Annotated in this window: 114 protein-coding genes and 2 pseudogenes (1 of these 116 running past the window's edge); 34 read left to right on the top strand and 82 right to left on the bottom strand. The window is 43.5% G+C overall.

Annotated elements, in window-relative coordinates:
• The 7 genes from R7190_RS19545 to R7190_RS19515 form a co-directional block, all read right to left on the bottom strand.
• Positions 1 to 1845, bottom strand: the 5' portion of a protein-coding gene (locus R7190_RS19545) for a propionyl-CoA synthetase (protein WP_186585010.1). The gene continues 33 nt to the left of window position 1, outside the view; only the first 1845 of its 1878 coding nucleotides appear in the window; it begins with the start codon at positions 1843 to 1845; its stop codon lies off the left edge, out of view.
• Positions 1846 to 1922: 77 nt separating this feature from the next.
• Positions 1923 to 3119, bottom strand: coding sequence for a 2-methylaconitate cis-trans isomerase PrpF (gene prpF / locus R7190_RS19540; RefSeq protein WP_186585009.1), 1197 nt, complete (start codon positions 3117 to 3119; stop codon positions 1923 to 1925).
• Between the two features lie 9 nt (positions 3120 to 3128).
• Positions 3129 to 5720, bottom strand: coding sequence for a Fe/S-dependent 2-methylisocitrate dehydratase AcnD (gene acnD, locus R7190_RS19535; RefSeq protein ID WP_186585008.1), 2592 nt, complete (start codon positions 5718 to 5720; stop codon positions 3129 to 3131).
• Positions 5721 to 5876: 156 nt separating this feature from the next.
• Complete coding sequence (prpC, locus tag R7190_RS19530; protein WP_005377283.1) at positions 5877 to 7019, bottom strand: 2-methylcitrate synthase; 1143 nt, start codon at positions 7017 to 7019, stop codon at positions 5877 to 5879.
• Between the two features lie 131 nt (positions 7020 to 7150).
• Positions 7151 to 8047: a methylisocitrate lyase gene (gene prpB, locus R7190_RS19525; protein ID WP_042523753.1), complete on the bottom strand. Its 897-nt coding sequence runs from the start codon at positions 8045 to 8047 to the stop codon at positions 7151 to 7153.
• Positions 8048 to 8059: 12 nt separating this feature from the next.
• A complete protein-coding gene (locus R7190_RS19520; protein ID WP_042523755.1) occupies positions 8060 to 8773 on the bottom strand; it encodes a GntR family transcriptional regulator in 714 nt (237 codons plus the stop codon).
• Between the two features lie 264 nt (positions 8774 to 9037).
• A complete protein-coding gene (locus R7190_RS19515) occupies positions 9038 to 9436 on the bottom strand; it encodes a GFA family protein (protein ID WP_017633774.1) in 399 nt (132 codons plus the stop codon).
• Between the two features lie 266 nt (positions 9437 to 9702).
• Between R7190_RS19515 and R7190_RS19510 the strand changes: the two genes are divergently transcribed.
• The 5 genes from R7190_RS19510 to R7190_RS19490 all read left to right on the top strand — a co-directional run bounded on the left by R7190_RS19510 (position 9703) and on the right by R7190_RS19490 (position 14600).
• Complete coding sequence (locus R7190_RS19510; protein WP_005388181.1) at positions 9703 to 10674, top strand: tripartite tricarboxylate transporter substrate binding protein; 972 nt, start codon at positions 9703 to 9705, stop codon at positions 10672 to 10674.
• A 238-nt stretch (positions 10675 to 10912) separates the two neighbouring features.
• Positions 10913 to 11407 carry a tripartite tricarboxylate transporter TctB family protein gene (locus R7190_RS19505; RefSeq protein ID WP_005388179.1) on the top strand — a complete coding sequence of 165 codons (495 nt, stop codon included), beginning with the start codon at positions 10913 to 10915 and terminating at the stop codon, positions 11405 to 11407.
• A gap of 19 nt (positions 11408 to 11426) precedes the next feature.
• Complete coding sequence (locus R7190_RS19500) at positions 11427 to 12953, top strand: tripartite tricarboxylate transporter permease (RefSeq protein WP_042523757.1); 1527 nt, start codon at positions 11427 to 11429, stop codon at positions 12951 to 12953.
• Positions 12954 to 13232: 279 nt separating this feature from the next.
• Positions 13233 to 13748: an adenylate kinase gene (locus tag R7190_RS19495; protein WP_042523759.1), complete on the top strand. Its 516-nt coding sequence runs from the start codon at positions 13233 to 13235 to the stop codon at positions 13746 to 13748.
• An 81-nt stretch (positions 13749 to 13829) separates the two neighbouring features.
• A complete protein-coding gene (locus R7190_RS19490) occupies positions 13830 to 14600 on the top strand; it encodes a sulfite exporter TauE/SafE family protein (RefSeq protein WP_005388172.1) in 771 nt (256 codons plus the stop codon).
• A gap of 293 nt (positions 14601 to 14893) precedes the next feature.
• Here R7190_RS19490 and R7190_RS19485 read toward each other — a convergent pair whose 3' ends face one another.
• The 15 genes from R7190_RS19485 to sctW form a co-directional block, all read right to left on the bottom strand.
• Positions 14894 to 15865, bottom strand: coding sequence for a TAXI family TRAP transporter solute-binding subunit (locus R7190_RS19485; protein WP_005388171.1), 972 nt, complete (start codon positions 15863 to 15865; stop codon positions 14894 to 14896).
• A 259-nt stretch (positions 15866 to 16124) separates the two neighbouring features.
• The gene (locus R7190_RS19480) at positions 16125 to 16490 is read right to left on the bottom strand and encodes a hypothetical protein (RefSeq protein ID WP_053350348.1); all 366 of its coding nucleotides are present in this window, start codon (positions 16488 to 16490) and stop codon (positions 16125 to 16127) included.
• Between the two features lie 6 nt (positions 16491 to 16496).
• Positions 16497 to 17519, bottom strand: coding sequence for a hypothetical protein (locus R7190_RS19475; RefSeq protein WP_047009803.1), 1023 nt, complete (start codon positions 17517 to 17519; stop codon positions 16497 to 16499).
• A 357-nt stretch (positions 17520 to 17876) separates the two neighbouring features.
• Positions 17877 to 18881 (bottom strand): type III secretion system translocon subunit VopD, encoded by a 1005-nt coding sequence (vopD, locus tag R7190_RS19470; protein ID WP_005377262.1) that lies wholly within the window; start codon positions 18879 to 18881, stop codon positions 17877 to 17879.
• A 10-nt stretch (positions 18882 to 18891) separates the two neighbouring features.
• The gene (vopB, locus tag R7190_RS19465; protein ID WP_005377260.1) at positions 18892 to 20091 is read right to left on the bottom strand and encodes a type III secretion system translocon subunit VopB; all 1200 of its coding nucleotides are present in this window, start codon (positions 20089 to 20091) and stop codon (positions 18892 to 18894) included.
• Positions 20092 to 20098: 7 nt separating this feature from the next.
• Entirely contained in the window at positions 20099 to 20584 is a 486-nt protein-coding gene (vcrH, locus tag R7190_RS19460; RefSeq protein WP_005377258.1) for a SycD/LcrH family type III secretion system chaperone VcrH, read from the bottom strand.
• A gap of 12 nt (positions 20585 to 20596) precedes the next feature.
• Positions 20597 to 22420, bottom strand: a complete 1824-nt coding sequence (locus tag R7190_RS19455; protein ID WP_284144530.1) for a virulence-associated V antigen — start codon at positions 22418 to 22420, stop codon at positions 20597 to 20599.
• Between the two features lie 10 nt (positions 22421 to 22430).
• Positions 22431 to 22715, bottom strand: a complete 285-nt coding sequence (locus tag R7190_RS19450) for an LcrG family type III secretion system chaperone (protein WP_005395092.1) — start codon at positions 22713 to 22715, stop codon at positions 22431 to 22433.
• Between the two features lie 60 nt (positions 22716 to 22775).
• Positions 22776 to 23189: an LcrR family type III secretion system chaperone gene (locus tag R7190_RS19445; RefSeq protein WP_042523767.1), complete on the bottom strand. Its 414-nt coding sequence runs from the start codon at positions 23187 to 23189 to the stop codon at positions 22776 to 22778.
• Positions 23189 to 25315, bottom strand: a complete 2127-nt coding sequence (gene vcrD / locus R7190_RS19440; RefSeq protein ID WP_155484594.1) for a SctV family type III secretion system export apparatus subunit VcrD — start codon at positions 25313 to 25315, stop codon at positions 23189 to 23191. The genes R7190_RS19445 and vcrD overlap by 1 nt, the downstream gene beginning before the upstream one ends.
• The gene (vscY, locus tag R7190_RS19435) at positions 25299 to 25640 is read right to left on the bottom strand and encodes a type III secretion system chaperone VscY (protein ID WP_005377248.1); all 342 of its coding nucleotides are present in this window, start codon (positions 25638 to 25640) and stop codon (positions 25299 to 25301) included. The genes vcrD and vscY overlap by 17 nt, the downstream gene beginning before the upstream one ends.
• A gap of 5 nt (positions 25641 to 25645) precedes the next feature.
• The gene (vscX, locus tag R7190_RS19430) at positions 25646 to 26023 is read right to left on the bottom strand and encodes a type III secretion system protein VscX (protein ID WP_171346039.1); all 378 of its coding nucleotides are present in this window, start codon (positions 26021 to 26023) and stop codon (positions 25646 to 25648) included.
• On the bottom strand, positions 26020 to 26394 hold the full coding sequence (sycN, locus tag R7190_RS19425) for a type III secretion chaperone SycN (RefSeq protein ID WP_137282051.1): 375 nt from the start codon (positions 26392 to 26394) through the stop codon (positions 26020 to 26022). Before sycN ends, vscX begins: the two co-directional genes overlap by 4 nt.
• Positions 26381 to 26665 carry a TyeA family type III secretion system gatekeeper subunit gene (locus R7190_RS19420; RefSeq protein ID WP_186585004.1) on the bottom strand — a complete coding sequence of 95 codons (285 nt, stop codon included), beginning with the start codon at positions 26663 to 26665 and terminating at the stop codon, positions 26381 to 26383. Before R7190_RS19420 ends, sycN begins: the two co-directional genes overlap by 14 nt.
• The gene (gene sctW / locus R7190_RS19415; protein WP_017821331.1) at positions 26646 to 27539 is read right to left on the bottom strand and encodes a type III secretion system gatekeeper subunit SctW; all 894 of its coding nucleotides are present in this window, start codon (positions 27537 to 27539) and stop codon (positions 26646 to 26648) included. Before sctW ends, R7190_RS19420 begins: the two co-directional genes overlap by 20 nt.
• A gap of 185 nt (positions 27540 to 27724) precedes the next feature.
• Here sctW and vscN point away from each other — a divergent pair, with 185 nt between their 5' ends.
• From vscN to R7190_RS19365, 10 genes are all read left to right on the top strand, one after another.
• The gene (vscN, locus tag R7190_RS19410; RefSeq protein WP_017821332.1) at positions 27725 to 29047 is read left to right on the top strand and encodes a SctN family type III secretion system ATPase VscN; all 1323 of its coding nucleotides are present in this window, start codon (positions 27725 to 27727) and stop codon (positions 29045 to 29047) included.
• Complete coding sequence (locus R7190_RS19405) at positions 29044 to 29505, top strand: type III secretion protein (protein ID WP_025768127.1); 462 nt, start codon at positions 29044 to 29046, stop codon at positions 29503 to 29505. Before vscN ends, R7190_RS19405 begins: the two co-directional genes overlap by 4 nt.
• Positions 29506 to 29514: 9 nt before the next feature.
• A complete protein-coding gene (locus R7190_RS19400; protein WP_206949669.1) occupies positions 29515 to 30720 on the top strand; it encodes a type III secretion system needle length determinant in 1206 nt (401 codons plus the stop codon).
• On the top strand, positions 30717 to 31685 hold the full coding sequence (vscQ, locus tag R7190_RS19395) for a SctQ family type III secretion system cytoplasmic ring protein VscQ (protein WP_318137588.1): 969 nt from the start codon (positions 30717 to 30719) through the stop codon (positions 31683 to 31685). The genes R7190_RS19400 and vscQ overlap by 4 nt, the downstream gene beginning before the upstream one ends.
• Complete coding sequence (gene vscR / locus R7190_RS19390; RefSeq protein ID WP_005377232.1) at positions 31682 to 32332, top strand: SctR family type III secretion system export apparatus subunit VscR; 651 nt, start codon at positions 31682 to 31684, stop codon at positions 32330 to 32332. Before vscQ ends, vscR begins: the two co-directional genes overlap by 4 nt.
• A gap of 13 nt (positions 32333 to 32345) precedes the next feature.
• Positions 32346 to 32612, top strand: coding sequence for a SctS family type III secretion system export apparatus subunit VscS (vscS, locus tag R7190_RS19385; protein ID WP_005377227.1), 267 nt, complete (start codon positions 32346 to 32348; stop codon positions 32610 to 32612).
• The gene (gene sctT, locus R7190_RS19380; protein WP_136976227.1) at positions 32609 to 33394 is read left to right on the top strand and encodes a type III secretion system export apparatus subunit SctT; all 786 of its coding nucleotides are present in this window, start codon (positions 32609 to 32611) and stop codon (positions 33392 to 33394) included. Before vscS ends, sctT begins: the two co-directional genes overlap by 4 nt.
• A 15-nt stretch (positions 33395 to 33409) precedes the next feature.
• A complete protein-coding gene (gene vscU / locus R7190_RS19375) occupies positions 33410 to 34459 on the top strand; it encodes a SctU family type III secretion system export apparatus subunit VscU (protein ID WP_005387129.1) in 1050 nt (349 codons plus the stop codon).
• Between the two features lie 101 nt (positions 34460 to 34560).
• On the top strand, positions 34561 to 35271 hold the full coding sequence (locus R7190_RS19370; RefSeq protein WP_136976226.1) for a helix-turn-helix domain-containing protein: 711 nt from the start codon (positions 34561 to 34563) through the stop codon (positions 35269 to 35271).
• Between the two features lie 106 nt (positions 35272 to 35377).
• Positions 35378 to 36280 carry a DMT family transporter gene (locus R7190_RS19365; RefSeq protein WP_372059511.1) on the top strand — a complete coding sequence of 301 codons (903 nt, stop codon included), beginning with the start codon at positions 35378 to 35380 and terminating at the stop codon, positions 36278 to 36280.
• Positions 36281 to 36369: 89 nt separating this feature from the next.
• Here R7190_RS19365 and R7190_RS19360 read toward each other — a convergent pair whose 3' ends face one another.
• From R7190_RS19360 to R7190_RS19265, 20 genes are all read right to left on the bottom strand, one after another.
• Positions 36370 to 37848 carry a CesT family type III secretion system chaperone gene (locus R7190_RS19360; protein ID WP_136976224.1) on the bottom strand — a complete coding sequence of 493 codons (1479 nt, stop codon included), beginning with the start codon at positions 37846 to 37848 and terminating at the stop codon, positions 36370 to 36372.
• A gap of 9 nt (positions 37849 to 37857) precedes the next feature.
• Entirely contained in the window at positions 37858 to 38316 is a 459-nt protein-coding gene (locus tag R7190_RS19355; RefSeq protein ID WP_005377211.1) for a CesT family type III secretion system chaperone, read from the bottom strand.
• A gap of 230 nt (positions 38317 to 38546) precedes the next feature.
• Positions 38547 to 39524 carry a type III secretion system effector VopR gene (gene vopR, locus R7190_RS19350; protein ID WP_005377210.1) on the bottom strand — a complete coding sequence of 326 codons (978 nt, stop codon included), beginning with the start codon at positions 39522 to 39524 and terminating at the stop codon, positions 38547 to 38549.
• A gap of 10 nt (positions 39525 to 39534) precedes the next feature.
• A complete protein-coding gene (locus R7190_RS19345; RefSeq protein ID WP_021707758.1) occupies positions 39535 to 39981 on the bottom strand; it encodes a type III secretion system chaperone in 447 nt (148 codons plus the stop codon).
• A 255-nt stretch (positions 39982 to 40236) separates the two neighbouring features.
• A complete protein-coding gene (locus R7190_RS19340; protein ID WP_017821339.1) occupies positions 40237 to 41400 on the bottom strand; it encodes a VopS family T3SS effector adenosine monophosphate-protein transferase in 1164 nt (387 codons plus the stop codon).
• Positions 41401 to 41403: 3 nt separating this feature from the next.
• Entirely contained in the window at positions 41404 to 41835 is a 432-nt protein-coding gene (locus R7190_RS19335) for a type III secretion system chaperone (RefSeq protein ID WP_054575038.1), read from the bottom strand.
• Between the two features lie 185 nt (positions 41836 to 42020).
• Entirely contained in the window at positions 42021 to 42659 is a 639-nt protein-coding gene (locus R7190_RS19330; RefSeq protein WP_005387146.1) for an HrpE/YscL family type III secretion apparatus protein, read from the bottom strand.
• Positions 42638 to 43303: a SctK family type III secretion system sorting platform protein VscK gene (gene vscK / locus R7190_RS19325; RefSeq protein WP_238951951.1), complete on the bottom strand. Its 666-nt coding sequence runs from the start codon at positions 43301 to 43303 to the stop codon at positions 42638 to 42640. Before vscK ends, R7190_RS19330 begins: the two co-directional genes overlap by 22 nt.
• Positions 43296 to 44042, bottom strand: a complete 747-nt coding sequence (gene sctJ / locus R7190_RS19320; protein ID WP_086012989.1) for a type III secretion system inner membrane ring lipoprotein SctJ — start codon at positions 44040 to 44042, stop codon at positions 43296 to 43298. The genes vscK and sctJ overlap by 8 nt, the downstream gene beginning before the upstream one ends.
• Positions 44042 to 44386, bottom strand: coding sequence for a type III secretion system inner rod subunit SctI (sctI, locus tag R7190_RS19315; protein ID WP_005387149.1), 345 nt, complete (start codon positions 44384 to 44386; stop codon positions 44042 to 44044). The genes sctJ and sctI overlap by 1 nt, the downstream gene beginning before the upstream one ends.
• Before the next feature lie 8 nt (positions 44387 to 44394).
• A complete protein-coding gene (locus tag R7190_RS19310) occupies positions 44395 to 45030 on the bottom strand; it encodes a YopR family T3SS polymerization control protein (protein WP_053307006.1) in 636 nt (211 codons plus the stop codon).
• Positions 45027 to 45386, bottom strand: coding sequence for a YscG family type III secretion system chaperone (locus R7190_RS19305; protein WP_005377200.1), 360 nt, complete (start codon positions 45384 to 45386; stop codon positions 45027 to 45029). The genes R7190_RS19310 and R7190_RS19305 overlap by 4 nt, the downstream gene beginning before the upstream one ends.
• 3 nt (positions 45387 to 45389) lie before the next feature.
• Complete coding sequence (gene sctF / locus R7190_RS19300; RefSeq protein WP_005377199.1) at positions 45390 to 45638, bottom strand: type III secretion system needle filament subunit SctF; 249 nt, start codon at positions 45636 to 45638, stop codon at positions 45390 to 45392.
• An 18-nt stretch (positions 45639 to 45656) separates the two neighbouring features.
• Entirely contained in the window at positions 45657 to 45860 is a 204-nt protein-coding gene (locus R7190_RS19295; RefSeq protein WP_005377198.1) for an EscE/YscE/SsaE family type III secretion system needle protein co-chaperone, read from the bottom strand.
• The gene (gene sctD / locus R7190_RS19290; protein ID WP_053304386.1) at positions 45847 to 47148 is read right to left on the bottom strand and encodes a type III secretion system inner membrane ring subunit SctD; all 1302 of its coding nucleotides are present in this window, start codon (positions 47146 to 47148) and stop codon (positions 45847 to 45849) included. Before sctD ends, R7190_RS19295 begins: the two co-directional genes overlap by 14 nt.
• Positions 47149 to 47153: 5 nt before the next feature.
• Positions 47154 to 49028 carry a type III secretion system outer membrane ring subunit SctC gene (sctC, locus tag R7190_RS19285; protein ID WP_064353990.1) on the bottom strand — a complete coding sequence of 625 codons (1875 nt, stop codon included), beginning with the start codon at positions 49026 to 49028 and terminating at the stop codon, positions 47154 to 47156.
• Positions 49025 to 49453 carry a YscB family type III secretion system chaperone gene (locus tag R7190_RS19280; RefSeq protein WP_085569994.1) on the bottom strand — a complete coding sequence of 143 codons (429 nt, stop codon included), beginning with the start codon at positions 49451 to 49453 and terminating at the stop codon, positions 49025 to 49027. The genes sctC and R7190_RS19280 overlap by 4 nt, the downstream gene beginning before the upstream one ends.
• 12 nt (positions 49454 to 49465) lie before the next feature.
• Positions 49466 to 50446 (bottom strand): T3SS regulon anti-activator ExsD domain-containing protein, encoded by a 981-nt coding sequence (locus R7190_RS19275; protein ID WP_005377193.1) that lies wholly within the window; start codon positions 50444 to 50446, stop codon positions 49466 to 49468.
• 148 nt (positions 50447 to 50594) lie between these two features.
• Positions 50595 to 51455: an AraC family transcriptional regulator gene (locus tag R7190_RS19270; protein ID WP_005377191.1), complete on the bottom strand. Its 861-nt coding sequence runs from the start codon at positions 51453 to 51455 to the stop codon at positions 50595 to 50597.
• 609 nt (positions 51456 to 52064) lie between these two features.
• Complete coding sequence (locus tag R7190_RS19265) at positions 52065 to 52478, bottom strand: YscW family type III secretion system pilotin (protein ID WP_047102708.1); 414 nt, start codon at positions 52476 to 52478, stop codon at positions 52065 to 52067.
• Between the two features lie 388 nt (positions 52479 to 52866).
• Here R7190_RS19265 and exsC point away from each other — a divergent pair, with 388 nt between their 5' ends.
• Positions 52867 to 53313 (top strand): type III secretion system regulatory chaperone ExsC, encoded by a 447-nt coding sequence (exsC, locus tag R7190_RS19260; protein ID WP_005377174.1) that lies wholly within the window; start codon positions 52867 to 52869, stop codon positions 53311 to 53313.
• An 8-nt stretch (positions 53314 to 53321) separates the two neighbouring features.
• Entirely contained in the window at positions 53322 to 53627 is a 306-nt protein-coding gene (gene exsE2 / locus R7190_RS19255; protein ID WP_005377171.1) for a T3SS regulon translocated regulator ExsE2, read from the top strand.
• 126 nt (positions 53628 to 53753) lie between these two features.
• Here the strand turns inward: exsE2 and R7190_RS19250 are convergent, their stop codons facing one another.
• Positions 53754 to 55274, bottom strand: coding sequence for an aldehyde dehydrogenase family protein (locus R7190_RS19250; protein WP_005377169.1), 1521 nt, complete (start codon positions 55272 to 55274; stop codon positions 53754 to 53756).
• A 239-nt stretch (positions 55275 to 55513) separates the two neighbouring features.
• Between R7190_RS19250 and R7190_RS19245 the strand changes: the two genes are divergently transcribed.
• The gene (locus R7190_RS19245) at positions 55514 to 57280 is read left to right on the top strand and encodes a sigma-54-dependent Fis family transcriptional regulator (RefSeq protein ID WP_047102709.1); all 1767 of its coding nucleotides are present in this window, start codon (positions 55514 to 55516) and stop codon (positions 57278 to 57280) included.
• A 61-nt stretch (positions 57281 to 57341) separates the two neighbouring features.
• Here the strand turns inward: R7190_RS19245 and R7190_RS19240 are convergent, their stop codons facing one another.
• Complete coding sequence (locus tag R7190_RS19240) at positions 57342 to 57479, bottom strand: hypothetical protein (RefSeq protein WP_005377165.1); 138 nt, start codon at positions 57477 to 57479, stop codon at positions 57342 to 57344.
• Positions 57480 to 58057: 578 nt separating this feature from the next.
• Here R7190_RS19240 and R7190_RS19235 point away from each other — a divergent pair.
• Positions 58058 to 58261, top strand: coding sequence for a hypothetical protein (locus tag R7190_RS19235; protein WP_054576969.1), 204 nt, complete (start codon positions 58058 to 58060; stop codon positions 58259 to 58261).
• A 93-nt stretch (positions 58262 to 58354) separates the two neighbouring features.
• On the opposite strand, the gene gnd is transcribed toward R7190_RS19235, so the two are convergent.
• Genes gnd through zwf form a run of 3 tightly spaced genes read right to left on the bottom strand, consistent with a single transcriptional unit; the run spans position 58355 to position 62057 of the window.
• Positions 58355 to 59803: a decarboxylating NADP(+)-dependent phosphogluconate dehydrogenase gene (gnd, locus tag R7190_RS19230; protein ID WP_005377160.1), complete on the bottom strand. Its 1449-nt coding sequence runs from the start codon at positions 59801 to 59803 to the stop codon at positions 58355 to 58357.
• 38 nt (positions 59804 to 59841) lie between these two features.
• The gene (gene pgl, locus R7190_RS19225) at positions 59842 to 60558 is read right to left on the bottom strand and encodes a 6-phosphogluconolactonase (protein ID WP_005387158.1); all 717 of its coding nucleotides are present in this window, start codon (positions 60556 to 60558) and stop codon (positions 59842 to 59844) included.
• A complete protein-coding gene (gene zwf, locus R7190_RS19220) occupies positions 60555 to 62057 on the bottom strand; it encodes a glucose-6-phosphate dehydrogenase (protein WP_017634563.1) in 1503 nt (500 codons plus the stop codon). Before zwf ends, pgl begins: the two co-directional genes overlap by 4 nt.
• 537 nt (positions 62058 to 62594) lie before the next feature.
• On the opposite strand from zwf, the gene R7190_RS19215 reads away from it, so the two are divergent.
• Both R7190_RS19215 and R7190_RS19210 read left to right on the top strand, forming a co-directional pair.
• Positions 62595 to 63560: a helix-turn-helix domain-containing protein gene (locus R7190_RS19215; RefSeq protein WP_033906176.1), complete on the top strand. Its 966-nt coding sequence runs from the start codon at positions 62595 to 62597 to the stop codon at positions 63558 to 63560.
• A gap of 99 nt (positions 63561 to 63659) precedes the next feature.
• Positions 63660 to 65795 (top strand): TonB-dependent siderophore receptor, encoded by a 2136-nt coding sequence (locus R7190_RS19210; protein ID WP_186584983.1) that lies wholly within the window; start codon positions 63660 to 63662, stop codon positions 65793 to 65795.
• A gap of 91 nt (positions 65796 to 65886) precedes the next feature.
• On the opposite strand, the gene R7190_RS19205 is transcribed toward R7190_RS19210, so the two are convergent.
• On the bottom strand, positions 65887 to 66573 hold the full coding sequence (locus tag R7190_RS19205; protein WP_138939089.1) for a response regulator: 687 nt from the start codon (positions 66571 to 66573) through the stop codon (positions 65887 to 65889).
• Positions 66570 to 68189 carry a sensor histidine kinase gene (locus tag R7190_RS19200; protein WP_053306993.1) on the bottom strand — a complete coding sequence of 540 codons (1620 nt, stop codon included), beginning with the start codon at positions 68187 to 68189 and terminating at the stop codon, positions 66570 to 66572. The genes R7190_RS19205 and R7190_RS19200 overlap by 4 nt, the downstream gene beginning before the upstream one ends.
• A 476-nt stretch (positions 68190 to 68665) precedes the next feature.
• On the opposite strand from R7190_RS19200, the gene R7190_RS19195 reads away from it, so the two are divergent.
• The 5 genes from R7190_RS19195 (at position 68666) to R7190_RS19175 (ending at position 73760) form a co-directional block, all read left to right on the top strand.
• Positions 68666 to 68893: a hypothetical protein gene (locus tag R7190_RS19195; protein ID WP_005377125.1), complete on the top strand. Its 228-nt coding sequence runs from the start codon at positions 68666 to 68668 to the stop codon at positions 68891 to 68893.
• A 130-nt stretch (positions 68894 to 69023) separates the two neighbouring features.
• Positions 69024 to 70439, top strand: coding sequence for a TolC family protein (locus R7190_RS19190; RefSeq protein WP_064376718.1), 1416 nt, complete (start codon positions 69024 to 69026; stop codon positions 70437 to 70439).
• A gap of 3 nt (positions 70440 to 70442) precedes the next feature.
• Positions 70443 to 71423 (top strand): HlyD family secretion protein, encoded by a 981-nt coding sequence (locus tag R7190_RS19185; RefSeq protein WP_005377122.1) that lies wholly within the window; start codon positions 70443 to 70445, stop codon positions 71421 to 71423.
• Positions 71424 to 71445: 22 nt separating this feature from the next.
• Complete coding sequence (locus R7190_RS19180; protein ID WP_186584981.1) at positions 71446 to 72612, top strand: ABC transporter permease; 1167 nt, start codon at positions 71446 to 71448, stop codon at positions 72610 to 72612.
• A complete protein-coding gene (locus R7190_RS19175; protein ID WP_186584979.1) occupies positions 72609 to 73760 on the top strand; it encodes an ABC transporter permease in 1152 nt (383 codons plus the stop codon). Before R7190_RS19180 ends, R7190_RS19175 begins: the two co-directional genes overlap by 4 nt.
• Before the next feature lie 287 nt (positions 73761 to 74047).
• On the opposite strand, the gene R7190_RS19170 is transcribed toward R7190_RS19175, so the two are convergent.
• The 6 genes from R7190_RS19170 to aspT all read right to left on the bottom strand — a co-directional run bounded on the left by R7190_RS19170 (position 74048) and on the right by aspT (position 81316).
• Complete coding sequence (locus R7190_RS19170) at positions 74048 to 74956, bottom strand: LysR family transcriptional regulator (protein ID WP_017821360.1); 909 nt, start codon at positions 74954 to 74956, stop codon at positions 74048 to 74050.
• Between the two features lie 144 nt (positions 74957 to 75100).
• Complete coding sequence (locus tag R7190_RS19165) at positions 75101 to 75529, bottom strand: hypothetical protein (protein ID WP_047102715.1); 429 nt, start codon at positions 75527 to 75529, stop codon at positions 75101 to 75103.
• Positions 75530 to 75546: 17 nt separating this feature from the next.
• Complete coding sequence (locus R7190_RS19160) at positions 75547 to 76716, bottom strand: patatin-like phospholipase family protein (RefSeq protein ID WP_017634571.1); 1170 nt, start codon at positions 76714 to 76716, stop codon at positions 75547 to 75549.
• Between the two features lie 210 nt (positions 76717 to 76926).
• The gene (gene pdxY, locus R7190_RS19155) at positions 76927 to 77784 is read right to left on the bottom strand and encodes a pyridoxal kinase PdxY (protein WP_033906186.1); all 858 of its coding nucleotides are present in this window, start codon (positions 77782 to 77784) and stop codon (positions 76927 to 76929) included.
• A gap of 125 nt (positions 77785 to 77909) precedes the next feature.
• The gene (locus R7190_RS19150; RefSeq protein WP_186584977.1) at positions 77910 to 79505 is read right to left on the bottom strand and encodes a bifunctional aspartate transaminase/aspartate 4-decarboxylase; all 1596 of its coding nucleotides are present in this window, start codon (positions 79503 to 79505) and stop codon (positions 77910 to 77912) included.
• Positions 79506 to 79600: 95 nt separating this feature from the next.
• Complete coding sequence (gene aspT, locus R7190_RS19145; protein WP_186584976.1) at positions 79601 to 81316, bottom strand: aspartate-alanine antiporter; 1716 nt, start codon at positions 81314 to 81316, stop codon at positions 79601 to 79603.
• Between the two features lie 426 nt (positions 81317 to 81742).
• On the opposite strand from aspT, the gene R7190_RS19140 reads away from it, so the two are divergent.
• The 6 genes from R7190_RS19140 (at position 81743) to R7190_RS19115 (ending at position 89958) form a co-directional block, all read left to right on the top strand.
• The gene (locus R7190_RS19140; RefSeq protein ID WP_005377106.1) at positions 81743 to 81955 is read left to right on the top strand and encodes a DUF1656 domain-containing protein; all 213 of its coding nucleotides are present in this window, start codon (positions 81743 to 81745) and stop codon (positions 81953 to 81955) included.
• 10 nt (positions 81956 to 81965) lie between these two features.
• On the top strand, positions 81966 to 82829 hold the full coding sequence (locus R7190_RS19135) for an HlyD family secretion protein (RefSeq protein ID WP_186584974.1): 864 nt from the start codon (positions 81966 to 81968) through the stop codon (positions 82827 to 82829).
• Between the two features lie 13 nt (positions 82830 to 82842).
• The gene (locus R7190_RS19130) at positions 82843 to 84198 is read left to right on the top strand and encodes an FUSC family protein (RefSeq protein ID WP_186584972.1); all 1356 of its coding nucleotides are present in this window, start codon (positions 82843 to 82845) and stop codon (positions 84196 to 84198) included.
• Between the two features lie 302 nt (positions 84199 to 84500).
• The gene (locus R7190_RS19125; protein WP_186584970.1) at positions 84501 to 86156 is read left to right on the top strand and encodes a hypothetical protein; all 1656 of its coding nucleotides are present in this window, start codon (positions 84501 to 84503) and stop codon (positions 86154 to 86156) included.
• A gap of 209 nt (positions 86157 to 86365) precedes the next feature.
• A complete protein-coding gene (locus R7190_RS19120; protein ID WP_318137587.1) occupies positions 86366 to 88405 on the top strand; it encodes a carboxylesterase family protein in 2040 nt (679 codons plus the stop codon).
• Positions 88406 to 88506: 101 nt separating this feature from the next.
• A complete protein-coding gene (locus R7190_RS19115; protein WP_130546142.1) occupies positions 88507 to 89958 on the top strand; it encodes a phospholipase D family protein in 1452 nt (483 codons plus the stop codon).
• 58 nt (positions 89959 to 90016) lie between these two features.
• On the opposite strand, the gene R7190_RS19110 is transcribed toward R7190_RS19115, so the two are convergent.
• The 22 genes and pseudogenes from R7190_RS19110 to R7190_RS19000 form a co-directional block, all read right to left on the bottom strand.
• Positions 90017 to 91675 (bottom strand): autotransporter assembly complex protein TamA, encoded by a 1659-nt coding sequence (locus R7190_RS19110; RefSeq protein ID WP_250157698.1) that lies wholly within the window; start codon positions 91673 to 91675, stop codon positions 90017 to 90019.
• Positions 91676 to 92011: 336 nt separating this feature from the next.
• On the bottom strand, positions 92012 to 92476 hold the full coding sequence (locus R7190_RS19105) for a DUF2846 domain-containing protein (RefSeq protein WP_005377099.1): 465 nt from the start codon (positions 92474 to 92476) through the stop codon (positions 92012 to 92014).
• Positions 92477 to 92645: 169 nt separating this feature from the next.
• Complete coding sequence (locus R7190_RS19100) at positions 92646 to 93272, bottom strand: LysE family translocator (RefSeq protein WP_186584964.1); 627 nt, start codon at positions 93270 to 93272, stop codon at positions 92646 to 92648.
• A 326-nt stretch (positions 93273 to 93598) separates the two neighbouring features.
• Positions 93599 to 94225 (bottom strand): LysE family translocator, encoded by a 627-nt coding sequence (locus R7190_RS19095; protein ID WP_042523838.1) that lies wholly within the window; start codon positions 94223 to 94225, stop codon positions 93599 to 93601.
• 129 nt (positions 94226 to 94354) lie between these two features.
• Complete coding sequence (locus tag R7190_RS19090; RefSeq protein WP_017821465.1) at positions 94355 to 94708, bottom strand: DUF1428 domain-containing protein; 354 nt, start codon at positions 94706 to 94708, stop codon at positions 94355 to 94357.
• A 97-nt stretch (positions 94709 to 94805) separates the two neighbouring features.
• Positions 94806 to 95411 (bottom strand): hypothetical protein, encoded by a 606-nt coding sequence (locus R7190_RS19085; RefSeq protein ID WP_186584962.1) that lies wholly within the window; start codon positions 95409 to 95411, stop codon positions 94806 to 94808.
• An 81-nt stretch (positions 95412 to 95492) separates the two neighbouring features.
• A complete protein-coding gene (locus tag R7190_RS19080) occupies positions 95493 to 95789 on the bottom strand; it encodes an antibiotic biosynthesis monooxygenase family protein (RefSeq protein WP_033907479.1) in 297 nt (98 codons plus the stop codon).
• Positions 95790 to 95932: 143 nt separating this feature from the next.
• A pseudogene (locus R7190_RS19075) lies at positions 95933 to 96219 on the bottom strand (putative quinol monooxygenase).
• 138 nt (positions 96220 to 96357) lie between these two features.
• Positions 96358 to 96999 carry an alanine--tRNA ligase-related protein gene (locus R7190_RS19070; RefSeq protein ID WP_186584960.1) on the bottom strand — a complete coding sequence of 214 codons (642 nt, stop codon included), beginning with the start codon at positions 96997 to 96999 and terminating at the stop codon, positions 96358 to 96360.
• 142 nt (positions 97000 to 97141) lie between these two features.
• A complete protein-coding gene (locus tag R7190_RS19065; protein ID WP_186584958.1) occupies positions 97142 to 97687 on the bottom strand; it encodes a GNAT family N-acetyltransferase in 546 nt (181 codons plus the stop codon).
• A 253-nt stretch (positions 97688 to 97940) separates the two neighbouring features.
• Positions 97941 to 98504: a sugar O-acetyltransferase gene (locus tag R7190_RS19060; protein ID WP_005389307.1), complete on the bottom strand. Its 564-nt coding sequence runs from the start codon at positions 98502 to 98504 to the stop codon at positions 97941 to 97943.
• 131 nt (positions 98505 to 98635) lie between these two features.
• Positions 98636 to 99049 (bottom strand): RDD family protein, encoded by a 414-nt coding sequence (locus tag R7190_RS19055; protein ID WP_031778951.1) that lies wholly within the window; start codon positions 99047 to 99049, stop codon positions 98636 to 98638.
• 141 nt (positions 99050 to 99190) lie between these two features.
• Positions 99191 to 99799, bottom strand: coding sequence for a pyridoxamine 5'-phosphate oxidase family protein (locus R7190_RS19050; protein WP_213986433.1), 609 nt, complete (start codon positions 99797 to 99799; stop codon positions 99191 to 99193).
• Positions 99800 to 99942: 143 nt separating this feature from the next.
• A complete protein-coding gene (locus R7190_RS19045; RefSeq protein ID WP_005377076.1) occupies positions 99943 to 100344 on the bottom strand; it encodes a DUF2007 domain-containing protein in 402 nt (133 codons plus the stop codon).
• Positions 100345 to 100448: 104 nt separating this feature from the next.
• The gene (locus R7190_RS19040; RefSeq protein WP_031781316.1) at positions 100449 to 100970 is read right to left on the bottom strand and encodes a GNAT family N-acetyltransferase; all 522 of its coding nucleotides are present in this window, start codon (positions 100968 to 100970) and stop codon (positions 100449 to 100451) included.
• 142 nt (positions 100971 to 101112) lie between these two features.
• Positions 101113 to 101484: a hypothetical protein gene (locus R7190_RS19035; protein ID WP_132937087.1), complete on the bottom strand. Its 372-nt coding sequence runs from the start codon at positions 101482 to 101484 to the stop codon at positions 101113 to 101115.
• A gap of 160 nt (positions 101485 to 101644) precedes the next feature.
• Entirely contained in the window at positions 101645 to 102220 is a 576-nt protein-coding gene (locus R7190_RS19030; protein WP_132937086.1) for a hypothetical protein, read from the bottom strand.
• Positions 102221 to 103053: 833 nt separating this feature from the next.
• Entirely contained in the window at positions 103054 to 103410 is a 357-nt protein-coding gene (locus R7190_RS19025) for a DUF1801 domain-containing protein (protein ID WP_132937084.1), read from the bottom strand.
• A gap of 112 nt (positions 103411 to 103522) precedes the next feature.
• Positions 103523 to 104467: an FRG domain-containing protein gene (locus tag R7190_RS19020; RefSeq protein ID WP_132937083.1), complete on the bottom strand. Its 945-nt coding sequence runs from the start codon at positions 104465 to 104467 to the stop codon at positions 103523 to 103525.
• 630 nt (positions 104468 to 105097) lie between these two features.
• Positions 105098 to 105475: a VOC family protein gene (locus R7190_RS19010; RefSeq protein ID WP_132937081.1), complete on the bottom strand. Its 378-nt coding sequence runs from the start codon at positions 105473 to 105475 to the stop codon at positions 105098 to 105100.
• Positions 105476 to 105667: 192 nt separating this feature from the next.
• Positions 105668 to 106288 carry an HNH endonuclease gene (locus R7190_RS19005; protein ID WP_206959763.1) on the bottom strand — a complete coding sequence of 207 codons (621 nt, stop codon included), beginning with the start codon at positions 106286 to 106288 and terminating at the stop codon, positions 105668 to 105670.
• 132 nt (positions 106289 to 106420) lie between these two features.
• Positions 106421 to 106897, bottom strand: a pseudogene (locus R7190_RS19000) (GNAT family N-acetyltransferase).
• Between the two features lie 1468 nt (positions 106898 to 108365).
• Here R7190_RS19000 and R7190_RS18995 point away from each other — a divergent pair.
• Together R7190_RS18995 and R7190_RS18990 are read left to right on the top strand one after the other, a co-directional pair.
• A complete protein-coding gene (locus R7190_RS18995; protein WP_132937077.1) occupies positions 108366 to 109496 on the top strand; it encodes an AAA family ATPase in 1131 nt (376 codons plus the stop codon).
• A gap of 9 nt (positions 109497 to 109505) precedes the next feature.
• On the top strand, positions 109506 to 110378 hold the full coding sequence (locus tag R7190_RS18990; protein ID WP_005500271.1) for a hypothetical protein: 873 nt from the start codon (positions 109506 to 109508) through the stop codon (positions 110376 to 110378).
• Positions 110379 to 111134: 756 nt separating this feature from the next.
• Here R7190_RS18990 and R7190_RS18985 read toward each other — a convergent pair.
• The 5 genes from R7190_RS18985 to R7190_RS18960 form a co-directional block, all read right to left on the bottom strand.
• Positions 111135 to 111668 carry a DUF6817 domain-containing protein gene (locus tag R7190_RS18985; RefSeq protein ID WP_132937076.1) on the bottom strand — a complete coding sequence of 178 codons (534 nt, stop codon included), beginning with the start codon at positions 111666 to 111668 and terminating at the stop codon, positions 111135 to 111137.
• Positions 111669 to 111867: 199 nt separating this feature from the next.
• Positions 111868 to 113487: a Shedu immune nuclease family protein gene (locus R7190_RS18980; RefSeq protein ID WP_225478318.1), complete on the bottom strand. Its 1620-nt coding sequence runs from the start codon at positions 113485 to 113487 to the stop codon at positions 111868 to 111870.
• 157 nt (positions 113488 to 113644) lie between these two features.
• A complete protein-coding gene (locus tag R7190_RS18975) occupies positions 113645 to 114052 on the bottom strand; it encodes a hypothetical protein (protein WP_132937075.1) in 408 nt (135 codons plus the stop codon).
• Between the two features lie 133 nt (positions 114053 to 114185).
• Positions 114186 to 114815, bottom strand: a complete 630-nt coding sequence (locus tag R7190_RS18970; protein WP_029853408.1) for a hypothetical protein — start codon at positions 114813 to 114815, stop codon at positions 114186 to 114188.
• A 142-nt stretch (positions 114816 to 114957) separates the two neighbouring features.
• The gene (locus tag R7190_RS18960) at positions 114958 to 115227 is read right to left on the bottom strand and encodes a zinc ribbon domain-containing protein (RefSeq protein WP_025549200.1); all 270 of its coding nucleotides are present in this window, start codon (positions 115225 to 115227) and stop codon (positions 114958 to 114960) included.
• Positions 115228 to 115343 lie beyond the last annotated feature (116 nt).

The following is a 115343-nucleotide window of genomic DNA, read 5'->3' as shown; positions in this document are numbered from 1 at the left end:
GCTACTTGGGTCATCAATCGTTGACGGAACGGTGTATTTTTCACCATCAGCTATTTGACGTATAGTTCGACGCAAAATTTTACCTGAACGTGTTTTCGGTAAACGGTCTACAACCAACGCATGCTTGAAGCAAGCAACTGCACCTATCTCACTACGCACTTTGCCAACAAGCTCACCTTCAAGGTCTAGCTCATCCACTTTGACGCCGTCTTTCAGTACAACAAAACCAAGTGGAAGCTGACCTTTTAGATCATCGTGGATACCGACCACCGCACATTCTGCAATCGCTGGGTGGCCTCCTACTATTTCTTCCATTTCACCTGTCGACAATCGGTGTCCCGCGACATTAATCACATCATCAATACGTCCCATAATAAACAGGTAACCGTCTTCATCCAGATAGCCACCATCACCAGACACGTAGTAGCCTGGGAACTGGCTAAGATAACCAGTTTCAAAACGGTCATGATTACGCCAAACCGCTGGCAGACAACTTGGTGGTAGCGGACGTTTTAATGCGACAAAGCCTTGTTGGTTAGGCCCGACAGCCTCTCCAAGTTCATTCAGAATTTCGACCTGATAACCCGGAATGGGCTTCGTCGAAGAACCAGCTTTAACTGGCATCATTTCGACACCTGTCGGGTTGCCAGCGATGGCCCAGCCCGTCTCGGTTTGCCACCAGTGGTCAATAACGGGCTTGTCCGCTTTGCTCTGAACCCACTCCAGTGTCGGAGGGTCAAGGCGTTCTCCCGCCATAAAGATGTTTTTCAGATTCGACAAGTCGTACTGTTTTAAGTGCTCGCCTTCCGGGTCCTCTTTCTTAATCGCACGAAACGCCGTTGGTGCAGAGAACAACGCATCTACTTTATATTCATCACACACTCGCCAAAATGCGCCAGGATCCGGTGTTCGAACAGGCTTGCCTTCGAATAGGATAGTAGTGCAACCGTGAATCAGTGGGGCGTAAACAATGTAAGAGTGCCCTACTACCCAGCCCACATCAGATGCTGCCCAAAAGACGCCATCTTGAGGAATGTTATAGATTGCGCTCATGGAGTACTTCATCGCGACAGCATGGCCACCGTTATCACGCACAACGCCTTTCGGCTTACCTGTCGTGCCCGATGTATAAAGTATGTAGAGCGGATCGGTTGCTAACACCGGAACACAACCATGTGGCAGCGCTTGTTTGTACTCTCGCAGCCAATCTAAGTCTCTTTCTTGGTTTAGCTCAGCGTCGCACTCTGGACGTTGGAAAACAAACACTTTCTCAGGCTTCCAACGGCTGTCCATAATGGCTTTGTCTACCATTGGTTTGTATGGAATGACTTTGTTGATCTCAATCCCGCACGACGCCGTCATGATCACTTTCGGCTCTGCATCTTCAATTCGTACAGCAAGCTCATTAGGTGCAAAACCACCGAATACTACGGAATGAATCGCCCCCAAACGCGCGCAGGCAAGCATCGCCATTGCGGCTTCTGGGATCATCGGCATATAAATAACGACTCGGTCGCCTTTTTCAACACCTTGAGCAGACAGCATGCCAGCAATTTTTGCTACTTGGTCACGTAGATCGCTATAGGTGTACGTGGCTTTACGACCTGTCACTGGCGAGTCATAAATGAGTGCAGTATTATCACCGCGTCCTTGCTCGCAATGGTAATCTAATGCTAACCAGCACGTATTCATTACACCATCTGGAAACCAACGTTCTATGCCGTTTTCATCAGATTTCAAGATAGTTTTAGGAGATTCAAACCAATCGAGATTCTCCGCTTGAGCGCGCCAAAAACTCTCCGGTTCATTCTTCGCCCATAAGTATTCTTTTTCGTATGAAGACATATTGCTTCCTCCAGTATGTCCTGACATTGCTCTCGTTCTACTCAAAGATCGCTCTTTTAATCCAAAGATCGTCTCTTTTAATCGAAGACATAGAAGGGTACACGCACAAATCCCTCCATCAGTATTCTCGCACTTCGGCTCATAATGGCTTTTTGCACCACCCAGCCCTGCTCAGTTTGCTTCGCTTGTGCCCCAACTTTTAACGTTCCTGACGGGTGACCAAAAGTCACGGACTCTTTTTCACCGCCACCAGCGGCTAAATTCACTAACGTTCCGGGCACACACGCAGCAGAAGCAATAGCAACGGCTGCTGTTCCCATCATTGCATGATGTAGCTTGCCCATCGACAGCGCGCGAACGAGCACATCAATATCCGACTCATTAACGGCTTTACCACTTGAAGACAGGTAACTTTTCGGTTTAGAAACAAACGCTATTTTCGGCGTATGTTGGCGTGTTTGAGCTTCTTCTAAATCAGAAATCAGGCCCATTTTTAACGCGCCATATGCGCGGATGGATTCGAACATCGCTAATGCTGTGTCATCGTTGTTGACATCGTCTTGCAGCTCGGTGCCCTGATATCCTATCGATTCAGCATCAATAAAAATGGTTGGTATGCCCGCGTTAATAAAGGTCGCGTTGAACGTACCCACATCCGGCACCACCAAATCATCAACTAAGTTGCCCGTTGGGAACATACTTCCTTCGCCATCGGAAGGATCAACAAAATCCACTTGAATCTCTGCCGCTGGAAACGTGACACCATCGAGTTCAAACTCTCCGGTTTCTTGGACGAAACCATTGACGATTGGCACGTGAATCAAAATCGTTTTGCTTATGTTCACTTGCCAAACACGCACCGTCACAATGCCATTGTCTGGAATACGGTCTTGTGGGATCAGACCAGCATGAATGGCGAAAGGACCGACAGCGGCAGACAAGTTGCCGCAGTTACCACTCCAATCGACGAATGGTTTGTCGATCGACACTTGGCCAAATAAGTAGTCAACATCGTGATCGGCTCTGCTGCTGCGCGAAACAATCACTGTTTTACTGGTGCTTGACGTCGCGCCCCCCATGCCATCAATTTGCTTCGCGTAAGGATCAGGGCTGCCAATAACGCGTAGCAACAGTTTGTCACGTGCGGCTCCAGCCACTTGCGCTTCTTGAGGTAAATCCTCTAGGTTGAAAAAGACACCTTTACTCGTGCCGCCACGCATGTACGTCGCGGGCACTTTTATTTGGCTTGTTTGATTCGGAGTATTATTTGACATACGCACTCCTTATTGTGCCAAGAAATCTTGCGCGAAACGCTGCAGAACACCGCCCGCGTTGTACACGTGAACTTCGTCAGCGGTATCTAAGCGACAAGTAACCGGAACATCGACTCTATCGCCGTTGCTGCGTGTGATAACCAGCGCTAAATCAGCGCCCGGCTTGATTTCTCCAACCACGTCGTAAAGTTCCGTACCATCCAGCTCTAGCGTATTGCGGTTAACGCCTGGCTTAAATTGCAGTGGTAGTACGCCCATGCCAACCAAGTTAGTACGGTGAATACGCTCAAAGCCTTCAGCAACAATGGCTTCTACGCCTGCCAGTCGAACGCCTTTTGCTGCCCAGTCACGGGATGACCCCTGACCATAGTCAGCACCTGCAACAACAATCAGTGGTTGCTTGCGGTTCATGTAGGTCTCAATCGCTTCCCACATGCGTACAACCTGACCTTCCGGCTCGATTCGCGCCAGAGAACCCTGAACCACTTCACCGTTCTCTTTCACCATTTCGTTAAATAGTTTCGGGTTAGCAAAGGTCGCGCGTTGCGCCGTTAAGTGGTCACCACGGTGAGTCGCGTAAGAGTTGAAATCTTCTTCTGGCACACCCATTTTCGCTAAGTATTCACCTGCTGCGCTGCTTGCGAGAATCGCGTTGGATGGTGATAAGTGATCAGTGGTGATGTTGTCGCCCAGAATCGCCAATGGACGCATACCAGACAATGTTCTTTCTCCCGCTAGCGCACCTTCCCAGTACGGTGGTCGGCGGATGTAGGTACTCATCGGACGCCAGTCGTACAGCGGGTTGGGATTTTGCTCTTGATCATTCAGCTTAAACATCTGAATGTAAACTTGCTTAAACTGCTCAGGTTTAACATGAGTACCGACAACTGCATCGATCTCTTCATCGCTTGGCCACAAATCATTGAGATAAATTGGTTTGCCGTTTTGGTCCGTGCCAAGCGCATCGCGCTCGATATCAAAACGAATTGTACCGGCTAGTGCATAAGCGACAACCAATGGTGGTGAAGCCAAGAAAGCTTGTTTGGCGTACGGATGGATTCGACCATCAAAGTTACGGTTACCAGAAAGCACCGCTGTCGCATATAAATCACGGTCGATGATCTCTTGTTGGATTTTTGGATCCAGCGCACCACTCATACCGTTACAAGTTGTACATGCGTAACCAACAATGCCAAAGCCAAGCTTCTCTAGCTCTGGTAATAAGCCCGCTTCTTCCAGATACAAGCGTGCAACTTTAGAACCCGGAGCAAAAGACGATTTCACCCACGGTTTACGTACAAGACCAAGTTCGTTGGCTTTCTTCGCCACAAGGCCAGCAGCAACCACGTTTCTTGGGTTACTGGTATTCGTACATGAGGTAATAGCAGCGATGATCACTGCACCATCTGGCAACTCGCCTTCTTTCTCTTCCCACGCTCCAGAAATGCCGCGCTGTGCCAACTCAGAAGTTGGTAAACGACGATGAGGGTTTGACGGACCAGCCAAGTTACGGCTAACTGATGATAAATCGAACTCAAGTACGCGCTCGTAAACGGCGCTATCAAGATCGTCTGCCCAAAGACCGGTTTGTTTTGCGTAATTTTCTACTAGAGCAACTTGTTCTTCATCTCGACCAGTTAGTTTCAAGTAATTGATGGTCTGCTCATCAATATAAAACATGCCAGCTGTTGCGCCGTATTCTGGTGTCATGTTTGAAATCGTTGCGCGGTCTCCGATCGTTAGATCACGTGCGCCTTCTCCGAAGAATTCAAGATATGAAGATACCACACGCTCATTACGCAGAAACTCAGTAATCGCGAGGACAATATCCGTTGCGGTAATGCCCGGTTGACGTTTACCCGTCAGTTTGACACCGACAATATCTGGTAGACGCATCATTGATGGTCGGCCAAGCATGACGGTTTCTGCTTCCAGACCACCGACACCTATCGCAATAACACCAAGAGCGTCTACGTGAGGCGTATGACTGTCCGTACCCACACAGGTGTCTGGGTAGGCAATGCCCTGCTTTGCTTGTACCACAGGAGACATTTTTTCCAAGTTGATTTGGTGCATGATGCCATTCCCAGCTGGAATCACGCTGACGTTTTCAAACGCTGTTTTACACCACTCGATAAAGTGGAATCGGTCTTCATTACGGCGCTCTTCAATCGCGCGGTTTTTGTCGAAGGCATCAGGGTCAAAGCCCGCATGTTCAACCGCTAAAGAGTGGTCAACGATCAATTGTGTCTCAACCACTGGGTTCACTTTTGCAGGATCGCCGCCCTGATCTGAAATGGCATCGCGCAGACCCGCTAAATCGACTAGAGCGGTCTGACCAAGAATGTCATGACAAACAACGCGTGCTGGATACCAAGGAAAATCAAGATCGCGTTTGCGTTCTATTAACTGTTTCAGGCTATCTTTCAATGTGTTCGGGTCACAGCGACGGACCAGTTGCTCAGCTAGCACGCGAGAGGTATAAGGGAGTGTTTCATAGGCTCCAGGAGAAATGGCATTGACGGCTTCGCGTGCATCAAAATAATCCAGTTGAGTTCCCGGAAGCGGCTTACGATATTGGGTATTAATATTTGTGTTCATGGTTTGCTTCCATTCAGTCTTTACATCTTGCCTTCATCAAGGTTTTCTATTGCTCCAGAAACACAGTGATGAGAGGTTCTCCTTCCTCTGTTAGAGAGAATGACAAAGGAAGGAGGTGGTCAACCAAAGCATATAATGCCCTCGTTGACCTTCGCGCTAGCGATTCTCGATAGGCACCCATTCTTGATGATCTGGGCCCGTATAATCGGCACTTGGGCGAATAATACGGTTATTGGCACGCTGTTCATAAACGTGTGCAGCCCAGCCCGTTAAACGACTCATCACAAAGATTGGGGTAAATAGTTTGGTTGGAATGTCCATGAAGTGGTAAGCCGATGCATGGAAGAAGTCCGCATTACAGAACAGACCTTTCTCTCGCTTCATCACTGATTCAACACGCTCAGAAACCGCATATAGATGAGTATCACCAACTTGTTTCGATAGCTCTTTGGACCAGCGTTTTATTAAGGCGTTGCGAGGGTCACTTTCACGATAAATCGCATGACCAAATCCCATGATCTTGTCTTTATTGGCTAGCATTTTCATGATGTTCGCTTCCGCCTCGTCGGGCGTTTGCCAATCTTCAATCATTTCCATCGCCGCTTCGTTCGCACCGCCGTGAAGTGGTCCACGAAGCGTACCGATTGCAGCCGTGATACAAGAATGGATGTCTGACAACGTTGATGCACAAACGCGTGCCGCGAATGTAGAAGCATTAAACTCATGTTCAGCATAAAGAATGAGCGAGCAATGCATCACTTGTTTGTGCAGCGCAGATGGCGCTTTGTCTGTAAGTAATCGCAAGAAGTAACCACCGATGCAATCTTCAGTCTGATCCTCGGTGTTAATACGCACTCCATCATGACTAAAGCGGTACCAGTAACAGATGATGGCAGGGAACAAGGCTAGCATACGTTCGGTTGCTTTCAGTTGCTCCTCAAAGCTCATTTCCTGCTCTAGGTTACCCAATACAGAACAACCCGTGCGCATTACGTCCATTGGGTGTGCGCTTGCAGGAATTAACTCTAAAGCTTGTTTTAGCTCGGCTGGCAAACCTCTAAGGCTGAGTAGATGTGTCTTGTACGCATCAAGTTCTTGTTGATTCGGCAAGTGACCGCGTAACAGAAGGTGAGCCACTTCTTCAAACTGTGCGTTGTTCGCAAGATCAGTAATATCGTATCCACGATAAGTTAAACCAGTTCCCGTTTTTCCGACAGTACATAAAGCTGTGCTTCCTGCGCTTTGACCACGAAGGCCTGCGCCACCTAATTCTGCTTTCTTTTCTGCAGTTTGAGACATTGTTTGAACTCCTTTTCTGTCTGACTTTTCCCTCTCTGGGGTTTTTTAGCCAAACGAATTTCACGTTATTAGATGAGATAAATTCCGATTATCTTTTTCTTGGGCTTCCGTCTATTTTTGCTTTTCCCCCGCTATTTCCCTTCAGAGAATAACTGGTCAAGTTTGTCTTCGTAGTCGTGGTAATTCAGGTGCTGATACAACTCTTTACGTGTTTGCATCGAATCAACCAGTGCTTCCTGATTACCCACTTCTAGCAAATGTTTGTAGACCGTTTCAGCAGCTTTGTTCATGGCACGGAACGCACTTAATGGGTAAAGCACCATATCGACTTTCGCTTTTGCAAGCTCATCGCAGCCGTACAGTGGCGTTGCGCCGAACTCGGTAATGTTGGCCAGAATAGGAACGTGCTTTCCAGTTGCTTGCTCAAGTGCGTTTGAGAACTGAAGGTACTGATCCAGCTTGGTCATCGCTTCTGGGAAGATCATGTCTGCGCCAGCTTCCACACACGCAATCGCACGCTCGATTGCGCTGTCCATGCCTTCAACAGCTAGCGCGTCTGTACGAGCCATAACCACGAAACTTTCATCATTGCGTGCGTCAACCGCGGCTTTTACGCGATCAACCATCTCTTGCTGGCTGACTATTGCTTTGTTCGGACGATGACCACAACGTTTCTGTGCGACTTGGTCTTCCATGTGCACCGCTGCCGCGCCTGCTTTTTCCATCGCTTTGATCGTGCGAGCAATGTTAAATGCACCGCCAAAACCCGTGTCGATATCAACCAAAAGAGGCAAATCACATGCGTTAGTGATGCGGTCAACATCAACCAAAACGTCGTTTAATGTTGTGATACCGAGATCCGGCAATCCGTATGACGCATTTGCGATACCGCCACCAGACAAGTAAATCGCTTGGTGACCCAAGTTTTTTGCCATCATGGCGCAATACGGGTTTATAGTGCCGACAATTTGTAGTGGATTATTTTGTTCAATGGCGAGTCTGAATTTCGCTCCCGGTGTTAAGCTCATGACGAATTCCTTCTAGTCTTTGTCTAAACTTTCTGTATGTATAATTTGAGATTGGATGAGCTTTCGACTTCCTGATATGTGTCTTCTCATCAACATTTCTGCAAGCTCTTCATCGCGATTGCGAATGGCTTCCAAAATGAATTTGTGTTCGGTGAGCGCCTCATTCGGGCGAGATTGCGCACGTGGCGACTGGTAACGATACATCCGTAATAAGTGATAGAGTTCATCACACAGCAGAGATATTAACTTACTGTTTCTGCTCGCTTGGATGATGCGATAGTGAAAATCAAAGTCACCATGTTGATGGAAGTAAGACGCGCCTTCCATTTGGTCTATATGCTTGGAATGTGTCGACAATAGCATTTCCAAGCTTAAGAGCTCTTCTTGCGTAATGTGTCGCGCAGCTAACCTTGCTGCCATGCCTTCCAATGCTTCTCGAACGGCATAAAGTTCTATCAGCTTTTCCGGAGAAAAAGTGGTCACTCTGGCCCCAACATGAGGAATTCGCTCGATGAGCCCTAGCCCCTCTAAGCGCATCAATGCTTCACGCAAAGGCCCACGACTGACTTGATATTTCTTTGCTAGCTCAGGCTCTGATATCTTATGGCCAGGCTTCACATCGCCATTAACAATGACTTCAATCAGTGTTTCGGTCAGCGTTTCGGATTTGGTGTGTTCTTTCTCAGAACCCAGCACTTTACAACGAGCTTTCAACTCAGAGTTCATATTCAGATACTCTTGTTACCGACATCGAAATGTCTACAATTTCTTAACCTGAATATAAAGTAGTCGATCAAAGTGTCGACAATCAAGTAAATTGTCGACAATTTAGACTAAGGTCGTAATTTAAATGGGCCTAAAATGCCCATTAAGTGCCTTTTTTAGCAGAAATAAAGAATGGTGAGTTCATATTGTCGACAACTTATAAACCTTTAAGCTTATGATCTAAAAACTAAAAGCTCAGCTGTCGAACAATAATCGGATAAAAAACTATTCTTTAGGTACAAATTGATCAAAGACTTGTTGCGAAGTCATCTTTTGTGAAGCGGAATTGAGGTCATAATAAGCTGGCTTTTCATCGGTAAAAATCTCTAAAGTGAGTTTGAAATCTGGGTTATCGAACAAACCAGCGGAAAGAATGTACTCACCTGTCGGCAACAAATGGTAGAAAAGGTTTGTGCCACACTCACCGCAAAACCCCCTCACTCCCCAGTCTGACGACTGATAACGTTTAGGTTCGCCACCTTTAAACGTCACGTTAGGCCCACAATGCACCGCATGAAGTGCGCCACTCGACCATTTTCGACACATAGAGCAATGGCACAGGCTAACCTCATTTTTAACCTCAGCGATGACTTCAATTGCGCCGCACAAACACGTCCCTTTCATTCTCTTTTCCTCGTTCATTTTCCGTCATTTTATTATGGCCTACCAAAGCGTAAAGCCGCGTGACCTAACACCAACTTCTCGCCGTGAACTTTATGAACAAAATAACCGAAATGCTCAATATTCTCTTTATATCTCTTTTACAGACAGATATTTAACACTTAATTAACCTTTACACCAAGTTCAGCTTTAACGCTTACAAGGCATGACAACTGAGCAAAAACAATAAGGCTCAACTAAATAGAGTCGCTAACATAAGGAACGTGAACATGTTAAAGGTACTCAAACCAACGCTCGCCGCTTCAATCATCGCAGCTTCATTTTCATTCAACGCTCTTGCTGCAGATATTGAAAAAATGCACTTTCTTATCCCTGGAGGTGCCGGTGGCGGTTGGGACATGACCGCCCGAGGTACTGGTGATGTATTAATAAAGTCAGACATCGTCGAAACCGTATCATTTCAAAACCTATCTGGTGGCGGCGGTGGCAAAGCAATCGCACATTTGATTGAAACGGCTGATCGTCAAGAAGATACACTCATGGTGAACTCAACACCGATCGTCGTTCGCTCGCTCAGTGGGATCTTCCCACAATCTTTCCGCGACTTGACTCCTGTTGCCGCAACGGTTGCCGATTATGGCGCCATTGTTACATCAGCCGATTCTCCTTACAGCTCTTGGGAAGATGTCGTTAAAGCTTTTAAAGAAAACCCACGTAAGGTGAAGGTTGCTGGTGGCTCTGCTCGTGGTTCTATGGATCATTTGGTTATAGCAGCAGCTTTCAAAGGTGAAGGTTTTGATGCGCGCAAAGTTCGTTACATTGCCTATGATGCAGGTGGAAAAGCCATGGCTGCCCTACTTTCAGGCGAAACACAACTGCTCTCTACAGGGCTAGGTGAAGTACTCGAAATGTCTAAGTCTGGGCAAGTGAAAGTGTTAGCGATTACAGCGCCAAAACGTTTAGAAGCTGCGCCTAACATTCCAACTCTCACCGAATATGGTAATGAAACTGTCTTTGCTAACTGGCGTGGATTCTTTGCAGCACCAGGCACAAGCCAAGAAAAGCTAGATGAATGGAATGCCGCATTTACTAAAATGTATAACACCGACGAATGGCAAGTCGTTCGAGACCGCAATGGTTGGATCGACAACTATAAAGCGGATAAAGCATTCTTCGCGTTTCTTGAAGATCAAGAGCAACAGATGGGTGACTTAATGCGCGAGTTAGGCTTCCTGAAGTAACAGTCGAATTGGGGTCCCTCAGATACCAACCTCAATGAATAACGTAGGTTGGTATTTCCCCATTGTATTTGCACTCTAAGTTTCACCGCATATGGACATTGTCGACAATCGGCATGCACACTCCTTTGTTTATATACCCAAAGCGGATCGACTAGCAGCGAAATGCTTAATTGTTAATGGTTTAGTTTATTCATTGACGTCCATATGCGGTCTTTTTTACTTTTGTTAGGAGTTGAATATGCCTCGTTCAACCAACTTTTTCACCAAAGAGTATTTGCTCTGTCGTGACCGCGTCGGCGCAATGATCTTTCTACTCTTCTGTCTTTGCTACGGTTATCAAACCTCGCAAATTCCATTGTTTCCAGGTGATGAGTATGAACCATTCACCGCACGTACTCTGCCAACCATCCTGACTTACGTTGGTGTCGGCCTTTCTTTGCTATTGCTGGTGACAGGACAACCAGACAAACAAAGTGGCGCAGTGCTGACCTTCAATTGGAAGTTACTGATTGCCTTTTTAATTTTAATGGCGCTCTACGGAGTGGGCCTGACTTATCTAGGTTTTGTGATAGCTACTGGTTTCTTTTTATTGGCTGGCTTTTATCTGCTCGGGGAAAGACGTAAACCCGTTCTGTTTGGCGCGTCGTTTCCATTCGTGATCGCGTTCTACTTATTACTCACTCAAGGTTTGGACATCTATCTCGAACCGGGTTTGATTTTCACCATCTGGTAGTCAAAGAAAGGACTGAATTATGTTAGATGGAATTCTACAAGGTTTATCCACCGCAGTAATGCCAATGAACATTATGATGGTGATCGTTGGTTGCTTCGTCGGTACATTTATCGGCATGTTACCTGGACTTGGGCCGATCTCAGCCATTGCTTTGATGATCCCAATTACTTATGGCCTAGAGCCCTCCTCTGGCCTTATTTTAATGGCGGGTGTTTATTACGGTGCGGTATTTGGTGGTTCTACATCGTCGATTTTAATTAACGCGCCGGGTTGTTCTTCAACCGTGGTCACAGCATTCGACGGCTACCCAATGGCTCAAAAAGGCCAGGCAGGTAAAGCATTAGCTTTGGCAGCTTATTCGTCTTTCACTGGCGGTACGCTATCTGCCATTATGTTGCTTGTTGCCGCACCAGCATTGGCTAGCGTCTCCCTTAGCTTCCAATCGTCGGACTATTTTGCGTTGATGCTACTTGGGTTATCAGCAGTCGCGGCTTTTGCGGGGAAAGGTCAGGTAATCAAAGCGTGGATGATGACCATTCTTGGTTTGATGCTATCTACAGTTGGAATCGATAAAGGCGTAGGCGTTGAACGCTTTACCTTCGGTTTAACGGATTTAATGGATGGCTTTAGCTTCTTGTTGCTTGCAATGGCGACATTCGCACTGGGTGAGACACTGATGGGCATTCTTAAACCATCAAAAGACACCAGCGATGAAGAACAAGAAAAGCTGAGCAACATTGGCTCAATGAAAGTGACCAAGGAAGAAATCAAAGATGTTGCGCCTGTTTCAATTCGCTCTTCAATATTAGGTTTCTTCACTGGCGTTCTTCCTGGCGCAGGGGCAACTATTGCTGCTTTTTTAAGCTATGGTATGGAGCGCAACCTCGCACCTAAAGAGAAAAAGGATGAGTTCGGTAAAGGCAGTATCCGTGGCTTGGTTGCGCCAGAGTCTGCGAACAATGCAGCATCTAGTGGTTCATTTGTACCGCTATTAACGCTTGGTATTCCGGGTTCTGGTACAACAGCAATAATGCTCGGTGCGCTGATCGCTTATGGTATCCAGCCTGGCCCTCGCCTATTTGTTGAACACCCAGATGTGTTCTGGTCAGTGATCATTTCCATGTACTTCGGCAACATCGTACTTGTGATCCTGAACTTACCGTTGATTCCGTATATTTCAAAGCTTTTGGCGGTTCCAAGAACGGTGCTTCTACCGATGATTTTATTCTTCTCAATCACCGGGGTTTATTTGGTCTCCTTTAACACTATGGATGTGTTCGTGATGCTGATTGTGGCTATAGCTGCCATTGCACTTCGGCTCGCTAACTTCCCGCTCGCACCTTTATTGCTGGGCTTCATCCTTGGAGGATTAATGGAAGAGAACTTACGCCGCGCATTAATGATTTCAGATGGAGAACTGAGTTTCCTATGGGAGCGTCCTATTACCCTTACCTTTACTGTTTTAGCTGTATTGGTATTGGCAAGTCCACTAATCGTAAAGCTGATTCAAAAGTTTAAAGCACAGCCAGTCAGCGTTGAGCAGTAATCGCTGTCTCTTTCAACCTAGATAAAGCCATCCATCGTGATGGCTTTATCTTCCGCCCTCCAAATCGTTCGCTTATTGTGCAGATGGTATTGACAAATCACTGTCGTTATATAAAGGTGATTGTATGAACACACACTTAGCGCAACTTAACCTACGAATTATCATCATTCCATAGGAATGGTGGGATTTTTTGATGCGCTCAGTATTTATCGAACCCACCCATAGCGGTGGGTTTTCTGTCTCTACCGTATGGGAAAAGCTCTCTTGGAGGCGGTCACAATGCAAAAAATAGCAGTTTTTGGTAAACCCGGCAGTGGAAAATCGACGGTAAGTAAAGTAATCGCGTCGGCTACCGGTCTTCCTCTTCATCAATTAGATTCAATAGTCTATAAACCAAACGGTGATCCCGTTGAGCGTAACGTTTTTGATGAAGCCCATAGCAATATACTAAGCTCAGATCGTTGGATTATAGATGGCCTTGGACCGCTCAGCTCTTTCAACGCTCGTTTAGATGCAGCCGATACTCTCATTTATATTGATCTACCATACTCAGTAAGCTATTGGTTTGTGACGAAACGTCTCCTTAAAGGACTTTTCATTAAACCTGAAGGTTGGCCTGATGGTAGTTCGGTACTGAAAGGAACGTTACAAAGCTACAAAGTTCTTCAGCAATGCCCTGCATTCTGGAATGATGACTTTATGTCTCGCCTCGAGGGGTACTCTCAAACTAAAGCCGTTCATGTCATCAAAAACGTTACAGAACTGAACAATTTTGTTTTGGAGCGGGTAAAGTAAACCTCATATCAGAACATTAGAGCATGTAGGTTAGAGCATCTGAAGCTCTAACAATGAAAAAGAACATAACAAGGATTGTTTATGCTTTTAGAACTAGCACTTTTATTCGTTGCTGGCGTAATTGGTGGGATCATTAACTCCATAGCGGGAGGCGGAAGCTTTATTACTTTTCCGGCTCTATTGGCAGTTGGTGTTCCTCCTATTATGGCTAACGCAACAAACACGTATGCTTCATGTGCGGGTTACATTAGCGGAGCCGTCGGGTTCAGAGAAGAGATCATGAAGAACAAGCATGAACTGCTGTTCACAGTCTCATTCAGTTTAGTCGGCGGCGCTGTCGGAGCATATCTGTTGCTCAACACGCCAGAATCGCTATTTATGGAAGCTATCCCTTGGTTACTCTTATTTGCCACCGTGCTTTTTCTCACCGGTTCTCGTTTAACAATGCTAATCAAAACTGTCGCGAAAGAGCACAAACATGCTGGCATACTCGGAGCAATCGCGTTGGGTTTACTACTTGTTGGTGTCTCTGCTTACGGTGGTTTTTTCAACGCAGGTTTAGGGGTTATTGTTCTGAGCTATCTGGTAGTAGCGGGCCACCAAGACATTAATTTAATGAACGGTTTGAAATTGCTCGTATCTACGTGTGTTTCACTCATTGCTATCGTGATTTTTGTTGCCAATGGCTCCATTGACTGGCACACAGGTAGTGTTGTTTTGGTCGGTACGTTGGTAGGTGGGTATCTTGCAGCTCGTGTCTCTCGTCAACTGAATCCCAATCATGTTAAAGGGTTTGTTGCTCTTTCTTCTATTCTCATCACTATCTACTTTTTCATTGATGTTTATGTTTAAGCAAAACTTGTACAAGTGGATAACAATCCTACAAAAACACCAGCGCGAAAGATTAATGCAGGTAGCTTAACGATTTTTTGTGTCACTCCAGCGAGGTTAGGAATCTAATAACACTACACTGAGCGGCTAATGAAACCATTTTGATCACAAAGTGCTCGGATGGAAGATCCTATATCACGCTCCTTCGTCGCTGTACAGGATGACGAGAAATAGAAATATGCCACTCGCAGTTAAACAAGTGGCATTGTTCGAGAAAGATGGCGTTTTACATCAATAATAAGAGAAAGTAACGCTTACTTAATCAGCCCTACTTCTTTGTAGTATTTGAGCGCACCTGGGTGAAGAGGCGCAGATAAACCGTCTTTTACCATTTCCTCTTTCTTCAAGTTTGCAAACGCTGGGTGGAGACGGCGGAAATCATCGAAGTTTTCAAATACCGCTTTAACCACGTTATAAACCACATCTTCTGGTACCGCAGTAGAAGAAACAAACGTCGCGCCCACACCAAAGGTTTGAACATCACTATCTGTGCCACGATACATACCACCTGGGACATTTGCGACACGATAGAAGCTGTTGTCTGCAACCAGTTTTTCTACATTAGGTCCAGCTACCGTTACGATATTACTATCACACGACGTAGTGGCTTCTTTAATCGCTCCACTTGGGTGACCAACGGTATAAATCATCGCATCAATTTTGTTATCACAAAGTGCTTTTGATTGCTCTGCTGCTTTTAACTCAGAGACAAGCTTAAAGTCGTCGTTACTCCAACCATACTGGTTCATTAGCACTTCCATAGTACCTCGCTGACCAGAACCAGGATTACCAATGTTAACGCGCTTACCTTTCAAATCATCAAAAGTTTTGATGTTCGCGTCTTTACGTGCAACGACAGTAAACGGTTCTGGATGAACGGAGAATACGGCGCGTAGCTCTTTAAAAGGCCCGCTTTCTTCAAACTTACTGGTTCCTTTGTAAGCATGATACTGCCAGTCTGATTGCGCGATACCGAGGTCCAATTCGCCAGCACGAATAGTGTTGATGTTATAAATCGATCCCCCAGTACTTTCTACCGAACAACGGATACCGTGATCTTCTCGCGATTTGTTAACCAAGCGGCAAATAGCGCCACCAGTCGGATAATAAACCCCTGTTACGCCACCGGTACCAATCGTGACAAACGTTTCCTCCGCAGACGCAGAAAAGCCTGTTGTGAGTGCAGCCAAAGAAGCCGCAAGTGCGATTTGCTTAAACTTAAACATTGAACATCCCTTTTACTTGTGTTGATGACCGTTTAAGTATAGCAATCGTTAACAATTTGATAACGTTTAAGTTCTCATCCTTGGCGGTTAGCTTAGTAATCACCATTTTATCGGCATATTCTGCCGTTATATAATGGCTCTATATAAGCGTAAACCGTATAGTCTAGAAAATTAAATCTTTAGACTGATATGTCCATTCTAAATTATCTATTAAATAGAAATACTCAGGTCAAATTACTATAATCTTGTTAAATAACCTTTATTCTATATAAATATGATGAATTATAACTCCAGCCAAAAGACATGATGCACTTGAAATAAATAATACGAATGAGAGAACAAACAATCGTTGAATATGAACTGGAACCTTATCCCTCTTCTCTAACATTTTATATCGTTTCGCATGAAAAGTGCTCAGAAAAACAGTTCCATATTGTAGTACTCCGTGACCTGATAAGAATATATTCAGAGTGTAGTATCGAACTCCATTATCAAGAGCATCTTCAAGATACTTCAACCACTTGGATTTCAAATAAATAACAAACAAAACCCAAGTAAATATACCTAAAATTCCAACCGTAGTCAGATAAATCACTAAATCTGATGCTAAACTGATATCTTCCATCTTCGACTACTTATTAAGTTGAGTTTTATATAATTCTGTTCCCAAATACTCACCAGTCGAACCTCCATACTTTCCTCCTAAGTATCCCCCAGTGCCTCCTGCTACAACAGAGCACCAAAAAGCACTAGTTCCACCTGATGGTAATCCAAAAACTAAAGTACACACTCCCCATGTAGCAAGCATGCCTCCAGCAGTTCCTCCCGCAATACTCGCAGAAGCCTTGCCTATTTGCGAGTACTTGGTTTCAGTGCATTGTTTTTCGTCTTTTACAGTACACGCTTTCTCGATAGATGCCGCAGCTTCAACTCCAGTCAAAGCGATACTAACATAACCAACACGTTTTAAATTCCGTGACATTTTAGCAACTGCTGCATAGTTTTTGGCAAAATCAGGAATGGCAGTTACCGTGCCTTGCTGCTTTCCCCAGCGATGAAGAATACTCTTGCTACTTAAGCCCAAGTTTTTCTTAATATCACCAGCAAGTAAATTATCATTTATTGTTGGCTGTCCAAACCTTTTTAAAGCTGTATTTAAACGCTGAAATTGTATATTACGCTTAGAAAAAAATTGTTGGTTATTTAAATTTCCACTACGGTTAAAACTTGATATGTAAGTTTTTTCGATATCTTTTAGGATTGACTTAACCTGAGTTACGTGAGAATTCCACACATTATTACTAACCCCTAATAGCAAACCGTTATAGCTAGCAACATTAGATAAAAAATCATAGCGTTTTACGAGGATCTCACGCTCAGCTCGATCTAATTCCATAAGAGATTTATCTACTGCATTTGCAAGACTCAAAAACTGAGCTTCCTCTAGCGTACATTCGATTGAGTTAGCTGGAGATAGCAAAACAACTTGTCCAACTTTAACCATATTATCTTTCAAATGAGGGTTAACAGCTCTAAAGTGTTCGTAAACTATCTTATCTGGTGAGTTATACATGATCATTATTAGCCGATCTATTGACATCGTTTTTTCGACTATATGTATCGCCATATCCTTTTTGTGTGATGAAATATCCATTGTTACTCCTCAATGTTGCTGATCCATATCCACACTAGTAAGCTTGCCGTCTTAAAAAGAAATTAGTTGTGTCAAACAACCATCAGATTCGCAGTCATCATCCGACAGAAAAGAACATTTAAAACACTTTCTTCGTAAGTTCAATGGCATTCTAACCCAGCAGTATGCAACAAGACCAATATCAGATGGTAAACTTTGAGCTGAGTTCAACAAAAACAGTAACTTTTATGCAATGTAACTCACTACGTTATATTGCTTTACAAACAAATCACCCAGTAAATATCCGTATCTAGTTTAGATAGCTGAAATAAAAAAAGCGTTGTATAAACAACGCTTTGTAGTTAGTGAAACGGATGGTTACACCGTTGGGACTGACGCTCGCCACGCTTGGTTCTGGCTATCTGAGATAGATCGGAACAAGTCACGTAGCTCTTTCAATAAACCTTCTTGGAAACCAATGTTTTCATCGGCTTTCTGTTTGGCTGCTTGTGCGCGAGTCGCTTGTACTTCATCATCTTTGCTGCGCGCTTGCGCTTTGGTTTGCTCTACATTCGATGCTGAGTTTGCCATCTGGCCCAAAGCTTGAAGAATCGCGTTCTTCGCTTGGTTTGAGCTCATCAACTTATCGAACTTACGGCCACCACTTGTCAGCTGCGCTGTCGTGTCTGCGATATTGTCTTTCGCTAGTGAGTGCGCACGCTTAACCTGATCTTGCTGCGTTTTAGACAAGCTATTGTTATTTAATAACTCTTCTGCTTGATCGAAGCCAGCTTTTTGCGTTTTCAGTACATTATTGCTCGCCATTTCATTCTTGATTTCTTTCCCTGCTTTGAAAGAACCAAGGGCACCAATAATTGCGGTAGCACCCGCTAATACACCCGAAACGACTGCCATCGCGATCATTGCGCTTGCCGAGTTGTTTAGTTCTGCCGCTTGGCTTTCTAAACTCGCGACGTTTGCTTCAACAGCAATTTCACGTTGTAGCACTTGCTGCTCACGGCTCAGCTTTGATACTTGATACAACAATGTTAATAGCGTCAACGATTGTGATACCGCATCTGATGGTGACTTGATCACCTCCTCACCGTTAAGCGCTTTCATCGTTGTGCTCATTAATGAGCTCACCGTCGGCGCAAGAGCACTCATTAAGTTTGCAACAACTTGAGCTTGGTTACTCACTGTGGGAGCTTTAGGTGTCTCTAACTGGTAGCGTGCTGCACCAGAAACACCTGACTCACTTTGGCTTTTAACGGCACCCGCTTCAAGCTTTGTTTCCGGCGCTTTTTCTGCTTTGTTGGTTTTAATGGTATCGCCTAAACCGTATAGTTCACCACGACCCGTTCCGCCTACTTTATCTAGCATAATAAACTCCTTATACCGTTGCAGGACGGCTTAACACCGTTTGCATAGTTTCACTTTTCGCTTGAATCATTTGCATGATGAGGCTCATCAGCTCTTGGAAGTCTTCCATCAACTTACCAATCTCTTCTTTGAGCTTATCAATGACAGCCTGGCTTAACGTCATTTTGGCTCGAAGGTCTGTGATATCAGCCTGAATCTCTGTTACGTGAGCATTGTTAGCAGCATGGACACTGTCCGTTGCGCCTTTACCCACGTTGACGGCAAGATCGACGGTTTCTGCGCCATAACGAATCGCTTTCGCTGTTGTTGTCGCAGCTTTTGTGCCCATATCCGCCACTTTCGCCATGTTTGCAGCGGCTTTCGTAGCGATTTCCGTGACCTTTTGAGCTACCTTACCAGCACCTTTTGCTGCAAGTTTCGCGATACCGCCAGCAGCTGCACCACCAAACGTCACAACAGCTCCGATAACCGCGACGGCGATTTCTAATGCCATTACGACTTTGTTTAGCACATCGACATTTACGCCCGCTTCTTTTAGCGCATCTTGAACGGCTGGCTCTTGCAACGCCATGCTCACTGCTCCCATGACGCCACCAGCGATCATAAGTGCACCGGCTGCTGCACCAACACCCGTTGCCACCATTACGGCACCAACAACAATAGAAACCACCGCACTGATCCAACCAAAGATCTTCGCTGCTAAGCCTGATTTTTGGGCTTCTTTTGCAGCGGCTTCCGATTCTTTGATTTTGTCTTGGTTTTCCACCATCTCTTTTTCGTGCTTAGCTTTTGCGACCTTCACTTCCTGAATTTTCAGCTCGTTTTGAGCACTTTTCAGTTTATCCGTGATAGCAGCAAGCTCTACTTCAAAATCATCAGCAGATCCTGCGATGATTTTGACGGCAATCGAACCTGTTTGGTCTGCAACTGCATGGAGAGATTTTGCAATGGTATCGACGATCTTTTGCAGCTGTGCCATGGCTTTTAGCGTCAAATCATTCACTTTGTCACTAACAGCTGCGTTAGGTGCATCTAACTGAACTTTTACTTTTCCGGTGTTCAGTACATCTGCATCTTTACTCTTCACGTTTTCTACCGTCACAGAAGGCGTCGCTGTAGACGCCGTTTTCTGCACGTTATCTAACGTGGCTTGGCCAGATTCAGGGCTATAAACCTGTGTCTGGATGCGGTCAAGTGCAATAGAACTCATAGTCTAATTACTCCTTTTTATTTCTCACCGCTTCTAACATGATGCCTGCACGCTCATGCAAATCTGCATATTGTGATTTTCCGGCAGACATCTCCTTCGCGCTGTAAAACCCACTCTCTGCTTCTGTCAGTTGTTCCAGTTTAAGGTGACATTCAGCAGAGTGAAAAGGTGGGCGTGGATCATTTACGTCCACTAGCGCTGCGTAGCTGTAGGCGTCTATTGCCTGCAGATACTCACCCAACTCCTGACGAGCCGCGCCAAGGCCAATGAAAAATCGCGCCTGATAATGATCAAGCATGCTGAGTAATTGAAATACTTTCGCTGCTTGCTCAATCTTTCCCGATTGGAAAAAGTTGTAACCTACGGCATAAATGTGTTCGATGGTGTCCTGAGACACATCGTGCAACATTTTTAGCGTGCCTCCCTCTTCCAAAAAAGACAGCAGTTCTTCTGCTTGCATTTGAGATGGATCGGTCGCGTTTGTTTTAGTCATGGTTGGTTATCCTTAAATGGCTCGTAGGATTTCTTGTAAAATACTGTGGTACTTCTGAACAAACTTGTTCATCGCTTCAACGGTCGAGTTGTATTGAGAACTGGTGTCGTTCAGCTCAGTGGTTTTGATTTGCACTTCATCGTTAAGCAACTTGGATTTAGCACTGACAGAACTAGAAAAATTAGACAGCTTTTTCGACTTCTCTTCGTCTTGGTACGAAGCACCATCACCGATAGTAATACCTTGTGTTTGAAGGAAGTCTCGATGGTTTGTTATCTTATTATCCGTCAAATACTTGTACTCAGGTGAAGCTTCAAAATCCGTTTGATTGCTGTAGTTAAAGTCACTCGCTTTGAAGTTACTTTCTGGATATCCCGGTTTATAAACCCCATCAACACTTTGCGTAGAGTGAATTTTTGATTGCACAACACCAAAAACTTTAAGCTGTATTGTGAGATCCTCTAATGCCTCTTTCTGGTCATTACGTTTCTCTAAACGGTTAACACGACGCTCATTTAGTGCAAGCAGCACTTGCTCATCAAAACGGTCTCCAATGCTGGACTCAACAACGGCCAACAAATCACGAGCCGTTAGAGAGTGCTCTGCTCTCACCTCGCGATCCGCTTTCTCTTTATCGGTGATATTGAGTAGACGCTCTTTCAATGCCCCTAAGTTTTTGCGCAATGCCTCGTATCGCTCAGTAAATGAAGCCCCGGTAGATTCACCTTTTACTATTTTTTCAAACTGTAATCGGATATCTCGTTCGGTGTTTTCTTTGATCAAATTAACTTGAGCTGCCGTTATTTGTGTCTTTTGGACATCGGCTATCGCGCTGTCCTGGTAAAAGTCATCGATTTCTATATTTGTTAAACTCACCGCGAAGTTGGCGAACAGACTAGAAAGGGTCAAAGGCTCAGTTCCACCAATGACAGTATTAAGTGTTGCTTTTAGATTGTTCGTTCCACTCGCCTCACCATAAGCTGCGCTATATTGGCCTTTCACTTGAGCGGCCATTTCATCTAACGCTTCTTTAAGCTGCTGTTTAGAAATACCAGGAGTCCAGGTAATTCTGCTAGCTAGCGCACTTGCGTCATCGGTGCTTAAAGTAATACCAATGCCTTGAAAACTACTTTTTAATTGAGCTGAGACTTGAAGGGCGAAACTCTCTTTAGTCAACAGAAAGTCCGAGCTCTTCAGTTGCGCGAGATTAACGGAACCTAAGCTACTAAAGGCATTGCGAAGAAAAGAAATAGAAGCATCTCTCACTTCACGGGAGCCCATTTGATTAGCAAGCTCTGCAACAAAAAGAGAAATTTCTTTGGTGGCATTAGCCAGACCTGTCTCGGAGAGGTTGGCGATCTGCTCCGCTTGGTTACTCTGAGTGCCCAGATTAAATTGACTAACAAACTCAGTAGACAACGAGCTATCTACGTTTTCCGTCAGTAACTTACTAAACCAAGCCTGAAACTGATTTGATAGCGTTTGGTTTGTTTGAGCATTAAACTCGGCTGCGGTTAATTCGCCATCTGAGCTAGCACTTTGTAGCGACTTTATCCAAACAGATGCGGTGTCGGTCAATGATATACCAGCAAACGCGTTATTTTTCGCTTTTAGGTTTTCAAGTGTATCAACATAAAGCGCGATACTTTGTGATTCCGTTTGTCCCGAGATAGTTGGCAATGAAGAGATTATCGAGGCAAGTTGCTGAGTCTCTGCTTCACCCAGTACAGGGGTAAATGCCTCTATCAAGTTTTGTTGGAAAGTGGGTAATGGTGCACTACTCGCAGCTGTGTCTGTTGCTCCTGTCGTAGAGCCAGTCGTTTTCATATTCGTCATTTCCAAACCTCTAAATCATCATGCCGCGCATCACTGTGGGACGCTTTCTGCGTTTACCTGACGTACCTTGTAGCTGATTTTGTTGTTGCCGGCGGCGCTGGACTTCGTCTATTAGCTCTTGCTCTGCACGTTTCATGGTATCTACTGGCGCTTTTATGCCTCCAAGTAAAACATCCCCCGCAACAGGACCAACACCTAAGCCTTCCAATAGCTCGTTAAAAATATCGGTTCTGTCTTCAGCTTTTCTAATGGCAAGCTCAGCGTTCTCAATCGCATCGGTAAACGGTTGCTTCATCTTGATTCCTATCTTAAAGCGGGTCATCTCATCGGTGCTGTCAGTAACAGTCGTGAGTTTTTACTTTTTCAACTTTTTCAAAGGTCTATAATCTGCTAGGCGTAAACAGTACCAGCCGTCTAGCTCATCATGGCTTGCACCGCATGCTTTTAGATAGAACTGTGCCAATCGCTGGCTGCTCATGTTGCTACCACGTAACACATCGACGTTGCCGCGAATGACCCAATCGGAGGGATAAAGTTGAATGGCATGTTCAGCCAAGAGAAATAAGCCGGCAAAGGGGTTACTCAACCCCAATTTTGGACGAATGCGTTTCAGAAGAACGATGATGATTTCACCGTCCTCCACCCGAAAAACAAGCTCTAAGCCTTCAACTTCAATTCGATAACCAAGTTGAATTTCACTTTGTTGCCAAAAGTATGGCGTCACTTCGATCCCCGCTTGCGCCAGCGAGAGTATTAGTTTTGTTTTCATTACATCCCCACCCTTCCAAGTGGCTGAATATTGATTTGCTGGGTTAGTTCTTGAAATGACAAAACGGGCAGATCGTAGTATTCCGATTCAATAAGCTTTCGCACATATCGGCGTACATCCATAGACACAACTAGCACAGGTTTATTCGGCATGCGGCTTAAGTCACCAATGGTCTGTTTCACATCACTGACAAATTGTTGCGTTACTGACGGGTCTAACGCCAAGTAACTCCCTGCTGAGGTTTGACGAATACCGCTGCGTATTGTGTCTTCGAGACTTTGATCCAATAAGTAAGCGGGCAACATGTTTTGTCCGCTCGCGTATTTGTAGCAAATGTAACGTTTTAAGCTGGAACGAATGTACTCCGTCAGCTGTACAACATCTTTCTCTTTTTGGCCCCACTCAACCATGGCTTCCAAGATCACGCGAAGGTTTCGGATAGAAATGTCTTCAGAAACCAAGCGTTGCAAGATTTCCGTCATTTTTTGCAACGGAACAATACGCTGGGCCTCTTTGACTAGCTCCGAATAACTGCCTTCCATCTGCTCCAACAGATAACGCGTCTCCTGAATACCAATAAAGTCTTGCGCGTACTCCTTAAGAACATGAGACAAGTGGTACGTTAAAATTCTGTCGGGTGTGAGAAAACCTACATGACTGGCTACGAGTTTTTGCTCATAACTCTGTGCCACCCAAATGCTGGAAATACCAGGTAGAAAATCTTCATCTTGCTCATAAGGCACGCCTAATAAATCGATCTGTTCATTCCCTTCTGTCACCAAGAGTTGATCTTTAACAATTCGTCCTCGTGCAACCGGGACTTCTTGTAACTGAATTAAGTACTCGCCATTTTGCATCCCCTCGTTAAAGCGCAGGTGGATGCCTGGGAAAGGCACGCCTAGGTCGAGATATAGTGCGCGTCTAACCCTTGCTAGCTCTTCATTTAATGCGACCGCTTCCAAGCTTTCCTGAAGGCTCGCGTCAAGATCAATCAACAGCGGGACTGTCATGGCGAACTCTTCTTGCTCACCTAACTTACCTTTACTGTTTCTAGAAGGCGTGGGTTTGCTTGGCTTCGCTGCTGGCGATCCGGCTCCTTGCGAAACAAAGCTTGATAAGTCGGTGCTATCTGATTCCGCTTGTTTTTTCTGTTGATAGAAAAGGAAGAAACCACCACCACCAACCACGGCGGCCAAGACCAGAAAAGTGATTTTTGGAAACCCAGGAATGAGTGCGAACAGCACCAAAAGCACACCACCAATAAGAAGTGCTCGTGGCTGAGCAATCACCTGCCCACCAATATCCGATCCAAGATCAGAAGAGTCTTCATGAGAAACACGCGTCACGATAATACCGGCGGTAATCGCGATAAAAAGTGCCGGGATCTGCGATACCAAACCATCGCCAACGGTCAAAATCGCAAACAACTCAAGTGCTTCAGAAGCACTCATGCCTTTTTGCGTTACCCCGATCGTGACGCCACCTAAGATGTTGACCACAATGATGACCAGACCCGCAATGGAGTCGCCTTTAACGAACTTCATCGCGCCATCCATCGAGCCATACATTTGGCTTTCTTTTTCAATCAGTGATCGTCGGTGCCTAGCTTCGTGTACGTCAATTACTCCGGCACGCATGTCACCGTCAATACTCATCTGCTTACCAGGCATCGCATCGAGTGAGAAGCGCGCACTAACTTCTGCTACCCTTTCTGAGCCTTTGGTGATCACCATAAACTGAACAATGGTAATGATCAGGAACACAACGATACCGACCACTAAGTTACCGCCCACAACGAAGTTACCGAATGTATAAACGATTTGACCAGCATCGCCTTGTAGCAAGATCAAGCGGGTTGTCGTGATAGATAAAGACAGACGAAACAATGTCGTGATCAATAGCACCGCAGGAAATGCAGAGAACTCAAGTGGCGTGGTGATGTAAATCGCTAACATAAGCAGCACCACCGCAATGCTCATGTTGGTGCCAATCAGCACATCCACCAGTGCGGTAGGAAGTGGCAATATCATCATAAAGACGATCGCGAGTAACATCACCGCAAGCATGATGTCTTTGCGTTGCCCTACTTTGTTTAGAATATCGATAAACTTATTCATGTGATTCACTATTTAAAGATTGCAGATAGCGTCGGTGCGCTTGGCGTGCCCCATCGACGTCATTTTGTTTCCAACGCGCTTGGCTTAAACAAAACCAGAGTCCTGCCGAGTCAGGATGAAGGTCAGATTTTAATAAGTGCTCACACACCTCAATCGCCCGGGTATATCGACCACTTTGTAAACACGCCACAGCAAGTGTTTGCATCGCCTCTTTGTGCTGCGGTTCTATTTCTAGAACCGCATCGAGAATAGAAATGGCATGCTCTGGCTTTTGGTATTGAACTTGTAGCGCAGCGTGAACAAGTAAGAGTTCAATGTCTTTGGATCTCAACATGTTGGTTAGACCTGAATAAGGAGATTGAGCGCCATAGTGAGGTAACGCTGATCAAGTTGTGTACTTTGTAGCGTTTCAGATGCTTTGATAAAAGAAGCGGAGCCTGGATCCTGTGCAAGAACTTGCAGCTGAGCTAACGTTTCATCAAATTGTTGACGGTATTTTTCTGGACGCAACAACTCTGAGTGCAGCAGCTTGGGCTTAGTTAACGCGATGAGATATTGGTCTGAAGGCCGGAGGTCATAGAGCTTCTCTAAATGTGTAGCGACCGCCTGACCATCAGGAAGCAATTGAAATCGCTCTGGGAAATCGGCCTTAACTTCACTATGAGTAACATGCGTAAAGGCTTCGATGCCTACGTTTAAAGTGCTGACTCGAGTCATGAGCCTGCCACATCGTTATGTAGACGAGCCAAAAGCGTAAACGCTTGCTCTAAGGTCGGAAGTGTTACTTCTTCTCCATTTAGCCTTGCTGAAAAAACCAGAGTTTGTTCATCTAACAAGCCGGTTTTAATTTCGAAAGGCCAGCCTTGATCGGCATGACACAAACACAGTGCACTTTGAATCATGTCACTGGTTTGATGCCAAGATAACGCTCGAGACAACATCAAGAATAACTGCTCACCCTGTCGCTCAATATGCAGCGTACCACTTTGCTCAAAATCCAGCTGCACCCGTCCAGCTGATGAGAAATCGACGGCATCGAGCCCCATTCCTCGGCAAAATTCATCGACGGATGCATCAATCCAACTCATCTTCCCACGCTTCCTCTTCTTCTATATCAATGGCTTCGTCTAGCGCCTTTTGTACCGCTTGGATTAAATTCTGTCGTTGTTCTTCATCGGCGAATACGTCAATTGGGATTGCGCGAACTAACTTATGGAACTCTCGAAAAAAATCGATTTTTTGTTCTACCGCCGTCAATTCCATTGCGTTGGCGACTTTCCATATCTCATCACTGCTTACCCATCGCTGCTCTACCAACGCAATCACATCAGCCATCAAATTAGAAACTTGATAAACCATAATTCGTCCTTTCCGGTTTAAACATTTGGAACAGTTGACTCACACGATCTTGCAACGTATTTAGAGTTTTGAGTTTTTGCATATCGGACATCAACCACTGCAACTTAACCGAATCGATACTGCTACCTTGAACACTAAGATCTGCACTCATGCCTTGCAGCATAAAGTCAACAGCGGTCGATACCTCCTGCTCACCAAAGCGCGCCACCACATCTTGATAAGCAGCGCCGAGCCCTTGATAACTATGAACGGTATCGCGGTAGAAGCCGCGCAGCTGATGCAAAGAGCTAAACTCTTGCTCTTGGCTGTATTCATCAGCAAAATTTGAGACGCGGATTTCCGTATCAATTTGAGACCATGTATCTGGGTTTTGCTCGATTCTTAGAAGTGCTTGGTCAATCAGCGCTAGTAGGTGTTTACTTTCTGGACTCGCACTCAAAAACTTTTTAACGGCTTTTAGGGCGAGGTATTGATGGCTTTTCTCCTCGGAAAACCCATTCAAGTAGGCTTGTAATTGCGCGATGGTCGAGATATTTCCTCCCGCCATTTTTGTAGCCAAATCTTTGATCTTTTGATTCTTTTCAAGATCAGGGACTTTTCTTAAATAGTCCGAAACGAGTTCATGTGCTTCATTAACTCGAACACCACTGTCTTTCACTTTGCGCTTGGTCAGATCTTTCTCTGCTTTTTCGGAACCGAGTGAAGTGAGTTCTTCCATCGCATCAAAAAGTGATTGTGTGGCATTGTGAACACGGACGGTTTCACCGCGATAATTGCCTTTTTGTGAAACGTCGGGGCGAGACGATTCCAACCCGTTTTGGATAGACGCATCAAACTTTGGATTTGTTGCGATATGATTGTTGATAATACTCATTCACTTGCACTCCTTCCGCACAATACAGGCGAATTATAGGAAGTGCGCTTTTTTGAAGCTGTCAAAATCAGACGTGTTTTTTTAGTGCGCTTTCAGTTTTCTAAAAACTCCCGACTGATATTCACTATAAATTGATTCTTATACTTTCTATCCTCTCAGCATCAATCATTGCGCATATTTTTACCTTGAACGATTTCTCATACATCACTGATATCCAACAATCTGCGATTAAACACACGCGTTTGATCCAAATTCGCGGGCGCGTTACACAAGTCACCGGCACCATTATTAAAGCTGTCGTCCCTGGCGTTCGTGTAGGTGAACTGTGTGAGTTGCGTAATCCCGATCAAACTCTGTCTTTGTTAGCGGAAGTGGTTGGCTTCCAGCAGCATCACGCTTTGCTCACTCCGTTAGGAAATATGTTTGGGATTTCCTCAAATACAGAAGTAAGCCCAATGGGTAAAATGCACGAAGTGGGTGTTGGCGACCACCTGTTAGGTACAACGCTTGACGGGCTTGGGCGCCCTTTCGATGGTACGCAGAGTCAGGAACCAAGTGCTTGGTATCCTGTTTATCGCGATGCGCCACCACCAATGCAACGTAAACTAATTGAAAAGCCAATCTCTCTTGGCGTTCGATCCATTGATGGGCTACTGACCTGTGGTGAAGGTCAGCGCATGGGTATTTTTGCAGCGGCTGGTGGGGGTAAAAGTACCCTACTGGCAAAACTGATTCGCTCCGCAGAAGTTGACGTGACCGTTCTCGCCTTAATTGGTGAACGCGGACGCGAAGTACGCGAGTTTATTGAGCATGACCTAGGCGAAGAAGGAATGGCCAAATCGGTTTTAGTGGTCGCTACCTCTGATCGCCCAGCAATGGAGCGCGCCAAAGCCGCTTTTGTTGCAACTTCTATCGCAGAATATTTTCGTGACCAAGGTAAACGCGTGCTACTGCTGATGGATTCTGTAACGCGTTTCGCCCGCGCACAGAGGGAGATTGGACTAGCCGCAGGCGAGCCACCAACACGACGTGGCTATCCGCCTTCCGTTTTTGCCGCTTTGCCAAAGCTGATGGAACGAGCTGGACAATCAGACAAAGGATCAATTACAGCACTGTACACCGTGTTGGTGGAAGGTGACGACATGACAGAGCCTGTCGCGGATGAAACTCGCTCCATTTTAGATGGGCACATCATTCTCTCGCGTAAACTTGCCGCAATGAACCATTACCCTGCGATTGATGTACTTCGGTCAGCAAGCCGAGTGATGAATCAAATCGTTGAACCCGATCATCAGGCGTCTGCTGCTCATATTCGCGAAATGTTAGCTAAGTATGAAGAAGTTGAGCTGCTAATCAAAATTGGCGAATACCAACATGGCGCAGATAGTCGAGCGGATTTGGCCATTGCACAAAGTGATGATATACGCGCCTTTTTACGCCAAGGCACTCATGAACCAAGCGATCTTGATGGCGCTATCGCTCAACTTAAAGGGATGGCGAAACAATGATAGAACGCTTATTAGAAATCAAAAAAATTCGCGCTGAACGTGCGGATAAAGCCGTCAAGCGTCAAGAATACCGAGTGTCAAACGCCGCAGCACAGGTTCAAAAGGCCGAACGTTCTGTCGCGGACTATCACGTTTGGCGCCAGGAAGAAGAAGAGCGACGTTTTGCTAAAGCAAAACAACAAACACTCGTTCTCAAAGAGCTAGAAACATTAAGACAAGAAATCGCGTTGTTAAGAGAGAGAGAAGCCGAACTTAAACAACGTGTGGCCGAGTCAAAAAAAGCGCTTGAAATCGAACGCTCGGCACTTAAAGAAAAGCAAAAAGAGGCGCGACAAGCCCATAAAACCAAAGAAAAATTCGTTCAGTTGCAGCAACAAGAAGTCGCGGAAAAATCGCGAGAAAGGCAATACAAAGAAGAACTCGAACAGGAAGAGTTTCGCACTGTCGACATTATCTAAAGGTTCACTATGCGCATTACCCCAACAACTGAAACATCGAATACGCTGCACAAATCAACGCCAGAACAAGTGCCTCTCGAGAAGGAGGCCGAGCTTCAATCACAATTCGAGCATGCAATGACGAAGAAGCCTAGCAAGGGAAAGGAGTCTATCGTTGGGAATCCCCCAAAAAATCATACTGGCGAAGAAGACATACCGCTAAGGCATGAGACATCTCAAGGTCTAGATAAGAAACCTAACTCATCGAACCAAGAAGCCAACGCTGACAAAAACATCTCCACTTTAAAAGGTCAAAGTGACGTCGTCACTAAGAGAGATATAGAGAAATCGCAAGACGACGCAGAAAATAGCGAAGAAATAATTAGCGAAAACAATAAATTGCTTAAACATGATGGAAAAAGCGATGGCGACACAGTTCTAAGCTCCCCTTCTACCGAGCGTGTTGATCCTCACTTTCAAGCTCATTTGAAAGATGATAAACCGACGCCGATGGATAAACATACCTCGCCGGATTGTCTCTCTACGCTTGAATCTGGCTTGCTCCCCCAAAGTGCGACAGCGATAGAGCTCGCTCAAGATGGGATTAACATTGTTGGCTTAACGAAAAAGCAAACTGAAACAGCGCACAATAAGCGTGCAACTCCGCCGCTACAGAATACAGGCAAACGACCAGACCAAACTGGTGGCCTGCCTGAAACCAAGCCTCTTGAAAAAATCGTGACGAAAAGCGCACTAGTCGCCGTTAAAACGGATGAAGAAAAAGTCCCTTCTCAGCCCTTTGCAAGTGCGGTAACACAAGGCGATGTCATCCTAAAAAGTGTTGCTTCGCAGGCTCAACCAAGCCCAACGCGAGACGTAAACCAATTACTCCAGCAATTGGTGGACAAAATCTATGTTGCTCTGCCAACCGCATCGGACAACAAAGAGGTTCGGCTGTTTCTAAGTGAAGGACAATTAAAAGGTGGTGAAATCCACATCAAGTTGGACGCTCAAGGGTATAGCGTGACGATTCGACAAGAGCATGCCCTTACCATTATTAGCCAGCAAGCTAGACAAGATCTTGCTGAACGGCTAAACCGATTCGGTGGTGAGCAGCCACTTCGCTTAGCGATCAGCGAACAAACTCAACAGCTCGATCAACAACAACATGAACAACAACACTCACGCCAACAACGCAGCGTGTATGAAGAATGGCAAGCGGAGAATGACCTATGACGCCGTTAATAATCCCCAAAGTGGATGCAGAAAGTATCGCGCTCAGCAATCAACTTTGTGCAAAACAGTGCCACTTCCAAGGGACTGATGGTCAGAGCGTATCGATTACTGTTGCTCAAATCCCTTCATTTGAAGGGTTCCGTTTAACCACGTTGATTGGAGGGCAAACCCTACAAGTAGACTTTTCTCGTGCGCAGCTCCAACATTGGCTGAAATCGACCTTAAATGCTACTGCGTTTGAGTCCCTGCCTAACTCCCTCCAGTTAGCACTTTTGAGCTCACAGATAGAACCGCATAGTGAGGCAATCAAAGCGCTATTTGGTCAGTTACCCATTCTTAGTCAACTACAGCCGTTAGAGGCGAGCCAGGCCCAAGAGCATGCTTTAATGTTAACCCTCAATAAGCCTAACGGCTCTCTTTGTTTGTGGGTTAGCGAAGGATCAAACGTGTTGTTGGATGCGCTACCAAACAGCGCTGCTCTACAAGCTCGACACCTCGCTTTACCTGTGTGGTTAAGTCTTGGAAGGACCCATTTGACGTTAAGCGAATTTAATTCGCTCGAGCTGGGAGATGTCATCTTTTTTGACGATGGTTACATCGCCAAGCAACAAGCCATTTTTCAAGTATCTGACCAGAATCTCTGGCGCTGCCAACTGGATGACCAAACTCTTCACATTATGGAAAAAGAAACCAATATGAATGACGTAAACACTTCAGAAATGTTAACCGACCACCAGCAACTGCCTGTGGAACTCACGTTTGATATCGGCCATCAAACCATCACGCTAGAGCAGCTTAACCAGCTTCAGCCAGGGTACGTATTCGAGCTAAACCAGCCTGTATCTAAGCCGGTAACATTGCGTGCCAACGGCAAAATCATTGGTGAGTGTGAACTGGTTAATGTTAACGAACATTTAGGTGTGCGCGTACTGGAGCTGTTCGGTGGCACGCAGGAGCCAGCATGATCCAGTTACCCGACGAGCTCAATCTCATTGTCAGCTTAGCACTGCTGGCACTGATCCCATTTATCGCCATGATGGCGACGTCGTTTGTGAAACTCGCCGTTGTATTCTCACTGTTGCGTAACGCTCTCGGTGTACAGCAAATTCCGCCGAATATGGCGCTTTACGGATTGGCTATTATTTTGTCAATTTTCATCATGGCTCCCGTCGGGTTTGAAACCTACGACTACGTAAAGCAGCATGATATCTCCCTTGAAGATTCTGCAAGTGTAGAAGGCCTCATTGAAAGCGGTTTACAGCCTTATCGAGAATTTTTGAAAAAGCATATTCGGGAAACCGAAGCCATATTCTTCACTGATGCCGCACGCACATTGTGGCCACAGAAGTACGTAGACCGTTTAGAGTCGGACAGCTTATTGCTCTTACTGCCCGCATTTACCGTCAGCGAGCTTACTCGCGCTTTTGAAATTGGCTTTCTGTTGTACTTACCGTTCATCGCTATTGACCTAATTGTGTCGAATATCCTACTCGCGATGGGGATGATGATGGTATCGCCAATGACGATTTCCCTCCCCTTCAAATTGTTGCTTTTTGTCTTGCTTGATGGCTGGACAAAGCTCACCCACGGCTTAGTGTTGAGTTACGGTTAATCACGGAGAAAGTATGCATTCTGCTGAAATCATTCATTTCACGACTCAAGCATTAACCCTAGTGTTGTACTTGTCATTACCGCCGATTTTAGTCGCAGCATTGGTTGGTACATTGGTGTCGCTTATTCAGGCGTTAACTCAGGTCCAAGAACAAACGTTAGGCTTTGTGGTCAAGCTTATCGCGGTCATTATTACGCTGTTCGTCACAACGCAATGGCTAGGGGCAGAGCTCCACGCCTTCGCCTCGCTTGCCATGGATAAAATTCCTCAAATACGATGAGTTATCACGACTTACACCAGGCTTTATTTTTGTACAGCCTGACGTTACCTCGGTTAATGGCATGCTTCATCTTTTTGCCTATTTTGAGCAAGCAAATGCTAGGCGGCACCATGGTGAGAAATGGTGTGCTTTGCTCACTCGCGCTGTTTATATTTCCGATGATTAATCAGCAAAGCTTGCCCGCAGAAACCGACGGCATTTGGCTGATAGTGATTTTGGGTAAGGAGGTATTAATTGGGCTATTGATCGGGTTTGTTGCTGCTATCCCCTTTTGGGCGATAGAAGCGGCCGGTTTTCTGGTCGACAACCAACGTGGTGCTGCCATGGCAAGTATGTTTAATCCAACGCTAGGCTCACAATCCACACCAACAGCGGTATTGCTGACCCAAACGTTGATTACCCTGTTCTTCTCTGGCGGGGGCTTTGTCACTTTTATCTATGCGTTATTCAAAAGCTATACACCTTGGCCGATCGTGGACTTTTTCCCAACCGTTAGCGACGCATGGGTGAGCTTCTTCTACGCGCAATTTGAACAGCTTATGTGGCTTGGTGTGTTGATGTCCGCTCCACTAGTGTTGGCAATGTTTCTTGCTGAATTTGGTCTGGCGCTTATCAGTCGTTTTGCACCGCAATTGAATGTTTTTTTCCTTGCCATGCCAATAAAAAGTGCCATCGCGAGTGTTTTACTGATCGTGTATCTCGGAATAATGATGGATCACTTTGAAGTACAGTTTTACGGCATTACCCGATTCGCAGAACAACTCAATACCATTTGGCAATAACGCTTAGGATTCTTTATGAGTGCAGAAAAAACAGAGCAACCCACCGCAAAAAAGTTACGCGATGCTCGACAGAAAGGTCAGGTTGCCAAAAGCCAAGAAATCGTATCGTCTGCATTAATTTTGGCGCTCATAATTGTACTGTTTGCGTTCGCCGATTATTACATGTCGCACATCTCAGCGCTTATTCTACTACCAAGTAAGCTTGCTTATCAGGGCTTCCAAGATGCGCTAGTCGATGTCGCTATTGCCATCGCAAAAGAAATTGCCTATCTACTCGCTCCGATTATTCTGGTTGCTGCACTCGTCGCCATCTTTTCCAATATGGGGCAGTTCGGCTTCCTATTTAGTGGTGAATCCGTTAAACCCGACATCAAAAAGATCAATCCCGTCGAAGGGGCCAAACGCATTTTTTCCCTCAAGAGTGTGATTGAGTTTATCAAGTCGATCCTTAAAGTCTCTCTTCTTTCCTGCATTATCTGGGTGACATTACGCGGTAACATCAACGCTTTAATGCAAATTCCAACTTGTGGGCTAGAATGTGTCCCGACCATTACTGGCGTCATGATTAAACAATTAATGATTATCTCTTCGGTAGGCTTCATCGTCATCGCTGCAGCAGATTTTGCGTACCAGAAGTTTGATCACACGAAAAAGCTCAAAATGAGCAAGGACGAAGTGAAGCGCGAATACAAAGAGATGGAAGGCAGTCCAGAAATAAAAAGCAAACGTCGTCAGTTGCACCAAGAGCTACAAGCCTCCAATCAACGCGAAAACGTTAAACGTTCTAATGTATTAGTTACAAACCCAACACATATCGCGGTTGGCCTTTATTACAAGAAAGGCGAAACGCCCCTGCCCGTCATCACTTTGATGGAAACCGATGCGGTAGCCAAACGTATGGTCGCAATCGCTAAAGAAGAAGGCGTTCCTGTGATGCAAAAAGTCCCTCTTGCTCGTGCACTATACGCCGACGGCAACGTCGACCAGTACATCCCAAGCGATCTTATTGAAGCAACTGCGGAAGTGCTTCGTTGGTTGGCCTCGTTAGAGTCCGAGGCGGACTGACAAACCACATCCCATTCAAGATCTGGGCTTACAACTGCCCAGCTTTCAACCTCGATACTTTCAACGCTATAATGCGGTATCCTTTAACTGTATGTTGTTTTATGAAATCTAGCTTAAGCATCCGCTCCTACACGAAACGTATGAGCCGACATACTCATAGTGATTATCATCAACTCGTGCTTCCTCTCCAGGGCAACATACATATTGATATGGATAGTTATGTCGGAAAGGTGGCGGTTGGCGACTGCATAGTCATCCCCAAAAGTTGTGCTCACGGTTTTAATGCCGAAGAGTCATCACGCTTTATTGTTGCGGATATGACCACTTTGCCCACTCATTTGATGGATAGTAGTGTGGCTGTGTTTTCGATTAGCCCGCCTCTACTGAGCTTTATCCAGTTTGTCGAAAAGCAACTTGAGTATCAGGTTAATGATGAAATTGAAAACTCAATGGTTGCAACCTTCTATCTGTTGCTAGAGCAGCAAAAGCGGTCTCGCTCCGTAGATTCGCGTATTCGAGATGTACAGGTTGTGATCGCCGAGCAGCTTGATCAGCCACTCACCATTGCCTCATTAGCGAATGCCGCTTGCTTGAGTCCGACACAGTTTAAAAAGCTTTTTAAAGAGCAGCTAAAAATGAGCGTCCATAAGTACATTACACTACAACGTATGGAAAAAGCCAAAGCACTACTGACTCATACAGACCTTCCAGTCCAGTTGATAGCTGAACGAGTTGGCTATAGTGACCTTTCCGCGTTTAGTCGACGGTTTTCAATGCATTTTGGCATGTCTCCTAGAGAGTTTTCCCGGTAGTCACTAAAATAGTCCTCTGGAACAAGTATTCCGTCTTTTCAGCACAAAAATCTCTATCGCTTTCTTTTATTCTTTCTACCCTAAAACAGCCATTCACTAGGTAGAAATTACAGTGTTAAAAAAACATTTCACCGACTATCAATTAGGAACTTTATCCATACTTTTTGCTTCAACCCTGTGGGGAACGACGGGCACCGCTGCCAGCTTGGCACCGGATGTCAGTGCTCTCGCCATTGGCGCATTTTCTATGGGTATTGGTGGATTTATGCAAGCATGTCTGTCTGTGAAGTCACTGAAGAGAGATTTTCGAAAAGTCGTACATAAGAAGAAAACGTTACTGGTTAGTATTATCGCCTTAGCCACCTACCCACTGGCTTTTTATTCATCAATGCGATTCGCCGGTGTGGCTATTGGTACGGTTATTTCTATCTCCACTGCACCTTTCTTTTCTGCTTTGTTAGAGTGTCTCTTTAGCCGAAATCAGACCATAACCAAGCGCTGGATGATGAGTTTCGCAATCGGGGTCATTGGAATTACCTTGTTGCTGGCTTCTGAGTCATCCGCAAATAGTCTATTTGATCATGATATGAAACATTGGGGTGTATTACTTGGCCTATTGGCAGGTTTGACGTACGCCATTTACTCATGGGGAGTAAAGGCTATGATTGACCACGGCATTGAATCGCAAACGGCCATGGGAAGTGTTTTTGGTATTGGTGGAGTTTTGCTTCTACCAACACTTTTCATCACGGGTGATAATCTATTTGCATCGTCAACTAATACGACGGTCATGCTCTACATGGCCTTGATTCCAATGGGGTTAGGTTACGTCGCTTTTGGGTTTGGGCTACGGTTTGTTACTGCCAGTGGAGCTAGCATACTCACGCTATTTGAACCTGTTATCGCAGCAGCACTAGCAGTTGCGATTGTTGGGGAAGAAATTTCTCTCATTGGTTGGGTTGGTATAACGTTGACACTTGTGTGTTTGTTTCTTCAGTCGAAAAATTAAATTCAATGGAGATGAGCCAGCCCCAAAAAGGAACGCTGACGGTAGATAAAGTAAGGAGCAGCACCTACTCCCTACTTTACCATTTGAAATTACACCCAGCCTTCTGCCAAGTACATCAATCGCAATTGACTTGGTGAGCCTAATTTTTCTAGCGCATCTAACTGGACGTCACTCAGGTTTGGGCATTTATCAAGATAAACTCGTCCGTTTGCTGCATCTAGGGGGAGCTTGTAGGTGAGCTTTTCGTTTATTTTACTTGCTTCCCCTTTATCAATCGCTCGAACAGCTGGCATGAGCCAATCCCAATCTTCTCCTAACAGTTTTTTAAACGCCCCGTTAGCAATAGACTCGGTTTTACTTGGTGCATCCTCTGGGCTTAGCTTCAAGATAGAATCTACGTCAGGAACCAAGTGCTCACTTGGCTCTGAACCCAACATCTTTTTCAGTGTTAATCGAGCGGCTTCCATCTCTTGTGCCTCTTTAGGCGCTTGAGGAGAAGTCATTTCAGTATTCTCCTTAGGACCAAGGTACGCCATTAATGCGCGGACAGAAGCCGGATCTTGCATACTGAAGGTAAAGTCTCCTTTTGCATTGGAAACTTCAAGTCTAGGTAAAACACCAGACATTTCACCTTGCATAAGTTGCTCTTTTACTTCCGTATTTAACCCGTATGCCCCAGCTTGGTTCGCCACAAAACCACCGCCGCTCATGATAACAGTCGTTGCCGCAGAACCGATTGCCTCTTTTGCTATCGGTGTGACGCCCACCGTTGCTACAGAGCTAACACCGAACGTGCCCAGGCTCCCCGTCGCCATACCTAATGTAGCTCCAATGCCACCTTCAGCCGACAGTATCGCATGACCTTGAGCCAAGGTTTGCTGCATCGGCATAGAAAGACGTTGATCTCGCCCTGGCAGCTGTGAAATTTGTTCTAACTGATGATGGTAAGCCTCAGCATCACCATTTACGGCCGCTTTGTGCAGCTCTCGACCTGTAGAAATCAATAAGCCAACGCCAGGTAATGCCAAGTTAATAACGGCGTTAACACCAGAACCTTTTAGCTTTTCTTTGCCCATCTGCAGCAGTTCAGCAGCAAAGCCATCCATTTTTCCCGGATACTGGGCTTCTAAGCTCACCTGCATACGCGGATCTTTGCTGATCGCATCAAACGTATTTTTAAGCTGCTGGTACGTATCGCTGCTCACTTTTATTTCATCCAATAGGCTGACAACTTCTAAGATTTTACGCTCAGTAAGTGGCTCACCGCGATAGCCTGAAGGACTCACTAGGGAGTAAGCCAACAGCGCAACCTCAGGTTTTTCTTGCTTAAGTAGCGCTTGTTTTAAATCAAGGTGAGTTTTGATGTTTTCTTGGAAAAACTTAGTGTATTTGCTTCTCAATACGCCTTCGTGAATAGAAGCAAACTTGTGACCTTTGTGGAATGTGGAAGGTTCTTTTACTTCACCTCTTTTACTGATCACTCGGTCATCTTTTTGCGCAGCAACTGCACGAAACTGCTCTAGATCAGGTACTGGGCTTTGGCTGATTTTTTGTGTTGTATTAACCATTTTTCTCTCCTACACACGAAGTGATTGAACATGAGCTTGTTCATGATTAGAGGTGGTTGGAATCGCTTGATCCAACATTGCGAAACGCGCTTGCCACAGCTCGGCCTGTTCAATAACTTCGTGAAACCAAGCGGTAAGGTTCGTCGTATTTAGATGCTCAACGGGTTTACGTCCTGCTAAGACAAGCTGTCGACCGTTTGGAGCCAAAGCAAGTGCGAGGTTGCCACTACCAATTCCTTGATAGTTCGCATGAGCAAGAAGCTCTAAACCTTTTAGTCGTTGTTCACCGGATTTTTCTAACCCTCCGAACGTTACAGACAACATCAAATCATCCGTATCTGTCGCGATGAAATACAACATGTAGCGATCATCGACCAGTAGCTGACAACGTTCATTTTCTTCAAAATTCAGTTCGGGCAACTCATTGAGTTGGCAAAACTCCAAGAGCAGTTGTTGAATCGTGTTCATAACTTTTTCCTTTTGTTTCAATAACTCTATTGAACAACGATTGCAGATTGAACGATGTCGGTAATGGCTTTATTTTTGTCACTTTTTCGCCTTCATTGTGAGGTTTTCCGCAGAAATCTCGCTCTAAAATCGAGTTGCCAGAGTAATAAAAAAGAGCAGCTCAGAGCTGCTCTTTCAATAAAGGTTAGATGCTTAGCATGGTGTATTTGCTCACTTCTTTTGCAGAGTGACTAACCCAGTTTATGGCTATCAAAAATGACTTCTGTTGGCGGGAACATATTCGAAACAGGTGGTCGTTGTGCATCTCCAAACATTGGTGCACCGAATGCAGATGTCGCCCAAGGGTCAACAATTTTCACATCCTTACTCCACGTTGATGGATCTTTTATGTCGCTCCCCTCTTGTCGACCAACCAGTACATAAAGGTGTGTACCTGAATGACCCTTTTTAAACGCAACCACTTCTACTTTGGGTTCACTTTCAGGTGTTCCTGACATGCCTTGAATCATCTCAGCGGCGGCAGCAAAGGCAAATGTAGTACAGCAGCCGGCTTTCGCGGTTTGTACTGCCTTAGCAATGTTCTGTAGAGTGCTTAATTGCGGTGCGGTTCCTCTTTGTGCTGCAGCTTGAACTCCGTTTGCGGACATCGTCGCTCTGTGATCTTGCATGATTCGCGCTTGATCCGCGTGAAGCTCTTTTAGTCGTGGCTTTCCTTTTGTTTCATAAAACTGTGACCCCTTAACACCGAACGTATTTAAGTCCGTACAGGCAAAATCACCAAGCTTTTGAAGGTTGGCTTTATGTTCGTTGATAAGCGCGACACTCGATGAGGCTTTATTGGTTTTGGAAGAAGAGGCTGCCGTTTGTGAAGTGGGCCAATTTGAGCTAGGACCAGACGACAATCTCTCAAGATTTTTCAGGCTCCCAAGCGTTAACTTGTTTTCACCGTTCAACACATTTTTCAGCATCAGCTTCGCAACATCTTTAGGAATACCCTGCTTAGTAAGCAGGTTCACTACAATATCTTTCGCTTTATTCTGGTGGCTAATACGCGCGCTGATACTTTTATTTTTTGGTGCGCCCTCTTTAACAAAAATATCTTTACCGTTGTGTGCTCGAACCTCTTTGTCGTCAGCTTGATTTTGTGTCGCCAAATGTGACGTTAACTGACTCAACGAGTGCATTTGCGATGTATTAATATTGACCATGTGTGATGCCTTAAACTTGAATAAATGCGTGTACGTCTGTTTGGCTAAAATCTACAACCGTGTTGTTTTGAAATAACTGTCCCCAAGTATCAACTAATTCGTTCAACTGAATGATTAAGTTAGCAATGTTGGTGAGTTCACTTCCAGCCGCGATAGCAACTTGAAGAACAACGTCTTTGCGTGTTGGATTCACACAAAACTGCACACCACCTGTTTCTCGATACAAGAAGTTGTATTCAAGTAAAACTTGAAGTTTATCTAGCGTAATATCATCTTGTTCTATAAGCAGGTTTTTGGAAATCAATAACTCGCCTTTTTCCTCTACGAGCAGAACATCGACACTGTTGTTTTCAGCAAAATGCAGTGACCACATTTGATTGTCATACGCTGTCACGCGCTCAAGGTTCAGCACTTCTCCTAGCTCAGAGAGAAGCATATTAATCTTTCCTGTATCCATGTTGTGTCCTGTCTAATTTATTATAACTAAGTGACATCGATATATTTATTGCAGCGAAGCCACTTGGGTATAACGGCTCATTTAAATAAGCGAATAAGGATAAAAGAGATTTTATGGCGAGATAGAAACCGACACTTTATTTCAACGTCTCATTTTTATTGCTATTAGCCGTTTTATTGAGAAGAAAAATTAAGGTTAAGCTGGAAAATAAAAGAGCGGCAATCGCCGCTCCAAAAATTAAATAGAAGTAAAAAATCACTTAATACCGTGAAGGCTATTTTCTGCATCCATAGCTAAAGGATTGAACGAGTCGTTACGAAGTTCTGCTATCGCGTATAGCATGCGACCCATGCGACCATTTCCATCGGTAAAGCCATGGTACCCGATAACTCCGGCGAACAAATGCTTACCTAAGTCTTTATCTTCTACAGGGTTCTCTTTCAAAAAGCCTTCAATGTGCTGCTTTAACATGCCCTCACCGCCAATACTTGAAGGCAAAGTGCCACCCGAAATATTTGGCCCTCGGTAATCACGCTCAACATTAGGCACCAATCGAGCGTGTAGCTCTTTTAGGTTTTCCATATTCAATAAATCTTTACCATTAGACGCGTATTCTTTCAGTAAAGACGTAATATTTTCGGCATCGTTTCCTTTAGAGTTAGAAGCATTAATGATCCACGCCGCAGCTCTTTCAACATTATTGGTTACGCCACTTTTGTTAAACGCGTCCTCTGCCAGTCCTTCAGCGTATACACCTTGGCTTAGATCGGTGCTTGCTAGACCTTCGATATGACGTTGCGCCGATTTAAGATGCATCACCTCCATATCAAACACCGCTTGCATTTGATTAATGCTACCTGCCGGGTTTTTCTGCGCTGCAGATACACCACCGCCGTAGTCTTTTACTACACGTCCAGCAAGCAACTTCGCTGCACTTTCGCCAATCAGTGATGTGAGGTTTTTACCAGAATCGGTTTCTAACATAGCCTCTGTCATCGCTCGCTCTGCTAACTGGTTTAGCTCAGCAGAGTTCGACTGAACTGATTTACTGTCTAACTTCGCAAAGGCATTTAAGACATCTGATGCGGTTTTTATGCTTCCATCTTTGAAGAACATTTGTCCATGCTCAACAGAAGAAGCAGCTTGTAAACGCTGAGCTTGTCCTTGCTCATTATCAAATACGGCTTTTGTAAGGGCTTTCGCTACCGATTGTGGGCTACCTTCGCGAAACAGTTTTCCTGTCGCTTCAAAAAATCGCGCTACCGCACCATTCGTAGGATTGGCGCGAGTAAATTCTTGGGTCGCTGCGTTGATTTGGTATTCTTTGCCACCAATACTCAGCTTACCTTCGTTAAGTATCTCGTTACGAGCTTGCGGCATGGCGACCTGCAACGCGCTAACACTTCCAAAACTGATCATGCTTTAAACCCTTAATGTGGAAAAATGAGTGGTATTCGTTTCCGGTACTTCGATTGTTTTATTGGTTACTTCTTGTGTATTCGCACTTTTTAACCACTCGATGAAATTCGCAAATGACTCATCGAAAAAAGATGCAGTTAGCAGTTGCTGAGGCAGGTGTATGAAACCGATATATCCGGTCTCTTCCTCCCAGCATACCGCTGGAGAGCCTTGCGTTAAGGCACCTTTCATATGTTGATGCAAAATATCAGCACTCGGTTTATCACCTGAAATTAGCCCGATAAGCGTCACACGATCTTCTTGTGCACGAATTGTGATTGCTGTGTTTTGCTCAACGAGTAGATGGCAACAATCATCCTCATCAAAAACCAACGGCTCCAATTGGCAGCGGCTGGCAAAATCTGTCAGTAAAGAAGTTATAAATCCATTAGCCATTCGACTAAATAATCCTATTTTTGTTGTTTTAGAGGCGCTGCTTGGTTGCAACACTTATCAACTAAGCAGCTTTCTTAGGTGTATTCTTAAGGATTTATGGCAGTGAATATTTTAGAAATGGTCGGATTTTTTTTGTTTAAAGGCATTAAAATGAAAAAACTCAGCAAGTGCTGAGTTTTTGAGGTTTATTCATGAATCGTAATTTTACGCTCGCTGAGCTGCTTCACCATGGCTTGCTTTAATGCATGCAGCTGTCCATCAATACTGGCGTCGATGATCCCAACTTCTGTTTCCAAAATGCAGCCTCCATTTTTCAAGCGCGCATCTGCTACCACGTCAACGTAACCGACTTCAGGGAAATCACTTAATACACCAGCCACCTTTTCTCTCACCTCAACAACCTGCTCTGGGTGGACATGTAAAATGACCTGCTTTTGGTTACTCACCAGTTGCAACGCTTCTCGAACTACACTCACCGTGGTATCGACATCATCGAAGGTATCGATGATCTTACGTACTGCTTCTAACACCACACCTGTCATTTTTTCTTCGACTTGCTGATAGTAGTCATTACAACGTGCTAAGGTTTCAACCATCGTTTGCGCATTTTCAATCTTGGCTTGTGCAAGGCCATCTTGATAACCACGTTGTTTTTCGGTTTCGTAGGCTTGTTGGGCATTAGCAATGATGCTTTCAGCTTTGGAGTTCGCGGCTTCAACTAAGTGTTGCGAATCCAGATAACTGGCATAATCTTTCGCTTTCAGCACCTTTAAGCCAGGTGCCAGCTGCAAATTGTCTGTTTTTATTTCAACAAATGAAACCATTGAGGAATAACCTGTTTTGCGATTTTTTTTGTGAGTCGATACGCCAGATCTCGTTGATCCGCTTCCAACCAGTTAGCTGTTTCTGCGTTTTCGCTAAGTTGCTTTTCTAATTTGAATTGCCAACGAAGAACAACATCTTCCGGTGAGTTAATCAAAATAAACCTCATCCAAAAATATCCCAGCGCCCTCATACTTGCTTCAACAGACCTTTCATCCAATAGTTCTGGTAACGAACGCTGCCAGCCTTGCGGCCAGTTGGATAACAGCATAGGCCCGTTTTGAATTAAGAACCGAGCGCCTTCCAAACCAAAAACGTTGTTCAGAACCTGTTTCGGGCGTTTTAAAACAACGCCTCGCATTGCCACACAATGTAAAGCTCCGCCCACCATCAATACGAGTTGGTTCAACGCATCCGCTGGGAGCAACGCCAAGCTATGGCAAGGTTTGTTAAAAGCCGTCTCAGGAACGGGAGATAACGCCCACTCATTGATGCACCATTGGTTAAACATGGGGTTATCTCTCCAGCCTTCGATATTTAGTAACCAAGGCTGCTTTTGCTCTATCCAACTTCTATGGATGTACTGGCAAGGCGCATAGTTAAACTGGTGTTGTACCTGCGCGAGTGGTGTTTCTGGTTTAACCACGCTTCGTGTTCCTACGACACCATGTAAAAGTAGCGATATTCGAGCCGATGAGTGCCGCTACCAAGAACACCAAAATGGCGATAAGATTATTCGCCGTCTCTTTGGTGACCTGAACCGACAAAATGCTTTTAAATTGATTGTTTTGAGTAGCAACTCGAACCTCTGATGAGGGTACCATCACTACGCTGATTCGATCGTAGTTCAGCCCCTCAATGCTATTGTTCACTAATAATTTGATCTGCGGAACATATGAATCAAGCGCAATATCTGCTGCGTGTTTAATAAATACGGAGGCAGAAGCTGGAGTTGGACGCTCTCCTGGACGCAGATCTTGATCTTCCAAAACAACATGAACACGTGCCACTAGCACGCCATCAATCTGAGATAAGGTTGAGGAGAGCTCTTGAGATTTCGCGTATACCAAACGTGCTCGTTCTGCTAATGGTGACGAGATCAAATCGTCTTTGGGAAACACTTCTTTCAGTGTGGAAAACTGCTCTCTTGGATAACCTTTTCGCTTTAGCGCATCTACCGCGAAGGCGATTTGAGAACTGTCTACCATTAACTTGACGGTGTTGTCTTTGTCAGGTTCTTTTGTTGCAACGACACCTTCGGATAGTAAGATCGACAACATCTCATTACCCTCTTTCTGAGTAACGTTGGTGTATAACTCGGTCTGACAACCTACCAGAAACAACGTGAGCATGATGAAAACTGCTCTCATTTTATTCATCATCACTATTGTGCCTTCAATAAGGTTTCTACGTTTTGTGTGGTTTTACCCACGGTTTTCGCGATCAGCTCTTCTTGAAAAGTAATGCGTGTCAGCGCCCACTGCATTTGCAGTAATTGCGCCGGATCATCACCCACCATCTTCATGTTGTCTTGCAGGTTACTTTTCGCGTTATCGATAGTGTTTTTCAACTCGCTGATGTTTTCTAGCAAACCTCCCTCCAGGCCATTACTTGCCTCGGGAACCGACATGGCTTGCTCAAAACGTTCGCTTAAACCGTCTTCGACTTGCGCATCCTGTAACTTATCAATGTTGGTTTGCATCACCTCGGTGTACTGCGTGTTTATCATATGTACTCCTAAGATAAATCTAACTTGTGACTGTGAGTCATGATGTTTTTCACCATCGCATTTTTTTGGATCATGAAGCTAAGTTCATCACGAACCATGTCCAGTGTTGATGCCATATCAGGTAACGACTTCAACTCTGCCCAGCAATGCCATAAGGCTTGTTCTTTCTGGGCACCCAGTGGAAAATGCTGCGCTAGCATTGCTTTTAGTGCTGTTTTATCAGCAGGTGGTTCGGCAATAAGCTGTCCCGAAAAATTCCCTAGTAACTCCTGCTTCAACACCTTTAACAAATCAGATTGTGGCTGCTCGTTGCCTTTTGCACTCTTCGCCTCATGAAAGGCGTACCACATTGCCTCTCGTTTAACTTGAGGGTCGGAAAACGCTTCATTTAACGATGATAAGACACTTTGTTTACTGACAACCTCTGCGTCTTTTAATGATTCGTACCACGCTTTAATCTCCGCCAGTTTGGCTTCTGTTTTCTCTAGCGTCTCTTTTGGAGAAACATGTGAAACTTGCTCTTGCTTGTCACTTCGCTCCATGAGTGCTTTCATCTTGTCTTCATCGCTCCGCTCATAATGGCGCGACTCCAACTGACGCAAAGATTGGTGTTGAAGACTTAGGTTACTTGAATCAATGATCATCCAAGATTCCTAATGTCCTGAGAAAAGCTCGCAGCAAATGCTTGGCTTTCTTCGCTTCCTTGTGACGCAAGTTCTACCCAGCTTTCCGCTTTGCTCAGTAAACCGGCTTTGGCAGAAGCAAGAGCCGCTAAGCTGATCAGATCTGGATAGGCGTTACAAAGTGGTTCGAGTAATTGATGAGCCTCTTCATACAAGCCTTTATTCATGAGGCTCATTGCACGAATCATCGCAACGGTCTCTTCAGAACCTGAGCTTGCTTCAAGGCCATCTGCAATCGTGTTGGCTTCTTGATGACGATGCATACCTGTTGCCATCAGCGCGATTTCAGCCAGCAGTTGGCGCGTTTCTCGTTCCATGCTTTACACCTTCTGGAGAATCGACTGCATCACATCTTTAATCGCACGAGTGGTGGTCGCATTGATATTGTAAACAACAGACCATTTGTTGATCGCGTGCTGAAGCTCGGCAAGCTTTGATGGATCATCGGCATTGGTTTCTAGGTTCTTGATGGCTGCCGTCACTTCTGTGTTGGCATCTTTCGCTTGTTGTTCTAACTTAGCTTTAACATCATCAAGGTTTACACTGTTACTAGCATCGTAAAATGACATAAGACTTCCTCGTATTTTTTAGTTAGCTTCGTATGATTCAACGACCGCATGGGCGGCTGTGTAAGCTTCATACTGTTTGAGTAGCAATTGGTACTGCTGTGGTGAGCACCCTAAATCCAACTGACGTTTCACCACCGCTTGTGCTTCTAAGAGCTTGCTCTTAATCTTGTGCACTTCCGCACCGTTTGTGTCGTTATTTAAAATTTGTTCAAGATTTGTCATTGTTCGTCTCGCCTTCATATCCAAGTTCTATTGTTATCACCCGCCCGCCTTTAACCAACTCAATACCAGCAGGTGTAACACTGGATATTCGGTAGCCCTGAGGCGTTCTTGCACCGACCATATAGCGAACATTATCGGTCAGAATCACATATGGAACCTGGCCAAAGTTAACGCTACGAAACGGGAAATCGATGTTGGTGCCTTTACTCACCTTAGGTATGGATTTCAAAACTAAGTACGGTTTCTCACCATATTGTTCCCGGAAGTCTCGGGTCACACCGTAAAATCGAGTCGTTTCGATATCATCAAGCTCACCACGAACTTCGATGCGATCACCGCTGGTGACCAACTGGACTTTTTTCAGTAGCTCCGCATCCGTCAATAACGCTTTTAGCGTATCCATGTAGGCACCCGCTCGCTGCAGTTCAACCTTCCACGCAATAAGACCCGGCACGTCTCGCTCCAAGATTTGTTCAACTTGGTTCCAGCGGCTTGCATCATCGATATAGCCCGTCAGCAGCAGTGTTCCGGTCTCATCGCCATTTTCGACTTTCACTTGGTGATAGCCGAGGTTGCGCAAAATAAATCGAACCCCGCGACGGATTTCTTCCATCGTTCTTAAGTCACTTTTGTAATTGATGCCCAATACATCAATTCGACCAAGCAGATCGAGTTTCTGTGTTCGGTCTTCAACATAGCCCTCTAAGACTGCTTGGCGTGCGGCGGCATTCCATTCCACACGAACGTCGCTAAGTTTGAGCTCGCCTAAGATGTTACGTACCAAAACAATGGGTTCTGCTTCTGTAACAATTTCATTGTTGTTTCCGTTAGCTTGGCTGTACCACATACCGGCAAAAATGACACTCGGGACAAAACTACAGAGCAAAGCGATGAGCGTTGTTTTTTTCCAGCTAGAGCGTTGCACAGCAACCACAGGTGTATTCTGTTGGCTAGATTCGTCGCTGACGTTACTCACAATTAACGCATCTTCCGCGTATCCCAGAGCGAACTTCACAACGCCGACCGAGACAACAGCATGGCGTGACAACTCGATACCATCACCTGCAACAGCGATGTCTTCACTGTTAATATTTGCCTCTTCGCAGCCTCGTAAAATGACCGAGTCTTGCTGGCAAACGAGGGTGAAATGGTTCGCTTCGACCCCAGCATCAGACAGTACAAGATCAGCAATAAAGTCGTCACTGCCAAGCACGAGAACACCTTCAGGTAAGGTGACTTCTACTCCGGTATGCACGCCTGATAAAATACGAATTTTCCATTGCTGCATCGCGGTTAAGACTCCTCTGAAGGGCGCACACACTCACTTTGTGAGTCATCACATTCCAATACTTTCACCCGCCAACCCTTTTGCCCTGTTGGTAATTGGCACTGCGTTAATTGAGACGACTTTTTCTGTGACAATAAGTCTTGTTGATAGCGCTCGGCCTGAACCCTCGATGTGCAGCTATATACTTCCACTACCGATTTAAATTCAGCGCTATTGTTGGAGATGTTGTTAAGCCTGCCTATACTTGGTCGCAAGTCATATTCGTTGCCAATCAACACACTATCGCCAATACCATCCACAACAATTCGAGGTTCTAAAATAAACATTCGTACTGTGCGGCGCTTAGTATTGGTATTACTTCTAAACAGCGCGCCTAAATATGGGATGTCTCCTAGCAATGGCACTTTACGTAACTGATGGCTCACTTCATCTCGGTACACACCACCGATAAGTAAGCTTTGCCCTTGTTTAACCGTCGCTAAGGTGCTGATTTCAGTTTTACGAACGGAAGGAAGATCATCGACACCACCATCAGCGATCTTTGCACCGTCTTCGAGATGAAGGCTCAGGTTAATTTCAGGTCGTGCAGCAAATCTATCACCAACGATACGTGGGACAATTCTCAGTAACGTGCCATACGTGACCTCTTCCAGCGCTGCGGTTTCTTTACCAACCAGCTTGACGTAAAACGTGCTGCTGTTGTTCAGTACCGCTTCGACATTTTCCTGAGTTAACAATGTTGGCCTTGAAACCACTTGAGCACTGCCTTTGGATTCCAATAAACGAATTTGAGCCAGCAAGTAATTTAGGTTGGTTGAATCAAGCAAGGACTTAAAGTTCTGTCCACTGCCGAGCGTCACATCCCCCGAATTCACATCACCTGTTGTTTTGATATCGACAATGCGGTTGTTTCCGACAGACACTCCCGCTCGCCAATCCACTCCTAACTGACTTAAATCGTTGGCACTGATATCGACAATCGATAGCGCGACTTCAATTCTTGATTGCGGCTGGTCTAATTGCGCGACCAGTTTACGATAGAGCGGTAATCGTGCTTGAGTATCACGAACGATAATCGCATTAAGGCCCGGCTCTGCTTCAACTGTTGCGCCACCATGAACTGAGGCGGTTTTATTACTTTTTACAGGCTTATCTGGACTGGTAACTTCTTTGCTAGACGCACTCGCCACTTGCGTTTGAACACCAGACACGACCCGTTTTAACACCGATGCGATGCCCGGGACCGTAATTGTCTGATCTCGATATGCAATTTCTCTATCCGTTGCAGAAGCGTACTTCAAAGGAATTATCTCAACGAATAATTCGTCGGTTGAATTCGATTTCTGCAGCAAGCGCGTTTCCAATGCCTCCGCCGTTTGTACCACTAAGTCGACATAACGTGGAGGACCAGCAAGATAGACTAACCCTTTGCTCTCAGCAGCTCTCCAACCATAACGAGAATCCCAAACGCCGGTGGAAATTAACGTACTGCGTAGCTCTCTAGCCGTAAGTAATTCCAATTGAAGTAAACGTGAGCGAGTTTCTGTCGCCTTATAGACATGTAAGACGGCTCCATCGAAATACCACATCAAGTTGTACACTTGCGATAAGTAATCGAGGAATTCCGCCGGATCTTCAGGGGTAAAACGCCCATTCACTCGATCGTTGACTTTGTCACTAACAGAAACCGAGACACGATAATTTGCACCGAAGTTATTCAACAACTCTTTTAATGAGTCATTATCTGCATAGTAGCGGAACGGTTGTTCGGGCCAGTGTAAGTCTGTTGCTTGCGCGTATCCCAAAGGAACAACACTCACTGCGCATAACAATGCCTTTGTTGCAGCACGCCTAATGTTGGGAAAGATTTTTAGCATCATGGTAACCACACTGTATGGTTGATTGTGTGGTTCACGCGTTCTTGTTCCAATAATGCAATGTAACGCTCACATAGATTGACGTGCTTAGAAAGCAAAGCAGAGAACCGTTCCACCGAACAGTCCTCAACCCGTACTTTACTTTGCAAAATCAATTGCTGATCATCATTGGTTGTCAGTACGCCGCCATCCTCACGAATGGTTTTTAATGAGAGCTGCATGCAACGTTGTAACGCTTGTTCTTGTTGATAATCTAGATGCTCTTTAAACTGGAAGGGTAACGTCGCTTCCCATAAAATCCATGACGCACGTTGCTTGATGGTCAGTGATAACTGGTCAACCTCGATGTTGTAAGAACCATTTTCTGAGGCAATAAAATCCCCTACCTTTAGCGCTTCCGCTAAAGATTTCATCATCTTATCTAACATTTAACGCCCTATTTAGATCTGGCTGAGGTGATTGCAAGCCTGGCCGCACTGACCACTTTGAGTATCAAAATAGTAGTGATCGATATCACCAACAGTTTGCATGTTCTTGAACCATTGCCATACTTTCGCAACCGCATTTTGGTCGTTGTAAACCACATCGCATGCATCCCAAACTTCGTTCAGCTCAGGGGCTTCAAGTCGCACTTCCGAACACCAATTTTTCCACTCAGAAATAAATTGTTCGGTTGTAGAGGTGTACTCCGCGAACCCTTTCAGCTCGTCTAAAGACGGTTGCCACTTCTCAATTAACAAACGATGACATTCAATCACTTGCAACTGTTGTTCGCTTAACGTCCCAAGTTGCTTTTTAAGTTGATGCTGCTGGCTCTTAATAAGATCGAGTTGCTGTTGAACAAAGACGGCACTGGTGTCTTCCCCTGATAGCTTCGACCAATATTCCTTCTGAATATCGAGTTGATTGATAAGTTGTTCAACTTTAATCGAAGCATGAAGAGCACTTTGATCGACTTGTCGGTTAATCCACTCGTTGAGTGATAAATGGAAACAAAGCATCAACGTTTTTGGGACAGCCAAATTAAAGCGAAAGCCCAGACGAGAGTTGATGTAGTCCAGCCTTTGTTCGAACGTTGTGATTGTGCTGCTATCACTGAGCTGCGATCCAATTTCCAAAAATAAACGCATGGCAAACCGGTCTATCGAAGCACCAAGTTTTTGATACGTTTTAACTAACTGGCTAGCGCATAGGCTATCGACGACATTTCTATCCAACAAGCGTTGAAGTAAAGATAACTGCTCATAATTTATGACGCCTTCACTCAACAATTGTCGGTGATTGACGTGCACAACATTGAGATCCTGCGTAGGTTTCGAGGCGCTTTCATAACGAGCTCCTCTTTGTAAAACAGTCACTTTCCGCTGTGTCACTATGCTGTCTGGAAAAAGCGAACGGCGTCGCCAATGCTGCTTTTTCATTTATGTTCGTCTCCGCACCCCTTTCGAACAATCCAGAAAGAAAGAGATGTAATAATTTTTAATCGTTCGTTGTTACACGATACATAATAGAATTTACACTGGTGAGTGACTTTCAAAATTAGTCAGAAAATTTTAGTCCCAAGTCATTTCATTTCGCGATAGCCACTTGATCGTCTCCCGAACGTACGCGGCTTGGGGTCGTTCCAAAACGACGACGGTAACTCTGCGTAAAGTAAGACTGGCTGGAAAACCCTGCCTCCATCGCCACATCTACGATGCTCATCTTGCTCGTCAACAGCAGTTTATGAGCATGCAGTAGTCGACGCTCACTGATCCAGGCTCTTGGAGAAATGCCATAGTGCTCATTAAAAAGCTCTTTAAAAGTGGTTAAGCTGGCACCAAACTCCTGCGCGTAGTCTGTCAACTTCCATTCTTTTAAGTAATGCTGTTCCATAAATCGACGTAACCGTTCCGACGTACGGTTTGTTTGTTGTGACAGCAACGCATACAGTGATTCTCCTCCTTTGCTGTGTAGCAAGAGAATGAGTAGTTCTTCGTATTTTAGGCACATAATGGCATCAGGGTACGCTTGTTGCTCAAGCGTCTGCATGCTGGAAAGCACTTGTTCAACGAGTATGTTCAAACCAAAAGTAAACAAACCAGAACAAACTTTGTCTACCTTAGGCAGCATCATCAAGAGATCACTGTGTTTTTGCAGCAACTGACTAACGAGTTCATTGTCGTAGGCAATAATCGACGCTTTGTATGCCCCATCTAGCGGAGAGTACTCTAACAAGTAATCTCCTTGGGATAGAAATACCCCATTTTCTGCAGCAACATCGATTGTGCAATCACCTGTTTGAACTCGAAGCTGACCATTGTGAACGACAACAATGTGAGACTGGTCTGAGTGAAATACTTCGTCAGATTTTTCATAGCAGGAAAAACTACGAATTTTTCGTGAACTCGAGTCGACCCTTTCTGAGTTTAGTTGGCCTGACACATCCATTTTCTACCCTTCATTATTTTGAGTTTCTCAGTGCAAATGTTGAGAAACTTTCAAAGCACTACTTTGATTGTTGTTATTTCTAAGTACTGCTGTATGAATTAAAGAAGCAAAGAAAAGAGCATAGAAGTTCTATCACTTACCATACCCCCCGAATAATTAGCGAATAACCCAAGCATTACCTTTACCTAAAGGTAAAAGTTTGACTTAGTAAATTTCTGCTGTCCGTCTTTATTATTTTTATCAGATAGCGTTTATCATTAGCCCAAACTTAAATATCATTTCGTTATTTAAGTTTGGTTGTTTTGTTATACATTAGAATACAATTAAATAGATTTCGGCATCGTTTCTAGAACAAAATTAAATTTCCAAAATCATAAAAATGTATGTTTTATAGCCTAAAACGCCAAGCCAACGTGTTCAAGGAGCGAGATATAATCATAAAAAATACTGTTTTTGCAACAAGTATGAGTCTAAAAAACAACTGACCCGATGACTTCAAAGTCATGTAATTAATGTTTATAAAAGACAACAAATCTTTCACAACAGGAAAGATATAGTCTTTATTTTTATAAATTAGAAAATTCTAATAAAAATGTAGTACTTAAAATTTTATCTGTTTATTTTTGGAACAAGAATCAAGTTTTCTTGTTTATTTCCCTCAAAAAATAAATAGTTCTTTTCTTTTTCCGCAACGAGATCACCGTTTGAATAAAGCTTTCCAATAATCTTCATTTTTCCTTCACCAGCTTGAATTGGTGCAATTAAAAACGAATACTGCACAGGCAACTGAACACCTTGGTAGCTCTGAGATGCCGATTTAAAGCATTGATTATCAATAATTTTACATATTTCCACTTCAAGAGAAGTAATCGAAGGTGGAAAGTAGCCGTCGACAGAAACCCAACCATAGACTGATGCCTGACTCTGTGTATCAAAGCCATCCACCCCATTAACGGACACAGTCTGACTGCACCCACTCAGTATGAATAACCCAATAAAACCAGCCCATATAGAATTGTTCATTATGACCCCATAAACTTATTTTATATAATCTAGCTCATTTGAAATTCACACAATTCTTTATGTAAAAATATAAAAGATCAACTTATATTTATACTACAAGCGGACAATAAATCGCACTTTTCAACAACACGTAGTTAACATGGACTGTAATTTCAAAAGCAGTTTCTGCTCACTTTCATTCCTTCCTTAATTGAAGTTTATTAGAGAAAAATGATATTCATATATCTCACTGCCATCGAGATATGCATCTGAACACATTTAATTTTGCCTTTCTATTTCTCTCAACACATTTAAAAGCCAAAATATAATAACAACCGACTAATATTGATAAACATGAAGAGATACATCTAATATTTTCCTTGATAAAATTTCAAAAGGGACTATTCCTATGTCAGCACGCCAAACTATCGATGAGATTTTGCTAAAGTTTGCTCATCAAATAGGCTTGCCTGCACTGCATCTAACGGAAAATGAAGTAAGCTTAGCCTTTGATGATAATCTAAGGGTGCATATCATCTTTCATCCTGAATCGACAACTCTGCAGCTCGAAGCTGAGATTGTTGGCCTTCAAATTGTAAATTCCGATCTCTATCGCTCTTTCTTGGCCTTTAATTATCACTGGCCTGAGCACCAGTTATTTTTTAGTTTGGATAACCACCGACATGTCCTATGTTTAAACCGACTCATTAACATTAGGCGACTGGATTACGAATATTTTGAAACAGCTTTAGCAGAATTGCTGACGCACAGCGAGTCGTGGGAAGCGTTATTGTCTTCTCATGTAACCATTGATGAGGCACCACCGATGCCACAAACTTTAGACTTGAGAGTTTAGGTGTCTTTATGTCCAATGACATCCAATCCACATACACCAATTCATCGGTTCATGACGTTCAACAAGCGCAGCAAAGTGATGCAGTGCCGCAAGGAACGTTTCATGGCCGTAAAGTCACCCTACTCTCCTCATCAGAAAGCAGTATGACGCGAACAAGCTCTAAAAGAGAGCTTGGTGAATGTTTAAATCAATTTGCCAGTCTCGAATCTTGCAATCGCGTTTTGGACTTTGATCCGCAACTCAATATTGACAAGCAAAACGCCGCCGTAGAAAAGCTTATGGAACGAAAAGTGGCGATAATTCAACGTTCCTGATATCACAATATAAGTAGGTTAAACATCTAAGTTAACCTTCAGCCGACAAGCTCACGCTAATAAAAAACCCCGAAGATTCGGGGTTTTGATTCATACTGCTTTTTCTTTATTAATTACTTAGTTTCACTAGAAGAAGCCTAACGGGTCGATGCTGTAGCTAATCAGCAAGTTCTTAGTATTCTGGTAGTGATCCAGCATCATCTTGTGCGTTTCGCGCCCGATACCCGATTTTTTGTAACCACCGAACGCTGCGTGTGCAGGGTAAGCGTGGTAACAGTTAATCCAGATCCGGCCAGCTTCAATATTACGGCCCATACGATATGCAACGTTCGCATCACGTGTCCAAACACCTGCGCCTAAGCCATATTCAGTGTCGTTTGCGATTTCCAACGCTTCAGCCTCATCTTTGAATTTGGTGATAGCGATCACTGGGCCAAAAATTTCTTCTTGGAAGATTCGCATCTTGTTGTGGCCTTCCAACATGGTTGGCTGAATGTAGTACCCCTGGTTGATAGACTCTGGCTGTTCTGACACTCCACCACCAAAGACCACTTTTGCGCCTTCTTCACGGCCGATTTCCAGGTAACTTAAAATCTTATCAAACTGTTCTTGAGAAGCCTGAGCACCAACTTGAGTATCGGTATCGAGCGGATTACCTTGTTTAATCAGCTGTGCACGTTCCGTCAGTTTCTCTACAAACTTGTCATAAATCGCTTCATGAACCAGTACGCGAGATGGACAAGTACAAACTTCACCTTGGTTGAAGAAACCAAGTAACGTACCTTCGATACACTTATCAAGATACTCATCTTCGTAATCGAAGATATCTGAGAAGTAGATGTTTGGAGATTTACCACCTAACTCAACTGTCGATGGGATCAAGTTGTCTGCTGCACATTTCAGAATGTGGTTGCCAACTTGCGTAGACCCGGTAAACGCGAGTTTCGCAATGCGGTTGCTGGTTGCTAATGCTTGACCCGCTTCAGAACCATATCCGTTTACAACGTTGATGACACCAGGAGGAAGAAGGTCACCGATTTTTTCCATCAGAACCAGAATGGATGTTGGGGTTTGCTCTGCTGGCTTCAATACCACACAGCAACCCGCCGCTAGTGCCGGTGCTAGTTTCCAAGCCGCCATCAACATTGGGAAGTTCCACGGAATAATTTGACCAACCACACCAATCGGTTCTGGGAAGTGGTAGCTTGCGGTGTGCTCATCCAGTTCTGCCGCACTGCCTTCTTGTGCGCGAATACAGCCAGCGAAGTAACGGAAGTGATCCACTACTAAAGGTAAATCTGCCGCCAAGGTTTCGCGAACTGGTTTGCCGTTTTCCCAAGTTTCTGCAACAGCAAGCTCTTCTAGATGCTGCTCAATACGGTCAGCAATTTTCAGCAAGATGTTCGAACGTTCTGTCACGCTGGTTTTGGCCCATTTTGCTCTGATGTTGTGCGCGGCATCCAGTGCTAAATTAATATCTTCCTCGCCAGAGCGAGCAACTTTACAATACGCTTGTCCGTTGATTGGTGAGATATTGTCAAAGTACTCACCACCCGTTGGTTTTACCCATTCCCCACCGATAAAGTTATCGTAATGCGATTTAAAGTTAACAATGGCATTTTCACTACCTGGCTGTGCATAGATCATAACTCTTCCTTTTGTTTCTCGTTCAATGTGTTATTGCAGTGTCGTATCGCACTGTTCACAAAGAGCATTACGCAAGTCACACGCCAACTACGCCACACTTGTTGTTAATTAAATGTAAAACTATGATTACCAAGCGATAACAAACCAAGTGAGCGATGTTTGAGCGGATGTATGGTGTGAACACCAATGTTCAAGTGTTCCAAAATGGCACACCCTCACTGTGACAAAATGGTACAGTCATGGAACTTCAACATATTAGCGATAACAATTGGCTTTCAACTTCATGGGTCAGAAGTGAACAAGCGGGTTTAAAACAGCGTCGACGCCCTGAAGATATTCGAGTAACGCCAGCAACGCTCCAAGATAGGCGTCACCAACTCAATTTTTTGCTAGAGGCAGTTACTCAATTTGCACTCCCTTTGTTTAATCAGCTATTTGCTCATAGCGACAGTCGCTTAATTTTGACGGATTCAGATGGTGTCATCATCGGCAGTTGGGGACAGCCTAGATTTCGTGAGAAGTTGACGGAAATCTCGCTAAGCTCTGGAGCATGCTGGCAAGAAAAGGTCAAAGGCACCAACGCTATTGGTACAGCCTTGGTTGAAGCAAAGCCCGTTTCTGTTATTGGTGATCAGCACTTTATCCAACACCATCGTTTTATTAGCTGTTCGGCTAATCCTATTTTCGATCATCTTGGTAACCTCATTGGCGTATTAGATATTACGAGCGAGCAAAAGAGACATGACTTCTCAACGCAAGTACTAGTACAAAACATGGTCCAGCAAGTGGAGAATCAACTACTTAACTTGATTCCACAAGGGCATATTCGTGTGGATTTAGCGTGCGAAAAAGGTTTACTGAATAGTGGTTGGCAAGGAATTATCATTGCAAATGAAGACGGACAAGTTTTGGCTCACAATCAAGTAGCCTCTCAACTTTTTGCGCAAAAAAGTATCATTGGGCAATCCTTAGACGACATTCTATCCACTCGGGGAAATGAGCACCCTTTCGTTTTCAAAACAAAACCGCTTACCGATAAAGATAGCAAGGTCAAGTCTCGTGCTGTAGCGGCGTCCAATGATCTTCATTATGGCGACTCCGCTGTTGAGCACTGTTGGCAGCAAGCCAATCGCGTCATCGATAAAGACATCAGTTTGTTGATTCTCGGAGAGACTGGTGTTGGCAAAAACGAGTTTGTGAAAGCGCTCCATAAAAACAGCCAGAGAAAAACGGGACCGTTGGTTTCCGTCAACTGCGGAGCGCTACCAAAAGATCTGGTTGAATCTGAATTGTTTGGCTACGTAGCCGGTGCCTTTACTGGCGCAAACAGCAAAGGCTATCAGGGAAAAATTCGCCAAGCGCACAAAGGGATTTTGTTTCTGGATGAAATCGCGGATTTACCCTTGGAAGCTCAAAGCCGATTGCTCCATGTATTGCAAGATAAAACCGTGCTTCCCGTGGGTTCCAACCAAAGCATTCAAGTCGATACGCAAATCATTGCAGCCACGCATAAAGATCTGGAACATTTGGTCAGCGAAGGATTGTTCCGCCAAGATTTGTATTATCGCCTTAATGGCTTGATCATTGAGCTACCTCGCTTTGAGGAGCGTGAAGATAAACGACAACTGATTGAGAACATTCATCGGCGTCACGCCGAATCTGAACAACAGCTTTGCCCTCACCTACTTTCTCTGATGCTGTCTTACTCATGGCCAGGAAATTTGCGTGAACTCGATAGTTTAATCAAAGTATCCGCCTTAATGGCGCAAGGTGAAGAAATATTGGAACTCACACACGTCCCAGCCCACCTAAGTAAGAAACTCAGCCAAGCTCAAGAAGGAGTAGTATCCGCTGAACCAACTTCAGAACTGCGTGCAACCGTCGAAGATAAGTTGCTCAAAACATATCAAGCCAACCGGGGGAACATTAGCAAAACGTCTCGTATGCTTGGTGTGAGCCGAAATACCATTTACAGAAAATTGAAAAGCCTTGGCATATTAAGTTAATTCTACGACCTCAGATACAAAAAGAGCACCGTTGCGGTGCTCTTTCTCTTTGAAACCTAGCTTACAGGCCGCCTTGTTGTTGTGCCTGTTTTACTAATGCCTGACGTTGAGTTTCCTTCTCAGAGATCACTTGATTGTCCTTGTGCATTTCCTGTTCCAATTCTGCTGGAATGAAAACAAAGTACTTGTTAAGAGTCATCTTAGAACCTCAATTTGCTGTGTTAATTACCTTCTTGGTCGACGTAAACAAAACCAGAAAAACATGTTTTACTGGATCCTTGTTGCTAGTTTCAAAAAATAAAGGATGTTCATATAATAAACATCCTCCATGTGGGCGCTAATTATAGGCGTAGTTTAAAGGCTTACCTAGCACTCTTTTTCACCTTTTGTGCAATCTGAGTTTCGATCGAAAAACGGATTTAATTGCCCGTAATTACTAAGGTATTGTTAAAAAGAGAAAAAAGCTTTTACTGTAACTGACGACAGGGATGAGCTTACGAGTGTAGGTTCACTTGCAATTGTGTATCGTAGAGTTCGAATACGATAATAATAACGCTACATGCCCTTAATCTGCGTAGTTAAAAACTTTGAAGTGATAGACAACCGAAGTCATATCTGTGCAACTCAGTTTAACGATTTGTCTACCGGTTCAATATTTCACCTTTTTTGAGAAATCTTTAGCCACTTTTTTGTGTGAAACGCCCCAAAAGAGCAGACAATTAAAAGTGTGGCATATGACCACAATTGTCTATCCCCACTTAGCTTCGGGAGGCGTTTATGAAAAGTAACAAACTTGGCCATGTGATGTCTTTCAGCAGGATGTTTTCCTTCATTGCATTCTTGACGGCCACATTCGCATGGATTCTCAGCATGTACGCCCTATTTACTGTTTCTTTAGTGGCTCTTGTGGTCAGTGCAATTCTCTACCTAAAAGACAGGTTTTATCAAAGCAAGAAAACGACCACTGAAAAGAGCGCCTAGGCGCTCTTGAAGTTCCGTAAAAGCAGACACAAAAAAGGATGCCACTTGGGCATCCCTTTATATCTTTATATTTAGTCGGTTTACTTAAAACGATTACACGTCGTAAGTTGTAGACGCTGTGTCGCCGCCTGTACCAGTCCAGTTAGTGTGGAAGAATTCACCACGTGGACGGTCAATACGCTCATAAGTGTGAGCACCGAAGTAGTCACGTTGAGCTTGAAGCAGGTTCGCTGGTAGACGAGCTGTTGTGTAACCGTCTAGGAAAGATAGCGCAGAAATCGTACATGGCATTGGGATACCAGACTCTAGAGACTTCGCTGCTACTTTACGCCATGCTGCTAGGCTGCCTTGTAGGATGTTTTTGAAGTACTCATCAGAACCTAGGAATGCGATGTCTGGGTTCGCTTCGTACGCATCACGGATGTTGCCTAGGAACGCAGAGCGGATGATACAACCACCACGCCACATTAGGGCTACGTTACCGTAGTTTAGGTCCCAACCGTTCTCGTTCGATGCTTCGCGCATTAGCATGAAGCCTTGAGCGTAAGAGATGATCTTAGAAGCTAGTAGCGCTTGACGTAGTGCATCAACCCACTCTTGCTTGTCGCCTTCAACTGGAGTGATTGTCTTACCGAATAGAGATTCAGCTTCAACACGTTGGTCTTTCAGTGCAGATAGACAACGAGAGAATACAGACTCAGAGATAAGTGTTAGTGGAATACCTAGGTCTAGTGCGTTAATACCAGTCCATTTACCAGTACCTTTTTGGCCTGCTGTGTCTAGGATCTTCTCAACGAGAGGCTCACCGTCTTCATCTTTGTAGCCAAGGATGTCAGCCGTGATTTCAACAAGGTAGCTGTCTAGTTCAGTCTTGTTCCAATCAGCGAATACTGCTTGCATCTCGTCAGCAGACATACCAAGACCGTCTTTCATGAACTGGTAAGCTTCTGTGATAAGCTGCATGTCACCGTATTCGATACCGTTGTGTACCATCTTAACGAAGTGACCAGCACCGTCGTTACCAACCCAGTCACAACATGGCTCACCAGCGTCAGTTTTCGCAGCGATACCTTGGAAGATAGGCTTAACCGCTTCCCATGCTTCAGCAGCACCGCCAGGCATGATAGATGGACCGAAGCGCGCACCTTCTTCACCACCAGATACACCAGTACCGATGAAGTGGATACCTTTTTCACGTAGTGCAGCAACACGACGGTTTGTATCTGGGTAGTTAGTGTTACCACCGTCAATAATGATGTCGCCTTTGTCTAGCAGAGGTACTAGCGCTTCGATGAACTTGTCTACAACGTCACCAGCGCGAACCATCAACATTACTTTACGCGGCGTTTCTAGCTTCTCTACTAGTTCTTCTAGAGAGTATGCACCGATGATGTTCGTGCCTTTTGCTGGACCTTCCAGGAACTCGTCTACTTTAGCAGCAGTACGGTTGTGAGCAACCACTTTAAAGCCGTGATCGTTCATATTTAGGATAAGGTTTTGCCCCATTACTGCTAGGCCAATTACACCGATATCACCTTTCATTGTTTCTCTCCAATTTTATTTCATCGACGAGCAGCGTCTTAAGCAATTTTTGCTGCCGCGTCTAAATCTAAATACCATTCCGTTAGGCCCGATTTCGCTTGAATCTTAGCCGCTGGGTATGGCAGTGCGTGTGCTGGTGAACTGTTAATTTCTTCAACAATGTCCGCTTTTCCTGCACCAAGCACTAAGTAACTAATGCGTTTCGCTGCTTCTAATACGCGTGCGGTTTTCGACACACGAAGTTGGCCCGATTCAGGATGCGACGCCACAAGAGATAGGTTCGCATCATCATAATTCGTTTGGCCAGGGAACAGAGAAGCTGTATGACCATCTGCACCAACGCCTAATAAGATCCAGTCAAACACAGGTGTGCCGTTTTCATTCGGGATTACCTCTGCCATCTCTTTTGCAAAGCGCTCGGCTTCTGCTTTAGGCTCATCTTCGCCACGGATGCGGTGAATGTTTTCTGCAGGAATATTTACTTGGCTAAACAACAACGTGTTCGCTTCACCGTAGTTGCTTTCTGCATCGTCAGGGGCAACACAACGTTCGTCACCCCACCAAAAGTGGAGGTTTTCCCATTGAATGGAGGTTGCGTAAGCCTCTGAAGCCAGTAGTTTAAACAGCATTTTAGGAGTGCTGCCGCCAGAAAGAGAGATGTGAACAGGTCTGCCCATTTCGCTAAACGCTTTCATATCGTTAGCTAGGCTTTCAACTACCTGTTCTGCTGTTTGGTAGATCTTATGGTTGATCATAGTTCACAGTAATCCGTATCTGTTAAGTTTTTACATGGGAAACGCCAAGCGCGGCCATCACGCTGTAACAAGTCATCTGACTCTTTAGGTCCCCAAGTGCCGCATGCGTACCCGAAGAGGGATTGTGGATCTTGCTTAAAATCTAAGATTGGCTGTACGTATTGCCAGCACGCTTCCACCGCATCACTACGTGCAAATAGCGTAGCATCACCATTCAAAGCATCAAGTAGAAGGCGCTCGTATGCCGTTAGCATTTGCGTTTCTTGCAGGTCAGCGTAATGGAAGTTCATTTTCACTTCCTTCGCTTCAAAGCCTGCGCCTGGCTCTTTCAAGCCAAAGCTCATTTGAATGCCTTCGTCTGGTTGAATACGAATGATCAGCTTGTTTTCTGGTGCGTTTTGACCAAACACAGGATGCGGTGTTTGTTTAAAGTGGATAACCACCTCAGTAACGCGTGTTGGAAGACGCTTACCAGTACGCACGTAAAATGGCACGCCATTCCAACGCCAGTTGTTGATGTACGCTTTCAAACCGATGTAAGTCTCTGTACGAGAGTCGTCTGCAACTCCCGGCTCTTCACGGTAGCCGCGTAGGCTTTGCCCACGGACTTCAGACGCCGTGTATTGGCCTAATACTAGATCGTTGCGCAGAGCGTTTTCGTCTAATGGCTTTAGGCATTGAAGCACTTTTACCACTTCATCACGCATCGAGTCTGCATTGATTTGCGCTGGTGGTTCCATACCTACCATTGCTAATACTTGTAGCAAGTGGTTTTGGAACATGTCGCGCACAGCACCAGAGTTGTCGTAGTAACCACCACGCTCCTCTACGCCAAGGAATTCTGCGCCTGTGATTTCAACGTAATCAATGAAGTTACGGTTCCAAAGCGGCTCAAACATCGCATTAGAGAAACGAAGCACAAGTAGGTTTTGTACCGTTTCTTTACCTAAGTAATGGTCAATTCGGTAGATTTGATGCTCTTGGAAGTGCTCGTGAATTTCTTTGTCCAGAATACGCGCCGATTCAAGATCATAGCCGAATGGTTTCTCAATGATCAGGCGTTTCCAGCCATCCTCTTCACTGTTAAGACCATGTGCTGCAAGACTTGCAGGGATCACACTGTATAAACTTGGTGGGGTTGCTAAGTAAAAAAGCGTATTGCGTTGCTCGAATTGATATTCGTCCGCAAGTTGGTCTAAGCGAGAAGATAGCTTACCGTAATCTTGTGTGTCAGAAGTATTAATTGCTTGGTAGTGCAGATGGTTAATAAATGCATCAAGCGTTTCTGGCTCAGTCTTTTCCATTTCCTGAAGCGATTTTTTCAGCTTCGCGCGGTAAGACTCATCACTGTATTCAGTGCGACTTACACCCAGAATGGCAAAATTCTCTGGAAGCTGCTTGTTCGCGTAGAGGTGGTATAAAGCAGGAATGAGCTTACGGTACGTAAGGTCACCTGAAGCACCAAAAATAACGATGCTGCTGTTTTCTGGTATTACCATCATCTTTCCCTTAAAAACGAGGTACTTATTGTGTGCCCGGATACGGCTAGAGAATGAGCCAACCCTATCAATGGCACCTCAAAATAGAAAATTGGTCTTACCTATTACGTTGATAGGTAAAGTCTATGGGCCCAAAGAACCTCAAGAAGTTGCATTTCCGATTCTTGGAAACACGACGTATTGAGGTCATTTAAGTCACTTATGTCTCAAAAGTACACACTGTACTCGCTGGAGGAGAGTCCGACACGGGGCAATATTGTCTACGACTATTTGATTTACATCAACACTTGCCAGTGCAAACGTTTAAATAAGTTGCACAAAACGTCATAAGTGATTGTATTTTATTGATAAAAAAAGTTTCATCTGAACGCTCCAAAATTTAAGCAAAAACTCTAATATGGGCAATAATTACTCATCCTTGCAATCCATTACAGTTTTATCGTGATCTGTGTTACTTACTTTTTATTTCATCACCCTATTGATAATGATACTCAATTAAAGATAATGAAATCACTATTAATGTGAAAGTAGAACGCCATGAAATCAAGCGCCATTAACCCACATCCCATAAACCGAATACAATCGGTGCTTGACTACATTCACACCAACTTAGACAGCACTCTGAGCGTAGATGAAATATCGAAAGCAAGTTGTTGGTCGCGCTGGCAACTGCAACGCGTATTTCAACAACACACTGGCGTATCCGTCGCTCACTACATCAGAGAGCTTAAACTTAGCCTTGCGGCTGAGCGCTTAATCCATACTTCTGACCGCTCGTTAGATATAGCGATAGAAATGGGATTTACATCTGAACACGCATTTAGCCGTGCGTTCAGGAATATGTTTTCAAAAAGCCCCCGCGAATATCGAAAAACGCAACAACTCTCCGGGTTGAGGCAACCTTTGACGCTGCGTAAGACACCAGAAGAAGAGAAAAAACATCAGCGCTTTATTGAAGTTCGAATAGAAACAAAACCGGCTTTTGAACTTGCTGGTTATCATGAACCTATTCACGGATTGTTTTCCGCTACGCCCGATTTCCAATCCAAAGTACCGTCACTTTGGTCACGTCTTTATTCATCTGAAAACCTTAACAATTCGGAAAGTAGTTACTTTGGCGTGATTGATGTGACTCAAGCGTATTCAAACAACCAACAACTTGAGTATTGGGCAGGTTATGAGTGCAGTCCAACAGCAAACGCACCAAGATCAACGAACTCTTCCAACTCGGGGTTAGACCTCTTGGCTGTTCCTGAGCAAACCTACGCCGTCATTACACACATAGGCAAAGCATCAGAGCTCGCCTCAACGCTGGAATGGTTTATTTTACATTGGCTACCCTACTCTAATTATCATGCTATCGATGGTTATGAGTTAGAGCTTTATCCAGAAGGTTATGATGTTGATAGCGAACAAGCACAAATGCAGTATTGGATTCCTGTAGAGCCAAACGACGCGCTATCTTTAAAACCTAAGAACAGAAGAATAAGTTCCAAAGATTAGTGTTTTGCACCAAATTGTTAACTTTTCCTATTTCTTTGAATATAGAATACAAATAACAATCATTATCAATAAATAGAAAAAGTAGTGGAATTTATAAATATGGAAAGTCCGATTCGATTTCATCGTTCAGCGGTTGCTATCGTCGTATCCGCATTGCTCGCTGGCCACGCCAATGCAACTGAGAGCACATCCCAACACGAAACGATTACGGTGCTAGGAGAAACATACCGAAACACCGCAACTAAAACCGTTTTAGAACCGGAGGAAACACCGCAAGCGATCACGGTAATCACTAAAGATGACATGGACCTGCGCGGCGTAAACTCGGTGAGCGAAGCATTGCGTTATGCACCTGGCGTAAATACAGAATTGCGTGGCGGTGCCGTTTCCCGACTTGACCTATTCAATATTCGTGGTTTTATTAACTACACCAACTTTTATGATGGTCTTCCTTTGCTGTACAACGGTTGGAACCTTCAACCGCAGGTCGATTCCGTTGCTCTTGAGCAAATCGAGGTTTTTAAAGGGCCAACGTCTGTTCTTTACGGCAATATTCCACCAGGAGGTATGGTCAACATTATCGCCAAGGCGCCTCAGTCAACACCCTCGCACTCTGTCTCGATTAGTACAGGGACTAACAGCCTAAAAGAACTGACGTTCGACACCACAGGACAAGTTGGTGATTCTAATGTTGATTACCGTATCGTCGGCCTGGCAAAACAGCGAGATGGTCAAGCCGATACGTCTGAAGACGAACGTTACGTACTCGCCCCATCTTTCAATTGGCAAGCGACAGAAAACACATTAGTGAACGTGAATGTTTACTATCAAAATGATCCATCAGCAGGTATCTACACGACTGTGCCTGCGTCTGGCTCAGTGATTAAAAACCCACTTGGCTCGATGTCACCAAGCACTTATTTGGGGGATGAGGACTGGAACACTTACGAACGCGAAGTTCTGATGATGGGTTACAAAGTCCAACACGACTTTAACAACAATTGGCAAGTTCTACAGAATGCCCGCTACATGACCGCCGATGCCTATCAGGAAAACACATATAACGGTGCACTTGAAGCGGATAACCGTACCGTTGGTCGAAATGCCTATTTAACCGATGAAAAGTCCAAATCCTTTGTGATTGACAACCAACTATCTGGCTACGTTAAAACAGGAAATTTTGAACATAACTTATTGTTCGGGCTTGATTATCAGTATCTAGACTCAGATGTAAAATACAAAGACACGCTTGGGTATTCGCTAACTCAGGACATTTTTAATCCTGACCACAACAGCATTGATCGTAATGCACTGAATTTCCAATACAAACAAAACTTAGATATCAAAACGAAGCAGATTGGCGTTTATTTCCAAGATCAAGTTCGTTACGACCAACTTGTAATGATTGCAGGTCTTCGTTGGGATAAATACGATTCAAATACAGACGCCGTTAGCGATTATCTAGGAGCAGTATCCAACAGCAAGGAAGAGTTAGACGATACCAACGTATCTTTCCGAGTCGGTGGTTTGTATGAGCTAGACTTTGGCCTCTCGCCATACCTTACTTACTCGGAAAGTTTTGAGCCAATTGCGGGTGCCGACTCTTCTGGTAAAGCATTTGAGCCATCAACCGGTCATCAATGGGAGTTAGGCTTTAAATACGCACCATTATCTGGTGATATCTCAGGTAACTTAGCACTCTTCCATATTACGAAGAAAAACGCGATCTTGACCGATCCGAATAATCCATATGCACCGAACTATCAAGCGGGCGAAGTGGTATCACAAGGTATTGAACTTGAGGCAAAATGGCAAGCCACAGCACAAGCTGATTTCACTCTAGGCTATACATATACCGATATGGAGATTACCGAGGACAGTTATTACAACCAAGAAGGTAAAACGCCGGTTTGGGTACCTGAGCAAACGGCCTCTCTATGGGCAAATTACTTCTTTGAAGGAAATCTTTCAGGCCTTCGTACCAGTGCTGGCGTTCGCTATGTCGGAGAAGCACAAATTGATGCACAGAATAGTCAAAAAGTACCGGACTACACCTTGTTTGATTTAGCAGCAAGTTACGATTTCTCAACGGTATCTGAATCAATGAAAGGGGCTAGCGTCACGCTTTCTGCAAGCAATCTATTCGATAAAGAATACTATTCTTGTTACGACAAAAATAACTGTTGGTTTGGCGCTGAGCGCTCTATCGAAGCGAAGTTAGAATACAACTTCTAACCTCTTAGAGCGGAACAGCAGTAATTTGTAAAGCGATGGTTTCTAAAACAAGCCATCGCTTTTTATTTTGCATAGAGCATCAATATAAATGCTACCGTGTCACTTTTTTATAGCACCTTTCTGGCCTACCAACAGAGCCATAGTTTAAATCAGCCTCTAGTTCACCAGTAGTGATAAGATACTCCAAATAACGCCTTGCCGTTGTTCGGCTCACTCCGATTTTTTCACCTGCCTCATCAGCGGTTAGCGCACTGCCATTTGGAAACAACTCCCTGATCTTGTCTAGCGTTACACCATCAATCCCTTTCGGTAATCGGTTCGGCAAGTTGTCTTGATTGGCGTGAGACTGCAGCATTTTATCAACGAGGTTCTGATCCAAACTCTCTACGATGTCTAGTTGTTGGCGTTGGGACACATACTTTTTCAGTGCGGCATCTAAACGTGGAAACATCACTGGTTTTAGCAGGTAATCGACAACGCCACCTCTCATTGCCTGTTGTAACGTATCGACATCCCTTGCGGCTGTAATCAAAATGACATCACACGTTTGGTTACTTGCACGCAGTGTATTTAGTATCTCAAGCCCTGTGCCATCGGGAAGATAGACATCCATCAATAGTAAATCTGGCTTAAGAATGTCGAGTTGCATTTCCGCTTCCATTCTCGTGGTCGCAATTCCAACCACTTCCAAACCTGTCAGTTGGCTTAAGTATTTGTGGTGCAGCTCAGCAATAGCCAGATCATCTTCAATGATCATTACGCGAGTCGCCATACTCATAATTGTTCTTCCTTGGGTAAGTACACCGTTATTCTTGTCCCATAATTTGTATTGGGTATCATCTCAACATGGCCGTGATATCGAGTAGCAAGCTGATTGACAAGGTGCAACCCAACACCTCGATTTTGACGAGATTTCGTTGAAACGCCTTTTGTAAATAATGTTTGTGGATCCATTGTTTTTGGGAGGCCACAGCCATGATCTATCACCTCAAGTATCACTTCATTTCCGTAATCGCTAACGGACACATCAATGTTTCTGCGTTCTGACGCAACATTTGATTCATCGCGAATTGAAGTTAACGTGGCATCGAAAGCGTTATCAATCAAATTACCCAAAATTGTGACAAGATCTTCCGAATTTAGCCACTCAGGCAGGGGCTCCAGACGACTGCCTTCCTCAACCACCAGTTGTAAGCCTAACTCGCGAGCGCGTTCAGTTTTTCCAAGCAACATACCTGCAATTAGCGGGTCCTTAACGGTATCTCTTAAAAACTCAATCATTGCTTGATAGTGTGCGGTTTCTTGTCCAATTAACTTTTGCACCGCATCAAGCTCACCCATTTGTACTAGCCCGCTGATAGTGTTTAGCTTATTGCGATGCTCATGGGTTTGCGAACGTAACAAATCTGCATATTCCTTGGTTTGTGATAGCTGCTCGGTTAGATCATTGATTTCATCCCTTAAACGGAAACTCGATACCGCCCCCACGATTTTTCCATCAACATAAATTGGAGAGCGATTTGCAATCAGGCGCTTATGATTAAGGAATATCTCAATATCATGATCTTCCTGCCCGCTTTCTAACACTGTATATAGATCGCTATCACGCAGCGTATCAGTCAAAGGTTTATTAAGCGCTGATTCTCTATCAATACCGAGAATCTGGCAGGCACTACGATTTATCGAGCGAAGTATCCCTTGGGCATCAATGCTTAACACGCCCTCTTTGATGGTGCTCATCGTCACTTCTAATTCGCCGTACAACCGCCCTATCTCTTCAGGCTCAAAGCCTAAAATGGCGCGCTGAAACTTTCTCGACGCATAATTGGATACAATGGCGTTAGCGACGACAACTACGATGACCATTAAAATCAAAAAGGCCAAAAATGGTTCGATGCGGTCTTGCAGTCGGTCGAGCAAATAGCCAACCGAAACCACACCAATGATGTTCCCTTGCTCGTCAAAAATCGCAGCTTTACCACGAACTGAATAACCTAACGAGCCCTGTGCCGTCGAAACATAAGACAACCCCTGTTCTAGCGCTCGACGATTGTCGCCACCTCTCATTGGCTTGCCCAACCGCTCATCAACAGGGTGGATTAAGCGTACTCCCTTATGGTCGCCAATAACGATGAATGCAGCACCTATGGCTTCGGTTAATTCTCTAAAGCGAAGTTGGTATGGCTGGGGGTTTTGGGTTTCGATCATTTCACGAACAACCGCTGAGTCCGCTAAAAAACGGGCAACACCCAGTGCTTTTTCTCCCATTTCTTGCTCTTGATTGATTTTGAGATAAGTGAACCCCGCGGCGACAAGCAATAACAGCTCTATCAACCCCGATAGCGTCATGATAATGAGCATCCGCTTACGAAAGCTGATGGTTTTCCAACTCATTGATACATCCTTGTGATTCACTCTTGAGCGTAACGTTAACACTCAGTTAACAGCATGACGTTGTCGCGGTGATAAATCTGTGAGGAAGGCAAACAAACCGCAGAGTTTACGGTTAATTAATCGACGAGCTGAAACATAAAATTACAACCATTCACCAAATTTAGCATTCCTCTCTGATACTCAATTCCATACATAAATTGCCCTTAAAATCATGATCGCGATCACACCGATTTTAGCGGTTTTTGAGGCGTTTTTAGACTTTACAACGTATAATTTTTAATCAACGAAACCAATGAGAGTTTCGGTTTGAAAGCAGTGAAGCTGGAAGTCTATTAAAAGCTCAACATTGATGTCAGTGATTTGGACACAAATAAAACAAAACACAAATACTGACTATATGACAAACACTTAGACACCATCTGAAAACTGGAAAACTATAAACAGAGGTGCATTTATAGTTAGAAGGAACACCAAACATGGAACGCGATACCTTTGGAATATGCCTGAATAAGGCGATGCTGTCAGAGAATATGTATTCAACATTTACACACGTCAGGGCTTATGAAAAAAACGGAGGCGGTACTTCTGATCTAAAAGTCCTGTTATCGTTCCCTCAAATGAGTGGAAAAGATCTATTGAATACGATGCGAGGTTCTCGTCAGCTCGAGTGGAGAGCAGAGTTTCACTGTCCATATACGAAATAAATTTGTAACATCTCCCGCGCCCAGCACAAATATAACTGGGCGCATACTACTGCCCAATTTTCCCTCCTACTTAACACGCAGTTACGAATCCTTTATATTAGAGCTAATACTCTACGACAAAGCAGCCATTATGAAAAAAACAGGAAAGGTTTGGATACTGGGCTTACTTAGCAGCTCGATTTCCCTTGCCTGTCATGCGGCACCGATCACTTTTGATACCGCATGGCAGCTATTGCTAGAAAACAACTATTCTCTCAAAGCTCAACGCTCAAACGTCGAGAACTACCAATACCAAGAGAGTGCCACCAGCAATCTCAACTTACCTCAGGTTACTATTGGCGCGAATTACACGCGTTTAGATACCGATATCACGCTGTCGGGAAAACAGATCCTAGACAGCACAGGAGCACACACTAACGTACCTCCTGCTTTTCAGCCTATTTTTGGTGCCTTAGCTAATACCACTTCGACCATAACCGAGCGCGATATTTTCTCTTCGTCTATTCGTGCCATTTGGCCAATTTTTACTGGTGGTCGAATTTCTGCGGCTCAATCAGCAGCAGAAGGCAAAACGGATGAGGCGAAAAGTCAGCTTTTAATGGAACAACAAGCGCGTTTTGAAGATTTATCGAAGTACTACTTTTCTGTCGTACTGGCAAAGGAAGTACTCGCAACGCGGCAAGCGGTTGAAGCAGGGCTAAAAAAGCATCGAGATTTTGCCATTAAGCTTGAAGAGCAAGGACAAATCGCGCACGTTGAGCGCCTGCAAGCAGAGGCTTCTTTAGATAAAGCATCTGTAGAAACACGTAAAGCAGCCAGCGATTTGAGTATCGCTCAGGCTGCATTAGGTAAATTACTCGCGCAAGATGATGCCGTAGAGCCCGCTGAATCTTTGTTTATCAACGACAGTCTTCCCCCTCTTAGCGCTTTTGTCGATCAAACGCTGCTTACCTATCCGGGGTTAGAACTTCTGAGCGCTAAACACAAACAAGCCTCTAGCTTAATCAAAGCAGAAAAAGGGAAATACTACCCTGAAGTTTATCTTTACGGCGACTACAGCTTGTATGAAGACGATTCTCTCGCAAGCCAAATGAAGCCTGACTGGTTAGTTGGTGTTGGTGTCAGCATTCCACTGATTGAATCATCAGGGCGAAGCGAAAAAGTCAAAGCCGCTCAAAGCGTCGTCTCGCAGGTCGACTCATTAAAGTCCCAAGCCAAACAAGACTTATCGCTGTTAGTCCAAAAGACATACTTGGAGGCTCAGCAAGCCATTGATGAAGTACAAGGGCTCGCATCTAGCATTGAACTCGCTAACGAAAACCTGCGCTTGCGTGAAAAAGCATTTACTCAGGGTCTGTCGTCTTCTCTGGATGTTGTGGATGCACAACTTTATGTCGCGAGTATAGAAACACAGCGTTCAGCGGCGCGTTTCCGCTATTTAATATCTTTAACCAAGCTACTCGCATTGAGCAGTGAAATGAACAGCTTCGAACAATATCAAAATACCGCTTATATCCCTGCTTCAACATCCAAAGAGGTGAAATAAATCATGGCAGCTAAATCACTAAAACCCGTTTTACTCTCACTTTGTGCTTTGGGTGTTGCCTCTTGGGTTGGGTATCAATTTTACCAAGCCTATCAACCGGAACCGATCCGCTTACAGGGATTAATTGAAGCCCAGCAATACAGTATTTCCTCAAAAGTTCCAGGGCGTATTGATGAGGTCATGGTACGTAAAGGCGACGATGTAGAGAAAGGTCAGCTTATTTTTACCCTTCATAGTCCTGAAATTGAAGCGAAGTTAGAACAAGCAAAAGCAGGTGAAAAAGCGGCGGACGCCTTAGCTCAAGAAGCTGAGAAAGGCGCACGTGAGCAACAAATCCAAGCAGCAAAAGATCAGTGGATGAAAGCCAAAGCCGCTGCGAATTTAATGGAAAAAACCTACAATCGTGTGAATAACCTTTATAACGATGGCGTGGTTGCAGAACAAAAACGCGATGAAGCTTTAACTCAGTGGCAAGCAGCGAAATACACAGAAAGTGCTGCGTTTCAAATGTATGAAATGGCAAAAGAAGGCGCTAGAAGTGAAACCAAAGTGGCTGCGGCGGAAAAAGCGCGCATGGCATCAGGTGCCGTAGCCGAAGTAGAAGCGTATGCGAAAGATACTCAGATCTACAGCTGGTTCGACGGCGAAGTCTCTCAAGTTCTGCTTCAAAGTGGTGAATTAGCACCTCAGGGCTTCCCAGTAGTTACTGTGATAGATACAGAAGATGCCTGGGCGACACTGAATGTGCGTGAAGATTACCTTCAACACTTTAAAAAAGGAGCAACCTTTGATGCCTATTTGCCTGCCTTAAATAAAAATGTTGAGTTCAAAGTAACGCATGTTGCCGTTATGGGTGACTTTGCAACGTGGAGAGCAACCGATGCTTCTCAAGGTTTTGATCTTCGTACCTTTGAAGTAGAAGCTCGTCCAGCTCAACCCGAACCTGAACTGCGTATGGGAATGAGTGTTGTCGTTGAACTTTAATCACAACCACTAGGTTAATGCTATGACGATTAAGATTTCACAGCGGCATATCTTACGACGAGACAAGTGGTTGCTTTCGTGCCTTACTTGGATACCGATTTTGCTCGCGATGATGATTTGGGGAGTGTTCTCTGCGGGCATTGCCCGGGATCTGCCAATCGGTGTGGTTGATCTACAACATTCCCAACTTTCTCGAAAGCTCATTCAATCTTTGGATGCGTCGTCGAGTCTGGCTGTTAGCTATCACTACACCAGTACAAGCGAAGCAAAAAATGCGATGATTGAAGGCGATATCTACGCTTACGCGGTCATCCCATCTAAGTTCGACCAAGATATTCTCCAACACCGCCAACCTCAACTTTCTGTCTTTTACAACAGTCAGTACATTTTGGTAGCGAAACTGATCAACTCTGCCGTTGCGCAAGCACAAGGCTATTTCGACGCTCAGGTTGAAGTAATGGGAAACTTGGCTAAGGGTAACACCACAACGTTAGCAGCGGCTGGACAAGCTGTACCCGTGTCGACACAAATAACCGCATTATTTAACCGTAACAATAACTACGCACAATTTTTGGTAACGGCTATCGTTCCAGCCATTTGGCAAATATGTATTGTAGTAAGCACTATTTTGATTCTTGCCGCGCACTTTCGCATTTATGGTGGAAAGAATGGATTTGCATTTTTGGGCGAAAAGCCATACGCCAGGCTCACTACCCTATTAAGTCAGTACATTCCGGTCTTTATGGCGCAAGGTGCGTTGTTCTTGTACTGGTTTTATTCCGTGCTTGATTGGCCAATGGAAGGCAGTTTTGTGGTTATGCTACTAGCACAATTGGCGACGGTTATCGCCTGTATCATTATGGGAGCGTTGTTCTTCTTCTTGTCGATGGATCCTGCACGTGCGATGAGTTTTGCTGGCGCGTTTACGGCTCCAAGTTTCGCTTTCATGGGAATTACATTCCCAGTTTCTGACATGAACACACTCGCTTATGCATGGCGTTCATTATTGCCGATTACCCATTACATTGAAGTACAAGTGAGTCAAGCAAACTATGGAGCATCGGCCGCGCAATCTTTAAGCTCGCTATGGCCTATGATTGGTTACGTTATGCCTCTGCTCATTACCGCTGCCTTGATGGGTAAACATCGAACAGCTTCATCAACACGCCAAGCGAAGGAGGCGGTATGACATTGTGGCAACTGATTAAAGCGGAACTTAAGGCCGTTCTAACCAATCCAGTCGTTACGTTGACCGTGTTTGGTGGTGTCGTATTTTACTCGTTTTTATACCCTTTGCCTTATGCACAACAAACGCCTCGTGAACAACCAATCGCGATTGTTAATCTAGATGGTAGTCTGACGAGTTTAAAGCTGGAACGTATGGTTGATGCCACCCCACAAGTCAACGTAGTCACTCGACTTCATACGATTGCCGATGCAAAGCAAGCATTTTTACAACGAGAGATCACCGGTTTTTTAGTCATACCGGAACACTTTTACAAAGACCTAATGCTAGGTAAAAGCCCGACTCTGGCCTACGCTGCGGACGCCTCGTATTTTCTCGTGTACGGAACCGTGGTAGAAGGATTGGCCCAAGCTGGAGGCACATTAGGGGCCCAAGTGAAAGTCAGTAAAATGGTGATAGATGGTGTGCCCATGAGTATGGCTAGCCATAATTACTCTGCTATTAAGCTTAATATGAAACCAACGTTCAACCCAACCATGGGTTACATCGAATACGTAGTGCCGGCAGTATTTGTTCTGATTTTACAACAAACGTTGATCATGGCGGTTGGATTACAAACGGGAACACAGCGTCATGGTCGTGGCTATTGGTCACAAGTATCAACGGGATCGCTGTTGCTTGTGAGAACGTTAGTATTTGTGGCAATTTATTATTTACTCGGCGCCTATTATTTTGGTTTTAGCTTCGAACGCTTAAACGTAAACCATATCGCCAACGCGGGCGAATTGCTAGCTATGTTGTTCCCGTTCTTTTTAGGTTGTTGCGGACTAGGCTTCTGGCTAGGTTACTTATTACCTCGGCGTGAACTTGTCACCTTAGTCGTCTTAGTGAGCTCTATGCCGCTCATTTTCTTGGCTGGTTTTATTTGGCCAATTGAAGCCATACCTACTCCCTTATTATGGATTGCTGATTTAAGCCCAAGCACTTGGGCGATAAAAGCTTTCTTAGCGCTAAACCAAATGGGGGCAACCTGGCAACAAGTCGCTCCACATTGGACGGCGCTTTGGGCACTCACCGTGCTTTGGGGTAGCGTTGCGTACTGGATTGCTAAGCGAAGTAACAAGCCAGTTGTAACAGAGAGCTTGGGGTGACAGCTGACATTTTTTATTACTATAAAAAAAGCCGGGTAACTAAACCCGGCTGAAAATCTGCGTCCTTGCAGCGGACATATGGTAAAAACACTTTTTGCTCTGGGCTTACCCATTGAGCGAGGTTAGATTAAGCCAAAAACTATGGACTCCATACTCTCATATAGAGGGTTATATCCTTCCAATAGACATTAGCTCTTCGCTAGAACGATAACGTTTTTCAGACACAAAAAAACAAGACTCACATTGAGTCTTGTTGTTGATAGGGATGAGCAGGATACATGTCGCCGCTAAGTCATATCACGGATTATTTTCTCTCGGTATTCTGTAACGACCTTCATGATTGAATTTTTTACATCACCGACTTGCTTAGAGGGTTGGCACCATAGGCCAAAACCAAACTTAAAACCTTCCAATAATTCAGAAGCTTCCACTGGCTCTATATGATTATTAGAAAACTCCGAATGGGCAAACGTTCTGGGGAGAATCGCCCATCCTAAACCTGCTTCAACCATTTTCACTACAAGGGCCAATTGGTCGACCTCTTCATGGTTCGAACTTACGATGACTTTTTCGCCCATTCCCTCTTCAATAAGAGACCGCAGTACAAATTGTTTACTATTCCTCAAGGCTGTCAATACTCGATCTGGTGCCACAGAAGCGAGTTCACCACCTTTCTGGACGAAAGGAACAAATTCAAAATGACCTAAAAACGTCGCATCCAAACTATGTATTGCTCGACTATCATGCACATTGACAATACCGAATTGATACTCACCATTCTGTAAACCCTCTTTAATTTCGTTGCGATTACGAACAAGAAAGTTAACTCGCATCATCGGAAAATCTGCTGCTAATTGAATACGAAGCAATACAAGAAAACGGTGTGGTATAGCGCTTGAATAGGCGATACTAACATTCTCTAACCCACCGTAAGCCAGACTTAATGCGACTTTATCGAAAGTACGTGCTTGTTCGATGGTTTGCTTAGCATAGTGGTAAAGAAGATGACCATCTTCTGTCGGTTCTACCGAGCGCCCCACTCGCTCAAACAGGTTGACCGCCAGTTGATCTTCAAGATTGGTAATCACCTGCCCTATTGTAGTTCGGTGCTTATTGAGTTTGACCGCCGCCTTACTAAACGAAAGCTGTTCATAAACGGTTACGAACGCGAGAAGTTGTTCAAAACTAAAATTCATAGGTTGTGCTTACTTTTTAGAGTTATCTAATTAAATTACCACAAGATCGTAGAATTGCTACTTGGTAACGGTAACAATCTGCGTTTGAATTCCTTCTCGACAACACAAAAAAAAACCTACTAGCGTCAGTAGGTTTTCTCTAACTTAGTTGTACTCAACGACACGAGCTAAATAGTTGAATTCTCCTGAGTCACCATGGTAATCACGGTAGACATCGACACTGAAATATTTAGGTTGATCAGCGTAAATGTGGTCAACGACTTTTTGCTCAAGTGACTCCAACGTTTCACCGACCTGAGAGTACACGAACTGCTTGTTCACTTTTTCCAATTTACGTTGTTTCGCTTCTTTGTGTGACACATAGTTGTTGATCTCTTCCCACTTTCCCACGAACTCGACCGCCACGTAACTCGAGTTCTCGTCAATCATAATAAAGGCTGCACCTTCTTCTTTGATTGCAGACAGTTGCTGCATATCACTATCCACTTTTTGCTGGTCAAGATGGGCTCCACTTTGGGCGAATGCAGTCGCGGAAGCGGTAAGCATCATGAGTGTAAGAACGGCTTTTTTCATTGTATCGTTTTCCTGTATTAAGGGAGTTCAGTTACCCAAAGTTGCCCTTGGGTGGCTTTTTTGAATCCATATTCGTAAATCGTCAGCAAGTAGCGGTGATCGAACATATCTTTCGTTACTTTGGCGTATCTGAAATCTTGATCAATGTAGGTAAACTGCATCTCGATATCGTTGATTTCACTGATGTATTTCATTCGATAGAGATCACCACGAGTTTGCGCTAGCGTAAGGCTTGAGACACTCTTCGATACCAAGTCCAAACCTTTGTCTTTTAGTGGACGATACGGCGCTTTTAACGCACCATTGCGAATCACATCCAACTGAGGCGCTTTTTCTAACCCCAAAGCATCTGAGATTTGTTGATAGTTGAAGTTAGACGGATTAAAGAACACCTGCGCTGCGAGACCGCCATCTACGTGTAACTCCTCAAGTGTTTCTCCATCATGTTCAACATCGATAAATTGTGGAGGGAAAACACCAGGGATCGATGCGCTCGCAGCAAGCACCTTGTAAATAAGTTCAGATTTGTCCGCTAAATCACTGTTCGCAATCGCACCAATATTCCAAATCACCAGTTCGCCTGAATCAAAATGGGTACTGCCAATAAAGAGGCGTTTACCATTGCGGTGTTGCTGCGCCATCGCCTCGATCATGGGCTCAGGGTAAGCGTCTGCGATGAAATCATAGAGGTTCTCACCATCGGTAAACGCGTCCTTAAACAGGGTATTTAAGAAGTTCTTCTTACCCAAAATATTCTTATCATTGATGTTGAGCATGACTTCTTTCATCTTTGGCATCGCATCACCGCCAATGAAAACAAAAGGAGCGATTAGGGCACCCGCACTGACTCCAGTAATGATGGCATAATCTTTTAGCTCCCCCTTTTCCTGTAGCCCCATCAAAACGCCGGCCCCGTATGCACCGTTTACGCCACCACCCGATAAGGCCAAAATATTGAGCTGTTCACCCTCTACTTTGATCGGTGTGGTTTGATTGTGCGCTGAGTAGAGAAAATCCGGCGCTTCATTGGCCCACATTCGAAGTGGCTCATTTGGTGTCGAACTCGCGATCTCGACATCTTTATAGTTGCTTTGAGAAACACGAACATCCAGCGTATGAGGTGAACTACAAGCTACTATCAGCAGCGAAAGTGCAACCGTCACACCAGAGGAAATTAAACGATTCATAATCAGTCTCATTTAATGTTCTCTGGCGTATGACCAGAGACTCAGTTTGAAGTTAATTGGGTCAAAATGAAGTCCGTTTCGTTGTTTGGAGTTACTATAGCTAGGCACGGCTAAACCCCATAATCGCGATTGTAGGATGCTATCCATCAAAGCAATTATGCCAAGTTTCTATATGCTAACTTTACGCTTCTCCGTTAATTAGGTACTGCGCTAAGCAATTTTCACGACGTTGAACTCATGCGTCGGTTCGACAAATTCGTATTGGGCATTGATCGTCTGTAGCTCCCATGTGCCATAGCCTTTTGTGATCTCCAATACACCGTAAACGGCGTTATGTGTATGACGAAAGGCTGCGACAGGAGACATCTTCTTCACCAAACAAGAGGTAAAAATAGCAGAAATTAAATCACCGACTCCGACTGGCTGCATAGCAAATTCAACACTAGGTCGTTGGGCCAAATAGCTTGCTTTCGGCGTCGCTAAAATCATACTGAAGGCGTCATCTGTTAGTGCATGCAGGTGTTTCACCAATACCATTTTCGGTCCTAACTCTAAGGCTTTTTTACATGCAGTGACCGCATCATAAAGAGAGTTAATTTTCACACCTGTTAACTCGCTCAGTTCAAACTGGTTAGGAACAATCACATCAGCGATGGGCAACAAGCTATGGCTTATCGCTTCTTTGACACCGTCTGCCACAATGCAACCTTTGTCTGGATCACCCATAACTGGGTCACACACATACAGTGCACTATGGTTACGCGATTTGACTAAACTTACCGCTTCGGCCACCGCTCGACATTGCTCTGCGCTGCCTTGATAACCGGACAGTATCGCGCCACATTCGCCTAACTTCTCGATGTTATCTAAGCCTCTCATTAGAGAATGAATTTCATCTGCCCCAAACTTCTGTCCAGTCCAACCTTGCTGGTACTGAGTGTGATTTGAAAACTGAACCGTGTGAATTGGCCAGACTTCGAGGCCCATTCTCTGCATCGGGAAGACGGCAGAACTGTTTCCTGCGTGGCCATAAACCACATGAGATTGAATAGAAATAATGCTTTTCATAAGTCACTCTTAATTGAGAAGTTTGTTAGCTTGGCGACTAAATAAACACAATATCGCGCACTGTGCTTATTTGGTCGGAATAGCCTCGACAACGCCGAGGCTTATTCTTAATCAGGCTGGATTAATTAGCCTTGGAACTCAGCGAAGTACTCATCCAACACTTTGCGCGTTGCACGACCGATAAGCTCGTATTCGTGATGAGTAAGGTTTGCTAACGAAACTCGAACTGATGCGTGTACTACATCGAAGCCTTGGCCTGGAAGTAGGATAACGCCGGTTTCATGTGCAAGACGGAACAGGAAGTCTTTGCCCTTCTCGCTCGCTTTGAACCATTCAACGAAGGCTGGTCCGTACAATTTGCCGCCCAAAGTGTCGAGCTCAAGCAGCGTGTAGTAGTCCACACGATCTTTGTTTTCTTCAATTTCTACACCCATGTTTTTGTACAGAGTTTTGTAACGCTCGCGGATGATGCGTTTACATGCTTCTTTGTAGTTTTGTTCTGAGTCCATCAAGCAGTTCAATGAGAACAACGCCATTTGAACTTGTTGAGGAAGAGACAAACCTGCTGTGTGGTTAAGCGCTACGCTGCGGCTATCTGCAACGATACGGTCAATAAACTTGATCTCACGTGGTTCCGGAGTCAGCGTTTTGTAACGGTCGTCTAACTCAAGTTGACGCGCTTCAGGAAGGCAGCGCATTGCATCGTCAAACACGTTGTTGTGTTGAATCGCAATCGAGCCTAAACGCCAGCCTGTTGCACCGAAGTACTTAGAGAACGAGTAAACACAAAGCGTGTTGTATGGCAGTTTCGCGAACAGTGAGACAAAGTCGTCCGCAAATGTGCCGTATACATCGTCAGTCACAATGAACAAGTCGCTACGTTCGTTGTTCACAAAATTTGATAGGTTATCCAGAGTCTCATCCGAGAACTTCACAGACGCTGGGTTTGCTGGGTTCACGACACAAAGCAGTTTGATGTCTGTATCTGCAAGCTTTTCGATTTCAGCCATCGGCAGTTGCCATGTTGTCTCATCCAGACGTAGCTCAACGATTTCCAGTTCGTATTCACTAAGCTCTGGGATCTCTAGGTACGGCGTAAAGATTGGAGTGATTAGCGCAACCTTGTCACCTTTCTTTAATAGACCGTTGTTGAACATAGTTTGGAAGGTGTACGTCATAGACGCTGTACCGCCTTCAGTTGCAAACAGATCGAAGTCTGTTGTCATTGGCATCGGGCCGTACATCTCTTCTGCGATGTACTGCTTCACAACGGTTTCGATGTTCGTCAACATACGTGGTGGCACTGGGTAGTTACATGCAAGGTATGCGTTAACCAGCTCATTCAAAAATGCCTGTTTCTCTAGACCCAAACGGTCTTTTGCGTAGCTCAGCGACTTTTCCAAGAAATGTACGCCTTGGTCTTGTTTATTCTTGCTTGCAAACGTATCGAAGCGCTCAACAATGCCCACACCATCTGGAATGCCACCGAAACCACCATCTAGGAATGAATAAGTGCGCTCGGCTTCCAATATTGCGAACTCACCCAAACGAATGAACGCTTTACGCGGTAGTGTCGCTAGAAAATTAGGGTTACCACGACCTGCATCTAATAAAGCGCGGTCAGGAACAGTTTGTGCCACTTCAATAAGTTTATCTTTTAATTCAAATGGGCTTAAATCTGCAAATTTAGAAAAATCAATTGTTGTATTTTGCGTAGTCATAATATTTACCTGAATTTATTATTTAGTGAAATTTGGATAATACTTCCCCTACCGCCTATTTAATTAGGCGATAAGAGTGTTCGAATTTATTTAAATTACATGCCTGCGTTTAAAGTAATAATGCCGACAATAATTGGACCCCATAGGGTGAGCAGTACATTGGCGACAGCATAAGTCACGGTGAATGAGAATACTGGCGTTGCGTTACCTGTTTTTTCCATTAAAGCCGCGAATGCTGGGTTCGCACTTCGTCCACCTGTAACACAGCCAAGTGCTTCAACTGGATTCTTAATCTTCAATACAAAATATGAGAAGAAGAACGAAATAATCTGAGGGATAATCGTTACACCCATGCCAAGGAACAACAGAGACATACCGTGTTCTTTGATGGTGTCGACCGCTTGAGGGCCTGCCTCTAGGCCAACAATGCCCACAAATGCTGCCAAACCGAAATCTCGAATGAAGTTCGCCGCCCCTTCTGGGAACTGAGCAACGTGGGGATTGCGGCTACGCAACCAACCGACGATCAAACCTGAGATCAAACAACCTGCACCAGAACCGATGGTGACGGGAATACCTGCAATCTTAAAGCTGATAAGACCAATCAATAGACCAAGCACCATACCCATACCAAGCACAATGAAATCCGTCATGGTTGCAGAGCCCATGCGTTGACCGATGTTTTTCTCAACGCGATTAATGTCTTTTGCTGTACCTGTAAGCTGGATGACGTCGTTTTTCTTCACCACAAGGTCCGGCGTCATTTCGATAGAGCTGCCTTCACGAATGTAATCCGTCACATAAATGCCGCGCATTGAACCTTGGTTCGAAGCCTCTTTGATCTCTTGCAGCGACTTACCAATCAGTTTGCGGTTGTCTGCGATCAGTTGACGGTTTTCTTCAATAACTTCATAGCCTTCTGGAAGTGCAATCTCGTTGTCAGCCAAACCATCTTGCAACTGATGTACCGCATTACGACGACCTGTTACAACAATGACATCCCCTTCTTTCAGTGCTGTGAATTTGTCCACTTCTAACACTTTGCCATCACGTTGAATCAATTCAATACAAGCAGCTAGAGCGTGTTGGTTTAACTGAGCTAGGGTTTTGCCTGCTAGCCCGCCATCTTTGCTCACTTTAAATGCTCGTGTAACCAGCGCGGTTACTGCGTTGAACTCACCCGGCGCTAAATCACGCTTACCATTTGAATTTTTCTCTTCTAGCGCAATCGCTTCTGCTCGGATATCCCACTTCATCAGTGTTGGGAATACCCATGTCACCATCAGAATTGGACCAAGCGAACCAAAGATGTACGTAACCGCGTAGCCTACTGCGACGTTGGTCTGCATTAGGTGCTTCGCTTCTTCTGTCACACCACCAAGACGTGCGATCGCATCACCCGCTGTACCTATGATTGCCGATTGAGTCAAACCACCAGCTGCAAGGCCTGCTGCCGTACCTCTGTCTAGATCGAACATCCAAGCTGCTGCTAGTACACAAAGCAGGCCAGACACCGTCATCACTACAGCGGAAAGTAGAATGTTGATGGTTCTAAAGTTCAGTGCTTTGAAGAACTGCGCACCACCTTGATACCCTACTGCGTAAATAAAGAGCGCAAAGAAAATGCTTTTTACGCCGGGATCAATATGAACACCAAATTGCCCAATAATCACACCCATTAATAATGTTCCGGCAACACCGCCAAGAACAAATCGACCAATGGTAATTTTACCAACCATATAACCGAGAGAGAGCGTAATAAAGAGAGCAACAAATGGTGCCATGTCAAAAAGGTTAGAAATAATTTCCATGACAATTTTACTCTTACTAATAAATATAAAACTCAAATAATCTAACGAATAATCTTTCACTCATATTTGTTGGATTATTTAATTTAAAAAGCATCTCGTTTGCTTCGAAGCGAATATTAGAAACAAAACCTCACAACTCGTAATCCCATTTGAAGGATGAAACCATCACTTCGCATATTCAAACGCAAACATTGAACAATAATTGTCGAAAATTTAATAACTTAGTGGTCTTAAATGAGCATCAAATAAATTGGAAAATAAATTTATTTTTATGTTCACTGTCCAAAAAGCTACTTTGTTGCGCTATTCCCTCTATATAGCGCATGACACCTTTCTCTTGATGGATTAGATCCTACAAAAGCGATTATCACTGATGCCATCACTTGCCTTATCTTTACATTCATCAAGTTAATAGAGAAAAACACCATGAACTCAATGCCACATGAACTTGTGTGGGGCGAAGTTTACTTCCCTCCCTTGTTGCTGGTTATTGCATTGGCTTACATGCTCACCATTTTGGTTGGAACCGTTGCAACAAAACTGGGACTCCACAAATACGTTGCATTTCCTGCGCTCGCTGAGCTAAGCCTAATTGTGATTTTTACTGGCGTTATTGGTCGATTCATTACCATATTTTGAGGCAAATTCCGTGATAAAACGTTATCTCATCACACTGCTACTACTGTGTTCAGCTGGCACCGTGATTTTCAGCTACTACCAATCATACTCTGACAACCCTTGGACTAGAGATGGCCAAGTTAGCGCGCACATCGTTTCTATAACCCCCCGCGTAACAGGACAAATCATCCAAGTCTACGTCGAAGACAATTCGCAAGTGAAACAAGGCGATTTGCTGTTTGAGATTGACCCAAGCATCTATAAAGCGGCGTACCACAAAGCGCTAGCAGCTCAAAAGCAAGCCATTGCATTACTAGCAAAGGCCAAAAATGAAGAGCAGCGAGCACTTAAGTTAGAAAAGCGCACACCTGGCGCTGTACCTGTACTGACATTGAATAACCTAGACAATGCGGTGGAGACAGCCGTTGCCAACGTAGAGCTCGCGAAAGCCAATGTTGAAGAAGCCAAGCTAAACCTTGATTACACAAAAGTTCATGCGCCAACGAATGGTTATATAACTAATTTGAACTTACGCGTCGGCTCTCAAGTCGTCGCTAACTCCCCAGTCGTGGCTTTGATTGATGAAGACAGCTTTTGGATCGAAGGATATTTCAAAGAAACGGATTTAGTTGGCGTTGATCCACAAGATAAAGCCTACGTGACCTTAATGATGCACAATGAAGCTGTGCTGGAAGGAAAAATCAAAAGCATTGGCTACGGCATTGCGAAGCAAGATGGTAGTACTGGTAACGATCTTTTGCCCAATGTGAACCCTAACTTTCAGTGGATACGCTTAGCTCAACGCATTCCAATTAAAGTGAAATTAGATCACTTACCGAAAGATTTTCAACTACGTGTTGGTATGACGGCCTCTATCAAAATCATCAAACAATAATGCGGTGGAATGTATGTTTAATGCCTCAACCAAAGAAGCGATCAAAGCTGCGCTGTCTATCGTTATCGCGATCTGCCTTGCCTTATGGTTTCAATGGGAGAAACCGTATTGGGCAGCGATCGCAGTCGCGGTAATGGCATTAAATGAAAGCTTCGCTCACTCAATAAACAAAGGTCATAATCGCTTATTAGGAACCCTCCTTGGCATCGGTTATGCCTTTTTCCTCATCACGAAGTTTTCTCAAGATCGCTTTTTGTTTCTCACCTTCTTCACCTTGTTTTTAGGTGCGTGCATTTTTATGTCGAGCGACGAAAAGTATGGTTATGTGTTCTCTATCGGTTTTGCTGTGTGCTCCATCATCGCATGTATGGGAGGATTTGATAGTCAAGCAACGTTCCACTTCGCTGTTCTTCGCATGCAAGAGACGATTCTTGGTGTGATCACGTTTTCTGTTGTGTACCGATTAGTCTGGCCAGTCAGTACAGAACAAAACTTCATTCAACGTTTTGAGACCAGCAGAGAGGCGATGCTTAACGCTATGAAATCGCCCAATGATATAGATATTGAAGCTCTTGAGACCAACAGCGCCAACATAGAAAAGTTGTTCCAACTGGTCGGTTTACCACTTACTGGCAGCTACCACTTGAAAGAACATCGTCAGCTATGGCGTGCGCGTTTAAATGAGATGGCACAAATCCAAGACCGATTGCTAGAACAAGCAGATAAATCGCAAAGTCGTGACATCGATTGGCCAACGCTAACGCAGCAACTTCAAAGCTTTGATATTAAAAATCCAAGTACTTCGCTCATTGGTCACGTTGCTTATGTCATGCAAAGAGAGAAAAACACGGTTTGGCATCACGAGCATCGGACCTTCATCCAGCATTTGAATGAAGACGGCAGAAAGGTACTGCAAGGTGTCTCCATGTTCGTGACGTCGCTGTTGATCTGGATTTATCTTCCTGTGCCCGGAGGTTTCATTTTTCCGATGCTAGCAGGCGTGTTCTCTTCAATCGTTCCTACTATGCCACCAAGCATTATTAAAGATGCATTTTTTGGTGTGATAGGCACTGGCACGGTGATTCTATTGCAATACATTTTCCTAATGCCAATGATGACCGAGCTTTGGCAGCTTGGGCTATTCTACTTCATCAACATCATCGTGATTTGGAAGGTATTTTCCACACCAAAGCTGATGGTACACAGAATTCTAGGTATTAACTTATTGGTTGTCTTGACATCAGGAGCGCTCAATTTAACCCCAGCGTATCGAATTGAAACGCCCTTGCTGATGCTGGTAAACATTATGATTATTTTGATGATTGCCAAGTTGTTTACTGATCTGTTTCGTGTTCGCGTTACGGTCTAAGCGTCACCTCCGTTCTTGAAACTAAAGCCCTGCATTGCTTCTGCTCTGCGGGGCTGTTTGTTTGTGAGCTAGCCATTATTCCTCCGTAACCCATAAAGCGAGGATAGTATCCATCAAAAGCGATTAACGGGATTTCTCTACCCACCATAAAATCCTCTCATTGATTTACAAAATGCAATCGGAAACCATGCATTCACAACGTCAATCACAGCAAACATATCTATCTAACTGAACAAGAAGTTCAGTGACACATTAACTGTCTGAGTCTCGAAGGTTTGAGACTATTCAGAGTGGAAACTGTCATGAGTTTTTTTGAATTACGCGCCGGCAAGACGTCTTCTCTTACTGTGCTCGCGAGCGCACTAATGCTTACTACCCCCACTTTTGGCTTCGCCGCTGAAGAGACGACGACCTACAACGAAGTAATCGAGCAAGGCCGAGCACTGTTCGACAAATACGGTATCAGTCATGATTTACCAAAACTGGCCATCAGCTCTCTAGTTCAAGGCGAGCATTTGGTCGAGCATGCCCACCGAAGTGTTAAAATCGGTGATAGCGTTCGCGATTCGTCCGTCTACTTGGTTAAGAACACCGATAACAAAGGCAACATTGATCTGCGTATCAAGTACAACCCTGAACAACTCGATGAAAATGAAAAAGTACTTGATGAGATCGAAGCTTTCACACGAACAGAATACCGCCTTCGAAACTACGCGGAGAGTTTTGATCCGTCATCAGTAAGAGCAAAAGAGGATCAGAACGGTAATGTAATCATCAGCTTCAATTACTCAAAATACGGTCTTCCTCAAGATATCGCCTACTTTCGCTTTTTAAGCGTTGATATTGAGTTGGTTAATGGTGAACCGAAACGTATGGTCATTACCAACGATAAACCGTTCACACATCACAACTACCAAGTGGATTCTTACGATCAAGAGATCCTCTTCCAGAAATTAACATCAGGCAAAATTGCGATTGCCAGCAAAAACACCAAGATAGTTGGTTCAAAGAAAAATAAACCACTCGAAATGATGAGTAGCGTAAAACCGGTAGCGATTTATGAAGATAAGCTTGGCGTGCAAGTACTAGACGAACAACGCTTGAATGAGGTCTCTGATCCACGCATGCAAGAAGCCAGTGTTAAGCTAGACCGAGTTTTTCCTTTAATGGGTGATATGGTGCGTCGTCAAGGTATCGATTTGCCTCTGCCGTTTGGTGTGTCGCTAGCGTATCGAAATCAAGATATGAATATTCCATTTAATGATTTCACGATTGAAGGCATCGGCCTTAATGAACTGTTTGATCCAGAAGACAGTGTCGGCATCGTGAGTGCTGAGAGCATGACGCTTCGTGGCGATGTAAACATCCTGCCATTTTGGAATGTATTTGGTTACATCGGAAAAGTTAATGTCGATGCCAATGTTGATGCCGCCTACACGGGTGAAGGTGGCCAGTACATAAAAGATAAGCTGAACGATAAACTGCCAGGATTAGGTGATAAGTTTTGCGATGGTTTATCTGCACTTTGTAGTCGCGGACGCTTAGACGTGCCGCTGCATTTGGAATATGACCTTCGTGGTATAGGTACAACCCTTTCGGTTGGCTATAAAGAGTTCTTTGCTTCTGTCACTGGTACCTATTCGCAAACTCGCTTAAAGGGCTTAGATGATTGGGGCGATGGTATTGTTACTGTACAGCCGATGTTGGGTTATCAACTTGTCGATTATCGCACGCAGTTCTTTGTCGGAGCAGAATATCAAGGACTGGACGCTCGAATGGACGGGCATGTAAAAAGTGGTGATATCGAATTCGATTACGACATTGGTGTAGATCTTAATCAATGGGCGTTTTTGACTGGTTTCAATAAGCAAATCGGCAAAAACTACAACCTGACCTTTCTCTATAACAAAGGGGAAACTCGAGAGTCAGTAACCTTAAATCTTGGTTACCGTTTCTAGCTCTCATAAAGAGCCCGCCCCTAGACGATGGTAGGACTGCATCCTACAAAGGCGATTACTGAAACTGTCGCCGATGTCCTACCATTTGAGCCATCAATACAACAAGCCATCCAACCATTCACGGATTAATGCCAAAGCGTCAGGACGTCGCTTGTTAGATGCCGTTTAACATTTTCGGTGTACGCACCAAATGACTTTTGGACATAACAATGACTTTACTCAATCGCTCAACTTTAGCCATTACCATCACTCTTGCCTTAGCAGCTTGCAGTGATGACTCTGGTAAACCTAGCGTTCCTAACGGCCCGAAGCCACTACAACCCTTACCACCAGAGCAAATCGCTTTGGAAATTGGCGATGCAACCATTCAAGCGACCAAAGAGTCCCTTGTCATCACACCGCTTGATGCGGATGAAAAACTGGCAGCGGTAGAGGCGTTCAAAGGTATCCAATTTGCGCAAGCAGACCGCTTTAAGCACAGCCTTGTAGCCCCACTTGAAGGCGATATTGATGCGACTCAGTTCGGTGATGCGTGTCCGCAATTAAAAACCACGACTCAAACGCAGTCAGAAAATTGTTTGAACCTAAACATTTGGCGACCAACCGGGACAGAAGCGTACGCAGATTTGCCAGTGTATGTCTTTATTCACGGTGGAGACTTTGAATACGGCGCGGGCTCAGAACCGCTGATTCATGGTGATATGGTGGTTGCACAAGGTGCTGACGATGGTAACCCGTTTATTGCAGTTACTTTTAACTATCGCTTGGGCTTGTTGGGCAGTGTTTGGGTCGATGGTTTGGACAACCCAGAGGGCGGTAACTTTGGCCTAGGCGATCAAAAACACGCGCTTGAATGGGTTCAACAAAACATAGAGGCATTCGGCGGCAATCCGCAAAACGTGACACTCATGGGTCAAGGTGCGGGTGCCATGTCTGTGGGAATTTTACAGCAATCAAAAGGCGATGCTGCAATCGCAGGTGAGCACTTTCAACGTGCCATCATGCAAAGCAACGCTTACGGCTTTGAATATAAAAGTTACGATGTTGCCAAGAGCCAAAGACCAGAGCAAAGCGTTGAAGATCTTGCGTTACTGCCACTTGAAGAGGTTATGAAGGTACAGAGCGAGATGCTTGACCCTATTCAACGTCTTAAGAACTGGGTACTGACCGCCGCGAATATTCCGGTTATAAGCCCAACACGCGACAACAGCCCATTAGCTACGTTGATGCCATTTTCGCCTTACATCGAGCATCGCCCACCAGCGTTTCTAGTGAAAGAAGTACCGGGCTATCACTTTACTGAACAAGCGATTGAGAGTGAATGGATCGTACCGACGGTAATTGGCTCAAACAGTGCAGAAAGCAATACTCTGGGCATGCTGCCGAGCCTGACATTTTTGATCCCAACTATTATTGAAATCTTGGGCCAAGAAGCGCCAGAAATCATTGAAAGTGGTGACGAAACCTTAATCGTCGAATACATGGTTGAGTGGCTAGAATCGGAAACGAACTTAAACCGTTTACGTGCTGAATATCGTTCATTACTCAGCGATTCAGCTTCAATTGAACTCGATCTTTCTGACTTATTTGAACTGCTACCTAGCACCGCTTATGAGGCGATGACTAAGTTGTTCTTCGGTTTGGGGAACTCCGATTCAACCACGGAGTTACTTGCTCTGACTGACTTCTTCCCTAACGATGAAAGCGAACTGAATGGCGCGGCCAAAAACATGCAGCAATTCAAAACCACGTTGCATGATTTGCTCTTCACGGGTCCAAACCGTCATAAAGTTTCAACTGAAGAAGCAACAGGAGCGACGCCAAGCTTCTACTACTTTGACTACAAACCCGGATTCAACGTATGGACTTACAACACCAAAGGTGAAAATGGCGATCTTGACGTTGGTGATTTACTCAAGAGCATCAGTTGTATTGTGGGCGCTTGTAATGCATCGGAATTACCATTTGTGTTTAACAAGGCATTAAAGCTTGATGGTTCAAGTGTTCGCCCGGATAGCAAAGACAAAGCAATGATGAACGAGCTCTCTCGTATGTGGTTTAGCGAACGTTTATTTGAAGACTTCCAATACAACAGCGCGACTGACCGAGTATTGCTGATCGATAACGATGGCGGTATTCAATCCACACAAGATTGGGACAATGCTCATCACTCAGGCATCGATCCAAAACTGCGCCAAGGTCGCCTCAACGGTCTCGAGGAACTTGGGCTGATTCTGAGTCACATGTAACGTTATCTTCAGTTACTAAAAACTCGTTACCAAATACCTAAAAGCCAGTTCACTGGCTTTTTTCATCCTTATTCCTTGAACATCATTAGGAAGGTTTACTCATGTTTCCTAACGCCCTTCGTGCCCTGCTACTCTTTATCTTCAGCGCACTATTGGTTGGCTGTGCCCAGCCCTACCCGCAAGTTGAACCGGATTTTGAAGCCAATTGGCAAACTACTCAGCATCAAGCCGAAGTTTACTTAATTCCTACCGCTCCAGAAGCCTTTGCGCGTCGCGTTGAACTGGTTAGAAATGCTCAGCAAAGCATCGATATGACTTATTTTTCTTGGGAGAGTGACGCGCTTGGTTTGATGCTACTCAATGAACTCAAGCAAGCAGCAGATCGAGGCGTGCAAATTCGACTCACTCTCGATGATCTATTGGTTTTTAACGAGAAATGGCTTGCTGATCTCAGCGCTCACGACAACATTCAAATTCGTTTATTCAATCCGTTTGATTCACGTAAGTCAGGTTGGATTGGTCGCGCCGTCAACTTCTCTACTCATCAACAACGTTTGGACAATCGTCTGCACGAGAAGTACTTCAACGTTGACCATCAATGGATGATTCTAGGTGGACGTAACATTGGCGACGACTATTTTGGTTACAGCCGCAAAGCCAACTTCTTTGATATGGATGTCTTGTTCAAAGGCAGCATTATTCGAACGTTCGACCAGAACTACCAACAACTTTGGGACAGCGAGCATGTTACGCCGATAGAAAACATCGTTAACGTTACCCCAAACTATTCCGCGTTTACTGAAGCGCTTAATAAAGGTGAGAAAGACAAAAGCATCATTCTGGCGGAAGTTGAAAAACAAGTTAAGCAACTGACCAGTCCCGACTTCATCGCTGCGCAAGTCACCCCCGTTTTCGACTCATTAAACAAGTTAGCAAACAACAAACCCTACTTTAGAAAACGTGCAGAACACCAAGTTTGGCAACAAATAACCACTGCATCCAAAGCAGTGATATCAACGCCTTACGTGGTACCGAGTGATGGTGAATTTGCCTTTATTGATACCTTGATGGAGCAAAAAGCGGACATCACGTTAATGACGAACTCGTCTGCCTCTAATGATTCTGGCTTTATTCCGGCTTATTACGAGGAGCATCGCCAAACCTTGTTGGATAAGGGCGTTCATATACTAGAGTACAAAAACCAAGCGAAAAATGATGACCATTACTTCCATGCAGATACTTATTATCACAACAAGACGGTGATACTCGATGATCGGCTGACTTATATCGGCTCATCAAACTTCGACCCAAGATCGGATTTCCTCAATGTGGAATTTGGTGTGTTGGTCCAAAGCGAAGCTTTTGCAGAACATGTCATGCACTACTTAACTCGACAACAAGATGAACTGTTTTGGCAAGTATCTCGAGATAGACAAGGCCAAACTCAGTGGCAATCAATGAATGAGATCCATACTAAGAATCCAAACTATGGTGGATGGCATAAGGCGCCTAACTGGATATTCAAGAAACTGAATGGTGAGTTCGAACTCTAAACAATCAAGACTTAAAAAGGCTCTCTATCTGCAAGGATGAGAGCCTTTTTAATGCCCGCTAAAACTGCGTGCCTAGCGAAAAGTGAACGCGGAATTGGTCTCCTTGAGGAGCATCTAAACCGTAAGCAAAATCCACTTTGACGGGCACGTATTTTGAGCTCCATATCAAACTCAACCCTGTACCGCTTTTCCAATCCACCCTATCGTTGAAGGCATCACCGACATCATAAAATGCCCCAAGCCACAATTGGCGGTAGACCTGATATTGATATTCCAGCCCAGCAGTAAACATGTAACGAGCACCGGTTAAATCGCCATTTTCATCTCTCGGAGAGATAGACTCATAACCATAACCACGAAGATTGCCATCACCTCCCGCAAAGAAACGTAATGATGATGGAATATCGCTCAAAGTGTCAGCGACATTAATGCCAACATTAGAACGAAAGTGAAACTTGTGTTTTTCACTAATGTCCCAAGACAGAACACTATTGCCCTCAATACGTAGCAAACGAGAATCCGAGAAAAAATTGGGGTCTGAGTATTCCAATGAGTAGACGTGACGGTGCTTTACTTCTAATTGATCGTTCTTACGATCAAGCAGTGAAAATGTCACCCCCGGTAATAACAACTGTGATTCGTTATTCTCCGACGCTTGTCGATAACTCTCTTGCAAATAACGAACGTGCATGGTGCTTTGCCAATCACTGTCTAACTGCCAGTGTTTTTCAAACGATAAATCATTAGAAAAACTCGATGTGTCTCGATAGTCGACATGCTTAGATTCAAACTGAATCCCGTAGTAATCCGTTAGAACATTTTGTGTGGGAATTTTGTAACCAAGTAATAGCGATTGTTCCGGTTTGGAAGCGTACGCTTGTGCCTCAAAACTGTGTCCACGTGCGTTATACCAAGGCTTGCTCCAATTCAGCGAAGCGCGTAACCCCAAGTCTGTCGAATACCCACCGCCGACTTGCACAATATTGCGTGAATTCGGCTCTGCTAGCACTTCTATCGGCACCTTATGACCATCGGATACCTCCTCGAAATCCGCTTTCACAATCACACTGCGAAACCAATCAGTACTGGAGAGATCGGCCTGATATTGACTCAATTTCACAGTGTCAAAATCGTCGCCCCACTCAAATGTTCTCATCGCTTCTATTCGAGCCGTTTCGATACCCGACGTAAGAACAGAGAGCTCTCCAAATTGGTAACGAGAACCACTAGAGAAATGCAGATTCACATGGGCTTGATTCAAACTTGGAATGACTTCCAAAGACGATTCGATAAAACGTCCATCTAAATAACCTTTTTGCTGAGCCAATGAAATCAAGTTTCGTTTTAGCGTGTCGTACTCAGAATGAAGCAACGGCTGCCCTTGTTTAAGTTGAGCTTGATTAATTAGTTCGATGAAATCTTGATCATTACTGGCCTCTCCCGACACAGCAAGATTAGATGTTTTGACCAACATCACCTCCCCCGCGTCAACCTCAAGCGTGATGAGATCATTCTCTGATCTCTGAACATTGAGCTCGGAATGATAGTAGCCATAAGGGTTTAACGCATTATTAACCATCTGCGTTAGTCGATTTGAGGTAATGTTTGAAACAGAGAGTTTCGTTAGTGGTGTAAGGTGACTTTCAAGATTTTTCTCTAATATTGGTGTTAGCCCTTTGATTTTAAATTGCGCTCCGAGTGCATGATGTAAAGGCATAGAAGCTAAAACTGATATACCTATTATTTGTTTAATGAGAGGAGACACACCGCTACCTAGTTTAGCAATACACTCGACAAGGTTAATGATGGAATGGCATATCTGTTAATCGCGTTTGTAGGATTGCTCCCTACGAAATCCTCTCGAAAATTCACGTTTCACAAGTAGATTCTTTGAACAATAAGTGGGCTCAAGCTAGGAGGTGGCAAATCATGCGGTCTGAAATAGGTATACTGTTTGCCAAAAATACAAAACCCAACGCTGAATGGATCTCATCAAGCGTTGGGTTACATTGATAATGTGTTTTTTAATCTAAAAAGCGGTCTGTTTGTAAAACTAGATCGAAGAACAGTTTCCTTTTTCTGCCATGTCGACTTTTAGTACTTCTGCTTTACCTTTGCTTTCGTCTACGAGTTCTACGCCCGCACCACCAACAAATACACCCATTTTAATGTATTGATTAACGAAATAATTACGGCCCTCTTCCGTTAAGATAGTTAAGTGATTTTCAGAAAACTCAGACTCTGTACTTACTTGATGTTCTTTATTGCCTTCGACCTCATGGTAGAAAAACACACCAGGAGCGGTTTCACCAATACATTCCCCATCGACGTAAACATACTTTTTAAGTGCTGCTCCGACAAAAGCGTCTTCTCGATAAATGTAAATCCCTGCGTTCCCCTTTTGAGGTGCTTCAAATGATTTCATTTGATTTGATACTGTCGAATCAACAGTAGGAACAGAAGCACAACCTGACAAACCCAAAAGGAATGCGGAACACAGAATTACTTTATTTTTCATGTTATTAACCTAGCTACGATAAAATCGCGCCAACCATACTATAAATAAATACGTTCACTTATTGGTATTTTTGAAATTTGTGATTCAACCTATGCAATAACACTCATTTAGCGTATAGGTTGAGCAAACCTTAGCCATATAATAATCACGAGAATAAAATGCCCTGTATCTAACGATCACTAAATACCACTTTACTCGCTAGACTGATAAGTAGAATACCTGAAACACCTTCAAGAGTTCTTGAATAACGCTGAGAGTGTGGACGACTAAATACCCAATTACCCACAGATGCGTACAAAACGTTACATGTCGTCGCAAGTACGCTGAACAGCAAGCCAAGTACTAATAATTGCATTGATGTTGAGCTTGCAGACGTATCAATAAATTGAGGCAGAAACGAGAGAAAGAATAGCGCTACTTTGGGATTCAAGACGCTGACGATAACCCCCTGAACAAACACATTTTTATTATTATCAACATTTTTGTTTTCAACGATTTTATTTTCTCCACGCCACATAGACAGTAATGACTGAACACCTAAATAAACTAGGTAAGCGGCCCCTAACCATTTAACAACGCTAAAAGCCAAAGATGAACTCAGAATTATTGCTGACAAACCTAAACATGCCGCTAGTGTATGAAAAAAGTAACCAACACCAAGTCCCAGAGCCGCTTTCAGCCCAGCAGATAATTTACCTTTCATTGTATTGGAAACAATATAAATTACATCAGGTCCAGGAATCATGTTGATAGCGAGACAAGCGACAACAAATAATAATAGTGAGTTTGAATCCATTCTTTTCTCCAAATTAACGTCTTGCGGGATAACATTTCATCGAACTACAAGTAATGCAACGTCCAGGTTTCAATTGGTTATATTTCGTATTAACAACACGTTACTAAACTACAGCACTGCGCGAAGAGCACAATCATGAACAGTGATACGAATTAAATTATGGGCCTTTGTTAGCCCTTTGAATGATAATATTTAGCATCATTGGGTTGTAAGCTTTTTCTAGCCAGCAGCTCTTATGGAAGTTAACAAATCGGCTACTTAGTATACTTAATAGACCGTCAAATCAGATAGATTATCTATTCTTATTTCTTCAAGCCTTTTGTGCTTCATTTTCCTGCCTCACTAAGCAGCAACTTAATACTTGCTACACCAAAAAATAACGCGAACACGCCTTCAAAAACTGCTTTGGATCTGAGATAGGTTTGTCTGACCTTTTTATGCGCGAAAAGAAAAGCATAGCCAAAGAAAACCAAAGCACTAACCAGCCCCACAACAAAAATGACCGACAACAATTCCAACGGACTGGCCTTAGGAGGAACCCCTATCGAATAAAGCGCACCGAAAAACAGAATAGCCTTTGGGTTAGTTAAGTGAATTAACACTCCGGTTAAGTAGTTACCCTTCTTTGTCGTTACGTATGTTTTGGGTAACTTTAGCTGCTCGATGTTGCAGGCTGAATGTACAGACTTTAAAGCCAAATATAAAAGATAAAATGCCCCACAATATCTAAGAATTTCAAAAAGCCAAACATTGCTATAGAGTATGGTTGCGAGACCAAAAGCGGCTGAGGTTGACCAAAATAAAGACCCCGTTAAAACACCTGCAGCCAAATACCCACCAAAGCGCCGACCGTGGTTCATTGACGTGCCTGCTATCGCAAGAGTTGCAGGTCCGGGGCTAGCGATGGCAGCGATAGCTGATACGACAATCAGTGAATAATTTATCTCTTCCATTTTTACTCTAAGCCTCCAAATGGAGTTTTATCAACACTTATCGCAGAATAGTCTATTGAACGTACATCAGAAGCGTAATACTGATTAAAACACCAAGTGTCACGAATCGAGTTGAGATTCTTTGGTATTTTACTGCTCCAAAATAACATCAAATCCGCCATAAATGAGACGCTTTCCATCAAAGGGCATTGGGTTATTATCTGGACTCATTCGAGGATCACCCATGATCCGCTGCCACCCTGAGTCCCGAACTTCTTTTGAAGGCCAGACTACCCACGAAAACACAACGGTTTCGTTGCTTTCAGCGTTAACTGCCATGGGAAATGATGTGATCTCACCATCTGGTACTTCACTCCCCCACGTCTCAACAACCTTTAAGGCCCCAAACTCCCTGAACATTTCTGCTGCTATTTTTGCGTGTGCGATATACTTTTCTTTATTCGCTGTCGGTACTGCAGCGACAAACCCATCAATGTATGACATAAGTAAACTCCTTTCATTGGAGTTATAACCATAGCTCAATAAAAAGAATGCACATGATGCCAAACCATAGAAACAGGTACGTAATACAGCTTGAGAGCTACATTCCTAGCTTGGACTTTATATGCATATTTGAAAGGTATGTGTTTGGATCAAGCTTGGTTAGCATATTTATAATCTCCAAAACACTCGAATACTCAATACGTTCCTCTTCAGCATGCCCGATCCCACCTATTGTAAAGTGAGTAAAGCGGTAATCACGATAAACGTTTTGCAGCTGGCTAGAAATATCTTTGAGTAATCTTTTACTGAGGGCGAATGCAGGGTATTCACTACTTTCTGAAAGCTCTGCTGTAGAGCCAATAGATACAATATTGCATTTATCGTTAAGTGAACCTAAAGCGTTAAGCTCATTGACTAAATTAAGATACCCAATCGGGCCAACATTCATAAACTCAATCAGTTCGCTTGTTGTCAATTCTGAAGACTCTCCCCACATCGACGCCAAATAAACGATGATGTCAAACTCTACACCTTTGAAGCACGTGTAATCTGGTTTTTTATCGGGATCAACGTCAATACAAACAGAAACTACTCCATCCTCAACTAGCTTTGATCTAGAAATCGTATAAATTTCTGTACCCTGTAAGTTCGTAGCCAAAAACCTTCCTAGCCCCTTACTACCTCCAACAATTAAAATCTGCATAACCCTATTCCTTGGTTAAGGTTGTCTTTCATATTGTCCGCCAAACTGTTCATTAGGTATCACTTTAACGTTTCTATTGCCCTACTTAGTTCTATCTTCAATTTCATCGAATGGTTCAACTGAAATACGCTCTGCAATTTCACTCATCTTCTTCATTTTTTCTGGGTTACTAGTTCCCCAAAACCGCTCCCAGTCTTCACGTGTTCGCCACTTGGCAATAGTTAAAACCTTTTCCGGTACATCGTAAGAACGAAGCATAAAACTACCAAGCGCCCCTTCTACTGACTGATGAATTGAATCTGTCGTCGAACGCCATATATTTTGAAACTCATCCATTTTTTCACTTGGCACACGCCATTCATACACAACTCTAAACATAACACTTCCATTAAAATTTCTAGATTTAATACGGCAAAGTATTAAGAACACTAAGCCAGGTGAATAGCTGAATAAAGCAACATAGTAGAGCGTAGAGCAACATGAAAAGCAAAGTGTAAACGCTCTAAATCACTCCGATTCGATTAGTCATGCACACATTCAAAGATTTCGTATTGCCGTTTAACATTGGCTGTTACTTTCCCCAATGTGAGGCTTGAACTCTTTCCTGATGTTGTTTAAAAGAGGCTTTGTCGACGAACTCCTCATAGACATCAAAACGAAACGGATTAGTCGAGCTTTGAGTCACAAGAAAACTAAGGCAGCCCGGCTCTTCTAACGTGAGCCTTTTGTGAGTTATTAACGCATGTTTTACTAATTCTAGATCCTTTTCCGGAACTAAAATAAAGCCTTTCAATGTAACTTTCGACATATCATCCTCTCGCCCCTGTAACCTTTCGTTAAGAAGTAGCCAACACGCCCTCAATCTCAACCATCATATCGCAAATGTGAATCTCACCATGAATTAAAATGCCACGTGTTAGGAATCTATTTCTAATGCCCTATCGACTTACGAGCATAAGGTTATCTCTACCCTTTCTTTGCCTTTACCGATGTTCTTGCGTTTTAATTGAATTTGGCCGACTTCTGATGTGCGTTTTAAATGAGTGCCACCGCAAGGTACTTGCGCAAACCCATCCACTCTCCAATACCTTCTTTCACTCTCTTGATCGGAAAAGTCACTAATAATAACTGAATCAGAGTTAATCAAATCTTGAACATCAGTTTCAATTTCTTTCAATAACGGACCAATATTTTCAGACCACTCGAAATCTATGCGACTCTTATTTTCAGAAATATGCGCGCCTATCTTAACAATGCCTTCCCGACGCAGATAAAACATCTCGAGCACCACTTCAGCCGCAAAGTGTAGCTTCATTAAGGCGTATCTACGCTTCCAATCAATACTCGTAGTTACAATGTCACCAAGAGTAAAATTTGGAGAGGATTCCAATGTGTAAATAAGTCGAGCACCTAACTTTTGAGCAATCAAAACCGGAATACCATTAATCGTTCCTTTATCACTCTCTTGGCCTCCAGACTCTGCAAAGAAGATAGTCTGGTCCAATTCAACCTTATTTCCGTCTACATTGGTCACTCTTGAGTTAAGTTCTGTTTGGTAGGGATTAACCCAAAATAATTTCTCGCTCATGCTGCTATCCTTGCAGTAAGTCCTATCCTTGATAGTACATTCAGTGACCACCAAGTCAATTCAAGAAACCTCGCCGTCAAGTGTAAGGCTGTGTATTGAGTACGAGCAGGCTAGATCTATTAGATGCTTTTAAGGCTGGGTACTAAACGCTGTCCAGGGGTTTAGCTAACAACCCGTAAATTGCTGAATCTGAGACTACTCCATTCACTTCCCAACGCTGCCTTAGGAAACCTTCCTTTATAAAACCTAACCGTTCCAAGACTTTACCTGAAGAAGCATTGTCTGGATCTATCTCAGTCTCGATTCGACGTAGATTCAGTGTTTTGAATGCGTGTTCGATTAATGCAGTTCCCGCCTCTAATACAATGCCTTTACCCCAGAAATGACGACTAACGCCAAAGCCAATTTCTGCGCGCCTAGACTCTTTCACGTAATTAAACAGCATTATCTTACCCAGAAGTTGGCCATTGCTCTTTAGGAAGATGCCTAGTGTCACTTCTGTATTGCTATTCATGGCCTGTGTACTCTTGGCTATAAATGTCCGCGCTTCTTCAATTGAAACCCAAGGGCCAGAGTTCCAATATTTCATGACCTCATGGTCTGAGAAGATGTCAAACAATTCGCTTGCATCATCTTCAACTAGCTCTCTTAGAATTAATCGTTCCGTTTCAATCTTTGTTACTAACATTTTGGGGTCAGCCTTTTGGTTTGTTATTGGTGACGAAAATCCAATAAAAGTGTGAGACACGTAATACAAATGATTTCGTATGAGACTTTTAAACAAGCTCAACGCACGGTAAAAGCACTACGTGTAACGACTCTATATTGAAGCAAATTTTAGACATTCAAGTGCGTCAACAAGTAACCGTTAAACGCATCAAAGCTTGGGGTGAGTTGATCATAAATCCTAAACTCAGGCTCAAAATAGTCCATATACTTTATTATCGCTTAGTGACGATTTCCTTCAGTACTCTGGCTGGGTTGCCACCAACAACGACATTGTCTCCAAAACTCTTTGTAACGACTGCGCCAGAGGCTACCACCACGTTGTTCCCAAGTGTTACGCCAGGGTTGATTACGGCATGGCCACCTATCCAACAATTGTCACCAATGTTTATGGGCTTTGCTAGCTCTAAACCACTGTTCCTCTCGATAGGATCTAAGGGATGAGTCGCAGTATAAATGCCAACTTGAGGCCCAAGTAAACAGTTATCACCAAACTTAACTTCCGCAACATCCAAAATCACACAACCAAAATTAGCGTAAAAATTATCTCCAACGTGAATGTTGGATCCGTAGTCGCAATTGAAAGAAGATTCAACATGAATATCGTCACCTGTTGTGCCGAACAAGCGCTTGGTTATTTGAACTCGCTTTTGTTTATGCTCAACAGACGTGGCATTCAATTTTTCAGTTAGTAACCTAGCGCTCAACCTTAACTTTAATAACTCTTCATCACTTGGGTCATAAAGCTCACCTGCTAACATTTTCTCTTTTTCTGACATAAAACTTGGACTCCAATACCAATTTTCTTACAACGCTACATTAAGTATGTGAGTAACGCTACCTCCTAAGCGAGGCTGTTCCACCACGAAAACAAAGCCCGACTTGAACCCTAGTCCTCAGCGCTATCAATTTAGTGCACTACCACCACCGTTCTCACTAACTTATCACCGAGACGTTGCCTCTTTTTACCAAGAATGAAAATTGAGTCAATAAAACCGAAGAATGGAGTAATAACATTTCGAAAGAGCGACTGAAAAATATTGCACTTTTTACCCGTTCTTGCACTTATAACTGCAATGCCCAAAAGTTTTTTACCCACACTTTGACCATTTGGTAAACAATCAGAAAAAAGGTAATACGATACAGTCGCAGTTACTGCTGTAGCGCGCACAAGCTCTTTTTCAATACCGATTTCTAAGCCGACCCATAAAACGAGAGTAAAAATGCTAAAACTGACAAAAAGATCAATCATTTGTCCAACACACCTAACTCCCGGACTAGCCAAAACGTAATTTTCTAGAGTAAATTTTTCTGCATTTTTCATTTTAAAATTTGGACTAACAATTGCTTATTGGTGAACTAACATTATTGAGACAGTAACATCCCCACTAAACCTAATCCATACTTCCGCAGAGCACGGTCGAACCTGATTTTTCTATCTTTTCAATATATTACCACGCTCGTTCTAAAGGCTAGATTGGTAATATTTCAACATCTCTTCTTGATTAAGCGCTTTACTTTCTAACTTTTGTTGATCTTTAAAGATTTGAGCTAATGAAGGGAGAATTGAGCGATTTACTTTATAGTCATCAGACCAAAGTTTCCCTCTCATCACCGCTTTCGCACAATGAAAGTACATACTCTCTATGACTATTTTGATAACAACCTTAGGATCTTTACTTCCATCGGGGCAAGCAGATATCAAGTTGGCGTCGGTGTGAATACTTGCGATTCCTTTAATACGGAGCACTTCATCAATACCATTTACCATCAATAACAACCCTACCTTGGGGTTACTAATGATATTTTTTAGACTATCGATACGATTGTTCCCCGAGCTATCAGGGAGCAACAATGTTGATTCATCTAAAACTTTTACGAAGCCAGGCTCCCCTCCTTTAGGAGAGAGATCGATATACCCTTGTGAATCAGCGGTACTTAGAACTGCAAAATGGCAATTATTAATTAATGTAATCGCATGAACATCCAGCACAGGCAGCGCTTTATTTTTAGCTCCCGCACTTGGCTCTGCGTAAATTTCTTTTAACTGCTCTATTGTTTTAATTTCACTCATTCAATGTTATTCCTTCACTATCGTATAATACTTTGCTTGTAAGCAAGCAGTAACTCTGACTTCTTGTATAGGCACTCGACCTAACTCATCGTAAAAATACTACGAGTACAAGTTGTCTCTTTAATGCCTTGTTATCTGAAGATTTAAAGTTTTTCACTAAACTCCCCACACTGCTTACACTTATAACCATGCTTGTAAAAAAACAGTGGAAAACCCAGTAAAATAAAAACTAAGAAAGCTGGGCGTTTACCTTTTGTAAATGCAAATAGATCTTTACTACCACATTTAGGGCAAACGTCTTTTTCTTCATCAACGTCAACTTCATTTCCCAATGATTCTGAGAAATCGCTACTAAGTATTTGTTTCGCATCTTCTGCATCACTTTCGGCCACCATCAGACGGACGCCGCCTATTGCATTTGAATAAAGCCACTGAGTATTTACCGTGTGCTCGTCAGCGATGTAACTTTCTATTCCGACACTATCTAGGCTTGCTCTCGCAATATGAGCTTCATGAGGAAAAGAAAACCTTGCTACTACAATCACATATTACTCCTTGTGGGAAAACGCGCTCGTAAGGTATAAGAAACGCTAATTGGAAATGCCATGTGTAGTATTTCTTTTTGAACAATTTATTAGCCCACTACAGACTAATACATATACCCTAACCAATCTATATGACCAACAGCCCAAGTTTTACCGCTGATAGGTTTAACATATAAATCATCTAGTTGCTCTACAGCGACACCGTAATTTTTATGTTCGTGAACTCGCAACCAAGAACTTAGAGAGTTAAGACGCATATAACCATTAGCCACATAAAAACGCTCCAAATCGGAGACTAAAATGATGAAGTCGACATCTTTAGTGGACGCATACTCGCTGAGTTGAGACAACATTTTTGTGCCAATACCTTGTCTTTGAACTGTGCTCTCGACACAAAAGTCACTCACACCTAATACTTTATAAATTTCATCACCAACGCGAACAGCTCTGTAGTCTAATCCCATGTAACCAACTAACTGATCACCTTCGTAATTCAGAACTCTCATATGCGGGAGTTGCTTATAGTAAGAGCGAGTAACTTGGTGTTCAGGAAACGACTTGTTTCTAAGAGCTTCAATTGCATTATGCTGCGCTTTAGATAACTCGATTTCTGGGTAAATATCCATATTTGACCTTTGAGTATTAATGACCTTTTGGAGTTGAGCAACGCAATACAAAAGCCGCCGCATACCGCCTTAAACACGAAAACCAACGCATAGTAAAAATGCCACGCGTTGCGAATCGCTATTGAACAGTTTGTTATGCTAATTACTCCAGTTGCCAAATCTCTGTAGATTTAAATGCATACATATACAGCGGGTACAGGTAAACAAGCATCAGTCCCATCCCTGTAACAAAAAAGAACAAGGTTCCTGGACTTAGATAAGTCAGTAAGAAGAACACACTAAATATTGCAATGCCCAGCATAGCAAGTGCATTTATCCCAAAGATGATGATCGCTAGCACTTTGCTACCGACGGCAACTCGATAACTAAAGCCGTAAAAGCTGACAAGAGATATTGCGGATACAAATGAGCCTATAAATGCTCCAATATTTAACTCTTTAAAAAATGGGAGTTGAAGAATGCTTAAAACCGTTAAGAAACACATTACCCAGAATACAAACTTCCACTTTTTCACGAATCTTCCTCATTCGTAGAACGCCCACGTAAGTGGAGAGCACCGCGACCACAACACTCAACCATTACACCGTAAACACTAAAACCAATTCAAACCAAAACCGCCAAGCATTACGAATCCGTCTTAAAGCGGTTGTTAGACGTCTTGAACTCACTGATAACTACCATACTCTCCACCATGGTTTACGTTCTAAATTAAACACATTATTGGCGAGTTGGTTTAGCTTTATAGCCTGACTTTCAGACAAATAGAACCAGATACTGGCTTGTCCATTATCCTTTGGATAGAAATCGAACCCCGGTTGGCGTAAATCGCTTAGTATAATTTCGATAGTTTTAGCATCAGCCCAATCATCGTCTATTTCAGGCTTTAGCAACCTTTTAACACCATCAACTGAATATTGGAGCTCTGCATAATGTTCTTCTAGGTTTACAGTATCTCGCAGCCCCTCTAAGTCCTTAGTTCTGCCTGTAATTCGATGGAACTGCTTTACTATTTCAATATAGGAACCATCCTCTTCAATCGCCTCTGCATCGAAATTCCACGCCTGATCACAAACAAACCGTCCCCATGGTTCTTCTTCAATCTCTATTCCGTATACAAAAAGAATTAAATCAAAAGGGTTCGATTCGTATTCTTCTCTAGAATATGAAAGGAGTAAATCGTTAATAGTCACACCTTTATTCAACGACAACCCTATGTCTGATAACTTCTCAATTTGTTCTTCGAGTTTCATTAGCTAATATTCCATTTCATAGACGCCTAACGCCGCGTTAAGTAGTGAGCAACGCAATACCTATGCTACCGCATACCACCGTAATCACGAAAATCAACGCATAGTAAAAATGCCCCGCGTTGCGAATCACTCTTTAGTAGTTTGTTAGTCACGAGGCACCGAGCGATAATTTTAAGCCAAACTAAACTTTGCGAACAACAAACTTTATGTGCTTTGATGCACTTAAGTCTGGCGTAGTCTCAAAGCGACTATTCAATGAAACCAATTGGAACAGCAAACGCCGCAGAAAACGGACTGATAACACCCAAAAAGCGCTTTTTGAAAACCAATCTAACAGTGCGGACTTTCAACAAAGTCACTGAAACCAAGTGGAATTTACAACACCAAAGAAAACGTCATTTCAGAGAGTAAATCGGCTTTTGTACCAACAAACTCACCGAGTGGCGTTGCAACCAAAAACAGACTCTTGATTGCCCTGCTCTGTCAGCACCGAAGTACAAAACAGCAGCTAGGACAGTTACAAAACTTTGGATTTGAAGCTGTTGAAACTGAGTTTTGACCATCGACGACACACCGGCGTATCAAACGATCATCAGCTAAATTTTAAGCTTAGAAACGTAATTTTGATTGCTAACTTTTTCTGGCGACTAACGCCGCGTTAAGGGGGGGGGGGGAAAGCGCCACCACCCGACTTAAACCATTATGCCATAAACACTAAAACTGATTAAAACCAAAAATGCCAAGCGTGGGGAATCCCTCTTGAACGCTTTGTTATGTGAATTTTTTCACGCGCCCAAAAGAGGCAAATTTTTACGCTGCTGATAAGTTAAAGCCTACTCTAAACAGGACTTGATTGCTGTTTCTGGCAACACTTGCGATATGGACAGAACGATTGCTCTTTTTCCCTGAAACACCAGTTCTTCACCATACAATTCTCGAAATGTATCGACTAACTTAGTTTGGCAGTTAAAGAACAGGTAATAATTGTTAGGGGATTTCAGCTTCCAGTCCATTCTTAGCGGGCTGACTGTTTTTACACTATAGCTGGGTTCACCCCACTTTAGAGTTTCATCGACTTCACCCAGCTCCAAATCAGATGCGATTTGAAAGACTAGATTTCGTAGCTCCTCTAGCCTAATACGAGCATTTTCCGGATATTCCTCGAAGCGCTCTTTGACTACCTTGTTCACTGGAACCTTCTATTCACATAACGCCGTATTAAGGTGTGAGCAACGCTTGGCTATACTTGAGCTAAGCGAAACTGCCAAGCGTTGCGAATCACTCTTAAATGCTTTGTTAAGTTCATTTATTGTTATCGTGATATGCTCCATTGCTAAGCATCCGTTTGGTAAAAGCTGGTGTCGCTTTCCAGAGTAAATTTTCCGATTCACATTCGAGGCTACGATTTGCAAATTCAGCAGCACCAACAAGATCAGGAAAAAGAGAGCCGCTATGTATATTCATAACCGTTAAATGACGTAAAAACGCTTCTCTTTGCGTATTCGGTATTTCTATTTTGTAAAGAATTGGGGCCATCCCATTTAAGTCGATATTATTTTCAATAAACTCTTCTATATCTTCACCGTTTGGTATACGCGTAAACAAACCACTTTGACTAATTATTCTGGAGTTTTCATCAGTTAACCCTGAGAGCACCATAATAGTGTCAGATTCTTTTATTTCCTTATGACAGTACTCTGGCGAGTTAATAAAAATCTCCATCATCCCATCATGCGAATAAGCCCAAATAGCTCGGCAACCAGATTCATCTGGATCTGCTTCACTAAACGCAAAGTATGCTGAAACATAAGGATATAAAGTCCAGTCTAGGAGAGGGGTTGCTAAACCAAAATGTTGACCTAATGCCCACCATTCAGTATCTGACAATGTCTTAGGTAACTGTCCGCGACGACCTGTACACGCCTTTTTAAATGTGCTTATTAGCCTATCTAACACTTCATTTCTAGGATCTAGACTCAAATTCAGATTCCTTTCAACCAGATATATATTTTGCTCTGATAACCCCTTAGAAGGCTCTGCTTCATCTAGCTTTTTTAGGGCTAACCTATATTCACGATCGAATTTTGAACGTAACGGCCAATTGGAGCTTTTTTGTCCTCGAAAAACATATTCATTCCAATCAAGAAAGTCCTTTTCAATTAGTGCTTCAAGCTCATACCAATTATTGACTCGTACCGTCGCGAATGCTTTTCCACAATTCCAATCTGGAACTTTAATATTGCACATTTATTTACTCCGAATTAAATGAAACTTAACGCCTTGTTAAGGTGTGAGGCACGCAATACTGAAGCTCCCGCATAACACCTTAACCACTAAAACCAACGCATAGTAAAAATGCCAAGCGTGCCGAATCACTCTTGAACAACTTGTTATGAGACATTTTTTCGCAATAGATTCTTTCTGTGTTTTTGATACTGCCTACTCTTAAAAATCCAATCACTGCTTGCGAGAAATACCGCGCCAATGACAGTAACTAAGTAAAGCCGGTACGAAATAAAAGGCGACAAGTTCAAGTAAAAATCGTTTTGAACAAATGCAGTACCAAATACAAATGGTACACAGAAAGCTAATCCATGAGTAAGACAGTGTCTGAGAAAGCCTCCCTTATGAATCTTTAGCCACTGAACCTGTTTTTTCCGTTCCATCTATTCCACTCTATTCTGCATTTTTCATGGTGGCTCATAACGCCGCGTTAAGGGTGAATGCCATACAAACCCACCTTCCGCAGACCACGTTCACCACAAAAACTCAACGCATAGTGAAAATGCCACGCGTTGCGAATCCCTCTTGAACAGTTTGTTATGTTGAAACTCAGCACGTGTTTTACATTAAACTTTTACCGCATTTTCAACTGCATCAAGACTTCCAGGTGTCAAAGACAGCCTCAATATTATGACCATCTGGATCATGAACGAAGCATGCATAATAGTTCTCGGTATAGTGAGGTCGCGGTCCTGGAGCTCCGTTGTCTCGCGCTCCTGCTGAAATAGCTGAGTCATAAAACTCTCGAACCTTTTGCTGACTCGCCACACGAAAGGCAATATGAAAGCTCGTTAAAGCACCCTCAGCCTTAGCACTACAGATCTCGAATAAGAAGCCCTTACCGAGGTCGAAAGCCCAAAATTTACCTTTTCCACCAAATGCAATTTTGTACCCTAGTGGACTAAAAGCTTCTTCATAAAACTTCCGGCTTCTTTCTAAATCACTAACGGGAATTGTAACGTGATCAATCATGTATATACCTAAGATATTGTGTGGAACAAGAGATTAGCTGAATACCTGTGGGCTTTGAAGCACTATTTAACATAACGCCCTGTTAAGGGGTGAGCAACGCAATACTCAAGCCGCCGCATACCACCACCTTAAACACTAAAACCAACGCATAGTGAAAATGCCACGCGTTGCGAATCCCTCTGAAACAGATTGTTAGGCTATGTTTTCCTCGAACCAAAAGTCATGTTGATTCAATTGAATGTCAAATCCACTTTTGGATAAAAAGTTAATCTGCTCTCGATTGAACTCTACTCCGTGCTCTTTTTTGAACTCCCTCATTTGACATAAAAACCTAAACTCCTCAATGTCTTTAGTTCCTTTTGAGGAATTACAGGTTTTACAACACGGAAATAAATTTGAGAATTCTGTTTTACCTCCTCGAGACTCGGGGAAAAAATGATCAACAGTTAGCGTTTCAAGCGTTAATCCAACCCCGCAGTAGTAGCAAAAACCGGAGGTTTTGCTAAAAACATCCGACCTATACTTTTTCACGGCGCTCTTTCTGTCATTTGGTTTAACAGTATGGTCGAGGAAATCTGGATCTACTTTGTTTTCATCAAACAAATGAATGTACTTTTCATCAATCTCCCAAGGACCGTCATAAGAAAAAGCTCTTGCTAAAATTTTGCAAGCGTTTCGAGAACATCCGACAACGGTGTAGTTTATACCCTGCTCATTTTCATACCACCCTTCAACCTGAGACATAAAACCCCCATGAACTGGACAGCATCCTTTATTAAGCCTATTTAAGCGCTCTTCTACTTTCTTTCTCATTGCTTCCTCGGAGCCTAACGCCCTGTTAAGGGGTTAGCAACGCAATACCGAAGGTTCCGCATAACACCTTAACCACTAAAACCAACGCATGGTAAAAATGCCACGCGTGCCGAATCACTCTTAAACAGTTTGTTAGGTGCGTAGCCAAAGTTGGTAAAAGTCTGTTTCATCGTGCTTGGGATTATTGCGCACGAACTCCCAACCATGGCGCTTATAGAATGTGAGAGCTCGATGGTTAGTTCGGCTTACTGAAAGTACAGCACGCAAACAACCCGCTTTACTCAACGTCCTTACAATATAATCCTGCAATTTTGCAGCGAGTCCTGAACCACGAAAATTCGGCTTTAAGTAAATGAGATGCACATAGCCAGTCTCCGGCTCGGGTGAAAAGCTACGAAACTCTAACTGCCCTGCAAACTGACCATCCACAAATATATGGATATAGAACCATCCTGATGCTGCTAACCGGTCTAATACTCATTCACGATACCCACTGATGAAGTCGTCGAAACCATCGTAATGCCCAAAACTACAAAAGTATGCATCTTTTCTCGCAGCAACGCACAATTCGAAATCATCAATGTTTATCTGCTGAAAAGTAATTTCCATACTTACCTTTTCCTTCAAGCACCTAACGCCCTGCTAAGGGGTGAGCAACGCAATACGAAAGCCACCGCAAACCACCTTAATCACCAAAATCAACGCATAGTAAAAATGCCACGCGTTGCGAATCCCTCTTGAGCAGTTTGTTAGTCGCGAGGCACCGAGCGACAATTTTAAGCCGAACCAAACTTTGCAAACAACAAACTTTATATGCTTTGATGCACTTAAATCAGGCGTAGTCTCAAAGCGACTACTCAATGAAACCACTTGGAACAAACAACGCCGTAGAAAACGGACTGACAACACCAAAAAACGCTTTTGGAAAACCAATCTCACAGTGCGGACTTTCAACAAAGTCACTGAAACCACGTGGAACTTACCACACCAGAGAAAACGTCATTTCAGCGAGTAAATCGGCTTTTGTACCCAGCAAGCTCACCGAGCGGAGTTGCAACCAAAAACAGACTCTCGATTGCCCTGCTCTTTCAGCACTAAAGAACAAAACAACCGCTAGGACACTTGCAAAACTTTGGACTTAAAACCGCTGAAACTGAGTTAGAACCATCGACGACGAGCCTGTGTACCAAACAATCATCAGCCAGATTTTGAGCTCATAAGTATGATTTTGACTGCTAGCTTTTTCTGGCGACTAACGCCCTGTTAAGGGGTGAACAACGCAATACCGATGCCGCCGCATACCACCTTAATCACTTAAACCAACGCATAGTGAAAATGCCACGCGTTGTGAATCCCTCTTGAACAGTTTGTTATATGCGTACTAGCACCCATCACCATACATACAACTTAAAGTAAACCAAGAAAGATGCTATGAGAATAAGACCACACCAAGCGAAAAATACGAAGGCTTTCGCCTCAGTTTCTGCCTCTTCCATATCGGGAAGTAAAGCCATGAAATAGCATCCGATTGGAACTAATTCGTACATTTTACCTGCATATTGGTTATTCATGCCTAAGAAAGGTGGAACATACAAATACAGAGCTGAATAGCTGACAAAAAAGATAGTAACTAAAATTCTATTCCAACCTATCTCTTCGCCTTCCCGGTACAGCTTAAATAACAGGTAGATAGCACCCAATATTGCTAGTATCAAAAACATCCTGTTCAGAAATCCCTAAAGCATATAACGCCCTGTTAAGGGGTGAGCAACGCAATACAAAAGCCGCCGTATACCATCTTAAACACTAAACTCAACGCATAGTAAAAATGCCACGCGTTGCGAATCACTCTTAAACAGTTTGTTAGGCAAACGTGTGTGTGCGGTCATGTATTTGAGTTTTTTCATATCAATGTGATTCCAATGTGCAAAGTTGCTATCTAGATTCAACCAATTTTGGTTGTTTAGCAATGATATCAATGTTCACTTGAGCTGTGTTATTGTAAACTTCCCTTACATTGACAACACACGTGCGCCCTGGTTGTAGGGCACCACAAGTGAATTGAGTTGAATTCATAATGCTACTAAAGATTTCAGTCGAAAACTTCCACAGTTTCAAAAACAAAGTTGAATTGGACTTTACATCCAAAGATGGAGCTAACTTTCAGAAAACTAAATTTGGCAATGTGGCACCAGTAACAGCAATATTTGGAAAAAATGCATCAGGAAAAACTAACTTTCTAAAAAGTCTGAACTTTCTTAGAGGGTTTTGTGGTGGGAGAAGTTCCAATAACACTATCGATTCTATCAAGACGTTTCTGTTTAATAGTGACCCAACCAAATTTGAAGTCGAATTCTTCGAGGATGAACAACTGTTCAACTACAAACTAGTAGTCGATTCAAGCTCATCGGTATCTGAGTCTTTGTGGGTTGAAGATAAGTTGGTAATGAAGAGAGAAGGAACAAAAATAAACCTTGTCGATACTAACCATAAGTCGATAGAGATGCCGGTGCCTAGAGATCTATCTGCTATTAGGCATGCTGAGCGAAACTTGGACGGTGAATACAATTATATAAACTCTGTTTCGAAATTCTTTTATTGTATCGAGTCAAACGTTTACCATAATTCATTTAATATTGACAACACAAGTGTCTACAATATTTCGAGACGTCTAGCTAAAGATAAATTTTCATTTGGCTTGACAGAAAAGCTACTGACGCAATTTGACCCATCTTTAAAGAGAATCGAACTAAATAAACGAGAATTTAAAGATAGAGAACAATTTTATCCTGTCTTCTACCATAAAAGTGGCAATCAAGAATTTGCTGTGTCTTTAGACCAGGAGTCAAGTGCAATCAAACGATTATATGGGATTTTACCTCTAGTTTTATTCGTTAGTGCTGTTGGAGGAGTGCTAGTTATTGATGAGCTTGAATCTCACCTTCACCCTCAAATTGTTAATAAATTACTAGAGCTATTTCTTAAATTCAACTCTAATAATGCCCAATTAGTATTTACCACCCACCAAGTGTTACTTATGGATATACTTCCTAAAGATGCTATTTGGATTGCTGAGAAGGAAGATTGTGGTAGTAATATGACGAAACTTGTCGATAGAATGGCAGAAGGGAGCATAGATATTAATGATATTAGTGGCAACTATCTTTCAGGGAGGTTTGACATAACTAAGGCTAATATAAAAAAGTAGTATATACACATGAATCATTTAAAATATTTAGTTTTGGTTTGTTTGTTTTTAACTAATTATTCAAACGCACAATATGCATCTAATGACTTTGTAGATAGAAGTAGTTTAAAAATAAATTACATAGAAATTACCCAGGAAGAAGCTATTAAAAAATACAACCTTCCAGAAGACCTACCTACTTGGCTAATGAATGACCTTGTTAGAATTCATAGCCGAATTGAGAATGTTGATGCATTAGGAGCGACAAAAGCAGAATTAATCGCTTATAAAACTGCGCTCACTGAAAAAGAAAAAGAAATACTTGAACTAAAAACAGCATTGGATGCAAATAACACTCGATTAGACGACATGCGTGACTTTGGGTTGGGCTTTATCGGCATAATAAGCCTACTATCTGTTATTTCAGGGTATTTTTCCTATGTAAACGCTGGTACACATGCCCGGGCTGAAGTAGTAAAAGGCGTGCAAGAAGCAAAATCAGATGTTATTAAAGGTGTTGACGATACAAAAAATCATTACTTAGAAAAAGCCAAAAGCTTAATTGATAGCTTAGAAAGTGAAACCAAGTCCGCGTCTACAACTTTGAAAAATCTAAGTGAAAAAGAAAAGTCCGTTCTAGATGAGATATCTGAACTGGAAAATTTGAAAAATGACACAGAAAAACTATTATCGGAACTAAAAGTAGAAAGAAGTAGAATATCTGAATTTGAAGAAAAAATTGAACACTTACAAAATGACATTTCAAAGTTTAAAAAGGAACTTGCTTCTTCAGACTCCGAAAAGGTTTTTAAAGGCGGGAATAACGAAACAATTAACGAAGAGCATTACTTATCCATGATAAGAAACTTTAGTAAAAAACTGGATGAGAATATCGATGAGTAAGTATGTTCAAGCGAATATAGTTACTATTGAGGGAGTTTGCCTAACGCCGCGTTAAGTAGTGAGCAACGCCACCACCACACCTAAAACATTGTGCCGTAAACACTAGAGCTGAATCGAACCAAAAATGCCAAGCGTTGCGAATCTGCCTTAAACGCTTTGTTAGGGCACTTCTCGCTTGACATGAGTGCTTAAATGCATAGTATAAATTTCAAGCGGTTATCCGCGAGGTGTCAGGCAAAATTAAGGTAACTAAATACCAAAAGTAAGATACTGAAACTAACATAACTGAATAAAGATTAGAGTAAAGAGCTACATAAACTAGACTACTATTTCAATGCTTAAGATGCTAAAGCTCATAAGATTGAAGACAAACACTAATTTTAAAACTCTCTCTAATTTAACTTAAAACGACTAATTTCAATATACCTGAAACTCAAAACACACCTTCAAGCCTGATAGTCACCAACCCTTAGAGGCGTTGACTATGAAGATTAGTTTTAGTGTTTCTGCAGCATTTCACGCTTGGTTTCTGAAACTTGAGTTTGCTTTCGACAGAAGTAACTCTAGCCAAGGTGAAGCAGAGGAAGCTTAAATTCCAAGCCCACTGTTGATATGGTGGGCTTTTTTACGTTTGTACCCTAACGCTCTGTTAAGGGATGAGTAACGCAATACCGATGTTGCTGCATACCACCTTAATCACTTAAACCAACGCACAGTGAAAATGCCACGCGTTGCGAATCCCTCTTGAACAATTTGTTATGCGAAATTCGACAATGCTGATTTGTACGCCTTTCTAGCCTCGAAACTTAAGTAGTTGTCCATACCTTGGAACAGTTCAAATAGCTCAGCACCATATTTGAGTTTGAACTCTTCACTGCTATAAACAAGCTCTAGCTCATTAGCGACAGTTAACTCGCAAAACAATTTCACCGTTGCACTGTCGAGTTTGAATGTTGAACCAGTAAATCGATCTTTAAATTGGATTTCTGGCACTTTGCCAAATTGAGGAAATACATAGTCTCGGTCACATGAGCAGTACAAGTAAACCAAAGCTTCTTCATCACACCCAATAGTTCGTGCTATTTCTTGGCGCTGACTTAGCGACACCATATTTTCATCGAAGCCCGCAGTTCCATAAGCAGCATGAAAGAGACCTGCAATTTGAAGTAACTCGCTACTACCCCAACTTATCAGAACATTTTCAGTCCCTTTAAGGTGCGCTTCCAATGAACCGTTAAGGTGTTGAAAGTCACCTGCACCAAGCTCTTGTAGCATTCCAAACTTATCCATAAATATCCATTTCCTTTAGGTCGCATAACGCTTTGCTAAGGTGCAGCTAACCAACCATTAAGTTCAAGCAAAGCCACCGTAATCACTAAACTCACCCAAACCAAAAATACCAAAGGTTAGCTGTCACTCTTAAGCAATTTGTTAGCATTCGCTTATTAGAACGCCAGAACACATATTAATAACGGCATAGATGCATTTACTAGTTTAAGCCACCAATCATTCCCATAAGCCGTTTCATTCGCTCCAACAAATCATCATAGGTTATTATCTTTACCTTACGATTCACATTTAATGAAAACAAAATTTGTTTTTGGTCTTCTGAGAGGTCTTTTGAGCGACCAATAACGACAAAACCTTCAGGATTATACTGATTCGTTAACCATTTCGGTGCATTATTTGTCCCTAATCTAATTTCGTTAATCCAGTCTTCCACTTGTTGAGATGCATGAGTAACTTTTTTTCTTATACGGTTGGACTTCGTAAATATTTTATCACTATGACGCTCCAGCTCAACCAATACTACTTTTTTGTCGACTTGCTCATAACGTATAACTAAGTCTGCTCTATAGCGACCTATTCTAACTTCGCTGAACATAGAGGCCATATGACTATCTAAAATTTGTGGATTTTTATTTAAAAATTCATGTAGCTCTTTTTCTTTTGTCGATCTACTACCAATTAGTCTACAGAAATGAACAAATCTATTTTCCAGTTTCGTAGAATCAGAAATTTTGGGGCATAAACTAGATATTTTCTCTCTAAGAGCTTGTTCTTTAGTTTTAATAGGAATACCTGAGTCTTCAATTTCTTCGACACCTATCGGAGGCATCAACTCTCCTCCTCCCTCAGACAAAACTTTCACATCAGTGTTCTTAAATTCACCTAATATTACCGCTGGAACCATACTAATATCCATTGCTGCATAAGCAAGGTATACAGGATAATCGTCATCAGTTATGAAAACATTACCATCTTCATAGATAAGCAACTCAGAAAAAGAAAAGCCAAAATCACACATTTTGTTAATGTAAGACTGAATTCTTTCTTTCGGAATAGATAATGCGTATTCAATATCACGTGGCTTAATAATATTTAATGGAACTTCTGCTTTATAGCATTTTATTTCATTTTTATGAGCCTTAACTATTAAATCTAATAAATAGTCATTATCAGTAAGCTTATCTTGTTCATCAACAATTATTAAATCTTTTGTTAATACTGGATACTCGTAACGGTGATAGGCTATTAAACATCGGAGAGCAAATACGGCATACTCATTTGATTGCACACTTTCCTTAGATATATGAATCCAGCCATTAATGGTAAAAAGAGAAACAAATGGCTCTGGTTCTTTTTTACACACTCGAATTTCTAGGCGTACTGCTTTCTTCGTTAAGTACTCTCTATCGAAAATTGTTATAGAATAGACTAAACCAGCGCCTTTAAGCTCTTCTCTTTGAATTAACACTCCTTTTTCTACATCTTGAATACGAGAAGTTATAAAGCAAAACTCAGGAAGAGGTAATGTTTCCAATTGAGATATCTTAGACTTACATTCCTCAAGCTGTGGTAAATCGCCTTCAGAATAAACTAAATCTTTTTTTATCATTAAAATTGCATTATACATATCACCAACTAAGGGGTTGGCTTGATAGTGCTCTAAAATCCAACTTTTTATTTCTTCTGAACTTCCTATCCTTTTTTCTCCTTCCGAAATCTCTAGTAGAAGCTCTCTTCTGAGCTCACTAAGCATTGAGAAAACTCCATTTTCAGATGAAGGAGTTCCTAAATTCTCTACTCTTTTCGTTACAAGTTTCATTATAATCCTTCAAAACCTGATTGACGCTATTTGCATGCTAACGCCGCGTTAAGTGGTGAACAACGCTGACAACCGAACCTAAGCCATTGCACCGTAAGCACAAAACTCAATTTGAACTGAGAATGCCACGCGTTGTGAATCCGTCTTAAACGCCTTGTTATAACTTCAGATACGTGTGGATTGTTGTATGTAGGTTTTTAAACCCTGTTAGCTCAAATTCCAGTACCCATGAGGATTCAAGTGTCATAGGTAACTTTCCATTTGTCGATTCACCAAATTTAATTTCAGTGATATCAACAGGACTATGAGCTGCAAAGAAGTAAACTGACCCATCAATATACCCGTCATCTGGGTTTACAGGGAAAGTAAATGTTCTACCAGTAAGTTCATTAAGCTCTGTAGGTAAATTAATACCGTTTAGGCTAATTACAGTTTCTATTGTCTCAGAATAGTCGTCTAGACTAAGTTCAAACGGCTCTATTCCTATCTCAAGTGAGACGTCGCCATCGACACCAGAAATCTTTGCACTTGTAAATTTGAGCTTTTCTATCGGGAAATTTTCCACTCTTCCTCCTGAGTTATAACGCCCTGTTAAGGGGTGAGCAACGCAATACCAAAGCCGCTGCAAACCACCTTAATCACTAAAACCAACGCATAGTGAACATGCCACGCGTTGCGAATCCCTCTTGAACAGTTTGTTATGTGTATTTTTCGTATGACTGTTTAGTATGCAACCACCCATCCAAGTACCGTAGTAATTCCATTGTTATAGCCTGATATGCTGCACATGCTTCCTCTAATGCTGAATCAGGGACGGGTTTGGCTTTATCACCGATGCCGACTTCTATTTTTCCACCTTTTGCAGACAATAAGGTTTTGTGGAAGTGACTCTCGCTAAAGTGTACATAACCACAAGTTTTCTCATAAACCGAGGAGATCCACTCAGTTTCTTTAGACAGAACAGAAACAAGATGAGCGTCTGTCATCTTTTTACCACTTTTGTCCTTTATCTTTCTAATTGGTTTTCCGCCAAGTACATCTAGACAAACTGCATCAGGGTTTTCTACTAGCCATAGCGCCGAGTATCTTAGTAAGTTATCCAGTTGTAATCTAAGCAATGGAGCTGCGCATAAAAACAGCTCAGCTTTAATCATACTTTCAAAGCCTTTTGATAACTCTAAGGATCGGTTAACTACTGCCGAGCTAAATAGATCCATTTGATACATAGTCCCATTGTTGGCACGAGTTATCTTACCTACAGTTGTTATTAGCTTTTTATCAAGTTCACTAATTACTTCTAGATACTGCTCTATTGATTTTTTACTCATAACCTACCTATACACATAACGCTGCGTTAAGGGGTGAATGCCGCACAAACAAACTTTCCGCAAGCAGCTTTCACTACCAAAACTAGCCGCATACCAAAAATGCTACGCGGCATGAATCCCACTTGAACGCCTTGTTATAACTTTATGCTAAATCTGCCTGACAATGCTTACAAACAATAGCTTCGCTTTTAACCAACTCAGCACATTTCGGGCATTTTTTGTGCTCTCCAGACTCAATCGCAGCCGCCTCTACTTTAGCTGTAACAGGTGAAACGACAAGCGCAACTATCAAGCCAATTAAAGGCGATAGCAATAATGACAATATGAAAAATCCTATTCCTGAGCGTCCTTTACTTGCAGCAAAAGCTCCAACACCAATAGACAACCCTAACCATATAATTATCCCAAACATACATTTTTCCTTTTTCTGTCAATAAATAATTCTTAAGTTATAACGCCGCATTAAGGTGTGAGCGGCGCTTGGCTATACTTGAGCGAAGCGAAACTGCCAAGCGTTGCGAATCACTC

This window comes from Vibrio sp. 1078-1 (assembly GCF_033340475.1).
This window is presented reverse-complemented; position numbering and strand designations above follow the sequence as displayed.

Bases quoted from the DNA above. Each gene is read 5' to 3' on its own strand.
- prpF (WP_186585009.1), bottom strand. From the start codon at position 3,119: ATGTCAAATAATACTCCGAATCAAACAAGCCAAATAAAAGTGCCCGCG.
- acnD (WP_186585008.1), bottom strand. From the start codon at position 5,720: ATGAACACAAATATTAATACCCAATATCGTAAGCCGCTTCCGGGAACT.
- prpC (WP_005377283.1), bottom strand. From the start codon at position 7,019: ATGTCTCAAACTGCAGAAAAGAAAGCAGAATTAGGTGGCGCAGGCCTT.
- prpB (WP_042523753.1), bottom strand. From the start codon at position 8,047: ATGAGCTTAACACCGGGAGCGAAATTCAGACTCGCCATTGAACAAAAT.
- R7190_RS19520 (WP_042523755.1), bottom strand. From the start codon at position 8,773: ATGAACTCTGAGTTGAAAGCTCGTTGTAAAGTGCTGGGTTCTGAGAAA.
- R7190_RS19515 (WP_017633774.1), bottom strand. From the start codon at position 9,436: ATGAAAGGGACGTGTTTGTGCGGCGCAATTGAAGTCATCGCTGAGGTT.
- R7190_RS19510 (WP_005388181.1), top strand. From the start codon at position 9,703: ATGTTAAAGGTACTCAAACCAACGCTCGCCGCTTCAATCATCGCAGCT.
- R7190_RS19505 (WP_005388179.1), top strand. From the start codon at position 10,913: ATGCCTCGTTCAACCAACTTTTTCACCAAAGAGTATTTGCTCTGTCGT.
- R7190_RS19500 (WP_042523757.1), top strand. From the start codon at position 11,427: ATGTTAGATGGAATTCTACAAGGTTTATCCACCGCAGTAATGCCAATG.
- R7190_RS19495 (WP_042523759.1), top strand. From the start codon at position 13,233: ATGCAAAAAATAGCAGTTTTTGGTAAACCCGGCAGTGGAAAATCGACG.
- R7190_RS19490 (WP_005388172.1), top strand. From the start codon at position 13,830: ATGCTTTTAGAACTAGCACTTTTATTCGTTGCTGGCGTAATTGGTGGG.
- R7190_RS19485 (WP_005388171.1), bottom strand. From the start codon at position 15,865: ATGTTTAAGTTTAAGCAAATCGCACTTGCGGCTTCTTTGGCTGCACTC.
- R7190_RS19480 (WP_053350348.1), bottom strand. From the start codon at position 16,490: ATGGAAGATATCAGTTTAGCATCAGATTTAGTGATTTATCTGACTACG.
- R7190_RS19475 (WP_047009803.1), bottom strand. From the start codon at position 17,519: ATGGATATTTCATCACACAAAAAGGATATGGCGATACATATAGTCGAA.
- vopD (WP_005377262.1), bottom strand. From the start codon at position 18,881: ATGCTAGATAAAGTAGGCGGAACGGGTCGTGGTGAACTATACGGTTTA.
- vopB (WP_005377260.1), bottom strand. From the start codon at position 20,091: ATGAGTTCTATTGCACTTGACCGCATCCAGACACAGGTTTATAGCCCT.
- vcrH (WP_005377258.1), bottom strand. From the start codon at position 20,584: ATGACTAAAACAAACGCGACCGATCCATCTCAAATGCAAGCAGAAGAA.
- R7190_RS19455 (WP_284144530.1), bottom strand. From the start codon at position 22,420: ATGACGAATATGAAAACGACTGGCTCTACGACAGGAGCAACAGACACA.
- R7190_RS19450 (WP_005395092.1), bottom strand. From the start codon at position 22,715: ATGAAGCAACCGTTTACCGATGCGATTGAGAACGCTGAGCTTGCCATT.
- R7190_RS19445 (WP_042523767.1), bottom strand. From the start codon at position 23,189: ATGAAAACAAAACTAATACTCTCGCTGGCGCAAGCGGGGATCGAAGTG.
- vscY (WP_005377248.1), bottom strand. From the start codon at position 25,640: ATGTTGAGATCCAAAGACATTGAACTCTTACTTGTTCACGCTGCGCTA.
- vscX (WP_171346039.1), bottom strand. From the start codon at position 26,023: ATGACTCGAGTCAGCACTTTAAACGTAGGCATCGAAGCCTTTACGCAT.
- sycN (WP_137282051.1), bottom strand. From the start codon at position 26,394: ATGAGTTGGATTGATGCATCCGTCGATGAATTTTGCCGAGGAATGGGG.
- R7190_RS19420 (WP_186585004.1), bottom strand. From the start codon at position 26,665: ATGGTTTATCAAGTTTCTAATTTGATGGCTGATGTGATTGCGTTGGTA.
- sctW (WP_017821331.1), bottom strand. From the start codon at position 27,539: ATGAGTATTATCAACAATCATATCGCAACAAATCCAAAGTTTGATGCG.
- R7190_RS19405 (WP_025768127.1), top strand. From the start codon at position 29,044: ATGATAGAACGCTTATTAGAAATCAAAAAAATTCGCGCTGAACGTGCG.
- R7190_RS19400 (WP_206949669.1), top strand. From the start codon at position 29,515: ATGCGCATTACCCCAACAACTGAAACATCGAATACGCTGCACAAATCA.
- vscQ (WP_318137588.1), top strand. From the start codon at position 30,717: ATGACGCCGTTAATAATCCCCAAAGTGGATGCAGAAAGTATCGCGCTC.
- vscR (WP_005377232.1), top strand. From the start codon at position 31,682: ATGATCCAGTTACCCGACGAGCTCAATCTCATTGTCAGCTTAGCACTG.
- vscS (WP_005377227.1), top strand. From the start codon at position 32,346: ATGCATTCTGCTGAAATCATTCATTTCACGACTCAAGCATTAACCCTA.
- sctT (WP_136976227.1), top strand. From the start codon at position 32,609: ATGAGTTATCACGACTTACACCAGGCTTTATTTTTGTACAGCCTGACG.
- vscU (WP_005387129.1), top strand. From the start codon at position 33,410: ATGAGTGCAGAAAAAACAGAGCAACCCACCGCAAAAAAGTTACGCGAT.
- R7190_RS19370 (WP_136976226.1), top strand. From the start codon at position 34,561: ATGAAATCTAGCTTAAGCATCCGCTCCTACACGAAACGTATGAGCCGA.
- R7190_RS19360 (WP_136976224.1), bottom strand. From the start codon at position 37,848: ATGGTTAATACAACACAAAAAATCAGCCAAAGCCCAGTACCTGATCTA.
- R7190_RS19355 (WP_005377211.1), bottom strand. From the start codon at position 38,316: ATGAACACGATTCAACAACTGCTCTTGGAGTTTTGCCAACTCAATGAG.
- vopR (WP_005377210.1), bottom strand. From the start codon at position 39,524: ATGGTCAATATTAATACATCGCAAATGCACTCGTTGAGTCAGTTAACG.
- R7190_RS19345 (WP_021707758.1), bottom strand. From the start codon at position 39,981: ATGGATACAGGAAAGATTAATATGCTTCTCTCTGAGCTAGGAGAAGTG.
- R7190_RS19340 (WP_017821339.1), bottom strand. From the start codon at position 41,400: ATGATCAGTTTTGGAAGTGTTAGCGCGTTGCAGGTCGCCATGCCGCAA.
- R7190_RS19335 (WP_054575038.1), bottom strand. From the start codon at position 41,835: ATGGCTAATGGATTTATAACTTCTTTACTGACAGATTTTGCCAGCCGC.
- R7190_RS19330 (WP_005387146.1), bottom strand. From the start codon at position 42,659: ATGGTTTCATTTGTTGAAATAAAAACAGACAATTTGCAGCTGGCACCT.
- sctI (WP_005387149.1), bottom strand. From the start codon at position 44,386: ATGATAAACACGCAGTACACCGAGGTGATGCAAACCAACATTGATAAG.
- R7190_RS19310 (WP_053307006.1), bottom strand. From the start codon at position 45,030: ATGATCATTGATTCAAGTAACCTAAGTCTTCAACACCAATCTTTGCGT.
- R7190_RS19305 (WP_005377200.1), bottom strand. From the start codon at position 45,386: ATGGAACGAGAAACGCGCCAACTGCTGGCTGAAATCGCGCTGATGGCA.
- sctF (WP_005377199.1), bottom strand. From the start codon at position 45,638: ATGTCATTTTACGATGCTAGTAACAGTGTAAACCTTGATGATGTTAAA.
- R7190_RS19295 (WP_005377198.1), bottom strand. From the start codon at position 45,860: ATGACAAATCTTGAACAAATTTTAAATAACGACACAAACGGTGCGGAA.
- sctD (WP_053304386.1), bottom strand. From the start codon at position 47,148: ATGCAGCAATGGAAAATTCGTATTTTATCAGGCGTGCATACCGGAGTA.
- sctC (WP_064353990.1), bottom strand. From the start codon at position 49,028: ATGATGCTAAAAATCTTTCCCAACATTAGGCGTGCTGCAACAAAGGCA.
- R7190_RS19280 (WP_085569994.1), bottom strand. From the start codon at position 49,453: ATGTTAGATAAGATGATGAAATCTTTAGCGGAAGCGCTAAAGGTAGGG.
- R7190_RS19275 (WP_005377193.1), bottom strand. From the start codon at position 50,446: ATGAAAAAGCAGCATTGGCGACGCCGTTCGCTTTTTCCAGACAGCATA.
- R7190_RS19270 (WP_005377191.1), bottom strand. From the start codon at position 51,455: ATGGATGTGTCAGGCCAACTAAACTCAGAAAGGGTCGACTCGAGTTCA.
- R7190_RS19265 (WP_047102708.1), bottom strand. From the start codon at position 52,478: ATGAACAATTCTATATGGGCTGGTTTTATTGGGTTATTCATACTGAGT.
- exsC (WP_005377174.1), top strand. From the start codon at position 52,867: ATGTCAGCACGCCAAACTATCGATGAGATTTTGCTAAAGTTTGCTCAT.
- exsE2 (WP_005377171.1), top strand. From the start codon at position 53,322: ATGTCCAATGACATCCAATCCACATACACCAATTCATCGGTTCATGAC.
- R7190_RS19250 (WP_005377169.1), bottom strand. From the start codon at position 55,274: ATGATCTATGCACAGCCAGGTAGTGAAAATGCCATTGTTAACTTTAAA.
- R7190_RS19245 (WP_047102709.1), top strand. From the start codon at position 55,514: ATGGAACTTCAACATATTAGCGATAACAATTGGCTTTCAACTTCATGG.
- R7190_RS19240 (WP_005377165.1), bottom strand. From the start codon at position 57,479: ATGACTCTTAACAAGTACTTTGTTTTCATTCCAGCAGAATTGGAACAG.
- R7190_RS19235 (WP_054576969.1), top strand. From the start codon at position 58,058: ATGAAAAGTAACAAACTTGGCCATGTGATGTCTTTCAGCAGGATGTTT.
- gnd (WP_005377160.1), bottom strand. From the start codon at position 59,803: ATGAAAGGTGATATCGGTGTAATTGGCCTAGCAGTAATGGGGCAAAAC.
- pgl (WP_005387158.1), bottom strand. From the start codon at position 60,558: ATGATCAACCATAAGATCTACCAAACAGCAGAACAGGTAGTTGAAAGC.
- zwf (WP_017634563.1), bottom strand. From the start codon at position 62,057: ATGGTAATACCAGAAAACAGCAGCATCGTTATTTTTGGTGCTTCAGGT.
- R7190_RS19215 (WP_033906176.1), top strand. From the start codon at position 62,595: ATGAAATCAAGCGCCATTAACCCACATCCCATAAACCGAATACAATCG.
- R7190_RS19210 (WP_186584983.1), top strand. From the start codon at position 63,660: ATGGAAAGTCCGATTCGATTTCATCGTTCAGCGGTTGCTATCGTCGTA.
- R7190_RS19205 (WP_138939089.1), bottom strand. From the start codon at position 66,573: ATGAGTATGGCGACTCGCGTAATGATCATTGAAGATGATCTGGCTATT.
- R7190_RS19200 (WP_053306993.1), bottom strand. From the start codon at position 68,189: ATGAGTTGGAAAACCATCAGCTTTCGTAAGCGGATGCTCATTATCATG.
- R7190_RS19195 (WP_005377125.1), top strand. From the start codon at position 68,666: ATGGAACGCGATACCTTTGGAATATGCCTGAATAAGGCGATGCTGTCA.
- R7190_RS19190 (WP_064376718.1), top strand. From the start codon at position 69,024: ATGAAAAAAACAGGAAAGGTTTGGATACTGGGCTTACTTAGCAGCTCG.
- R7190_RS19185 (WP_005377122.1), top strand. From the start codon at position 70,443: ATGGCAGCTAAATCACTAAAACCCGTTTTACTCTCACTTTGTGCTTTG.
- R7190_RS19180 (WP_186584981.1), top strand. From the start codon at position 71,446: ATGACGATTAAGATTTCACAGCGGCATATCTTACGACGAGACAAGTGG.
- R7190_RS19175 (WP_186584979.1), top strand. From the start codon at position 72,609: ATGACATTGTGGCAACTGATTAAAGCGGAACTTAAGGCCGTTCTAACC.
- R7190_RS19170 (WP_017821360.1), bottom strand. From the start codon at position 74,956: ATGAATTTTAGTTTTGAACAACTTCTCGCGTTCGTAACCGTTTATGAA.
- R7190_RS19165 (WP_047102715.1), bottom strand. From the start codon at position 75,529: ATGAAAAAAGCCGTTCTTACACTCATGATGCTTACCGCTTCCGCGACT.
- R7190_RS19160 (WP_017634571.1), bottom strand. From the start codon at position 76,716: ATGAATCGTTTAATTTCCTCTGGTGTGACGGTTGCACTTTCGCTGCTG.
- pdxY (WP_033906186.1), bottom strand. From the start codon at position 77,784: ATGAAAAGCATTATTTCTATTCAATCTCATGTGGTTTATGGCCACGCA.
- R7190_RS19150 (WP_186584977.1), bottom strand. From the start codon at position 79,505: ATGACTACGCAAAATACAACAATTGATTTTTCTAAATTTGCAGATTTA.
- aspT (WP_186584976.1), bottom strand. From the start codon at position 81,316: ATGGAAATTATTTCTAACCTTTTTGACATGGCACCATTTGTTGCTCTC.
- R7190_RS19140 (WP_005377106.1), top strand. From the start codon at position 81,743: ATGAACTCAATGCCACATGAACTTGTGTGGGGCGAAGTTTACTTCCCT.
- R7190_RS19130 (WP_186584972.1), top strand. From the start codon at position 82,843: ATGTTTAATGCCTCAACCAAAGAAGCGATCAAAGCTGCGCTGTCTATC.
- R7190_RS19125 (WP_186584970.1), top strand. From the start codon at position 84,501: ATGAGTTTTTTTGAATTACGCGCCGGCAAGACGTCTTCTCTTACTGTG.
- R7190_RS19120 (WP_318137587.1), top strand. From the start codon at position 86,366: ATGACTTTACTCAATCGCTCAACTTTAGCCATTACCATCACTCTTGCC.
- R7190_RS19115 (WP_130546142.1), top strand. From the start codon at position 88,507: ATGTTTCCTAACGCCCTTCGTGCCCTGCTACTCTTTATCTTCAGCGCA.
- R7190_RS19110 (WP_250157698.1), bottom strand. From the start codon at position 91,675: ATGCCTTTACATCATGCACTCGGAGCGCAATTTAAAATCAAAGGGCTA.
- R7190_RS19105 (WP_005377099.1), bottom strand. From the start codon at position 92,476: ATGAAAAATAAAGTAATTCTGTGTTCCGCATTCCTTTTGGGTTTGTCA.
- R7190_RS19100 (WP_186584964.1), bottom strand. From the start codon at position 93,272: ATGGATTCAAACTCACTATTATTATTTGTTGTCGCTTGTCTCGCTATC.
- R7190_RS19095 (WP_042523838.1), bottom strand. From the start codon at position 94,225: ATGGAAGAGATAAATTATTCACTGATTGTCGTATCAGCTATCGCTGCC.
- R7190_RS19090 (WP_017821465.1), bottom strand. From the start codon at position 94,708: ATGTCATACATTGATGGGTTTGTCGCTGCAGTACCGACAGCGAATAAA.
- R7190_RS19085 (WP_186584962.1), bottom strand. From the start codon at position 95,411: ATGCAGATTTTAATTGTTGGAGGTAGTAAGGGGCTAGGAAGGTTTTTG.
- R7190_RS19080 (WP_033907479.1), bottom strand. From the start codon at position 95,789: ATGTTTAGAGTTGTGTATGAATGGCGTGTGCCAAGTGAAAAAATGGAT.
- R7190_RS19070 (WP_186584960.1), bottom strand. From the start codon at position 96,999: ATGAGCGAGAAATTATTTTGGGTTAATCCCTACCAAACAGAACTTAAC.
- R7190_RS19065 (WP_186584958.1), bottom strand. From the start codon at position 97,687: ATGTTAGTAACAAAGATTGAAACGGAACGATTAATTCTAAGAGAGCTA.
- R7190_RS19060 (WP_005389307.1), bottom strand. From the start codon at position 98,504: ATGTCAGAAAAAGAGAAAATGTTAGCAGGTGAGCTTTATGACCCAAGT.
- R7190_RS19055 (WP_031778951.1), bottom strand. From the start codon at position 99,049: ATGAAAAATGCAGAAAAATTTACTCTAGAAAATTACGTTTTGGCTAGT.
- R7190_RS19050 (WP_213986433.1), bottom strand. From the start codon at position 99,799: ATGAGTGAAATTAAAACAATAGAGCAGTTAAAAGAAATTTACGCAGAG.
- R7190_RS19040 (WP_031781316.1), bottom strand. From the start codon at position 100,970: ATGGATATTTACCCAGAAATCGAGTTATCTAAAGCGCAGCATAATGCA.
- R7190_RS19030 (WP_132937086.1), bottom strand. From the start codon at position 102,220: ATGAAACTCGAAGAACAAATTGAGAAGTTATCAGACATAGGGTTGTCG.
- R7190_RS19020 (WP_132937083.1), bottom strand. From the start codon at position 104,467: ATGTGCAATATTAAAGTTCCAGATTGGAATTGTGGAAAAGCATTCGCG.
- R7190_RS19010 (WP_132937081.1), bottom strand. From the start codon at position 105,475: ATGATTGATCACGTTACAATTCCCGTTAGTGATTTAGAAAGAAGCCGG.
- R7190_RS19005 (WP_206959763.1), bottom strand. From the start codon at position 106,288: ATGAGAAAGAAAGTAGAAGAGCGCTTAAATAGGCTTAATAAAGGATGC.
- R7190_RS18995 (WP_132937077.1), top strand. From the start codon at position 108,366: ATGCTACTAAAGATTTCAGTCGAAAACTTCCACAGTTTCAAAAACAAA.
- R7190_RS18990 (WP_005500271.1), top strand. From the start codon at position 109,506: ATGAATCATTTAAAATATTTAGTTTTGGTTTGTTTGTTTTTAACTAAT.
- R7190_RS18985 (WP_132937076.1), bottom strand. From the start codon at position 111,668: ATGGATAAGTTTGGAATGCTACAAGAGCTTGGTGCAGGTGACTTTCAA.
- R7190_RS18980 (WP_225478318.1), bottom strand. From the start codon at position 113,487: ATGAAACTTGTAACGAAAAGAGTAGAGAATTTAGGAACTCCTTCATCT.
- R7190_RS18970 (WP_029853408.1), bottom strand. From the start codon at position 114,815: ATGAGTAAAAAATCAATAGAGCAGTATCTAGAAGTAATTAGTGAACTT.
- R7190_RS18960 (WP_025549200.1), bottom strand. From the start codon at position 115,227: ATGTTTGGGATAATTATATGGTTAGGGTTGTCTATTGGTGTTGGAGCT.